Annotated in this window: 107 protein-coding genes, 2 pseudogenes and 1 riboswitch (1 of these 110 cut by a window edge); of the genes and pseudogenes, 52 read left to right on the forward strand and 57 right to left on the reverse strand. The window is 58.4% G+C overall.

All coding sequences use genetic code 11. The features are described 5' to 3' along the window. Both ACZ1HH_RS13915 and ACZ1HH_RS13920 read right to left on the reverse strand, forming a co-directional pair. Positions 1–133: the 5' end (the start) of a response regulator gene (locus ACZ1HH_RS13915; RefSeq protein ID WP_011540237.1), read on the reverse strand. The gene continues 572 nt to the left of window position 1, outside the view; only the first 133 of its 705 coding nucleotides appear in the window; it begins with the start codon at positions 131–133; its stop codon lies beyond the left edge, outside the window. Then, positions 130–642: a MarR family winged helix-turn-helix transcriptional regulator gene (locus ACZ1HH_RS13920; protein WP_011540238.1), complete on the reverse strand. Its 513-nt coding sequence runs from the start codon at positions 640–642 to the stop codon at positions 130–132. The genes ACZ1HH_RS13915 and ACZ1HH_RS13920 overlap by 4 nt, the downstream gene beginning before the upstream one ends. Before the next feature lie 160 nt (positions 643–802). Here ACZ1HH_RS13920 and ACZ1HH_RS13925 point away from each other — a divergent pair, with 160 nt between their 5' ends. Further along, positions 803–1,669: a branched-chain amino acid aminotransferase gene (locus tag ACZ1HH_RS13925; protein ID WP_011540239.1), complete on the forward strand. Its 867-nt coding sequence runs from the start codon at positions 803–805 to the stop codon at positions 1,667–1,669. A 169-nt stretch (positions 1,670–1,838) separates the two neighbouring features. On the opposite strand, the gene ACZ1HH_RS13930 is transcribed toward ACZ1HH_RS13925, so the two are convergent. Further along, the gene (locus ACZ1HH_RS13930; protein ID WP_487320314.1) at positions 1,839–2,267 is read right to left on the reverse strand and encodes an organic hydroperoxide resistance protein; all 429 of its coding nucleotides are present in this window, start codon (positions 2,265–2,267) and stop codon (positions 1,839–1,841) included. A 107-nt stretch (positions 2,268–2,374) separates the two neighbouring features. Here ACZ1HH_RS13930 and ACZ1HH_RS13935 point away from each other — a divergent pair, with 107 nt between their 5' ends. After that, positions 2,375–2,806 carry a MarR family winged helix-turn-helix transcriptional regulator gene (locus tag ACZ1HH_RS13935; RefSeq protein ID WP_472636930.1) on the forward strand — a complete coding sequence of 144 codons (432 nt, stop codon included), beginning with the start codon at positions 2,375–2,377 and terminating at the stop codon, positions 2,804–2,806. Between the two features lie 18 nt (positions 2,807–2,824). Here ACZ1HH_RS13935 and ACZ1HH_RS13940 read toward each other — a convergent pair whose 3' ends face one another. Together ACZ1HH_RS13940 and ACZ1HH_RS13945 are read right to left on the reverse strand one after the other, a co-directional pair. Further along, positions 2,825–3,766, reverse strand: a complete 942-nt coding sequence (locus ACZ1HH_RS13940; RefSeq protein WP_472636931.1) for a DMT family transporter — start codon at positions 3,764–3,766, stop codon at positions 2,825–2,827. Positions 3,767–3,850: 84 nt separating this feature from the next. Next, complete coding sequence (locus ACZ1HH_RS13945) at positions 3,851–4,501, reverse strand: cation efflux transmembrane domain-containing protein (protein WP_472636932.1); 651 nt, start codon at positions 4,499–4,501, stop codon at positions 3,851–3,853. Between the two features lie 84 nt (positions 4,502–4,585). Between ACZ1HH_RS13945 and ACZ1HH_RS13950 the strand changes: the two genes are divergently transcribed. After that, the gene (locus ACZ1HH_RS13950; protein WP_472636933.1) at positions 4,586–5,002 is read left to right on the forward strand and encodes a MerR family transcriptional regulator; all 417 of its coding nucleotides are present in this window, start codon (positions 4,586–4,588) and stop codon (positions 5,000–5,002) included. A 9-nt stretch (positions 5,003–5,011) separates the two neighbouring features. Here the strand turns inward: ACZ1HH_RS13950 and ACZ1HH_RS13955 are convergent, their stop codons facing one another. Continuing rightward, on the reverse strand, positions 5,012–5,905 hold the full coding sequence (locus tag ACZ1HH_RS13955; protein WP_472636934.1) for an SDR family oxidoreductase: 894 nt from the start codon (positions 5,903–5,905) through the stop codon (positions 5,012–5,014). A 101-nt stretch (positions 5,906–6,006) separates the two neighbouring features. Further along, positions 6,007–6,221, forward strand: a riboswitch (cobalamin riboswitch). Between the two features lie 88 nt (positions 6,222–6,309). Here ACZ1HH_RS13955 and ACZ1HH_RS13960 point away from each other — a divergent pair. From ACZ1HH_RS13960 to ACZ1HH_RS13975, 4 genes are read left to right on the forward strand one after another with little or no spacing between them, the layout of a single operon-like run. Further along, on the forward strand, positions 6,310–7,029 hold the full coding sequence (locus tag ACZ1HH_RS13960) for a (2Fe-2S) ferredoxin domain-containing protein (RefSeq protein ID WP_416367613.1): 720 nt from the start codon (positions 6,310–6,312) through the stop codon (positions 7,027–7,029). Beyond that, on the forward strand, positions 7,016–7,948 hold the full coding sequence (locus ACZ1HH_RS13965) for an ABC transporter substrate-binding protein (RefSeq protein WP_472636935.1): 933 nt from the start codon (positions 7,016–7,018) through the stop codon (positions 7,946–7,948). The genes ACZ1HH_RS13960 and ACZ1HH_RS13965 overlap by 14 nt, the downstream gene beginning before the upstream one ends. Before the next feature lie 18 nt (positions 7,949–7,966). After that, the gene (locus ACZ1HH_RS13970; RefSeq protein WP_472636936.1) at positions 7,967–8,956 is read left to right on the forward strand and encodes a FecCD family ABC transporter permease; all 990 of its coding nucleotides are present in this window, start codon (positions 7,967–7,969) and stop codon (positions 8,954–8,956) included. After that, positions 8,946–9,728, forward strand: coding sequence for an ABC transporter ATP-binding protein (locus ACZ1HH_RS13975; RefSeq protein ID WP_472636937.1), 783 nt, complete (start codon positions 8,946–8,948; stop codon positions 9,726–9,728). The genes ACZ1HH_RS13970 and ACZ1HH_RS13975 overlap by 11 nt, the downstream gene beginning before the upstream one ends. An 8-nt stretch (positions 9,729–9,736) precedes the next feature. On the opposite strand, the gene ACZ1HH_RS13980 is transcribed toward ACZ1HH_RS13975, so the two are convergent. Further along, a complete protein-coding gene (locus ACZ1HH_RS13980; protein ID WP_472636938.1) occupies positions 9,737–11,911 on the reverse strand; it encodes a methyl-accepting chemotaxis protein in 2,175 nt (724 codons plus the stop codon). Positions 11,912–12,477: 566 nt separating this feature from the next. Between ACZ1HH_RS13980 and ACZ1HH_RS13985 the strand changes: the two genes are divergently transcribed. From ACZ1HH_RS13985 to ACZ1HH_RS14005, 5 genes are all read left to right on the forward strand, one after another. Beyond that, positions 12,478–13,317 carry a flagellar motor protein MotB gene (locus ACZ1HH_RS13985; RefSeq protein WP_011540251.1) on the forward strand — a complete coding sequence of 280 codons (840 nt, stop codon included), beginning with the start codon at positions 12,478–12,480 and terminating at the stop codon, positions 13,315–13,317. 130 nt (positions 13,318–13,447) lie between these two features. Beyond that, entirely contained in the window at positions 13,448–14,716 is a 1,269-nt protein-coding gene (locus ACZ1HH_RS13990) for a flagellar hook protein FlgE (RefSeq protein ID WP_011540252.1), read from the forward strand. Positions 14,717–14,797: 81 nt separating this feature from the next. Further along, positions 14,798–16,216 (forward strand): flagellar hook-associated protein FlgK, encoded by a 1,419-nt coding sequence (gene flgK / locus ACZ1HH_RS13995; protein ID WP_487320315.1) that lies wholly within the window; start codon positions 14,798–14,800, stop codon positions 16,214–16,216. Positions 16,217–16,219: 3 nt separating this feature from the next. Continuing rightward, a complete protein-coding gene (locus tag ACZ1HH_RS14000; RefSeq protein ID WP_011540254.1) occupies positions 16,220–17,227 on the forward strand; it encodes a flagellin N-terminal helical domain-containing protein in 1,008 nt (335 codons plus the stop codon). Further along, complete coding sequence (locus ACZ1HH_RS14005; RefSeq protein ID WP_011540255.1) at positions 17,227–18,330, forward strand: flagellar basal body P-ring protein FlgI; 1,104 nt, start codon at positions 17,227–17,229, stop codon at positions 18,328–18,330. The genes ACZ1HH_RS14000 and ACZ1HH_RS14005 overlap by 1 nt, the downstream gene beginning before the upstream one ends. A 388-nt stretch (positions 18,331–18,718) precedes the next feature. On the opposite strand, the gene tnpC is transcribed toward ACZ1HH_RS14005, so the two are convergent. The 7 genes from tnpC to fliF form a co-directional block, all read right to left on the reverse strand. Then, a complete protein-coding gene (gene tnpC, locus ACZ1HH_RS14010; RefSeq protein ID WP_168610441.1) occupies positions 18,719–20,263 on the reverse strand; it encodes an IS66 family transposase in 1,545 nt (514 codons plus the stop codon). A gap of 54 nt (positions 20,264–20,317) precedes the next feature. Beyond that, positions 20,318–20,671 (reverse strand): IS66 family insertion sequence element accessory protein TnpB, encoded by a 354-nt coding sequence (gene tnpB / locus ACZ1HH_RS14015; RefSeq protein WP_168595277.1) that lies wholly within the window; start codon positions 20,669–20,671, stop codon positions 20,318–20,320. Continuing rightward, positions 20,665–21,075, reverse strand: coding sequence for an IS66-like element accessory protein TnpA (gene tnpA / locus ACZ1HH_RS14020; RefSeq protein ID WP_472635111.1), 411 nt, complete (start codon positions 21,073–21,075; stop codon positions 20,665–20,667). Before tnpA ends, tnpB begins: the two co-directional genes overlap by 7 nt. Before the next feature lie 245 nt (positions 21,076–21,320). Next, positions 21,321–22,067 carry a flagellar type III secretion system pore protein FliP gene (gene fliP / locus ACZ1HH_RS14025; RefSeq protein ID WP_011540257.1) on the reverse strand — a complete coding sequence of 249 codons (747 nt, stop codon included), beginning with the start codon at positions 22,065–22,067 and terminating at the stop codon, positions 21,321–21,323. Continuing rightward, on the reverse strand, positions 22,064–22,360 hold the full coding sequence (locus tag ACZ1HH_RS14030) for a FliM/FliN family flagellar motor switch protein (RefSeq protein ID WP_011540258.1): 297 nt from the start codon (positions 22,358–22,360) through the stop codon (positions 22,064–22,066). The genes fliP and ACZ1HH_RS14030 overlap by 4 nt, the downstream gene beginning before the upstream one ends. Continuing rightward, positions 22,353–22,949 carry an ABC transporter ATP-binding protein gene (locus ACZ1HH_RS14035; protein ID WP_011540259.1) on the reverse strand — a complete coding sequence of 199 codons (597 nt, stop codon included), beginning with the start codon at positions 22,947–22,949 and terminating at the stop codon, positions 22,353–22,355. Before ACZ1HH_RS14035 ends, ACZ1HH_RS14030 begins: the two co-directional genes overlap by 8 nt. Continuing rightward, the gene (fliF, locus tag ACZ1HH_RS14040; protein ID WP_416367619.1) at positions 22,949–24,625 is read right to left on the reverse strand and encodes a flagellar basal-body MS-ring/collar protein FliF; all 1,677 of its coding nucleotides are present in this window, start codon (positions 24,623–24,625) and stop codon (positions 22,949–22,951) included. Before fliF ends, ACZ1HH_RS14035 begins: the two co-directional genes overlap by 1 nt. Before the next feature lie 119 nt (positions 24,626–24,744). Here fliF and ACZ1HH_RS14045 point away from each other — a divergent pair, with 119 nt between their 5' ends. The 9 genes from ACZ1HH_RS14045 (at position 24,745) to ACZ1HH_RS14085 (ending at position 34,399) form a co-directional block, all read left to right on the forward strand. Continuing rightward, positions 24,745–25,269 (forward strand): flagellar basal body-associated FliL family protein, encoded by a 525-nt coding sequence (locus ACZ1HH_RS14045; protein ID WP_011540261.1) that lies wholly within the window; start codon positions 24,745–24,747, stop codon positions 25,267–25,269. A gap of 9 nt (positions 25,270–25,278) precedes the next feature. Next, on the forward strand, positions 25,279–25,737 hold the full coding sequence (locus ACZ1HH_RS14050) for a hypothetical protein (RefSeq protein WP_011540262.1): 459 nt from the start codon (positions 25,279–25,281) through the stop codon (positions 25,735–25,737). After that, a complete protein-coding gene (locus tag ACZ1HH_RS14055) occupies positions 25,737–26,354 on the forward strand; it encodes a MotE family protein (RefSeq protein WP_011540263.1) in 618 nt (205 codons plus the stop codon). Before ACZ1HH_RS14050 ends, ACZ1HH_RS14055 begins: the two co-directional genes overlap by 1 nt. 74 nt (positions 26,355–26,428) lie before the next feature. Further along, positions 26,429–27,298: a flagellar motor stator protein MotA gene (gene motA / locus ACZ1HH_RS14060; RefSeq protein ID WP_011540264.1), complete on the forward strand. Its 870-nt coding sequence runs from the start codon at positions 26,429–26,431 to the stop codon at positions 27,296–27,298. Further along, complete coding sequence (locus ACZ1HH_RS14065) at positions 27,295–29,709, forward strand: hypothetical protein (RefSeq protein ID WP_472636939.1); 2,415 nt, start codon at positions 27,295–27,297, stop codon at positions 29,707–29,709. The genes motA and ACZ1HH_RS14065 overlap by 4 nt, the downstream gene beginning before the upstream one ends. A 385-nt stretch (positions 29,710–30,094) precedes the next feature. After that, positions 30,095–32,134: a flagellar biosynthesis protein FlhA gene (gene flhA, locus ACZ1HH_RS14070; protein ID WP_371261778.1), complete on the forward strand. Its 2,040-nt coding sequence runs from the start codon at positions 30,095–30,097 to the stop codon at positions 32,132–32,134. Then, entirely contained in the window at positions 32,131–32,910 is a 780-nt protein-coding gene (locus ACZ1HH_RS14075; protein WP_011540267.1) for a flagellar biosynthetic protein FliR, read from the forward strand. Before flhA ends, ACZ1HH_RS14075 begins: the two co-directional genes overlap by 4 nt. Then, positions 32,907–33,998 carry a flagellar type III secretion system protein FlhB gene (gene flhB / locus ACZ1HH_RS14080; protein ID WP_011540268.1) on the forward strand — a complete coding sequence of 364 codons (1,092 nt, stop codon included), beginning with the start codon at positions 32,907–32,909 and terminating at the stop codon, positions 33,996–33,998. The genes ACZ1HH_RS14075 and flhB overlap by 4 nt, the downstream gene beginning before the upstream one ends. Next, entirely contained in the window at positions 33,995–34,399 is a 405-nt protein-coding gene (locus ACZ1HH_RS14085; protein WP_044026959.1) for a hypothetical protein, read from the forward strand. The genes flhB and ACZ1HH_RS14085 overlap by 4 nt, the downstream gene beginning before the upstream one ends. 276 nt (positions 34,400–34,675) lie before the next feature. Here the strand turns inward: ACZ1HH_RS14085 and ACZ1HH_RS14090 are convergent, their stop codons facing one another. The 9 genes from ACZ1HH_RS14090 to ACZ1HH_RS14130 are packed head-to-tail and all read right to left on the reverse strand — an operon-like array spanning position 34,676 to position 39,262. Then, positions 34,676–35,185, reverse strand: coding sequence for a flagellar basal body-associated protein FliL (locus tag ACZ1HH_RS14090; RefSeq protein WP_472636940.1), 510 nt, complete (start codon positions 35,183–35,185; stop codon positions 34,676–34,678). Positions 35,186–35,196: 11 nt separating this feature from the next. Continuing rightward, the gene (gene flgH, locus ACZ1HH_RS14095; protein WP_011540271.1) at positions 35,197–35,934 is read right to left on the reverse strand and encodes a flagellar basal body L-ring protein FlgH; all 738 of its coding nucleotides are present in this window, start codon (positions 35,932–35,934) and stop codon (positions 35,197–35,199) included. Further along, a complete protein-coding gene (gene flgA / locus ACZ1HH_RS14100; protein ID WP_416367622.1) occupies positions 35,934–36,350 on the reverse strand; it encodes a flagellar basal body P-ring formation chaperone FlgA in 417 nt (138 codons plus the stop codon). Before flgA ends, flgH begins: the two co-directional genes overlap by 1 nt. Continuing rightward, positions 36,351–37,136, reverse strand: a complete 786-nt coding sequence (flgG, locus tag ACZ1HH_RS14105; protein ID WP_011540273.1) for a flagellar basal-body rod protein FlgG — start codon at positions 37,134–37,136, stop codon at positions 36,351–36,353. Between the two features lie 9 nt (positions 37,137–37,145). Beyond that, the gene (locus ACZ1HH_RS14110) at positions 37,146–37,862 is read right to left on the reverse strand and encodes a flagellar hook-basal body complex protein (protein ID WP_011540274.1); all 717 of its coding nucleotides are present in this window, start codon (positions 37,860–37,862) and stop codon (positions 37,146–37,148) included. Next, positions 37,862–38,140 carry a flagellar biosynthetic protein FliQ gene (locus ACZ1HH_RS14115; protein ID WP_011540275.1) on the reverse strand — a complete coding sequence of 93 codons (279 nt, stop codon included), beginning with the start codon at positions 38,138–38,140 and terminating at the stop codon, positions 37,862–37,864. Before ACZ1HH_RS14115 ends, ACZ1HH_RS14110 begins: the two co-directional genes overlap by 1 nt. 3 nt (positions 38,141–38,143) lie before the next feature. Continuing rightward, entirely contained in the window at positions 38,144–38,440 is a 297-nt protein-coding gene (gene fliE / locus ACZ1HH_RS14120; RefSeq protein ID WP_011540276.1) for a flagellar hook-basal body complex protein FliE, read from the reverse strand. A 23-nt stretch (positions 38,441–38,463) separates the two neighbouring features. Continuing rightward, positions 38,464–38,856 carry a flagellar basal body rod protein FlgC gene (gene flgC / locus ACZ1HH_RS14125; RefSeq protein WP_011540277.1) on the reverse strand — a complete coding sequence of 131 codons (393 nt, stop codon included), beginning with the start codon at positions 38,854–38,856 and terminating at the stop codon, positions 38,464–38,466. A gap of 16 nt (positions 38,857–38,872) precedes the next feature. Then, the gene (locus tag ACZ1HH_RS14130; RefSeq protein WP_416367623.1) at positions 38,873–39,262 is read right to left on the reverse strand and encodes a FlgB family protein; all 390 of its coding nucleotides are present in this window, start codon (positions 39,260–39,262) and stop codon (positions 38,873–38,875) included. Positions 39,263–39,350: 88 nt separating this feature from the next. Here ACZ1HH_RS14130 and ACZ1HH_RS14135 point away from each other — a divergent pair, with 88 nt between their 5' ends. From ACZ1HH_RS14135 to ACZ1HH_RS14150, 4 genes and pseudogenes are all read left to right on the forward strand, one after another. Next, positions 39,351–40,679, forward strand: a complete 1,329-nt coding sequence (locus tag ACZ1HH_RS14135) for a FliI/YscN family ATPase (RefSeq protein WP_472636941.1) — start codon at positions 39,351–39,353, stop codon at positions 40,677–40,679. 162 nt (positions 40,680–40,841) lie between these two features. After that, complete coding sequence (locus ACZ1HH_RS14140; protein ID WP_487320316.1) at positions 40,842–40,970, forward strand: transposase; 129 nt, start codon at positions 40,842–40,844, stop codon at positions 40,968–40,970. Between the two features lie 20 nt (positions 40,971–40,990). Further along, positions 40,991–42,248: pseudogene (locus tag ACZ1HH_RS14145) on the forward strand (IS3 family transposase). Then, positions 42,191–43,236 (forward strand): annotated as a pseudogene (locus ACZ1HH_RS14150) (IS3 family transposase); the annotation flags it as partial. The pseudogenes ACZ1HH_RS14145 and ACZ1HH_RS14150, both read left to right, overlap by 58 nt. Before the next feature lie 188 nt (positions 43,237–43,424). On the opposite strand, the gene ACZ1HH_RS14155 reads toward ACZ1HH_RS14150, so the two are convergent. The 6 genes from ACZ1HH_RS14155 to ACZ1HH_RS14180 form a co-directional block, all read right to left on the reverse strand. Continuing rightward, the gene (locus ACZ1HH_RS14155) at positions 43,425–45,377 is read right to left on the reverse strand and encodes a DUF1217 domain-containing protein (RefSeq protein ID WP_011540282.1); all 1,953 of its coding nucleotides are present in this window, start codon (positions 45,375–45,377) and stop codon (positions 43,425–43,427) included. Next, on the reverse strand, positions 45,374–45,778 hold the full coding sequence (gene flbT / locus ACZ1HH_RS14160) for a flagellar biosynthesis repressor FlbT (RefSeq protein WP_005607958.1): 405 nt from the start codon (positions 45,776–45,778) through the stop codon (positions 45,374–45,376). Before flbT ends, ACZ1HH_RS14155 begins: the two co-directional genes overlap by 4 nt. Positions 45,779–45,780: 2 nt before the next feature. Then, a complete protein-coding gene (gene flaF / locus ACZ1HH_RS14165; RefSeq protein WP_011540283.1) occupies positions 45,781–46,152 on the reverse strand; it encodes a flagellar biosynthesis regulator FlaF in 372 nt (123 codons plus the stop codon). Positions 46,153–46,238: 86 nt separating this feature from the next. Further along, a complete protein-coding gene (locus ACZ1HH_RS14170) occupies positions 46,239–47,087 on the reverse strand; it encodes a flagellin N-terminal helical domain-containing protein (RefSeq protein WP_011540284.1) in 849 nt (282 codons plus the stop codon). A gap of 215 nt (positions 47,088–47,302) precedes the next feature. Then, positions 47,303–47,671, reverse strand: coding sequence for a flagellar protein FlgN (locus ACZ1HH_RS14175; RefSeq protein ID WP_011540285.1), 369 nt, complete (start codon positions 47,669–47,671; stop codon positions 47,303–47,305). Next, positions 47,668–47,958: a rod-binding protein gene (locus ACZ1HH_RS14180; protein WP_011540286.1), complete on the reverse strand. Its 291-nt coding sequence runs from the start codon at positions 47,956–47,958 to the stop codon at positions 47,668–47,670. Before ACZ1HH_RS14180 ends, ACZ1HH_RS14175 begins: the two co-directional genes overlap by 4 nt. Before the next feature lie 125 nt (positions 47,959–48,083). Here ACZ1HH_RS14180 and ACZ1HH_RS14185 point away from each other — a divergent pair, with 125 nt between their 5' ends. Genes ACZ1HH_RS14185 through ACZ1HH_RS14195 form a run of 3 tightly spaced genes read left to right on the forward strand, consistent with a single transcriptional unit; the run spans position 48,084 to position 51,268 of the window. After that, positions 48,084–49,670 carry a flagellar hook-length control protein FliK gene (locus tag ACZ1HH_RS14185; RefSeq protein WP_472636942.1) on the forward strand — a complete coding sequence of 529 codons (1,587 nt, stop codon included), beginning with the start codon at positions 48,084–48,086 and terminating at the stop codon, positions 49,668–49,670. Positions 49,671–49,674: 4 nt separating this feature from the next. Further along, positions 49,675–50,370, forward strand: coding sequence for a flagellar hook capping FlgD N-terminal domain-containing protein (locus ACZ1HH_RS14190; RefSeq protein WP_168610444.1), 696 nt, complete (start codon positions 49,675–49,677; stop codon positions 50,368–50,370). Positions 50,371–50,419: 49 nt separating this feature from the next. Beyond that, complete coding sequence (locus ACZ1HH_RS14195) at positions 50,420–51,268, forward strand: phosphotransferase family protein (protein WP_487320317.1); 849 nt, start codon at positions 50,420–50,422, stop codon at positions 51,266–51,268. Here the strand turns inward: ACZ1HH_RS14195 and ACZ1HH_RS14200 are convergent. The 5 genes from ACZ1HH_RS14200 to ACZ1HH_RS14220 form a co-directional block, all read right to left on the reverse strand. Continuing rightward, positions 51,265–52,572 carry an NAD(P)/FAD-dependent oxidoreductase gene (locus ACZ1HH_RS14200; protein ID WP_472636944.1) on the reverse strand — a complete coding sequence of 436 codons (1,308 nt, stop codon included), beginning with the start codon at positions 52,570–52,572 and terminating at the stop codon, positions 51,265–51,267. The genes ACZ1HH_RS14195 and ACZ1HH_RS14200 overlap by 4 nt on opposite strands. Then, a complete protein-coding gene (locus ACZ1HH_RS14205; protein ID WP_472636945.1) occupies positions 52,569–53,387 on the reverse strand; it encodes an ABC transporter permease in 819 nt (272 codons plus the stop codon). The genes ACZ1HH_RS14200 and ACZ1HH_RS14205 overlap by 4 nt, the downstream gene beginning before the upstream one ends. Further along, a complete protein-coding gene (locus ACZ1HH_RS14210) occupies positions 53,384–54,265 on the reverse strand; it encodes an ABC transporter permease subunit (RefSeq protein WP_011540292.1) in 882 nt (293 codons plus the stop codon). The genes ACZ1HH_RS14205 and ACZ1HH_RS14210 overlap by 4 nt, the downstream gene beginning before the upstream one ends. After that, positions 54,265–55,404, reverse strand: coding sequence for an ABC transporter ATP-binding protein (locus ACZ1HH_RS14215; protein WP_193339819.1), 1,140 nt, complete (start codon positions 55,402–55,404; stop codon positions 54,265–54,267). Before ACZ1HH_RS14215 ends, ACZ1HH_RS14210 begins: the two co-directional genes overlap by 1 nt. Before the next feature lie 90 nt (positions 55,405–55,494). Continuing rightward, positions 55,495–56,583 carry a polyamine ABC transporter substrate-binding protein gene (locus tag ACZ1HH_RS14220; protein WP_472636946.1) on the reverse strand — a complete coding sequence of 363 codons (1,089 nt, stop codon included), beginning with the start codon at positions 56,581–56,583 and terminating at the stop codon, positions 55,495–55,497. Between the two features lie 86 nt (positions 56,584–56,669). On the opposite strand from ACZ1HH_RS14220, the gene ACZ1HH_RS14225 reads away from it, so the two are divergent. The 6 genes from ACZ1HH_RS14225 (at position 56,670) to ACZ1HH_RS14250 (ending at position 64,411) form a co-directional block, all read left to right on the forward strand. Continuing rightward, a complete protein-coding gene (locus tag ACZ1HH_RS14225; protein WP_416369352.1) occupies positions 56,670–57,416 on the forward strand; it encodes a GntR family transcriptional regulator in 747 nt (248 codons plus the stop codon). 63 nt (positions 57,417–57,479) lie between these two features. Continuing rightward, positions 57,480–58,877 carry an aspartate aminotransferase family protein gene (locus tag ACZ1HH_RS14230; RefSeq protein WP_472636947.1) on the forward strand — a complete coding sequence of 466 codons (1,398 nt, stop codon included), beginning with the start codon at positions 57,480–57,482 and terminating at the stop codon, positions 58,875–58,877. Between the two features lie 303 nt (positions 58,878–59,180). Then, a complete protein-coding gene (locus tag ACZ1HH_RS14235; RefSeq protein WP_011540297.1) occupies positions 59,181–60,281 on the forward strand; it encodes an ABC transporter ATP-binding protein in 1,101 nt (366 codons plus the stop codon). 104 nt (positions 60,282–60,385) lie between these two features. Next, entirely contained in the window at positions 60,386–61,492 is a 1,107-nt protein-coding gene (locus tag ACZ1HH_RS14240; protein WP_011540298.1) for an extracellular solute-binding protein, read from the forward strand. 110 nt (positions 61,493–61,602) lie between these two features. Beyond that, entirely contained in the window at positions 61,603–63,228 is a 1,626-nt protein-coding gene (locus ACZ1HH_RS14245) for an ABC transporter permease (RefSeq protein WP_472636948.1), read from the forward strand. Between the two features lie 7 nt (positions 63,229–63,235). Then, entirely contained in the window at positions 63,236–64,411 is a 1,176-nt protein-coding gene (locus ACZ1HH_RS14250; protein WP_472636949.1) for an ABC transporter permease, read from the forward strand. A gap of 64 nt (positions 64,412–64,475) precedes the next feature. Here the strand turns inward: ACZ1HH_RS14250 and ACZ1HH_RS14255 are convergent, their stop codons facing one another. Continuing rightward, positions 64,476–65,843, reverse strand: coding sequence for a lytic murein transglycosylase (locus tag ACZ1HH_RS14255; protein ID WP_487320318.1), 1,368 nt, complete (start codon positions 65,841–65,843; stop codon positions 64,476–64,478). A gap of 107 nt (positions 65,844–65,950) precedes the next feature. Beyond that, complete coding sequence (locus ACZ1HH_RS14260) at positions 65,951–66,643, reverse strand: helix-turn-helix transcriptional regulator (protein ID WP_487320319.1); 693 nt, start codon at positions 66,641–66,643, stop codon at positions 65,951–65,953. A gap of 86 nt (positions 66,644–66,729) precedes the next feature. On the opposite strand from ACZ1HH_RS14260, the gene ACZ1HH_RS14265 reads away from it, so the two are divergent. Continuing rightward, positions 66,730–67,443 (forward strand): glutathione S-transferase family protein, encoded by a 714-nt coding sequence (locus ACZ1HH_RS14265; protein WP_472636950.1) that lies wholly within the window; start codon positions 66,730–66,732, stop codon positions 67,441–67,443. A 181-nt stretch (positions 67,444–67,624) separates the two neighbouring features. On the opposite strand, the gene rnr is transcribed toward ACZ1HH_RS14265, so the two are convergent. The 3 genes from rnr to dapE form a co-directional block, all read right to left on the reverse strand. Beyond that, the gene (rnr, locus tag ACZ1HH_RS14270) at positions 67,625–69,910 is read right to left on the reverse strand and encodes a ribonuclease R (protein WP_472636951.1); all 2,286 of its coding nucleotides are present in this window, start codon (positions 69,908–69,910) and stop codon (positions 67,625–67,627) included. Positions 69,911–70,025: 115 nt separating this feature from the next. Further along, positions 70,026–70,448, reverse strand: coding sequence for a GNAT family N-acetyltransferase (locus ACZ1HH_RS14275; protein ID WP_472636952.1), 423 nt, complete (start codon positions 70,446–70,448; stop codon positions 70,026–70,028). After that, positions 70,445–71,590: a succinyl-diaminopimelate desuccinylase gene (gene dapE, locus ACZ1HH_RS14280; protein WP_472636953.1), complete on the reverse strand. Its 1,146-nt coding sequence runs from the start codon at positions 71,588–71,590 to the stop codon at positions 70,445–70,447. The genes ACZ1HH_RS14275 and dapE overlap by 4 nt, the downstream gene beginning before the upstream one ends. A gap of 468 nt (positions 71,591–72,058) precedes the next feature. On the opposite strand from dapE, the gene ACZ1HH_RS14285 reads away from it, so the two are divergent. After that, positions 72,059–73,156: a Hint domain-containing protein gene (locus tag ACZ1HH_RS14285; protein ID WP_487320320.1), complete on the forward strand. Its 1,098-nt coding sequence runs from the start codon at positions 72,059–72,061 to the stop codon at positions 73,154–73,156. 70 nt (positions 73,157–73,226) lie between these two features. Continuing rightward, the gene (locus ACZ1HH_RS14290; RefSeq protein ID WP_472636956.1) at positions 73,227–74,291 is read left to right on the forward strand and encodes a transporter substrate-binding domain-containing protein; all 1,065 of its coding nucleotides are present in this window, start codon (positions 73,227–73,229) and stop codon (positions 74,289–74,291) included. A gap of 51 nt (positions 74,292–74,342) precedes the next feature. Here the strand turns inward: ACZ1HH_RS14290 and ACZ1HH_RS14295 are convergent, their stop codons facing one another. Beyond that, the gene (locus ACZ1HH_RS14295; RefSeq protein WP_011540309.1) at positions 74,343–74,708 is read right to left on the reverse strand and encodes a hypothetical protein; all 366 of its coding nucleotides are present in this window, start codon (positions 74,706–74,708) and stop codon (positions 74,343–74,345) included. A gap of 157 nt (positions 74,709–74,865) precedes the next feature. Between ACZ1HH_RS14295 and ACZ1HH_RS14300 the strand changes: the two genes are divergently transcribed. Continuing rightward, on the forward strand, positions 74,866–76,446 hold the full coding sequence (locus ACZ1HH_RS14300) for a choice-of-anchor L domain-containing protein (protein WP_472636957.1): 1,581 nt from the start codon (positions 74,866–74,868) through the stop codon (positions 76,444–76,446). Here the strand turns inward: ACZ1HH_RS14300 and hutC are convergent. Continuing rightward, complete coding sequence (gene hutC / locus ACZ1HH_RS14305) at positions 76,440–77,141, reverse strand: histidine utilization transcriptional repressor HutC (RefSeq protein ID WP_044026967.1); 702 nt, start codon at positions 77,139–77,141, stop codon at positions 76,440–76,442. The genes ACZ1HH_RS14300 and hutC overlap by 7 nt on opposite strands. Before the next feature lie 79 nt (positions 77,142–77,220). Between hutC and ACZ1HH_RS14310 the strand changes: the two genes are divergently transcribed. After that, positions 77,221–77,751 (forward strand): HutD/Ves family protein, encoded by a 531-nt coding sequence (locus ACZ1HH_RS14310; protein WP_472636958.1) that lies wholly within the window; start codon positions 77,221–77,223, stop codon positions 77,749–77,751. Here the strand turns inward: ACZ1HH_RS14310 and ACZ1HH_RS14315 are convergent. Then, entirely contained in the window at positions 77,726–79,090 is a 1,365-nt protein-coding gene (locus tag ACZ1HH_RS14315; RefSeq protein WP_487320321.1) for a formimidoylglutamate deiminase, read from the reverse strand. The genes ACZ1HH_RS14310 and ACZ1HH_RS14315 overlap by 26 nt on opposite strands. 75 nt (positions 79,091–79,165) lie before the next feature. On the opposite strand from ACZ1HH_RS14315, the gene hutI reads away from it, so the two are divergent. From hutI to hutU, 4 genes are read left to right on the forward strand one after another with little or no spacing between them, the layout of a single operon-like run. Beyond that, the gene (gene hutI / locus ACZ1HH_RS14320) at positions 79,166–80,383 is read left to right on the forward strand and encodes an imidazolonepropionase (RefSeq protein ID WP_472636959.1); all 1,218 of its coding nucleotides are present in this window, start codon (positions 79,166–79,168) and stop codon (positions 80,381–80,383) included. Further along, on the forward strand, positions 80,380–81,903 hold the full coding sequence (gene hutH / locus ACZ1HH_RS14325) for a histidine ammonia-lyase (RefSeq protein WP_011540315.1): 1,524 nt from the start codon (positions 80,380–80,382) through the stop codon (positions 81,901–81,903). The genes hutI and hutH overlap by 4 nt, the downstream gene beginning before the upstream one ends. Next, entirely contained in the window at positions 81,900–82,676 is a 777-nt protein-coding gene (gene hutG / locus ACZ1HH_RS14330; RefSeq protein ID WP_011540316.1) for an N-formylglutamate deformylase, read from the forward strand. The genes hutH and hutG overlap by 4 nt, the downstream gene beginning before the upstream one ends. After that, complete coding sequence (gene hutU, locus ACZ1HH_RS14335) at positions 82,673–84,361, forward strand: urocanate hydratase (protein ID WP_011540317.1); 1,689 nt, start codon at positions 82,673–82,675, stop codon at positions 84,359–84,361. The genes hutG and hutU overlap by 4 nt, the downstream gene beginning before the upstream one ends. Before the next feature lie 55 nt (positions 84,362–84,416). Here hutU and ACZ1HH_RS14340 read toward each other — a convergent pair whose 3' ends face one another. The 4 genes from ACZ1HH_RS14340 to ACZ1HH_RS14355 all read right to left on the reverse strand — a co-directional run bounded on the left by ACZ1HH_RS14340 (position 84,417) and on the right by ACZ1HH_RS14355 (position 87,528). Further along, positions 84,417–84,806 carry a VOC family protein gene (locus ACZ1HH_RS14340; RefSeq protein ID WP_011540318.1) on the reverse strand — a complete coding sequence of 130 codons (390 nt, stop codon included), beginning with the start codon at positions 84,804–84,806 and terminating at the stop codon, positions 84,417–84,419. Between the two features lie 172 nt (positions 84,807–84,978). Next, entirely contained in the window at positions 84,979–85,806 is an 828-nt protein-coding gene (gene dapD / locus ACZ1HH_RS14345) for a 2,3,4,5-tetrahydropyridine-2,6-dicarboxylate N-succinyltransferase (RefSeq protein WP_472636960.1), read from the reverse strand. A gap of 120 nt (positions 85,807–85,926) precedes the next feature. Beyond that, positions 85,927–86,526 carry a GntR family transcriptional regulator gene (locus tag ACZ1HH_RS14350; protein ID WP_193339800.1) on the reverse strand — a complete coding sequence of 200 codons (600 nt, stop codon included), beginning with the start codon at positions 86,524–86,526 and terminating at the stop codon, positions 85,927–85,929. 48 nt (positions 86,527–86,574) lie between these two features. Next, positions 86,575–87,528: a threonine/serine dehydratase gene (locus ACZ1HH_RS14355; protein ID WP_472636961.1), complete on the reverse strand. Its 954-nt coding sequence runs from the start codon at positions 87,526–87,528 to the stop codon at positions 86,575–86,577. A gap of 156 nt (positions 87,529–87,684) precedes the next feature. On the opposite strand from ACZ1HH_RS14355, the gene ACZ1HH_RS14360 reads away from it, so the two are divergent. Continuing rightward, positions 87,685–88,533: an LOG family protein gene (locus ACZ1HH_RS14360; protein ID WP_011540322.1), complete on the forward strand. Its 849-nt coding sequence runs from the start codon at positions 87,685–87,687 to the stop codon at positions 88,531–88,533. Between the two features lie 195 nt (positions 88,534–88,728). Here ACZ1HH_RS14360 and ACZ1HH_RS14365 read toward each other — a convergent pair whose 3' ends face one another. The 3 genes from ACZ1HH_RS14365 to ACZ1HH_RS14375 form a co-directional block, all read right to left on the reverse strand. Then, positions 88,729–88,932, reverse strand: a complete 204-nt coding sequence (locus tag ACZ1HH_RS14365) for a hypothetical protein (RefSeq protein ID WP_011540323.1) — start codon at positions 88,930–88,932, stop codon at positions 88,729–88,731. A gap of 167 nt (positions 88,933–89,099) precedes the next feature. Beyond that, positions 89,100–90,293 carry a dual-specificity RNA methyltransferase RlmN gene (rlmN, locus tag ACZ1HH_RS14370; protein ID WP_011540324.1) on the reverse strand — a complete coding sequence of 398 codons (1,194 nt, stop codon included), beginning with the start codon at positions 90,291–90,293 and terminating at the stop codon, positions 89,100–89,102. Between the two features lie 223 nt (positions 90,294–90,516). Further along, on the reverse strand, positions 90,517–91,050 hold the full coding sequence (locus ACZ1HH_RS14375) for an invasion associated locus B family protein (protein ID WP_044026969.1): 534 nt from the start codon (positions 91,048–91,050) through the stop codon (positions 90,517–90,519). Between the two features lie 229 nt (positions 91,051–91,279). Here ACZ1HH_RS14375 and ACZ1HH_RS14380 point away from each other — a divergent pair, with 229 nt between their 5' ends. Then, positions 91,280–92,287, forward strand: coding sequence for an asparaginase (locus tag ACZ1HH_RS14380; protein WP_472636962.1), 1,008 nt, complete (start codon positions 91,280–91,282; stop codon positions 92,285–92,287). Between the two features lie 13 nt (positions 92,288–92,300). Here the strand turns inward: ACZ1HH_RS14380 and ACZ1HH_RS14385 are convergent, their stop codons facing one another. The 3 genes from ACZ1HH_RS14385 to serB form a co-directional block, all read right to left on the reverse strand. Beyond that, the gene (locus ACZ1HH_RS14385) at positions 92,301–92,621 is read right to left on the reverse strand and encodes a YciI family protein (RefSeq protein ID WP_472636963.1); all 321 of its coding nucleotides are present in this window, start codon (positions 92,619–92,621) and stop codon (positions 92,301–92,303) included. Between the two features lie 86 nt (positions 92,622–92,707). Beyond that, positions 92,708–93,466 (reverse strand): TSUP family transporter, encoded by a 759-nt coding sequence (locus ACZ1HH_RS14390; protein ID WP_472636964.1) that lies wholly within the window; start codon positions 93,464–93,466, stop codon positions 92,708–92,710. A gap of 8 nt (positions 93,467–93,474) precedes the next feature. Then, positions 93,475–94,350, reverse strand: a complete 876-nt coding sequence (serB, locus tag ACZ1HH_RS14395; protein ID WP_487320322.1) for a phosphoserine phosphatase SerB — start codon at positions 94,348–94,350, stop codon at positions 93,475–93,477. 236 nt (positions 94,351–94,586) lie between these two features. On the opposite strand from serB, the gene ACZ1HH_RS14400 reads away from it, so the two are divergent. The 3 genes from ACZ1HH_RS14400 to ACZ1HH_RS14410 all read left to right on the forward strand — a co-directional run bounded on the left by ACZ1HH_RS14400 (position 94,587) and on the right by ACZ1HH_RS14410 (position 98,334). Then, positions 94,587–95,732: a phosphoserine transaminase gene (locus ACZ1HH_RS14400; RefSeq protein WP_416367650.1), complete on the forward strand. Its 1,146-nt coding sequence runs from the start codon at positions 94,587–94,589 to the stop codon at positions 95,730–95,732. A gap of 93 nt (positions 95,733–95,825) precedes the next feature. Next, a complete protein-coding gene (gene serA, locus ACZ1HH_RS14405; protein WP_472636965.1) occupies positions 95,826–97,421 on the forward strand; it encodes a phosphoglycerate dehydrogenase in 1,596 nt (531 codons plus the stop codon). Positions 97,422–97,599: 178 nt separating this feature from the next. Further along, on the forward strand, positions 97,600–98,334 hold the full coding sequence (locus ACZ1HH_RS14410; RefSeq protein WP_472636966.1) for a metallophosphoesterase family protein: 735 nt from the start codon (positions 97,600–97,602) through the stop codon (positions 98,332–98,334). Positions 98,335–98,540: 206 nt separating this feature from the next. On the opposite strand, the gene tdh is transcribed toward ACZ1HH_RS14410, so the two are convergent. The 3 genes from tdh to ACZ1HH_RS14425 all read right to left on the reverse strand — a co-directional run bounded on the left by tdh (position 98,541) and on the right by ACZ1HH_RS14425 (position 101,504). Beyond that, the gene (gene tdh, locus ACZ1HH_RS14415; RefSeq protein WP_472637332.1) at positions 98,541–99,572 is read right to left on the reverse strand and encodes an L-threonine 3-dehydrogenase; all 1,032 of its coding nucleotides are present in this window, start codon (positions 99,570–99,572) and stop codon (positions 98,541–98,543) included. 16 nt (positions 99,573–99,588) lie between these two features. Beyond that, positions 99,589–100,773 (reverse strand): glycine C-acetyltransferase, encoded by a 1,185-nt coding sequence (locus tag ACZ1HH_RS14420; RefSeq protein ID WP_472636967.1) that lies wholly within the window; start codon positions 100,771–100,773, stop codon positions 99,589–99,591. Positions 100,774–100,937: 164 nt separating this feature from the next. Then, positions 100,938–101,504 (reverse strand): helix-turn-helix domain-containing protein, encoded by a 567-nt coding sequence (locus ACZ1HH_RS14425; protein WP_472636968.1) that lies wholly within the window; start codon positions 101,502–101,504, stop codon positions 100,938–100,940. Between the two features lie 108 nt (positions 101,505–101,612). Here ACZ1HH_RS14425 and ACZ1HH_RS14430 point away from each other — a divergent pair, with 108 nt between their 5' ends. Then, positions 101,613–102,788 carry an acetyl-CoA C-acyltransferase family protein gene (locus ACZ1HH_RS14430; protein ID WP_416367654.1) on the forward strand — a complete coding sequence of 392 codons (1,176 nt, stop codon included), beginning with the start codon at positions 101,613–101,615 and terminating at the stop codon, positions 102,786–102,788. Positions 102,789–102,897: 109 nt separating this feature from the next. Here the strand turns inward: ACZ1HH_RS14430 and ubiB are convergent, their stop codons facing one another. Next, on the reverse strand, positions 102,898–104,424 hold the full coding sequence (ubiB, locus tag ACZ1HH_RS14435; RefSeq protein WP_472636969.1) for a 2-polyprenylphenol 6-hydroxylase: 1,527 nt from the start codon (positions 104,422–104,424) through the stop codon (positions 102,898–102,900). Positions 104,425–104,427: 3 nt separating this feature from the next. Then, positions 104,428–105,180, reverse strand: a complete 753-nt coding sequence (gene ubiE, locus ACZ1HH_RS14440; RefSeq protein WP_472636970.1) for a bifunctional demethylmenaquinone methyltransferase/2-methoxy-6-polyprenyl-1,4-benzoquinol methylase UbiE — start codon at positions 105,178–105,180, stop codon at positions 104,428–104,430. 86 nt (positions 105,181–105,266) lie between these two features. On the opposite strand from ubiE, the gene mutM reads away from it, so the two are divergent. From mutM to rpsT, 3 genes are all read left to right on the forward strand, one after another. Continuing rightward, positions 105,267–106,118, forward strand: coding sequence for a bifunctional DNA-formamidopyrimidine glycosylase/DNA-(apurinic or apyrimidinic site) lyase (gene mutM / locus ACZ1HH_RS14445; protein ID WP_472636971.1), 852 nt, complete (start codon positions 105,267–105,269; stop codon positions 106,116–106,118). A gap of 65 nt (positions 106,119–106,183) precedes the next feature. Then, complete coding sequence (acuK, locus tag ACZ1HH_RS14450) at positions 106,184–106,960, forward strand: acryloyl-CoA hydratase (protein WP_011540340.1); 777 nt, start codon at positions 106,184–106,186, stop codon at positions 106,958–106,960. A gap of 324 nt (positions 106,961–107,284) precedes the next feature. Further along, entirely contained in the window at positions 107,285–107,548 is a 264-nt protein-coding gene (gene rpsT / locus ACZ1HH_RS14455) for a 30S ribosomal protein S20 (RefSeq protein WP_011540341.1), read from the forward strand. Positions 107,549–108,145 lie beyond the last annotated feature (597 nt).

Consider the following 108,145-nt stretch of genomic DNA (forward strand, 5'->3'; position numbering starts at 1 on the left):
CGCGCCTTGCATGAGCTGCATCCCGGGCGGCGGTCACCAGAAATCCGGCGCGGATCAGGAACTTCTTCAGAAGGTCGCGAATGCGCTCGTCATCATCGACAATGAGCAGGTGTGGATCATTGTTGGCGCTCATTGCGATTTCTCCCGCAGTTCCGTGTAGGCTCGACGCATATCCGCATCCATCATCGCCTCAAGCACTTTTTTGAAGCCCTGCACAGCCTCAGGGCCCGCTTGTTTGTAGGCTGCACGCATCCGGACGCGCTGGGCGTCAGAGAGGCGCTGCTCCAGATCCACGCCCCGCTCCGTCAAATAGAGATTGCGTTCGCGCTTATCGAGGGTTCCGACTCGGCTATCGACCAGCCCATCCTCCACCAGCGCCCGCAAGACCCGGTTCAAAGACTGTTTTGTCACCCCGAGGATGCTCAGGAGATTGTTGACGGTGGTGCCCGGCGAACGATTGATAAAATGCAAGGCGCGGTGATGCGCTCGGCCATAGGCCAGATCCGCGAGGATGCGATCAGGATCTGCGGTAAACCCCTGATAGGCAAAGAACATTGCCTCGATCCCTTGGCGCAGCTGCTCATCGGTCAGAAACAGGAGGCTTTCACCTCCAAAACCTGTCCCGGAACGCCCGTCAGACATTGTTGCCTCTCCTATGTTTTGCCAGTCAGTTTATGTCAGCATTATTGACATTCCAAGACCCGAGATGTACCGAGTGGCGAGTTTGGCGCAATTATGTAAGCAAAAACACCGCTTGCTGCGCAATAACCGAAAATTGAACGGCGCTGAAAGGGAATGCGGAATGGCTGGATATGATGATCGCGACGGTCTGATCTGGATGGATGGCGAACTGGTGAATTGGCGCGATGCCAAGGTTCACATCCTGACTCATGCGATGCATTACGCGTCTTCCGTTTTTGAGGGCGAGCGCGCTTATAACGGCAAGATCTTTAAAAGCCGCGCCCATTCCGAACGACTGATTGCATCGGCAGAGGCACTGGATATGCCGATGCCCTACTCGGTCGATGACATCGAGCGCGCCAAAGAAGAAACCCTCAAAGCCTCCGGTCTGCAGGATGCGTATGTGCGTGCGGTGGTGTGGCGCGGCTCTGGCGAAGACATGGGGGTCGCCTCGGCGAAAAACCCTGTGAGAATGGCGGTCGCAGTATGGGGCTGGGGCGCCTATTACGGCGATGCCAAAATGCAGGGCGCGAAACTCGACATCGCAGAGTTCAAACGTCCCTCGCCGGAAACGATCCCCGTGCATGCGAAGGCGGCAGGCCTCTACATGATCTGCACCATCTCCAAGCACAAGGCCGAAGCCAAGGGCTGCTCTGATGCCTTGTTCATGGATTACCGCGGCTATGTGGCCGAAGCCACTGGCGCAAATATTTTCTTTGTAAAAGACGGCGAGGTGCACACGCCCAAACCCGATTGCTTCCTCAACGGTATTACCCGTCAAACGGTGATTCAGATGCTCAAAGACAAAGGCATCACCGTGCATGAACGTCATATCATGCCCGAGGAAATGGATGGGTTTGAGCAATGCTGGCTGACAGGCACCGCCGCCGAAGTGACCCCCGTCGGCGAGATCGGGCCTTACAAATTCGAAGTGGGCCAGCTCACACGCGAAATCGCCGAAGAATACGAGGCCCTGGTGCGCAGCTAAACCGTTGATATTCTAAAATTAAAAAAGCGCGGAGCTGAAACGCCCCGCGCTTTTTTTATTCCAACCACTGTGGGTCCAGCCTGGTGCCTTCGCCCTTTTCCAAATATCTCGGAGCACGCGGTAAAGCCTCGTAGGCACCAAGACTGTGCGCCGAAGGCGCTCTGCTGGGTTAAACGATCTCGGTGGTGACTTCGACGTTGCCACGCACGGAATTGGAGTACGGGCAGATCTTGTGCCCAGCTTCGGTCAGACGCTCGGCGGCTTCTTTCTCGACGCCGGGCAGGGTCACTTTCAAGTGCACCTTCAAGCCGAACCCGCCTGCATCGCGCGGACCGATCCCAACGGCTGTTTCTACTTCGACGCTGTCCGGAACCTTCGGCAGGCTGTCATCCTGCGTTGTCGCAAACTTCATCGCACCGATGTAGCAAGCAGAATAGCCTGCGGCGAAGAGTTGCTCTGGATTGTATCCTTTTCCGTCGCCTCCCATTTCGGTTGGGGGGGCAAGATCCAGTACCAGATCGGTTCCTTTGACTTTGGCTTGGCCGTCACGGCCTCCGGTTGCGGATCCATGGGCGGTGTAGACGGGCGATACGGACATCTGCGGCTCCTTTCATCGTGAGCGATTATATCGTGCACGATATTTATGGCGCGTGATCCAAAAGTCAATCGCTTGCGATCAGATCGCGCAAGATCTAAATCTGAGACATGGACCAGCCTTTGAAAATCGACGAACTGCTCTGCTTCTCCGTCTACTCGGTGAATCATGCGATTTCGCGCTTGTATCGTCCGCTTCTTTCGCCGCTGGGCCTCACCTATCCGCAGTATCTGGTCTTGGTTGCACTCTGGGACAAGGATCAGCGCCGGGTGGGCGATCTGGGGTCTGAACTGCAACTGGAGACAAACACGCTGACTCCGCTTCTCAAACGAATGGAGATGGCGGGCTTCTTGACACGTCAGCGCGACAGTTCGGATGAGCGCGGACTTATCGTTGCGCTGACCGACAAGGGGCGAGAGATCAAAGAACAGTCTGGTGCCCTCACCGCTTGTGTGCTGGAGGCGATGGGCGGTGACATCGGTGAACTTGCAGCATTGCGCGACCGATTGCACAGCCTGCGTAAAACGCTGGAGCAGGAATAGGCCGACGATCTGCGCGTGTTACCCGCCCTTGGGGTCAGTGAGTGGCTTTGCTTTGCCACGCTCCAACCCAAGGCGGCTTTCGCGCCAGATCACGATACCATTGGCCACGATGACCAGAGCGGCTCCAAGCAGCATTACCAGCGATGGCCACTCCGAAAACCAGACATAACCGATAATCAGCGCAAAAAGCATCGACACATAATCATATGGTGCCAACAGCGACGCCGGCGCGAAGCGATAGGAGGAGGTGATCAGGATCTGCGCAATCGCGCCGATGAATCCGGTGCTGATCATCAACAGCAAGAGGGGCATGTCGGGCTTCACCCAGCCAAACGGCAGTGTCAGCAGCGACAAAAGCGATGCGGTGACGGAAAAGTAAAACACGATCGCCGCGGTCTCTTCGCTCTGTACCATCTTTCGAATGTGGATCTGCACAAATCCACGCAGGGCGGCAGCGGCGAGGACCAGCATCGCGCCGATAAAGGCCATATCCTGAAAGGAACCAGCCCCACCGAGCCGAGGTGAGAGCATGATCAACACTCCAACAAGTCCGATGGCCACAGCGCTGATGCGGATGATGCGAATGCGCTCACCAAGCAGCAAGGCGGCCAATACCAGCGTAAATATCGGGGTGGCATAGCCCAGAGCGGTGACTTCTGGCAGTGGCAGGATCGCCAGCGCGGCAAAGTTCAACCCCATCGCTGTAGTGCCGACGACGCCTCGCCAGAAATGCAGCATCGGGCTTCGGGTGCGCAGCCCGCTGGGCAGATCTCCCCGCGCTGCGAGCCAGACCAAGATCACCGGCAACACAAAAAAGGAGCGAAAAAACACCGCCTGACCTGTGGGCACCGTCTGGGTGATTTCCTTGATGAGGCCCGACATGATCGTGAACAGCCCGATGGCGGTCACTTTCAGTGTGATTGCCAAAATCGGTCGATGCGATGTTAAGCTTTTTGCCATGCTCGGACCCTGCGCGCTTGGCCGGGGAATGGCAAGCACGCAAGGGAGGAGTGATACATTATTTGCGACCCAGCCACCCGAAAATCAGTGTGCAGGGCCGGGATCATGGGCCTCGGCGTGATTTTCCTCAATACGCCATTCGGCGAGTGCTTGGCGCAAGATCTGCACGGCAGAATTGAGGAACAATCCGGCCATGATGCCTGCCACGATCAGGTCGGGCCAACCGGTTGAGGTGCCCCAAACCCCAAGCGCGGCGATCATGACCGCAACATTGCCGACCGCGTCGTTGCGTGAACAGAGCCAGACGGATCGGACGTTGGCGTCGCCGTCTTTGTAGGCGGCCAGCAGGGCCACGGACAACAGGTTCGCAGCGAGCGCAAGAAATCCGATCACGCCCATGACCTGCGCCTCGGGCATGCCCACGACAAAGACGTTCCAAACTGTTGAACCAAAGACCCAGCCGCCCATCAGCAGAAGGCTCACGCCCTTGCCAATTGCGGCCAGCGACCGCGTACGCAGGCTGGCACCGATGACTGCCAGCGAGATCCCGTAGGTGAGCGCATCCCCGAGAAAATCAAGAGCATCGGCTTTCAGCGCCTGGCTGCCTGCGGCTTGACCAGCGGCCATTTCAACACAGAACATCGCCGCGTTGATCACGATCACAGCCCACAGGCGGCGTTTATATTCCTTTGATACTCCGTCAAAGCGGGCGGTGTGGTTGCAGCATCCTGCCATGAGTCAGGTCCTTTGCGCTTCATCTTGAATTCGATTCGAGAGGAACTTAATTGCTCTAGTGACTAGAGGTTCAAGGGGGATTTGATGCTGTCCATTGGTGCATTGTCCAAGGCCACCGGGGTCAAGGTTCCGACCATTCGCTATTACGAAGAGATCGGTTTGATCGACCATGTCAGTAGAAATGCCGGCAATCAAAGGCGCTACGATCAGGCGGGGCTGGAGCGGCTTGGCTTTATCAAACATGCCCGCGATCTCGGTTTTACATTGGAAGAAATCAGGGATTTGATGGGGCTCAACGGGCAGCTGGGCCAGGATTGCAGAGCTGCCGATCGCATCGCGCAGTCGCAGCTTGAAAAGGTGAGGGCGCGGATCGCGCGCTTACGCCGTCTCGAGGCCGAATTGGAGCGGATCACCACCCTGTGCCAAGGTGGCAATGGTGGTCAGTGCCAAGTCCTGAGCGCCTTGGGGGACCATAGCTTGTGCTTGGGCGACCATGATTGAAGGTGTTGTTTACACGCCGGGTGGATCCGCAGGCGGGACAAATTTCTCCATGTCCTCCGCTGAAAAGACCGCCTGCAATCCGCTTCGATAATCCGGGTAGCGCAATTCCACCCCGAGCTCGTCCTTGATCCGCGCGTTGCGCACACGTTTGTTTTCACCGTAAAAACTGCGCGCCATCGGGCTCATCCCGGCTTCGTCAAAGGGAACCTCGGATGGGATCGGCAGGCCCAAGAGCTCTGCAGCGTAGCCCAGAACATCCTGCGGTGGAGCGGGTTCGTCGTCGCAGACATTGTAGATCGCGCCTGGATTTGGCGCCTGGATCGATGCTTTGAGAACCTGCGCGATGTCCTCCACATGGGCGCGCGAAAACACCTGACCGGGTTTGACGATACGGCGCGCCTTGCCCGCCATCAGCTTGGCAAAGGGTCCACGACCCGGGCCATAGATCCCGGCAAGGCGAAAGATATGCAGGGGCAGTCCTGCGAGGCTGCTCCACTCCTCTTCGGCGCGGACGCGCCAGTTTCCGCGCTGGCTCGACGGGGTTGCGGGAGTCATCTCGTCAACCCAGCCGCCATCGTGATCACCATATACGGCAGTTGTCGACAGATAGCCGATCCACTCCAACGACGGCAGCGCAGCAATCTCGGCGCCAAGCGCATTCAGGACGGGATCGCCGTCTTCTGAAGGACTGATGGAGAGCAGAATATGCGTTACATCCCGAAGCGGCACATCTTGTCCGGGCCATGTCATCAATTCCACCCCACTCTCGGATTGGTCCTCGCAGCGATCCCGGGTTGTTCCGATGATGCGCCACGCGTCGCGTGGCAGGATCTTTGCCAGCGCGCGGGCCGTGTAGCCAAAGCCAAAGCAAAGCAGCGTTTTACGGGTGGTGTCTTGGGTCATATGGCAGAACATGCGGGCGGATGCGGGCAGATGCAAGCACCTGCTGCAGACGGCCAGCTGCGATCATGTGCAGCCGTCGCTTGACACAGGCGACAAGACTGCCGCATGAGAGGGGCGATGGTTCCCCGACGCCTAAGGCCGGTGGGATGAAAAGGGAATTCGGTGCGGAGGAGCCAAAGGGCGCCAAATCCGAAACTGCCCCCGCAACTGTAAGCGGCGAGCGCCCCGTCACAGACCACTGATCCTCATGGATCGGGAAGGGACGGACGCGCAATAACCCGCAAGTCAGGAGACCTGCCATCGCGACTTTTTAACCAAGCGGGCGGTGGGCCCGCGGAGGACGCGATGCCAGATGTCAAAACTCTGATGAGTCACACTTGCACGCCTCTTGGTCGGAGGTTGGGATGCACGTTTATCTCTATCTGATTTCAGCCAATTACGTCAGCACAAAGAGGTTTGCGGCGCTTTCGAGACGGCTCGAAGAGCTTGCGCCCAAACCTGCGATGGCCATTCGGCTGGAGGCAGACGGGGTCGGGCTATGGCAAGCGCTGGACACACTCAGGGCGCGTGGTGCGCGCCGAATCGACCTGCGTCCTGTGGGCCTTCCGTTTTCGCAATCCCTGGAAAACTGGCTACCGGGTGCGGCGGGGGCATGGTGCGCGCAGCAAAGTGGCGTTCCTCCCGAAGTTTTCTTCGCGAGCAGTCCCGAGCATGACGACGACGTGATCCGGGCGGTTGCCAGCGCAGAGGTCTCGTTGCAGCGGGTCGTGGATCGGCCCAGAGGCGAGATCGGCAAAGGCTGGGATCTGCCCCCATCGCATCAGCACCATCTCCTGGTCTGTACCGGTCCGCGTTGCCACCTCAAAGACGCACCGAACCTTGCGGATCATCTCAAGTCGGAAATCCGGCGCGCGGGGCTTGGGGACAGCTGTCTGGTCACCACAACGGGCTGCGTCTTTCCCTGCAATGCGGGGCCGGTGATCGTGCATTATCCGCGCGGGGATTGGTATCGGGTTGCGGATCTCTCGGAGATCCAGCGTTTTGTCAAAACCGTCCTTGTGCAGGGTGGTCGGCTTGAACATCTCATTTTCCATCAAACGGGAGTCTCCCATGAAACTGCGTAACCTTTTGCCATTGCTCGGCCTCATGGCATCTGCAGCGCATGCCGATGCCGTCACCATCCAAAGCTGCGGCGTCTCTCAAGTGTTCGATAAAACGCCGAGCCGCGCGATCACGCTCAACCAGCAGGCCACCGAAGTGATGCTGGCGCTGGGCCTGCAGGATGCGATGGTTGGAACCGCGTACATTGACGACGCGATTCCCGCGCAATGGAACGACGCCTACGAGAGCGTGCCGGTTCTGGCTGAAAAATACCCAGCCGCCGAGGTCGTCTTGGCGCAGGAACCGGACTTTTTGTTTGCCGGTTTTGGATCGGCGTTTTCCGAGGACAATCTCGGTGCCGTCGAGAAATGGCACGACCTCGGGATCAGCACCTATCTTGTGGATGCCTCCTGCAAGGACAAACACCCTCAGGACGTGCCCTTGACCGTTGCCCCGATCTTTGAAGATATTGAAAATGTTGGAAAAATATTCAACGTGGAAGACCGTGCGAACGCATTGATCGATACCCTTCAACAGCGGTTGGACTCTGTCAAAGCAGCGCCGTCCGGGGCGGGGCAGACTGCCTTCATCTATGATAGCGGGGCAGAGACGCCTTTCTCCATCGGGTGTTGTGGCGGGCCTGCGCTGCTGGCGTCGCTCACGGGGCTTCAGAGCATCAGCAGCGATGTGCCCGGCACTTGGGTCGATCTCTCTTGGGAGCATGTGGTTGCCGCAGACCCGGATGTGATCCTGTTGATCGAGGCGGATTGGTCGACCGCCGCAGAAAAACGCGCGCACATGGAAGCGGACCCAGTATTGAGCGCGTTGCGCGCGGTCAAAGAGGGGCGTTTTGTAACCGTCCCCTTCTCGGAAACGCTGTTGGGGATGCGCTTTGCCGATGGCGTGGAGACGGTGAACAATCAACTTGCAAAGCTGCCGTAAATGCGTCGCGGATCGCCCATGTTGCTGCCAGCCTCTGGTCTGGCGTTGTTGCTTGCGATGGCCGCAGGGGTGCTCTGGGGCACTGCTGACATCAGCTGGGGTGATCGGCTAGCGATCCTCATGCATGACGATGATGCACCGCGTGGGCTGTCGATGATCGTATGGCAATGGCGCATTCCACGTGTGCTGGCGGTGGGAATGATCGGCGCAGGTTTGACGCTGGCTGGTCTCTTGATGCAGACCGCGCTGCGCAACCCGATGGCTGATCCTTATCTGATGGGAGTGTCCTCAGGAGCCTCGGCGGCGGCCGTTGGGGCGATCATCTGGTTTCCGTCGCAGATGACGGAAACACTTGGTCTCCCTCTGATCGCCTTTCTTGGTGCGGCAGCTGCTTTCCTGATGACGCTCTCGCTCTCGCACCGGCGAGGGCGTGCGCTCGATCCTTTGGTGGTTATCCTCGCCGGTGTTGCGGTATCCCTTATGTTCCAGGCGCTTACGGCGTTCTTCCTCTATGTTGGTGATCCGCATGCCACCCGCAATGCGATGGGGTGGTTGATGGGAACGGCGGCGGGAACCGATTGGGAGGAGCTACCACTTCTGGGCACCATCCTCGCTTTGTCGCTGGTGTTGGCGTTGCGCGCGTCGTCCAAGCTGGATGCAACTTTGCTCGGGGATGAGCGCGCGCAATCACTGGGCGTCAATGTCGGGCGTATGCGACTGCTGGTGTTCTTTGTCACAATCGCGCTGACCGGGGTGGCCGTTTCGATCGCGGGGATCGTTGGTTTTGTGGGGCTGATCCTGCCCCATATGGCGCGCCTGTTGGTCGGCGCCCGCCACCGTGTCCTGATCCCACAGGCGGCCATCCTCGGGGCGATCACACTGATTCTTGTCGATCTGGCGTGTCGGGTCGTACTGGCGCCAGAGGAATTGCCGCTTGGCGTGTTGCTGGCGCTCCTGGCGGCGCCGCCGTTCATCTATATCCTGCGGGGGATGGCCCATGCCCGATGATCCCATTCTCGAAATCCAGGATCTCTCCGTGGCAGTTGGTGGGCTCCCCTATGTTCGCAACCTCTCGCTTTGTGTGGAGCGTGGGCGATTTCACGGTCTTCTTGGTCCAAACGGTGCTGGCAAGACGACGCTTCTTCGTGTCCTCTATCGCGCGATCGCGCCGCAATCCGGCGAGGTACGACTAAATGGGCGTCCGCAGTCCGACTTCAGCCCAGCGCAATGGGCGCGGCATGTCGGCGCTCTGGTCCAGGGTGGCGGGCTCTTGTCTGGTCTGACACCCGAAGACATCGTGGAGATCGGCCTCACCCTGCGTGAGCGCCCCAGCGCGAAACGCAAAGAGGCCGTGCAGGATGCGCTCAGTTTGGTGGGTCTGCAGGACAAGGCCCGACAAGACGCCGAGAGCCTTTCCGGGGGAGAGCTGCAGCGCTGCTACTTCGCGCAGCTTCTCGCCTGCGATCCGGAGGTCTATGTGCTCGATGAGCCGACAAATCACCTGGATCTGCACTATCAACTGCGATTGTTGGATGAGGTGCGTCGCAGGGGGCGCAGCGCGATCGTGTCATTTCACGACTTGGGAATGGCGGCGCGCTACTGCGACACGGTGCATCTGATTCAGGAGGGTCAGCTGGTCGCAGAAGGCCCCCCGCAAGCGGTGCTGACCCCTGAGGTTCTCCATCAGCACTATCGCGTAGACGGGCGGCTCGATGGCCACAGCCTCAAGCTGGAGGGGCCGGTTCTTGACGGAACCGACCCCTTGCGTGTTTTTAGATAAGAGCGAAGTCAGGCGACCTTGTGGTCGTCATCTGCGTCGTCAAAGGCCTGATCTAGGTTGGCGCTCTGAGGCGTATCGGTTGCTTCGATCTTGAAACGACTGACCGAGGCGACCAGTTTCGCGGCCTCATCTCGAAGCATCTGTGTCGAGGCGGCAGTCTCCTCGAGCATCGCTGCATTCTTCTGCGAGCTTTCATCGAGCTGCGTCACGGCGGTGTTGACCTCGGTGATACTGGTCGACTGCTCACTGTTGGCGACAGAGATCTGATCCACCATCTGAACGAGGCTCGCCACACTGTCTTTGATGGCATTGAGCTCTCCTCCGGTCCGGCTGACAAGCTCAACCCCCTGCCGCACCTCGTTGGAGCTGTTTCGGATCAGTTCATTGATTTCCTGCGTCGCCTCCGCAGAGCGCTGCGCCAAGGCGCGCACTTCCGAAGCAACAACCGCAAATCCGGCGCCGGCCTCACCGGCGCGGGCTGCTTCGACCCCGGCATTGAGCGCCAAAAGATTGGTCTGGAACGACACGCCTTCGATCAGATCGGTGATCTTGCTGATGGCTTCAGATGCTTCGCGGACCCGGTTGATCGCGGCTGTGGTTTCCTCCGCCACCGCCAGCGTTGAGGCTACGCGGTTTTGGGCGTCGCGCACATACTCATGCGCTTGGCGCGAGTTCGATGCAGTATCCTGCACGGAGTCGTTGAGGATCTGGATCGCGCCTGTGGTCTCCTCAAGCGAGGCCGCTGCCGACTCACCGCGTTTGGAGGCGTCAAGTGTCGCTGCAGCGATTTCATTTGCGGTATTGTTCAGGGTCACGCTGCTTTCTATCAGCTGGCGGATCACTTCGGTCTGAGTAAGGCTTAGCGCATCGACCGCTGCCGCGATTTCTGCAAAGACACCGCGATGCGAATCCGGCATCCGTACCGTCAGATCACCGCCAGCAAGCGCATCCACGGTGAACCGCACGTCGGCGAGGCCGCTTTCCACCACCGTCCCGATGCTGTTCACACCATGACCAAGCTGCGCAAACTCGCTCTCTTCATCGTCGATTGGGATGCGTTGCGAGAAATCGCCCTCGGCGCAAGCGCTGATGACTTTGTTGATTTCGGTCGCAAATCGCTCGCGTTCGATCTGTCCATCGCGGAAGTTCTCAATCGCAGTGCTCACGGCGCTGACTTCGTTGATGCGGGACTGCGGGATCTCGGCGTCGAATTTTCCTTCGAACATCTGCTGAAGTACGCGCTGAATTTTCAGCAGAGGCCCGGAAATCTTCTGAGCCAGCGCAAAGCCCAACGCAATGAAGGTCAAAAGCCCGATGCCAGCGAGAATCGACGAGCGGTTCATCAGTTCGCGCTGGGCGGCCTTGGCGGAGGTGACGATCATGTCCCGGCGATCCCGAATAAGGGTCCGCGTCTCATCGAGAATAGGTTCAGCAGCGGCATAGCGGTCTGACATGATCCCTGTCCGCTCTGTCAGCTTCATTGTCTCGTCTACAAAAGCGGCAAATGTCGAGCGATACGTCTCAAGAAGCGCGTCGATTTCCGCCTGTTGATCCACACTGCTGAAATAGCTGTCCGGAAAGGCGTGGAATTCTTCGATGCGCTGCTCGAGGCGGCCCAGGTATTTGGTGTTTCGACGCATGATGAAGTCCTTCTCGTGCCGGCGCATCATCAACATCTTGACCATCATTTCGGGGTAGGCGCTGTCTTTGAGGCTCTCTTCGACCGAATGCACGGCAGCGCGCAGCTTGCCCTGATGCCCTTCGGTTTCATTCAGACCCAGCGCTATAGAGCTTGAAACAACATCTTGGAAACTTGCGGCGTAACTGGCGACCGCCACTTGGAGGTCATCGAGGTTGGCGGAGACATCGGACATGCCATCTATCTCGTTCGTCTGCGCGCGGGCGGAGTCCAAAGTGGCATTGAGTTGCGTCAGAATGTCGGCGTGACGCCCTACGTATTTCTCATCACTGCGCAGCAGGAAATCCTTTTCAGCGCGGCGCGCCTGAAGAAAGGCGATTTCGAGCTGGACGATTGTCGCGTTCAGCGTTTCGACTTGCTCGATCTCCTGTTGCGACGTGTCGCGTGCAGCGTTTGTATAAAAGGACAGGCCAACGAGTGCGCACATGCCGATTGCGGCCAGACCTACAATAGAGAGAATTGCGGTTCGGATAGAATAAGTCATGGACAGAGCGCCTCGCGTAGATCGTCGTTTGCGCCCAGCTTACCGCCATAAAGTTAAGCCATAGTTCGACAGATGTACGTATGGCGTGTGGAGTCTTAACCCCACTCCCGCCATCCGGGCACAACATATCGTAGAGGGGCAGCGCGTTCAGATCGCGTGATTGTCACGATATGCGCCTCGCCACGGTTGAGTAGAGGTTCTTAACTCTATGCTGGCAATATGGCCTCGCGACAGCCGCTGACACTGTCAATGTGTTCGATTGTGTTGTCTCTCGGTGGAACCCGCAAGGTTCAGAAGAACATTCCCCGCGAATCGTAGAGTAAACTGGTGCCCTGGCCCGGGCAAAGAAGGCAGGAATTTGCCCCTCTTTGCAGGCCGCCACAATTGGGTCGCAATGCTGCCTTCGGTCCGCCTCAGGTTCTCCCCCGAAAAGCCAGGATGGCCCCAATTTTGCCTTGAAAACCATAGGTTTAGGCGTGTTACTTGGGTCAATTTTATCTGTTAAGACCTAGTTAAGAAAGCCCTCTGTATCCCGGTTTTGGGTGAACAGAAAAGGTGGTGGGAACATGACTGCACAGAGCAACCAGGCTCCGATTATTATCAAGAAGGTCAAGAAGGGTGGCGGGGACGGTCACCATGGCGGCGCATGGAAAGTCGCCTATGCCGACTTCGTGACCGCAATGATGGCTTTCTTCCTGCTGATGTGGCTTCTCAATGCGACGACTGAGAAGCAGCGCAAAGGTCTTGCAGACTACTTTTCGCCGTCGATTCCACTCAGCCGGGTCTCCGGTGGTGGCAACGGCGCGTTCCAGGGGGACACGATGTTCACCGAGGACGTGAAGCCGCAGAATGGTGTTGGCGCCACCAAAGAGAATCCGACGGATGCATCGCGTGCTCAGGGGGAAACCGGGGTTGCCGATGACCAGCAGAGCGACGCAGCCGAAGAGGCGAGCTTCCGCCAGATCGAAGAGGCGCTGATGGGCCGCGGTGGAGAGAGCATGGTGAGCATCGACATGGCCCGTCACATCGTGACCCGCGTCACCGACGAGGGTCTGATCATCGAATTGTTCGAAACCGAAGATGCAACTCTGTTTGAGGCTGACAGCGAGCGTCCGACCGTGTTGATGCGCGATCTGCTGCGCATGGTTGCCCGTGTGACCTCTGGGGTCGAGAACAACGTGGCGATCGGCGGACATGTCGCATCGACCCCGGTTGTGATTGCGAACAACCCGGTCTGGGCGCTGTCTCATGCACGCGCTGACCAAACGCGGGAACTGCTGCAAGCGGGCGGTATGTCAGCCAAGCGAATCTCTCGGGTGACGGGCTTTGCGGATCGTGACCTGGCGTCGCAGAACCCGATGTCCGAGCGGAATAACCGCATCACCATCACGCTCCTGCGGAAGTGATTGCTCCATAAAAATAAGACAAATGCGGCTAACAGATAGATTGGATTTTATCTGTTAGCCGCACGTTAAGTACAACCGCGGTAATCCTTTCAGCGAGAATAAATCAAGATGCAGCAGAAAGGCGTATCTAATGACCATTTCCTCCTCGCTGAATGCTGGAGTAGCAGGGCTCGCCGCGAATTCAACTCGTTTGGCAGCCATTTCCGATAACATCGCGAACTCCTCGACAGCCGGCTACAAGCGTGTTGTGACCTCATTTGAATCCATGGTCATTTCCCAATCCGGCGGCCGCTACGCAGCAGGTGGCGTCTCCGTCAACAACACGCGCATGATTGACGAGCGCAGCTCCCTGATCTCCACCAGCAACGCCACCGATCTCGCCGTTGCAGGCCGTGGTTTCCTCCCGGTCGCAAGCTTGGCCGAAGTGAAGGCAGGTGAAGATCCGAACATGCTTCTGACCACCTCCGGCTCCTTCCGCACCAATGACGAAGGGTATCTGACAACAAGCTCCGGTCTGGTGCTGCTGGGTTGGCCCGCGAATTCCGATGGAACACTCCCCAGCGTCGCGCGCGACACGGATGATCCGCTCGAGCCCATCAGATTTGATACTGCACAGCTGAGTGCGGCCCCGACCACTGCAGTGAGCCTGGGTGTAAACCTGCCTGCAAGCAGCGCTGTGACAGGTGCCGCTGGGGCGGCTGAAGAAAACACCATCCAGTATTTTGACAACCTCGGCGGTCAACAGGACCTGAACATCGTCTACACCCCAACTGGGGCTGCGGACAACGAGTGGACCATGACCCTCACCGATGGTGTCACAGGCACCGTGGTTGGGGACTACACGTTGACGTTTGACGACTCCGTGACGGGTAAAGGGACGCTCTCTACCGTCACGACCACAACCGGTGGCGCCTATGATCCTGCGACTGGCGCCATAATAGTCACCACGGATAGCGGTCCAATAGAGATTGAAATCGGCGTGATGACGCAGCTTGCCAGCTCTTTCTCTGCCGCGACCATCGAAAAAGATGGCTATGAAGCGGCAAGCTTTGCGGGTGTTGAAGTGGATGAGGGCGGCTATGTGCATGCGCTCTATGAAAACGGCAGCAGTCGCATCGTTTACCAGATCCCGCTTGCGGATATGCCAAATGCCAATGGGATGCGGTCTCTGGACAGCCAGACCTTCATGCCCTCCCCTGACAGTGGTGCGTACTACCTCTGGGATGCGGGCGCTGGGCCGACTGGAACAGTGGCCAGCTACCGTCAGGAGGAATCCGGCACCGATGTTGCTTCTGAATTGACCACGATGATCCAGACCCAGCGGGCCTATTCGTCGAACGCAAAGGTCATTCAGACTGTGGATGAGATGCTTCAGGAAACGACCAACATTAAGCGCTGATAAAATCAGCGCTTTCCACAGCTAGAACTTAGTCACAGAAGGTGATTTGGGATGTCTCTATCGACTGCCCTTAGTAGCGCAATGACCGGTATCACAGCCGCGAGCCGGTCGACGTCGGTGATCTCCGACAACCTCGCGAATGCCCTGAGCGAAGGGTATTATCGCCGCACCCTGGATCTCAGCTCCAACGGCGCGGCGGGCGGTGTGCGGATCGGTTCCGTACAGCGCATGATTGACCCGGCCATTCAAAAGAGCGTTCGCTCCGCAGAAGCCAACTACGCTGCCACTTCGGTGACAGCGGGGTTCTACGCACGCGTTTCTGAGCAGGTCGGCACGGTCAATGATGCCTACTCGATCGCTCAGCGCATGACCGACATGGAAACCGCCCTGATCGAGGCGACATCGCTGCCAGACTCGGATGCACGCCTCAACGATTTGTCGATGCAGGCGGGGGAATTGGCGATGTCCATTCGCGATGCTGCCGAGGGTGTGTCGAGCCTGCGCAACAAAGCAGAGGACTCAATCGCTGCGCTTGTTCAGGGGCTGGAGACCAATCTCGAGACCTTGAACGACCTCAACAGAAAGATCCTCGCGGCAGAGGTACGCGGTCAGGATCCTTCGGGTCTCGAAGATCAGCGTGACAATCTTATTGACGCGATCAACGAGGTGATCCCGGTTCAGGTGCACAAGCGCGACAACAATCAGACTGCGCTCTATACCAACTCCGGCATCAAGCTCATTGATGGTGGCTCTGTTGCGGAGTTCTCTTTTGATGAGACGCGCCTCGTGACGCCATATATGACGCTTGGAAACGGGCAGCTCTCGGGCCTTGAGATCGACGGCAAGCAGATCGATACCTCAATCAATGGCAAGATCGGCGGTGGCAGTCTTGCGGCTCAGTTCCATGTGCGCGACGTGGCCTCGGTGCAGGCCCAAGAGGATCTCGACACCATGGCCGCGGATCTGATCCAGCGGTTCCAGGACCCGGCAGTTGACCCAACGCTTGGTGCAACCGATCCGGGGATCTTTACCGATCAGGGCGCCTTCTTTGATCCGGTGAATACCTTAGGGGTGGCCAATCGGATCGAGCTGAATTCGATCATTTCCATGAGCGGCAGTGCTGAAACCTGGCGCCTGCGGGACGGTTTGAATGCGACTGCAATCGGTGAACGTGGGGATACCACTATTCTCAACAATTACGCCGAGGCGATGGAAGCCACCAATACGATCACCTCTCCGGGGCTCGGGTCTGGCGATTACAGTGCCTATGCTATTGCCGCCAATCTGATGACCAACTTTACGCAGGAAAACACCTGGGCGGAACAGGAACTGGCGTATTCGTCTGCGATCTTCAGCGACATTCAGTCGCGAGAGCTGGAGCAAGGCGTCGACACCGACTCTGAGCTGCAAACCCTTATGATGGTTGAGACAATCTATGCTGCGAACGCTCGGATGATCCAGGCGATCGACGAAATGATGCAGGAATTGATGAGGCTGTAAGCAATGCATGTACAATCTTTTGGAGACATGGCGCAATATCTCTTCCTGCGTCGCCGCTCGGTAGAGCTGAACTCGACCCTTGATACGCTCACTCAGGAAATGAGCACTGGGATCGCCTCAAACCTGCCAGAGCGGCTGGGTGGAGACCTTGGTTTTGTGGTCGACCTGGAGCGTTCCATCTCGAAGATGGACAGCTACAAGGTTGCCGCGCAAGAGGCCGGTCTTTTTGCCTCGACCGCGCAGAGCTATCTGGAGCGGATCAACGAGAGCGCCCTGAAGCTCGGCTCCGACATTCTGGCGCTTTCGAGCACATCAAATGACACGACATCTCAGGAGATGGCGGCGCAGTCTGAGAACTTCCTGACCGAGACGATCTCCAATTTGAACGGCAAGTTTTCGGGCCGAAGCCTCTTTGCGGGAACGGATACCAGCGTCACGCCGCTGGAGAGCCCAAACACGATGATGACAGCGCTGGTGGCGGAAGTTGGTGCTCTGACTGATGTCGATGACATTTTCCAGGCCGTTGAGGATTGGTTCAACGATCCAGCGGGCTTTGATGCAATCATGTACAATGGGTCCACCAGCAGCATGAGCGCCGTTCGTATCGGCGCCAATGAAGAGGTGAACTTTGCATTGCGGGCAGACGATGAGCGGCTGAAACAAGCCATGCAGAGTTTTGCGCTTGGGGCACTGGCGAGCGAGGACTATCTATCCCACCTCTCCACCGTCGAAGCGTCTGCTCTTGTGAAACGTGCCGGGACTGAGCTGATGAATGCCCAGGCAGAGCTGACAGATGTGCAGTCCGACCTCGGGTTTGTCGAGGCGCGGATCGAGGAAACGCAGGTTCGAAACACCGCTGCGCTGACCACGATGGGGACGACCCTGAACGATCTCATCCTCGCGGACCCGGCTGAGACCGCAAGCCGTGTGGAAGAAGTCCAGTTCCAGCTCGAAGCGCTCTATTCGATTACCGTGCGCTCCTCGCAACTCAATCTGTTGAACTACATGTAATGCGCAAGTTTCTTCATATCCTCATCACCTGCCTAGTGCTGCCTACGCTTGCACAGGCCAACGCAATCCGCCTCAAGGACCTTGTCGAGTTTGACGGGGTCCGGGGGAATGATCTGGTCGGTTACGGCTTGGTCGTCGGTCTTGATGGCACGGGGGACGGGCTTCGCAACTCTCCCTTTACCGAAGAAATCATGACCAACATCCTTGAGCGCCTCGGCGTGAACGTAAGTGGCGAGCAATTCCGTCCAAAGAACGTCGCGGCAGTTTTTGTGACCGCGACCCTGCCACCCTTTGCACGCGTTGGGGGCACGATTGATGCGACCGTTTCTGCAATTGGGGACTCCAGCAGCCTTCTGGGCGGGACATTGATCATGACGCCTCTCAATGCGGCGGATGGCCAAATCTATGCCGTCGCGCAGGGCACCATTCTGGCAGGCGGAGCGGTTGCCGAAGGCGATGCCGCGACCGTGACACAGGGGGTGCCGACTTCTGGTGTGATCCCATCAGGTGCTCGGGTCGAGCGTGAGATCGAGTTTGATCTCTCGTCGCTCAATTCCATGCGACTTGCGCTGCGTGAGCCCGATTTTACCACGGCCGGCCGCATCGAGCGAGCGATCAACAATGAATTTGGTCGCAATGTCGCGGTGATGCGCGATTCAGGTACTGTCGAAGTCAACATCCAACGCACCAATGCGCGCTCGACAGCGCATGCCGTGGGGCGGATGGAGAACGTGCTGGTTGAACCGCAACGAAAGGCACGTGTGGTCGTAGACCAGCGCTCCGGTACGATTGTGATGGGCAGCGATGTGCGCATCTCCAACGTGGCGGTCGCCCAAGGGAATCTGACACTGCGTGTCGAGGAAGCTCCGCTGGTCTCACAACCCAATCCGTTTGCTGATGGCGAAACCGTTGTGGTTCCGCGGACTGGAGCCGCCATCGAAGAAGAAGACGGTATCCAGCTTGCAGAGGTGCCCGAAACCACTTCGCTATCTGAGGTTGTCTCTGGTCTCAATGCGCTGGGCGTTTCACCAAGGGACATGATCGACATTCTAAAGAGTCTCAAGGCTGCAGGGGCGCTGCATGCGGAGTTCGTCGTGCGTTGACCCGCGTGACATCAGCCCCCTGACCAAACACCCCGGGAGACCCGCCCGGGGTGTTTTTTTGTTAGCCTGGATGAGCGCGCGGGGCCGAGCTGTGTACTCATCGCAAGCGACTTTCAATAGGTGCTGGCATCCGTGCGTGTTGCGAACTGACGCGGCAGACTGGGTGCCACTTTGTGTATGAGAGCCTAAGTGTTGTGCTGCTTGGGCCAAGCTATGCGGCGAGAGATGCGCACCGATTGCTGGGGAGGTCCTGATCTTGACCCAGCCGGCGTATGTCTTGGGGCTTGCCTGCGTGGTATCCGTCTGATGCCTTCGTGCGAGATTGTCCGACCTCAAAAGCCTGTTCAATAAACAGTAAGCGCTGTCGCCACCCCACGCCTGTTCAGCTTTACGGGGTGAAGTTCCAAGGTAGCAGCTCGTCGATCCTGCTGGCCGGGTGACCGGCGGCGATGGCTTCCAGGGTCGCCTTCAAATAGGCAAAGGGCGCGACGCCGTTGATCTTCGCGGTGGCTATCAGGGAGGCGATGCGGGCCCAGGTGCGGCCGCCCTCGTCGTGGCCGGCGAAGAGTGCGTTCTTTCTTGTCAGGGCGATCGGGCGGATCAGGTTTTCGACGGCGTTGGAGTCCATCTCGACGCGGCCGTCGTGGAGGAAGGTCTGCAGGCCGCCCCACTGGCGGTGGATGTAGGTCAGCTTCTCGCCGAGGCGCGACTTGGCCGAGATACGCAGACGCTGTGCCTGCAGCCAATCACCGAACTCGGCCACGAGGGGCGCGCTGCGGGCCTGACGGGCCGACAGACGTTGGCCCGGGCCCATGCCCCGGATCTCGGCCTCGATGCGGTAGAGCTCAGCGATCCGGCGCAGGCCCTCGGCGGCGATTTCCGAGCCGTCGCGGTCGAAGACCTCCTTCAGCTTGCGCCGCGCATGCGCCCAGCAGTGGGCCACCGTGATCGGCGCGCCGCCCTTGCGGGACGGGCGCGTCAGCCGGTCATAACCGGTGTAGCCGTCGAGCTGCAGGATACCGTCGAAGCCCTGAAGGATCTGTTCCGCGTGGGCGCCGGCGCGGCTGGGCTGGTAGGTGAAGACGACACCGGGCGGGTCTTCTCCGCCCCATCCGCGATCATCGCGGGCCAGGGCCCAGAGGTAGCCGGTCTTGGTTCGGCCGCGTCCGGGGTCGAGGACCGGAGCCGTGGTCTCATCCATGAACAGCTTTCCGGAGGACTTGATGTGTTCCGCCAGCCGGTCGACCACGGGGCCGAGGTGGAAGGCGGCGGTGCCTGCCCAGTCCGCCAGGGTGCTGCGGTCGACTTGGATGCCGGAGCGCGCCAGGATCTGGCCTTGGCGGTAGAACGGCAGGTGGTCCGCGAACTTCGAGACCAGCACATGAGCGATGGCGCCCTCGGTCGGCAGACCGCCCTCGATCAGCCGCGGCGCGGCGGGCGCCTGGGTGACCCCGTCCGAGCAAATGCGGCAGGCATACTTCGGCCGGATGTCGACCAGCACACGAAGCTGCGCAGGCACGATGTCCAGACGTTCGGTCCGATCCTCGCCGATCTGGTGCATGCGGCCGCAGCCGCAAGGACACTCAAGGCTCGCCGGTTCGATGACACGCTCGATGCGCGGCAGGTCCGCGGGCAGATGGCCGAGATTGCGCTGCCGTGTCGCGCGCGGGGTCTGGGTGGAGGGGGCGGCCTGCTCCCTGCGGGTCTCGACCTCGGCGACGGCGGTTTCCAGGTCTTCGAAGGCAAGCTGCCGGTCGTCATCACTCAGCTTCTCGGACCGTTTGCCATGCACGACATGGTTCAACTCGGCCACGAGATGCTCGAGCCGCCGGTTGGCTTCCTTCAGGGCGCCGTTTTCCTGCAGCACCGCCAGAACGGCGGCGCGCTGGCTCTCAGGGATCGCGGACAGGTCGATGGGCGGGGCGTCGGGCATGGCTGGATTATACCGGGCCCGGGGCGCCAATGCCCGGTTATTCAATAGGCTGAGTCACTCTGCCACAGCCGGTCGGCGCACCTCCAGAGATCGAACCCTGCGCCAGTCCAAACCGGCAAACAGGGCCTCGAACTGCGCCCGGTTCAGGGTCATTGCCCCATCGCGGATCGCGGGCCAAGTGAAGGTGTTTTCTTCCAGCCGTTTGTAGGCCATCACGAGTCCGCTGCCGTCCCAGAACAGGATCTTCAACCGGTCGGCGCGCTTCGACCGGAACACGAAGACCGTGCCCGTGAACGGATCCTCGGCAAGCGTCGACTGCACGAGCGCTGCCAGGCCGTCATGGCCTTTGCGGAAGTCCACCGGTTTTGTCGCAACCAAAATCCGGAGGCCCTGTGAGGGCATCAGCATGGCGAGGTCCCGAGCGCATGCGCGATCTCGGCGATCCGGGTCGCGGGCGTGCCGGGCGCCAGCTCGATCCTGACTTCGCCTGAGACGATCCGGATCACCTCTTTCGGTGCCGCCATGTCCGGTTCCGGCAGCACCTCCGGCACATCGCAGACTACCAGCGGGGCGAAGACCGGTTCGTCCAGCTCCGCTGCTGGCAACACCAGCTTCCCCTGCTTCGCCAACCGGCGCCAGGCCGACAGCTGGTTTGGCAAGACTCCATACCGCGCCGCCACGCCATTCACTGTCGCGCCCGGTTCGAGCGTATCCGCCACTGCCCGGGCCTTGGCTTCATCCGGCCACCGCCGGTGACCCGACGCGTAGATCTCCACGCCCAACGATTTGAGAAACGAATTTGTAGTGCACATTGCGAAACGCACTCCCCACTGTGAGATGTGCAAGATCTCGCAGTACGGGATAGGCGCTACAACGTGGGGCCGGGACAGCGCTTACAATAAACAGACAGCCTCGCCATACGTTTTGGTGTGCGATAGGGGCCCTTGCGCTCTGGTTGAGCTGTTTCGACAAGGGCAGAAAGCGGGGCGCATGGCATGAAAAAGCCCCGCGCAGCGTAGGCTGGGCGGGGCGGTGAAATCATGCTCTGAGGCTTGATCTATGAGGGGTAATAGCTCCTGACGAGGGCGCTGGCGATCAGGCTCCAACCGTCCGCGACGACAAAGAATGCCAGTTTGAAAGGCAAGGAAACCAGTGCCGGTGGAACCATCATCATCCCCATCGACATCAGGATTGCCGCAGTCACGAGATCGATGACCAAGAAGGGAAGAAAGACAAGAAACCCGATTTCGAATGCGCGTGTGATCTCGGAAAGCATAAAGCTCGGGATCAACACGGAGAGCGGCGATTCAGGTGAAGGGTCACTTCCCTCTGTGCCTGGGCGCAGATCGGCGATGGCGTAGTAGGTGTCTGGATCCAACCGGTTGGCCATGAAGACCCGGAACGGTTCGACAGCGCGTTCAAGCGCTGGCACAACTTCCAGTTCCTCGTCGATCAGTGGTGCGATTCCGGTCTCCCATGCTTCGGTAAAAACGGGTTCCATCACGAAATAGGTCAGGAACATCGCAAGGCTGATCATGAGCATGTTCGGCGGGGCTTGCTGCAACCCGATCGCCTGACGCAGGATCGACAGAACCGTGATCAGGAAGGGAAAACAGGTAAGCATGACCAGCAAGCCCGGCGCCACACTGAGAACAGTGATAAGCAGGATCAGCTGGATGGTGCGGGCCGAGATCGATTGACCATCTGCGAGATTAAGGCTCAATTCTTGCGCCAGCGCTACCTGGGGCTGTGCCAGCAGCGCAAAGACTGCCAACACGCCCAGAGCGAGAAATTTTCGTGTCATCCCAAACCGCTTTGCAGATCGGCGATTTCCGTCAGGCGCACGGCCAATTGACCGGCCTGATCGCCTTCCATTTCTTCAAGTTGTCCCCGTGCCACCAGCCGGTCGCCAACGTAGAGATCCACCGGATCCTCTACCTTCTTGTCGAGGGTGAGGATGGCGTTTTCGCCAAGGTTGACGAGATCGCGGATAAGGGGGCGTGCTTTGCCCACCGATACGATCACCTCAACCGGAACCGACACAAACGGATTGCTTGCTTCGGCCGCTTTGGGGTTCAGTTCGCCAGTCTCATCCATATTGGCTTTCCTCTTTGAATTGATAGGAGAAGGCATCGATTGAATCTCGGATCGATTCGATCAGGGCCTCGGAATTCAGTTCGCGCTCGCTTTGGCCAACGCGTAGTTGTGCTTGACCGGCAGAGAAACTCGCATCTTCGCGCACGCGGACGTTGAAGGCCGGGTTTTCACCAAGGAGCGCGCGAATCGCATTGCCTTCACCTGCGGCCGCAACAATCTCCATGGGCTCGTTGATCTGGCCTTTGGCCATTTCATTGAGGTGGTCGATCACATGGTGCCCAAAAGTGGCGGCCATCGTGTCGGGGAGGATCACGGAAGTCAGCACTTTGAACATGGGATCGAGCGATTCCATCAACTGAGACTGCGCCTCATGATACGTAAAACTCAGATCCTCCAACGAGGTTGCAAGGGTCGCGGAGACATGTGTTGCCTCTTTGTCTTTGGCCTCGACCGCATCGTCCCATCCGGCTGTGTAGCCCTTTTCAAAGGAGACGAGCTTCGCCTCCTCCACCAGTTCCTCGGAAAAGCTGCTGACGGGTTCAACCGGGGTCTTAACTCCGAAGTCCTCCAGCAAATGAGCAATTGTCATCACGCACGCTCCTCGTTGTTTTCTTCCAGCCAGCCGCGAAGAATCTGCACGGTTTCTTCTTGGCGCTCGCCGATCATGGACCGCAGACGATCCACGGGATCATCGCTCATCCCGCCGCCACCGCCGCCAAAGCCTGCCAGGCCATCGCCCATGCCGGGCAGGTCACCCAGAGGCTGGAACCCGCCGTCGCCGCCGTCGATTTCCCCATCCAGGGCAATATTTGCGCCAAGGTCGGGGTTGGTCATGAAGCCAGCGTCGCCGCCGCTCATGTCGGGAAGCTCTGGCAAACCTCCGGCGGCCACACCATCCGGAGAGGGAAGCGCCTGAACCGATGCGCCATTGCCTGCGAGAATCGGACGGACCACAAAGAGACCGAGGATCAGAGCGACGATTGCCAAGGCAGCCATCTGAATGATCGACATCACGTCAAAGTAGAGATTGTCGAAAACCGAGGATTTGACTTCTGTGCCCTGCGGCTCCACGTTGGGGAGATCCATGGACTTAAGCGTGATCACGTCACCGCGCTCTGCGTCAAAGCCGACAGCGGCGGAAATCAATTCACGCAGCGCTTCGAGCTCTTCTTCGGGGCGAGGTTCGAAAGCGGCCTCACCCTCTGCTGTCTCAGTCGTGACACCATTAATCAGCACCGCGACGGTGAGGCGCTTGATCGCACCCGGGCCGCGCACGATTTCCTTTTCTGTCTCGGAAATCTCATAGTTCACGCGTTCCCGGGTTGCATTGGTGCTGGCCTTGGAGCCTTCACCGTTGCCGGCGTCTCCATCCGGAATATTGGAGGCAACAGTGACTTCTCCGGCCTGATTTTGAGAGGAGTCGATGCGCTCTTCGACATCGGTGCTGATCGCAACACGACTTTGCGGATCGACTCGTTTTTCTCGAATGGATTCGGTGTCTGTGATCGTCTCGACACTGATTTCCACAACAGCATTGCCTTGGCCAACCCGCGCTTCGACGAGTCGCAGGACACGCTCGCGCAGGGTTTGTGATCTGTCGTCAGTGCCCGCACCCGCAGCCGCGGCGGCCTCAGGCGAGCCAATAAGCGCGCCGTTGGCGTCGATCACAGCGACGTTGTCAACCGCGAGCCCGGCAACAGCCGAGGCAACAAGGAAGCGAATCGCGTTTGCCTGCGATGGCGTGATGGGCGAACCCATCGGTGTCACAGAAACAGAAGCGGTCGGTTCAATTGTCCTTTGGAACGGGTTGCTGCCGGTGTTGGCAATATGGACCCGTGCCTGGCTTACATGAGGATTCGCAACGATTGTTCGCGCCAGTTCGCCTTCTTTGGCGCGCCAATAGGCCGCGTCAAACATTTGCGAAGTGGTTCCAAACCCACTTAGCGAATCGAGCAGCTCGTAGCCTTTGCCGCCGTTTGCAGGCAGGCCTTGGCTTGCGAGCGTCATTCGCAGCTCGTCGCGTTTGCTGGAGGGCACGTAAATCGACCCGCCACGTACTTCATAGTCGACACCACTTTGTTCCAAAGCGCTGACAACATCTCCGGCTGAGCTGCTTTCGAGCCCAGCATATAATAGTTGCATGGATGGCTTGTTCGCCACCAAGGACATGAGGAAGAAAGTAAAGATCACGGCGAGAGTCGCCCCGATCGCCATCATCCGCTTCCGCTTGTCCAAACCTGCCCAGACATTCTTGATCTGCTGCACATTAACCTCCGTCGCACCGGCGTTCTCTCCGGCCTGCAACCCTTTTCTCCGATTGGCCTTAACATTCGGTTAGTTCCTGTCGGGTTATGAACAGGGTGCACGACGTTTTAGGGATAGCCATGACAGACGCTGTAGCTGATGTAGAAACGGATCAACCGGCGAAGAAGAGCAAGATGCCCCTTATCATAGGGCTCGTACTTGGAATCGCAGGCGCAGGAGGCGGTTTTTATGCCGTCCAGTCAGGCCTTCTTCCTTTTGGTAACACACCCGCGCCCGAAATGGCGCAGGCCACCAAAGAGGCGCCAGAAGGCGTGGACAAAGGTGAGTCGGCGGAAGAGATCGCCAATCTCGCCTTTATTGAAATGGAGCCAATTGTTGTCACACTGAATAGAGCCAGTGGGGTCCAACAACTTCGGTTCCGAGCGCAACTTGAGGTCAATCAAGCCGATCAGGATGAGGTTGAAACAGTCCTCCCCCGGGTTGTCGACGTTCTGAACAGCTACCTGCGGGCGCTAGAGCTGGAGGATCTTACCGATCCGATGGCACTGCCAAAACTGCGGGCACAGATGCTACGGCGAATCAATATCGTAACCGGTCAGGGCCGCGTGCGTGATTTGCTGATCATGGATTTCGTACTCAACTAGGAGGACAGGATGGAACTTATAGCTGATATCCTGCTTGCGGCCGGAGCACTGGGTGCCGGGTTTTATTGCCTGGTGCTGTCGCGCCGACTGAAACGCTTTAACGATCTCGAAAAAGGGGTCGGAGGCGCGGTGGCGGTGCTCTCGTCGCAGGTGGACGATCTGAACAAGTCGCTGGTTGCGGCTCGAAAAATGTCTGACGGCTCTAGCCAGGCGCTGGAACAGCTGACCGGGCGCGCCGAATCTGTGGCGCACAAGCTGGAGCTGATGATGGCGTCTATGCACGACATCGCGCCTCAGCAGGACGCCAAGGCAAAACCTGCGGCCACCGAGGAAACCGATGCACTTGCAGAGGCTTACCAGGCAGAGGCTCAGGCTGAAGCTGCAGAGCAGGCCGACGCGCAGGAAGAGGCCAAACCGGCTGGCCTGATGTTTGTTCGGCATAGCCGCAGTCAGAATCGGGTGGCGTGATGGCGAAGGCGAACAAGTCTCAAAAGATGGAAAAAGCGCGGCGCGGCACTTTGATGCTGTTGGCTGTTTTCCTGATGGGCTCTGCGGTGGTGCGAATCGCACTCGAAGCGGCTCCGGCGATTGCGCGGGAGGTTGCAGATATCAAATCGGATGAAGCGCCTGTCGAAAAACCGGTGGCTGCGACGGGTCTCGCTTCGGTGCCCGATTCCGCAGAGATGCAAGCCATGCTTGCTGCGTTCCAAAAGCGCGAAGAAAAACTGGCGGCTCGTGAAGCTGAGGTGGAAGATCGGATGCGGGCCCTGGAGATCGCCGATCAAGCCATCGATAAAAAGCTGCAGGATCTTGAGGAGGCTGAGCAAAAGTTGCTGGCCACTCTGGCGCTGGCTGACGGCGCTGCCGAGCAGGACGTCACCACGCTGACAACAGTCTATGAACAGATGAAGCCTAAGGATGCTTCTGCTCTGTTTGAAGAAATGGACCCTACGTTTGCAGCCGGGTTTCTTGCACGCATGAAACCGGAAGCCGCGGCGGGTATCATGGCAGGGCTGAGCCCCGAGGCTGCATACACGATCAGTGTCGTGCTTGCGGGACGCAACGGCGAGGTGCCCAAGGAGTAACTTGGGCCCTCACTCAGTCTTTTTTAACAAGACTGCATTACTCTTGAGACAGTGACGGAATTTGGAGCTTACCTATGATCGGGATTGTAGGGATCATTGTGATCTTTGCCATGGTGTTTGGTGGTTATTTGCTTGCCGGCGGCAAGCTGGGCATCATTCTCAAGTCACTGCCATTCGAGATGATGATGATTGGCGGTGCTGCCGTTGGTGCGTTTCTCATCAGCAATGACATGGGTGGTGTGAAACACACGCTCAAGGACATGGGCAAGGTCTTCAAGGGGCCGAAATGGAAACCGGACGACTATAAGGATCTTCTGTGTTTGCTGTTTGCCCTCATCCGAATTGCGCGTGCAAACCCGGTTGAGGTGGAGCAACATATTGAAGACCCTGAAAACTCGGCTGTGTTCGGTAAGTACCCCAAGATCCTTGCGGACAAAGAAGCGATCAACCTGATCAGCGATACCATGCGCTCGGCTTCCATGAACTATGACGATCCGCACCAGGTCGAAGAGGTTCTCGAAAAACGGATTGAAGCCAACCTTCACCATGCGCTGCATTCCAGCCACGCACTGCAGACGATGGCGGATGGTTTGCCCGCGCTTGGGATTGTTGCGGCCGTTCTGGGCGTGATCAAGACGATGGCCTCGATCGATCAACCGCCAGAAGTTCTGGGCAAGATGATCGGCGGCGCTCTTGTTGGGACGTTCCTGGGTGTTTTCCTGTCCTATGGTCTGGTCGCGCCATTTGCCGGCAAGGTGAAATCCGTGGTCGAAGAAGACGCGCATTTCTATCAGCTTATCCGCGAGGTTCTTGTGGCGAACCTTCACAACCACGCCGCAGCGATTTGTATTGAGGTGGGCCGTCAGAACACGCCATCCCACATTCGGCCCGGGTTCTCCGAGCTGGAGGAAGCTTTGAACGAAGTGAAACAGGGCGCAGCATGATATCGCGAGCAATCGCATTTGCGACTGCAGTAGTGGTCGCTGGATATGCAGAAGCACAAACAATCGTAACACGCTCGGGAGAGCACGACACATTCACCCGCTTGGTGATGCGTCTACCCGACGGTGTCGAGTGGTCACTGACCCAAAATGAAAACGTCGCGACCGTCAATGTTGGGTCTCCGACAGCTGTCTTTAACACGCAATCCGTGTTCGATCTCATTCCCCGTACCCGCATTCGCTCCGTGAGTCAGGCTGCCCCCGGTCAACCGCTGCGTATTGATCTCGGGTGTGAGTGTAGCGTCGATTATTACCAGCAGTCCGATGGCTACTTGGTGATCGACGTGCGCGAGGGGCGCCCGCTGGCTCTGGCGGAACCGTCCGATCGTGCAAGCCTGCCGCTTACCTTTCCGAGCGCTCGCGCAGGGCGTGACTTCAACATCGACTCGCGTGATCTTGCCAGTGCGCGCGTTGCCATGGGCCTTGAAGATGCAGTTGAGCAGACATTCGGATCCGCGAAGCGACAACCGCTCCATACGGGTCCGGTAGAGATCCCTTTGCTTGGTGATGAAACCGTTGTTGCGCCTTCGCAAAAGGTCGAAGATGTCGCCGTGCCGGACACCAAAGATGACGATGACAAGCCTTCGCCTGAGACACTGACTGCGGATTCAAGTCTGCTCATGGATCTTGAGGAGAATCGTCGTGCGGCGTTGGTCAACGATACCGAGACACGGTTGCTACAACAAATCGGGCGTGCCAGCGATCAGGGTCTTCTCAAGCCGAATGAACAGGGCCAAGCGGCGCTTCAGCTCGACCCTTTGGGGAACGAGAATCGGCCTCTCAATCCTCTGGACAACATGTCCGTTACATCTGCAATTGATCGTGAAACAGGTCTTTTTGCAGTATCCAATGGTCGTGATGAGGCTGCATCTCATTGTATTCCAGACCTTGAAATAGCGGTTCAAAAATGGGGTAAGGAAACACCATTTGCAGAGCAGATTGGCGCCTTGAGAAACGAAATTCTCGGTGAGTTCGATCAACTCAATCGCGATGCGACCCTGAAACTCGCGAGGACATACCTCTATTTTGGCTTTGGCGCGGAGGCGGTTTCGACGCTTCACATGCTCTCCGAGAGCAATCTCAAGCCGCGCTCGCGTGAGATCATGACGACAATGGCGCAGATCCTCGATGGGGAAGAACTTCCTGTAAATACGATTTTTTCCGGCCAGCAAACCTGTAGTGGCGGCGCCGCCTTCTGGGCTGCGATGGCGGACGGCGTCGTTAAAAAGGGGGCAAACTCTGACGCAATTCAGCAGACCTTTGCACGTTTGCCCGCGCATCTGCGTGTCCAACTTGGTGCGCGCATGACCAGGCTCTTTGCTGAAGCCGGAGACCCAAGCGTTGCAAAAGCGACGTTGCGGTCTGTTGATCGCACCGGGGTCGAAGGGGTGCCGGATCGCAACCTGGCAGAGGCGGCAATTGCGGAGCTTGACGGTGACACGGATGCGGTGGCTCGCAACCTCACAGAAGAAGTTGCGGAGCAAAGCCAAAACACCCCGCTCGCGCTCATCGAACTTGTCGAATTGAGTTATGCGGAACGTCGGGCGCTTTCCCCGGATGTTCCGGATCTGACGGCCTCCTACGAGCTTGAGTACCGAGACGCCGCATTGGGTGCAGAACTGCGAAAAGCCGAAGTTATGGCGTTGGCGCTGACCGGTAGTTTTGACGCGGCATTCAAAAAGAGTGCCAAGCTTGAAGAGCGCGATGGGCTCATGGCGCGAGATTCTGTAAATACCCCGCTGATGACACTGCTTACTGAGAACGCGGATGACGTGACCTTCTTGAAGTACGCTCTGATCTTTGCTCACGAGGCAGGTGCGACGCGTGCGGGCCAGGTTGGGGACATCATTGCGCGCCGGTTGCTTGATCTGGGTTTTGCAGAGCAGGCGGAGATGATCCTGCGCAAAATGAGCCTCGAACCTCAAAATGAAGACCGCCGCATGATGAGTGCAGAGGCGCATCTGCAATTGGACCAACCCCAACGCGCCCTGGTGGAACTTATGGGGCTCGAAGGTCAGCAGGCTGATCGCATGCGCGCAGAGGCGCTTTGGCGCAACAAGGAATATGAACGCGCAAGCGAATACATGATGTCGGCGCAAGACCTGGACGGTGCCGCACGGGGGTTCTGGCTGTCCGAGGATCTGGAGGCTGTGGAGGCCATCAGTGAGGACGCAGCTCCGTTTCGGTCTGTGGCCGAGGTGACCAAGCAGATCGATTCCGCTGTGCGTGAACCCGAAGGATTGCCGCCTTTGGCCGAAGCGCGCGCGCTGGTAGAGAGCAGCGTCGGCGCAAGATCTTCGATTGAGGAGCTGTTGCGCAAAGTGGAGCGCACGCCAGATGAAGTCGAGGATTGACCTACAACGGACGTGGTTTCGCGACAGAATACGAATGGCCGCGCTCTCTGAGTTCGGCCATTTCGCTTTGCACTGATAACACTTTGTAAAGCATAGCGGCCTAGCTTGAGGACTAGGGAAGAATCCTCATCTGGAACAGGCAGAATGCCAGTGCATGACGATAGACACGCCGGGCGCAACGCGCGGAATTTGTTTGCTGTAGAACGTGGGACAGGCCATGTTGCTGCAGCTTTTGGCATTTCGGCCTCTCTAGATCAGACTTCAGCCCCCTCTCACTCCCGGTGCTTATGCACTGCCGGACCGCTTCTGATCGCTTTCACATAAGAGAAAATCCGTGCCGAATCTGTCAGTCAAAGAGCTCTTTAGTCCGACCATCCTTTTGGCGATGGCGCTGATGGCGATTATCGTGATGATGATCCTTCCGATGCCTGCTTGGGTGTTGGATGTGGGTCTTGCAACTTCGTTTGCGCTCGCCATCCTTATCTTCACCATCACCTTGTTCATTGAACGGCCACTGGATTTTTCATCCTTTCCAACGATCCTGCTTGGTTCGCTCATGCTGCGTTTGTCTCTCAACGTGTCTTCGACCAAGCTTATTATCGGGCAGGGGCACACCGGCACTGATGCGGCAGGGAACGTGATTGAGGGCTTTGCCAATTTTGTGATGGGAGGCAGTGTATTCCTCGGCCTGGTGGTCTTTGGGGTGCTGCTCATCGTGAACTTCATGGTGATCACCAAAGGTGCCGCACGGATGGCAGAGGTTGGCGCGCGTTTTGCCCTTGATGGGATGCCGGGCAAACAGCTCGCGATCGACAGCGATATGTCAGCTGGTGCGATTGATCATGCAACAGCCAAGGAACGGCGCGAAACAGAACAGCGGGAAACCACCTTCTTTGGCTCCTTGGATGGTGCCTCGAAGTTTGTGAAAGGGGATGCCATCGCGGGCCTTCTCATCACGCTTCTCAATCTGATCATGGGTCTGATCATGGGAATCTTGATCCATGGGATGCCTGTCGCCACTGCATTTGAAACCTACGCGATCCTGACGGTGGGGGATGGCCTGGTATCGCAGATCCCCTCAGTCATCATCTCCATCGCGGCCGCTCTTTTGCTCGCGCGCGGCGGGGCGTCCGGCTCGACAGACACCGCGATTTTCTCTCAGTTCTCCAAATATCCTGGGGCAATTGGGGCCGTTGCGGTCCTGATGGTGCTCTTCGCGCTGGTGCCCGGCCTCCCCTTCGTACCATTTATCGCGGGTGGAGGCGCGCTGGGCTATCTCGCGTATCGCGTCAAGACAAACAACGACGCAGCCGCCCAGGAAGAGATCGACGCCAAGGTTGAGGAAGTGCAATCGCCCGAAAAGACCAAGGCCCTGGGAGACATCCTCGACCTTGACGATCTGCATCTTGAGTTCTCTCAGGACCTTGTTTCAATGGTGCTGGATCCCGGCACCGGGCTTGATGCCCGTATCGCGAATATGCGCACCCATGTGGCGACAACCTTCGGGCTGATCCTGCCGGAGATCCGGCTCACGGATGAGGCTGAGCTCGAGAATGGCACCTATGTGGTGCGTATTCAGGGGGTCGAGCAGGCGCGTGGTACGCTTCACCCGGACATGGTGTTGGCGCTTATGCCCGACAATCACGCGGCATTGCCCTCTGGCACCGATGTGACGGAACCTGTTTACGGTGCACCAGCGCGCTGGATTGCAACCAAACATCAGGAAGATGCTGCGCTGATGGGGGCGACGGTTGTATCGCCGCCGGAAATTCTTGCGACGCACCTCCTGGAGGTCGTGAAGCAGAGCTTCCCGCGTCTGCTGACGTTGAAGGCTCTGCGGCGCCTGCTGCGTGAAATGACCGAGCTAAGTGATGAATTCCGCGCCAATGCCAACAAGAAGCTTCTGGATGAACTGATCCCAGATAAGGTGCCGATTGATACGCTCCATGCGGTTCTTCGCCTGCTCTTGGAGGAGCGAGTATCGATCCGGAACATGCCTTTGATCCTCGAGTCCATCGCCGAAGCCCGGATGCGAACAACCTCGCCTGAACTGATCACAGAACATGTTCGACAGCGCCTCGGATTCCAGCTCGTTGCAGAGATGAAGCGCGAAGACGGAACCATCCCGCTGGTTCAGCTCGCCCCGGAATGGGAAGATGCCTTTACCACCTATCAGGTGGAGACCCAATCTGGCCTCGATATCGCGCTGCCGCCTGACACCTTCAACAAGCTTGTCGATGCGATGAGCGAGAAGATCAATCAGGTCACCGAACAGGGGATTTTTGCTGCGATCGTCACCTCGACGCGTCGTCGCCGGTATTTGCGCACTATCCTGCGCTCGCGCGGTATCCAGAACCCGGTTTTGTCGTTCGAAGAGATTGGTCTGGAGGCGCGCCCTGCATTGGTGGGCATGGTCGCGGCATGAATTTCGTAGGCATAACGCCAGAGCTCATGGCCTTGTTTGGCGCGGGCTTCTGGCACGCCGCCATCGTGTTCCTGCGCATCGGGGCAATGACCTCGATCATGCTCGGGTTTGGCGAACAGCTGATCCCGACACAAATTCGCCTCGTCGCCGGATTGGTGTTCACCGCAATCGTCGCGCCGGCCCTGCCACAGATGCCGATGCCCCAAACCGTCATGCAATATGCCGGGCTCATGGCGACAGAAGTTGTCGTTGGTCTGGCTCTTGGACTTGGTTTGCGCATGTTCATGCATATGCTGCAAACGGCGGGATCGATTGCCGCGCAATGTACCTCACTGAGCCAGGTTCTCGGTGGGGCAGGTGCGGATCCGATGCCGGCTCTGGGGGCGGTGCTGTGGATTTCGGGGATTGCAGTGGCGGTGATGCTCGATTTTCACATCCATGCAGCACAATTGATGATCCGTTCCTACGACCTGTTTCCCGTTGGTATCTTTCCGAGCGCTTCTGGTCTCTCCGAGTGGGGAGTGCATCGGGTCTCGGCGACTTTTGCGCAGGCCTTTACACTGGCTGCGCCGTTCCTGATCACAGCCGTTGTGTACAACCTCACCTTGGGGGTCATCAATCGCGCAATGACGCAACTAATGGTGGTATTTGTCGGTGCTCCCGTAATCACATTTGGTGGTCTCGCGATCCTGATGATTGGTGCGCCGATGATGCTTGAGGTCTGGGGGCACGGACTTTTGATGTTCTTTGCCGATCCCGGAGTTGGGATGCCATGAGCGACGAAAACGACGATTCAGACAAGTCATTTGAGCCGACACCTGAAAAGCTTCGAAAAGCGCGACAGGAGGGGGACGTTCCCAAATCGAACGACCTTCTGCAGGCGGCGTCTTACTTGGGTCTCTTGATTGCATTTTATACTGCGGGCCGTTCGTCGATTGAACAGCTCGGCACAGTTCTGATGAGCATGATTGACCAACCTGACCGGTTGGCGCCTGTGTTTTTCGGAGATGGAATTGCAGCGCCAGTGGCTTGGGAGTTCATCTCAGACGCGCTGACGTCTGTCATCGCATGGTTCGCCGTGCCTGCCGCTCTGGTGATTTTGGCTGTATTCGCTCAAAAAGCGATGGTGTTTGCACCCAAGAGAATTCAGCCGAAACTGTCTCGCCTTTCAATCATTAAGAACGCCAAAAACAAATTTGGACGGTCCGGTTTGTTTGAATTCGCCAAGAGCTTTTTCAAGCTCTTGCTGTATTCGATCACGCTGGGCGTATACCTCTCGTGGCGCCTGCCAGAGATGATCGCCTCCGTGGGCACAAGCCCTTTTACGGTCGTGCCGTTTCTTGTGCAGCTTGCGATGGAATTCCTGATCCTGACATTGATCATCGCGCTGGCGATCGGTCTTGTGGACGCGCCATTTCAGCAGGCTGAGTTCATTCGCAAGAACATGATGTCACGCAAGGATGTCATGGATGAGATGAAAAACTCCGAGGGTGATCCTCACACGAAAGGGCAACGGAAACAAAAAGGACGCCAGATTGTCAGCAAGCAAATTGCGGCCGCGGTGCCAGAAGCTGATGTGGTTATTGTGAACCCGACCCACTATGCGGTTGCGCTGAAATGGAGCCGTGTTTCGGGGAGCGCGCCTGAATGTGTTGCAAAAGGCGTCGATGGGGTGGCGGCAATGATCCGGGAGATCGCGCAAGAAAACGGCGTGCCTCTTCACAGTGATCCACCAACGGCGCGCGCCCTATATGCCACCGTCGAGGTGGGTGAAGAAATCGCAGAAGAACACTATGCACCGGTCGCCGCAGCGATCCGTTTTGCAGAAGAAATGCGCAAAAAGGCAAAAGAGAGCATCCTATGAAGCAGGACAAAATGCTTGCCCAGATGCAAGCTGTCACCAACGCGGTCTATCTGCGCGAACATGCCAAGATTAAGCCGATTCTAGATCGTGAGGCGCAGCTTCGCGGGAATCTTGCAATGCTGAAGCAACAGGTCGAAGAATCTCGGGCGCTTGTGGAGCAAAGCCACGAGATCAAAGCGCTTGGTGTCGATTTGCACTGGCAGAAGTGGCATACAAATGCGCGCCGCGATATCAATCAGGATCTCGCGCAGGTGACGGCACAAAAGTTCCGGGCAATGGATAAGCTTCGCCAGGCTTTTGGGCGCAAGCACGCCGTAGAGACGATGGAGCAACAGTTTAAGTCGGACGCCAAGGAGCGGCGCAACAAGATGTTGTTTGATCGACTGATGGATCTCGACTGACTGCCTTTCATGCGCTGAGCGCATATTGCCACCTTGATAGGTGTTATCGGAAGCGCTGCCTGGCGTGATCAGGAATACCCTCAAAGAACAACCTCTTTGTCAGGACCAGCTTGGCCCTGCGAAAAGATCAGACTTTCCGGCATTGGGGGAGAACGCTGCAGTCTCGAACGCGTCTCTCAAGAGGCGATCTGATGTTCTTAAAGACCACACAAAGAAAGAGCCGCCTCCAATACTGGACGCGGCTCTTAAAGTTTGAGGGGCTTGCCGATCTCTGGGTCAGACGTCTTGACGGGTGATATCAAGGATCAATACGTCGACAACGTCTTTACCGAGGAAGCGGCGCGCTTCTTCTCGTAGTGAAGTGCGCAGGGGGTCGAGGATCTCCGATCGGGTGAAGGCGCCGCGGAACCCACCCATATTCGCATGGTCAAACAAAACGCGCAGGAAGACATCGCGCAGTTTGGGCTCATATGTGTGTACTTTGCCCGACAACCCAGGCTTGGTCTCAAGGCTGAGCGACAAGACCACCATCGCTGTCATCTGGTCGCGTTCGACCACTGGGATTACAAACTGGTTCTTGATCTTGATGAACTCGTTCTGCTCGGTCGGGTCCTCTTCTTCCTCCGCTTCAGAGTGATCTTCGCCAGCCTCATCAGTGGCCATATCATGCGCGTCACCCTTCGCGGCGACCTCTGTCATCTCCGGTGCGGGCGCCAGCATGATGCCAGCGCCGATGCCACCGCCGATGCCCAGGATCAGCATGAGTATGGGAAGCAATTTCGCCATTATAACCTCCTTTAGAACGGCAGAACGGCGTCTAGAACCTGCTGTCCATAGCGCGGTTGCTGCACGTCGGTGATTTGACCACGTCCGCCATAGGACACACGAGCCGAGGCAATCTTGTCATAGGTGACTTCATTTTGGCGGCTTATGTCGTCGGGGCGCACATAGCCAGACACCAGCAACTCGCGCAGTTCGAAGTTGACGCGGAGTTCTTGCGATCCGCTGATGGCCAGCACGCCATTGGGCAGCACATCCACAACTGTCGCTGCAACACGCAGTTCGAGTTTTTCACTGCGGCTGACAGAGCCGCTTCCACCCGAAGAAGACGTGCTTCCGAGGTCAACCAGGTCTGCGCTGCTTGCGCCTTCAGGCAGCCGTTCATCGAGGCGCTGAGGCAGGCCAAGGAGCTGTGGCACCTGCAGGCTTTCGGAGGAGTTCCGAGAGCGTTGTGTATCGTTGGAGATCGAGGCCTTCTCGTTGATTTCGATCACCACGGTAAGAATATCGCCCTTTTTGGTGGCTCGACGATCCCCCAGCAGCGAGCCGCGAGACCCACTCCAGAGTGAAGCGTTGTCAACCGCCCGCGGCGTCTGCGAGGATACAGGCAGGCCCTGATAGAGCATGGCCACATGTTCCTGAGTTTCGTTTGCAGGGGTGAAACTCGGGGGTTTGCCCAAGTGATCCATGCGTGCGCACCCGCCAACAAGGCTGAGGCCGAGGACTGCACATTTGACTGCGAGAAGGGGTTTCATCAATTTACCTCAATATTTCCGTCTGCCCGGATGCGGCCAGTGACCGTCGTGCGCGAGGACAGGTTCATAACGCGGATCAGCTCGCCTTCCGCGCCGCGGCCGAGGGACCGACCTTCGGTTGTGATTTCGAGCCCACCGTGGCGGAAGATCAGTTTTACCAAGTCGTTTCGATCCACGAGCGCAGGCGGTCCGATATCGCCAGCGTGGATCGGGCGGCTGGCATAAAGTGCAATGCGTGCCTCCTGCCCAATGATCTCGTTGGGGCTGCTCAACGCGCCGGGCGACTCGACGTTTTTGAACACGAGGTCGTCGGCGGTGATCACTTCCTTTGCCCGTATGGTCCGGACCGGCACGAGAATGTCGGCCAGCGCGGATTGGGCAAAGAGAATCCCGATGAGAAAAGGCAGGAGTTTCATTTAGCGCACCTGTGTGGTTGCCGACATCATCTGATCGACAGCGGAGATCACCTTGGAGTTCATCTCGTATCCGCGCTGGGCTTCGATCAGTTCGGTGATCTCGCGCACGGCATCAACCGAGCTGTCTTCCAAGTATTTCTGGCGCAGGAAACCGATCCCATCAGCACCAGGTTCGGTGGTGTTGGGCTGGCCGGAGGCCTCGGTCTGCTTGAAGAGGTTGCCCCCCATCGCCTCAAGTCCCTTGGGATTGGTGAAACCAGAGAGGGTGAACTGGCCCAGAAGCTCCGCTTCGATGGTGTCGTTGAAATATGCGTAGACCTCGCCCTCGCCGTTGATGGAGATGGATTTAGCATCCTCGGGAACGGTGATTTCCGGTGAGACCGGGTAGCCATCATTGGTAACGATCAACCCTTCGGCAGAGCGTTTGAAAGACCCGTCACGGGTGTAGGCGGTTTCGCCAGAGGGCAGCGTCACCTCGAAGTAGCCGTTTCCATCAATCGCGAGATCGAGTTCATTGCCGGTTTGCGACAGCGCACCTTGATTGAGGTAAACAGAAACCGCAGCCGGCCGGACGCCGAGGCCAACCTGAACCCCCGTGGGCAGCACCGTGCCATCGGAGGCATTTACCGTCCCGGCACGGGAGATCTGCTGATAGTGCAGGTCCGCAAATTCCGCGCGGCGCGCGTTGTAGGCGGTGGTGTTCATATTGGCCAGGTTGTTGGAGATCGTTTCAACACGCAGTTGCTGCGCGCTCATCCCCGTGGCGGCAATTTTAAGTGCACGCATGGTTATCTCCTATGATTTCATCAAGTTGTCGATGGCCGAGCGGATGCGCTTGTCTTCGTGATCGAGGAAACTCTGCCCCATCTCGTAGGCGCGCTGGACCTCGATCATCCGAGCCAGTTGGTGAATGGTGTTGACGTTGGAGCCCTCAAGAAACCCCTGAAGGACTTGCGCCCCTGCAGCTGGCAACGTCTCGCCTTCCACCCGGAACATCACACCGTCTTCGCGCAGAATCTGAGCGTCTTCATCCGGCACAAAGAGACCGATCTGACCCAGCTGCTGACCATCGGCGCTAAGGGTACCGTCGGCGCCAAATGAAATGCTTTCGGCGCCGCCCGGCACAAACATCGGTGCCTGCCCGGCGTCCAGAACCCGGTATCCGTCCGCAGTTACAAGATCGCCTTCGGCGTTCGGGGTAAAGTTCCCCGCGCGTGTCAGCCTGTTGCCAGCTGGGGTTTCCACCATGAAAAAGCCCTCACCTTCGATCGCAAGATCAAATGTGCCGTTGGTCTGGTTCATGGTGCCCTGCTCGAGCGAGGTGTTGCGAATATTCGCGCGCCCCATCGACAGGCTTTCCTGACCGGGGGCCGACTTGACGTATTCCGAGAAGATCAGCCCTTCGGAGCGATAACCTGTCGTCGCAGAGTTCGCGATGTTATTGGCCACAGCCTGCATCTCGTTCAGCAGACCTGATTGGCGCGATAAAGTCGTGTAGCCGATAGAACCCATTACAGTCCTCCAGTTCCCTGAATCAGGGGAATTACGTGACCGGTAAAGAAGGCGACGAGCGTCTGAGTCATCGTGGCCATCGTCAGCCAGAAAACGACAAGAATCCCCGCAAGCTTAGGAACAAATGTCAGCGACATTTCCTGGATGGATGTCAGCGCCTGAAACAGGCCGACCGTAAGACCGATCACCAGAGCTGCGATGAGAATGGGCAGCGACATGGTGATCGCCGCCAAAATTCCCTGGCGCAGAGTATCGTAGAAAATGCCTTCGGTTAGCATGGCTTAGACCGGCATCCGCAGGATTTCCTGATAGGCTTCAACGACCTTGTTGCGCACCGTTACCGCGGTCTCAACGGCCAGCTCGGTCTGTGCGAGCGCCTGAACAAGCTGATGCGGATCTGCGCCGCCTGTCATGGCTTGCACCGACACTTGCTCGCTGTGTGCAAGTGTATTGGTGAAATCCTGAAAGCTGGTCTTGGCCTGCTCCTGCAGGGAAGTCGGATTGTAATCCGGGTCAACTTTGGTTGCCGGACGTGCAGCGGCATAGCCGGAGGTGGCGGTAAGCGAACGAATATCCATTCTGGATCTCCAATCTGTTCAGGTTAGCGGCGTAAAAGATCCATCAGGGACGACGACATTTGTCGCGTCTGATCGAACATTTTCAGGTTGGCCTCATAGGTACGCTGCGCTTCGCGCGCGTCCGCGATTTCGATCATCAGATCGACATTCGACCCCTCGTAGTGACCGGTTTCATCGGCCAAAGGGTGGGAGGGATCGTAAACTTGCTCCAGTTCGGTGCGGTCGAGTGACACCCGACCAACTCTGACTTGGCTCACATCGGTTTCCAGATCACGCACGGACTGGAAGGACACCGTTTTACGGCGATACCCCGGAGTGTCCGCGTTGGAAATGTTCTCCGATACATGGGTAAGTCGCGCCGCCTGCGCGCGCAGGCCACTCGCTGTCACGGACAGGGATTTGGAAAAGTCGCTCATATCTCAGTCTCCTTGATTAGCTACGGCCAAGGCTGGCGCGCAGGATGTTCATGGACGAGCGGTAGATGGCCAGCGCGCGATCGTGCTGCCGCTTGGCTTCGATCCCGTTCAGGATCTGCTCTTCCAGTGAGACGGAGTTGTTGTTGGGATCTACGGACGACTCGTCGGTTGTGACGGCCCAATCAAACCCGGAACCATTGACGCCATTGATGTGCGACCCGCGTGAAGCGATCATGTCGCCCTGCGCTTCGCTCGCAGCAAAGACCTCTTTGAAAGGTTTGATATCCTTTGCGTGATACCCTGGAGTATCCGCATTTGCGATATTTTCCGATACAAGCGCCTGACGCTTGCCTGCATGGGTCGCCATGGAATAGGCGATATTAAAAACATTCAGTCTTTCGAACACCGGGGCTTCTCCCTCGATCAATTTCAATCAAGGCTTAACCCTGATTCCTTTAGAAATTGTTTTCAGAGGAATGTTGGAGAACCCGCAGATGATGAAATCGATCCAGGCGCTCAGCCAAGAACTGGCCAATACTCGCCTTGCCGCGCCCATGGGCCGGGTGACAGGGATTTCAGGTGGCGAGATCGAAGTCTCAGGTCTGGAAAGCCAGGCGCGGATCGGCGATCGGCTAACCCTGAGACGCGGTAAGAAAGACGATCTGCATGGCGAAGTGCTGGCGATTGGTTCAGACCACATTCGTATGTTGCCCGATACTGCCCCCGAGCGTGCCTCCATCGGGGATGCGGTCCTTTTGTTCCAGACGCCCGAGTTCGCCCCGGATGACAGCTGGGTTGGCCGCGTCATTGATCCCTTTGGGGAGCCTCTGGATGGCAAGCCCATGTTGCGCGGGGTCGAGAGCCGGGACCTGATGGAAAGCCCGCCCAAAGCCGCTGCGCGGCGCGGTCTTGGTAAACGGCTCTCGACGGGTCTTGCCATTCTCAACACCGTGCTTCCGATTGTAACGGGGCAGCGGATCGGTCTTTTTGCCGGGTCTGGCGTGGGTAAATCTACCCTGATGGCGCAGCTGGCGCAGAACATGGAAGCGGACGTCGTCGTGATGGCGCTGATCGGGGAACGCGGGCGCGAGGTCAATCACTTCGTGAAGGAAGTGCTGGGGCCCGAAGGTATGAAACGCGCAGTTGTTGTCGCTGCGACCTCAGACCAATCCGCGCTCGTGCGTAGACGCTGCGCATGGGCGGCGATGTCTGTTGCGGAGCACTTTCGGGATCAGGGGCTGAATGTGCTGTTCATGGCCGATTCGATCACGCGATTTGCAGAAGCGCATCGTGAAATTGCTGTCGCCTCGGGTGAAGCCCCGGCGCTTCGCGGGTTTCCGCCGTCGGTTACACCCCTGATTACGGGTCTTTGTGAACGCGCCGGACCGGGGCTTGATGGTCAGGGAGACATTACTGCTGTCTTTAGCGTTCTGGTTGCCGGCTCAGACATGGACGAACCGATTGCAGACATTCTACGCGGGGTTTTGGACGGGCATATTGTGCTCAATCGCGAAATTGCAGAACGAGGACGATTCCCGGCGATTGATGTCTCGCGATCAGTCTCGCGCAGTCTGCCTGCCGCAGCGACCAAGGAAGAAAACGAGATGATTCTGGCTGTACGGAAGTTCCTCGGTGCCTATGAACAGTCTGAGGTTATGATCCGTGCGGGTCTGTATTCTGAAGGCAATGATCTTGTACTCGACCAAGCTGTAAAAATCTGGCCAGAGCTAGATTCTTTCTTTGGTCGCAATGAGCTGGATGGAATCAAGGGCAGCTTCAATCGCTTGGCCCTGTTGCTCAGACGCGCAGGTGGCGGCCGGTAGCGGGCACCATACCCGGCTGGTCCTCACCGCTCCGCATGAGGGGACGCGCACACAAAAATGCCGCCTTCAACGGGCGGCATTTTCTTGCGAGGATTGATCTGCCTTCCGAAACTTCCCTCGCTCTGATGTAGAGTTTGCTCAACCTTTTGAAGAAGCAAACGAATGCGAAAGAGCCGTTTCACGGAAGCCAAGATCATTGGGACGATCAAAGAACAAGAAGCTGGGATGCCGACTGCGGAGGTGTGCCGCAAGCATGGCCTGAGCCAGGGCACCTTCTACAAATTGATGTGATCCCCTGAAAAGTCCGCAGTCTGAAGTTTGCCTGTTCTCCAAACGACGAGACAAACGATGAGAAAAGCCGTTTTAGCGAAGAGCAGATCATTGGCATCCTGAAGGAGCACCAATCCAGGATAGGCGCCAAGGAGCTTTGCCGGAAGCATGGCATCAGTGATGGCACGTTCTACAAATTGCGCTCAAAGTATGGCGGCATGGAAGTGTCGGAGGCCAAGCGGCTGAAGGCGCTCGAAGCCGAGAACGCGAAGCTCAAGAAGATGCTGGCGGAACATATGCTTGACGTTGGCACGCTCAAGGAGATGCAGGGAATGGAAGCAGGCGATCGCCATGCGTTCGAATGAGCCGGCGGACTCTTCTGAAGCCCGGTTCAAGGCGACGCGCTGTGGACTGGGCCATGCCAAAAAACTACAACCAGCGGCTGGCCTGTGCCTTGGCCGGGATTGATCCGCGTGTCTATAGGCGACGACCATCCAGACCGGAGGAGACAGAACTCCGAGAGAGGCTGAAGGAACTGTGCGGGGAACGTCGGCGCTTGGGCTATCGGCGGCTGCACCGCCTGCTGGGGCGAGAGGGCTGGCAGGTGAACTGGAAGAAGATAAGATTTACCGCGAAGAATGCCTGACAGCGCGTAAGCGTGGTGGTCGCAAGCGAGCGATTGGAACGCGCGCGCCCATGGCGATCCCGCAGGGGCCGAACCAACGATGGTCCTTGGACTTTGTCTCAGACAGCCTTTCAGATGGGCCCCGGTTCCGTGTCCTGTGCGTCATCGATGACTTCAGCAGGGAATGCCTGGCCTGCGTGGCCGACACCTCGCTGTCAGGGCAGCGCGTGGGACGAGAACTTGATAACACCGTCCGAACGCGTGGTTATCCCTGCATCGTGGTCAGCGACAACGGAACGGAACTGACTTCGAGCGCCATTCTGAGATGGCAGGAGGATCGAAAGGTCGAGTGGCACTACATTGCGCTTGGAAAGCCTATGCAGAACGGCTTTGTGGAAAGCTTCAACGGCCGCCTACGGGACGAGGGTCTTAACGAGCACCTGTTTGCCAACCTGCGCCATGCCAGAGGACTGATCTCGGCTTGGCACACCGACTACAATCACCACCGCCCCTACATGAGCATCGACGGGCTCACCCCGCGGGAGTATCATCAACGGTCAGTAAAGGACCAAACCCTGAACAGAGCGAACAAAAAAACGCGGACAAGACGGGGAGCACGTCAAAATTCAAGTCCAAATACGGCGGCATGGAAGTGTCTGATGTGGCTAAGCTGAAGGCGCTGGAGGATGAGAATGCCACGCTGAAGCGTCTGCTCGCGGATCAGATGCTGGACGACGTCGTGTTGAAAGGCTTTCTGGGAAAGAGCTGACGACGCCAAGCGAACGGCATAATGCAGCGCTCAGGGCGATGCGGGAACATGATATCTCGCAGCGTCGGGCGTGCAGGCTCGTTCGTGTCGACCACAAATCTGTCCGGCGCGCGTGCCCGCCGGACAATCCTGAGATACGCAAAGAGATGAAGGCCATTGCGGCCAAGCGGCGTCGGTTTGGCTACCGGCGGATCGGCGTGACGTTGGAACGTAACGGAATGATCATGAACCACAAGGAGCTGTATCGGCTCTACACTAAGGAAAAGCTTGGCGTCAGACGAAGACGGGGTCGAAAACGGGCGCGGGGATCGTGAACACCGATGCCGGAGGCTCTGAGGCCCGGCGAACGCTGGTCGCTGGACTTCCTGTCTGACATGTTCGGCGCATCCCGACAGTTCCGTATCTTGGCGATCAAGGATGATTTCTGTCGCGAGAACCTGTGTCTGATGGCTGACACCAGCATCTCGGGCGCAAGGGTGGCGCGGGAACTGGATGCGCTTGTCCGGCTCCATGGCAAGCCCGCCAGCATCGTCAGTGATAACGGAACCGAGTTCACCAGCCGGGCAATCCTGAAATGGGACAACAATAACTATGTCGACTGGCATTACATCGACCCGGGCAAGCCGCAGCAGAACGCTTTCATCTACAGCGTCAACGGCAGCCTGCGCGATGAACTCCTGAACGAGGAGATGTTCGACAGCCTGGACGATGCAAGGCGTAAGCTGGCGCTCTGGCGATACGACAACAACAATGTCAGACCGCACTCATCTCTCGGGAACCAAACGCCCGTAGAAGCGCGCCGGACGCTTGAGCAATTTTAGGGCTCCCCGCTCGGCGCGCGTGCCCAAACCGATGACCAAGAATATGAAAAAACCCGCAAACTCTCATTATAAATGAGGGAGCCTCGGGGGGCAGGTCAATTCGGTTGCCTGTTGAGCTATTTATCATCCTCATAGACCTGAGGCGCCTCATCTACTCACACTCGTTGGAGACTACCACCAATGAAGTGTGAAGTCGCGGGGGCCTGGGAAGATGCGCCAAGCGCCCAGACGGATCAGGGCGCTTGGGGAAATGATGGATGTTAGCCGCGCAGCATCATGAGGGCGGCGCTGCCGGAGCTATATCCGCTGCTGAGATTGTTCATCTGCGAGCGGGTGAGATACATGTTGACCAGCTCATCCATCTTGTCGCCAGAGATGAATTCCGAGGGTTTGTCGGTCCCCAGAACTTGTTGTGCCTTGCGCTTGTAGACCTCGACAGCCTGGTCAATATCCATTTGACCAACCTCTTTGGGCAGGCCCAACGCGACTTGCATGAAGTCGGTCATCGCCTGCTGGCCCATGATCGTGAACCACTGCGAATTGGCGCTTGGACCATTGTCTTCATCATTCATCGTGCGCAGTTCTTCGAGAGCTTCTTCAAACGCTTTTTCAGCATCGGTATCGTCGCTCTGGAACAAGGTGTTTAGTTCTCGCTCGGCGATATCGGAATAATAGGTAATGAAGAATTCGCTCTCACCCGCAGCTTCCGCGTTGGTGCGATAGGCATCGTTCACTGCGCCGATTTGATACGGGCCGGTCAGCTCTTTGAGGTCAGCGGTCCCAAACAGTTCAACCGCTTTATCTTTGTAGATTGTTAGCTGCTCGTCGATCGTCAGGTCCGAAAAGATTTCACCCGGCGCAAGCGCAGAGGACACATCAAGGGCCGTGTTCAAGAAGCGCGGGACGCCGGTTTGACCCATGACACTGTACCACCCGGCATCTATTTCCGCGGTTGCCGCGGCATCCGCATCACCACCATCGATCGCATCCCCCTGATTGTAGGAGAATTTTAGGATGGTCTCAGCCGTGCGCAGATTGGAAGAGATTTCGCTACTGGAGAGACCAGCGTTCGTGGCATTTTCCCGATAAACTTCGAGTGTTGCATCCAAGTTTGCTGCACTAGCAAAGACATTGGGGTCATCTGTGCCAAAGGCTTCAATGGCTTTTTCACGATAGATCCGCATGGCTTCGCTGGTCTCTCGTGTCGCGATATCGTCAGGCAATTCCAGAGCGGTTTTCATAAACTCCGCCAGAGGTTCCTGCCGGGAGATGAAATCCCATTCTTCATTCAGCGCGGCATCGCGAGAGATCATCTGATCCAGGATGTGTTCTGACAGTTCCGCAGTCTTTGCGGTTTCAGCTGCATCATCCCCGTTCACGGTTGCACGGGTTTTAAAGGCGGAAATGATTGTGTCTTTGTTCTCGGCCGAGAAGAAGACCGTTGGATCGTCGGTTCCAAAGATAATCTGCGCACGTTCTCGATAAAGCTGGATGCGTTCGTCGTCTTCGAGCCCAGCGGCACCTGCAGAGATTCTGAGTGTGGTATCAAAGAATTCTCGAAGCGTGTCGCGCTCGATAATATCTTCCCACTGGTCCTCGACAGAGGTCACACCAGGGACATCATCGTCTTTGCCGTTGATCTCCTTCATGGCGAGGTCAAACTCGCGAAGGGCGCGTTCTCTCACGCTCAGCTGCGATACGTCATCCTCGTCCGGCTCGCCAAAGACCTCGATCATGGCCCGTTTGGCAAAGAGCGCGGTGCGCATCGTTTCATCGACTTCTCCCACCGCTTCCTCGAAGGAGGCAGACTGGAACTTGTCGATCACCGCTTGCATTGCTTTGCTGTCGCTGGTCATCGGTGATTGACCCGGGCCGAATCCAAAGGCGTTGGAGAATTCGACGTAGCGCTCGTCATTCATTGTGTTGGCAAGCGCATCGCTGGCAGAGGTGCCTTCGTTGAGCGCGCGCTGCAGCAACGCCCGGTAGTTGATTTCCTCTTCCAGACCAAACGCCTTAACCGCCACCTGAAGCAGGCGGCGGTCATTAAGCAAGTCTTCGCTGGACGTGACTTCGCCGATATTCTCGGCGAAGTACTCACTGTCATTCTTCAATTTCCCGGACTGGACAAACGCATCGTATTGCCGGTCATAGGTCGATTGCAGAAAATTCCAGCCCGCAACCCCAGATGATGGAATAAGCGGTGTAAATGTCATTGGGCTCTCACGGCCATGAGCCGCTCCTCCCGTGGCAGCAACGCCCGCAGTGCCTTCAGGCACCGATAATGGTTGTTGCTGATCACCGCTTCGGTTGCTTCAGAGAGGGCTGCACGGCTGTCCGGATCCGTAAAGACCTGGCTCAGCTCTTCAATGCGGCGCAACATTGGCAGGCGATCTTCTTCTGGATCGACGTCCCCAGAGAGGACAAGTTGCGCTGCATAGCAGACCCGGCGCACCGGCGTATTCGCTTGTTCTGGATGAATCGCATCTCTGAGGCGCAGGATATGCGCATCAGGGGTGACGATCGACAAGCGACTGCGACGATCTCCGTTTTCGATGACGGCTCCGTTGACCAGAACACGCTCTTTGGGGGCGAGTTTAAGGACCAATCCACTCATTTTCAGGACGCTCCGCTTCTAAGGCCACGCATGATGGCCGTGTTGATTTCTACCAGCGGCTGAACTGACGCCTTACGGGCCAGTACTTTGCTGGTGTGTTCACGCGTGAAGCGGGCCAGATGAAACAGACGTTGTTTCAGCTCGGTTGGCAGCTTGTTGCCTTCCTTGGCCAAATCCGAAGTGAAGAGAGTCCAGAGTTTACGGTTATCGGAAACCGCTGCGACAAGATCCTTGAAACCATCCGAGCCCTTGCTATCCGCCACGATCATACGATGCGTGATGCGGGCTAGGATCTCATATTCGGTGTTCCGTGCTGTACGGGTGGGGGCTTTTGCCGCCGCATAGGCGCTCTTCGCCTTTAGAAGGGCATTCACGTGTTATCCTAACGTTTTATTTTCACTGATTCACAGAGAAGTAAGGCGGCCGGGGCGCCATTGAACGCCCCAGCTCAAAGGCGATGTTAGCGGAAGAGCTGCAGCAGCGTGCCCGGCGCTTCATTCGCGATCGTCAGCGATTGAACTGCAAGTTCCTGCTGCGTCTGAAGGGCCGAGAGACGTGCGGAGGCTTCTTCCATGTCGGTATCTGTCATGGTCGACACACCCATGGTCATGGAGTCCACGAGGTTGCTTACAAACTCGGACTGGTCGTCAAGGCGCGCGGAGTCAGCACCCAGAGCAGCAGCACCAGTGATCGCAACCTGAAGCAGCACTTCAATTTCACCAAGGGCTGTGGCAGCCGTTGTCGTGTCAGTGATCGAAGTCAGCGAAGCGGAGAGGTTCAGGCTGGATTCGAAGTTCACGGAGTCGACGGTGATCTCGACAGCGGTAACGGTACCGCCGGCGCCTTCACGGTCGAGAGACGCCAGAACGCCCACGCCGGTCGATCCATTGCCGTCCACATCAAATGCCAGCAGGTTCGCACCATTGAACTGCGCAGCAGAGATGATCGCAGCCACCTGATCAACCTTGGAGGAAATATCGTCCTGGATTTTGGCGTGGTCGACGTTCTCGGATTGAGCGGAAACAACCAGCTCTTTGATTTCGGTGAGCTTCTCAACGATTTGCTCGGCACCTGCAGAGGCAACCGCGACGGTTGCTTCGCCGATGGACAGGCCTTCTTCGATCGCTTCGAAGCCCGCAATGTCGGATTCCATGGTTTTGGAGATCGCCCATACGGCTGAGTTGTCTTTTGCAACTCCGATTTCCTTACCGGTGGAGATGGCTTTCTGGGTGTCGTTCAGATTGTTATTCACAGACTTCAGAGTCTGCAGAGCAACCATTGCACCATTGTTCGTCAGAATGCTGGACATAGCATGAGTTCCTTTGATTTGGAGCGCTTTAGCCCCTGATTTGGTAATCCCAGCTCCGATACCGGAGCTCTCTCTGTCGTCATTCTGACCGTGCTTCACCTTGCGGTATCCGCGCCACCTCGCTCGAGATGCAAGGTGACATTGCCGTATTAGATGCTAAGAGAGTGCTAATGGTGCAATTTGCATTTTTAAAATTGTCCCGACCTCCAAAACCGTTAGGCGCGCTTCTCTAGTTTGAGGCTGCCCGTGGTGGCAAAGCTGGTCCGCTGACCCGAACGATTGTAGACATCCAGACCCTTTCGAACCTTGCGGAGCTCAGCCATACGGTTTGCCACGGCTTTAATGCCCTGCATGGCGCTCCCCAAGAGGGCCTGGTTGCGCGACACCTTCGATTGCACCGAGTCCAGCGCCCCATGGTCGATATCGGTCATGCTGTTGAGCTGGTCGAAGAGGTCTTCTTTTCTCGCCAGAATACCTTCAAGTTTATCGAGTTCCCCATTCGTCAATGCACCGCGTTCCTCTTCGAGGAGTACGTCAAGAGCATCGATAATGGCTTGCGGGGTCTGATCAGTAAGTGCGCTCATTCTTGAGAGTCCTTCAGTGAGTTGTAGATTGATTCTGCGAGTCCGATGCCGCCGGCCTCTGCCATGGCGCGGGCTTGCTCATTGACCAATAGACCTGCGAACTGGTCTTCGCCGGATCCACCGCCAAAGGCTTCGGGCGCTTTGCCAAGCCCGGCCGCTTTGAGCATTTCGGAGAGAAAGGAGGCTTCGAGGTCGATCGCAGCCTGTCGCAAGGCCTGATCCTTGGGGTTGGAGGCCTGCGCAATGGGGGCCGCCGCAGAGGGCGTCGAAACATGTGTTACGGGCATTTTGCCTCAGTCCTGATAGTGTGTCGAATTCTTCGATATTTTTCACTTTGACGAAAACCGGTTAAAAATGCCGTAACCGATTTCATTTATTCAGGGTTCACACGAGATAGAACATCCGGTGGATCATGATTGATAAAATCCTTACGACACAGTCTGTTGGCAGTACGTCAACTGAGTCGTCCAAGCGAACGGAGCCCGCGCGCCAAGGCGGTGATTCATTCGAGTCCGTTCTTGCCCGCGAGGCAAAAACAAAAGACAAAACCAAGACCTCTCCGGATGTCGAGACTCCTTCTGGCGCAGAGCATGACGACAAGGCTTCTGACGCTGAGAATAACGCGAAGGCCACCGCAGCTGACCAGCATGCGAAGGGTGAGGAATCGCATCCAGAGCAGGACGCGGGTGAAACGTCCCTGGTTGCTCCGGACGAAAATCCTGAGAGCGAATGGGCAAGTGTCATCGACACCGCAACACAGTCCGACGTCGAGGAAGCCCTGGACGAGGCGCTCCCCGAGTTTGATACATCCGCAGAGGATTATGCGCAGGCGGATGTGGCAGAGGGTCAGGCAGTTGCTGCTGCAAGCGCCACTCAGGTGTCATCTGATCAATCTGCAAAGGGCTCCGGCGATCAGGTGATGCGCGCGGGCGCCCCTGTGACGCATGGCTCTGCCACTGACAAAGCGGTGGAGGTGGCCATAAAAGGTGCTGCCTCGGCTGAGGCTGATGCCGAAATGAATTCAATGGAGGCGGCGCGTACGGGGCTCTTGTCAGATAAAGACGAACGTCTCGGCACATCAGTTCTCTTGGAAACACATCGAGATGGGCGACGCCAACAGCTTGTGCCCGGAACAGTCGGCGCGATTGCTGCCGAAAAAGGTGCGCAGCCGCCTGCGCAGGCACAGGCTCAGACCGCTCTGGAGGCGCTGAAAACAGCGGCGCCCACATCTCCTCCGGGACAGGAGAAAGCCGCTGAAGCGCGCATCCGTGATATACCATTGACCGCAGCTCAGGCACAGGCCGCGGCTTCCACAGCGACTGCGCGCGCGCCAATGAACAGTGGTGATACCCGCCTTTTGCACCCTGCGGCCTCGGGGAGTGCGCAGGCCTTGGCCTCCGCGCGCTTCCAGATGAGTGATACGGTCCTCAAGTCAAGCTCCGCCGTGGTGACCAGCCTGATGGGAGCAAATGATGCAGGACGCGTAGGAGAGGACGTTCTGACGCAACGCGGTGCGGAGAGCTTTGCGTTGCCACAACTTTTGGCGGAGGCCTCCGTCAGATCTGGAGCATCCAGCTTTCGCGCCGAAACGCCCCGGCATGTTGCGCAACAACTGGCAGAGGCCGTAGCGACGGGCGGCAAACGCAATGTGGATGTCACACTGAACCCGCGTGAGCTGGGCCATGTGAACATGCGGGTGATGACAACAGAAATGGGCGTCATGATCACCATCAACGCCGAACGTCCTGAGACCGAGGACCTGATGCGTCGTCACATCCAGGATCTTGCCCGCGAATTCAAGGAAATGGGCTTCACCGATATCTCTTTCCAATTTGGCTCTGACACCGACGCCGGTCAGTCAGGGGAGGGAGAGAGCAGTCTTGGGGGCAACGGATCCGAGCAGCAAGGCGAGGGCGATGCCCTTGAAGCCGCTCAGTCCGGTCTTCCGATATCACAACACTTGAACATCTCGGCCGATGGCCTGGACATGAGGATTTAAGAGCATGACCACAGCAGTAACGGGTGTTGGCACCCAGCAAACAACGACAGCTGGTGGGACGGCTGGGACGCAGTCGGCGACAAGCGCGCTCACCTCGGATTTTGAAACTTTCCTGAGGCTGATGACCACGCAGGCAAAATACCAGGACCCGCTCGAGCCGATGGATTCGTCGGATTATACCGCGCAGCTAGCGCAGTTCTCCTCTGTCGAGCAGCAGGTTCTGACCAATGAAACCCTGACAAGCATGCTCACCGCGCTTTCTCTTTCCAACATGTCTCAGCTGACCGGCTGGGTTGGAAAAGAGGTGCGGGCGCAAGCAGCCGGCTATTTTGATGGTAGCTCTTCGGTTTCGATTGCACCGAATCCTGCTGCTGTCGCGGATAAGGTCGAGATGATCATCTATGACGACCAGGAAGCAGAAGTCGGCCGCGTGGATCTGCCGGTCTCTGCCGAGCCTTATCAGTGGAATGGCGAAGACGGTGATGGCAACACCTTGCCTGAGGGCTCCTACAGCTTTGTGATCGAAAGCTCCTCCAATGGTGAGGTGATCCTTTCCGAATTGGCCGAGGTGTACGGACGCGTGGAAGAGACCCAGAATGTCGACGGTGAAGTGGCCTTGATCCTTGAGAGCGGAAGCGCCATCCTCGCGACCTCGGTGACGGCGCTGCGTGATCCAACCAGTTCGTCTGGCAATTCCTGATTTGCGACGGTAACCGGGCCTTCTAATCGCCAAGGAGGCGGGGGATCCGGTGAGCGGAGCTATTTTGTCAGGACCTGAGCCAAAACCAGATCAGGATGATATTGAAACAGCCCTATTTCGCCATCTGGCGCAGCAGGGCTGGTGTTTGTCTGCCCCCACGCCACTGGCGGGGGGGCGTAGCAATCACGTTTGGCGCGCGGGGGACAAGGTCGTAAAGCTCTATCGCAGCGATGCACATAACCCGCTTTTCGCAAATGACCCCGATCGGGAACGAGCGATGTTGCGGGCGCTGAGCGGCACGGGCATGGCGCCGCGTTATGTGGCGCATGGTCTGTGGCAAGGTCAGGCGTGGCTGATGTACACACATGTCTGTGGTGCGCGTTGGGAGAGCGATCCCAGCCATGTTGCGCGGATCTTGAGCATTGTACACGATCAGGCCAAACCCCGAGGGTTGCCATTTGGATGCAACGGGTCTGAGGCGCTTGCGCAGCAGACCCGACAGATTGTGGCGGCTGCATCGCAGGGCACGACGCTTTTGGACCGGGCGCCCCAAGGCGTCGTGCCGCCAACCTCGCAGCTTTGTCTCATTCATGGCGACCCGGTGCCGGGGAATATCGTGGCGCACAATGGGACTCTGGCGTTGATTGACTGGCAATGCCCCCAACTGGGAGATCCGGCAGAGGATCTGGCCTTGTTTTTGTCGCCTGCAATGCAGCTCACGTATCGCGGGCGAGTCCTCTCTCGGCAAGAGGAGGCGGAATTCGTCACGGCTTATCCGCATCCGCGGGTTGTCGCGCGGTATTACGCGCTAAAGCCATGGTTCCATTGGCGGATGGCAGCCTACTGCGCGTGGCGTGGTGAGACGGACGCGCGGGATCTGGAGCTTGCGGAGATCTAGTCCAAAAGACTCAACAGCCCGTAGGCCGGTGGCATCAGCAAGCGTCTCGCGCGCCCCAATGGAAAGCGTGGCATGCGCTGCATCACCTTTGAATAGGGCATCTCGGGTGTTCGACCTTCTACAAGTTGCGCCAACAAAGCGCCCGAATAGCTGCCCATGGCAACGCCATTGCCATGATAGCAAAGCCCGGCAAATAGGCCTTTGTGTTCTGGGACAGGGCCGACAAAAGGTACAAGATTTCTGGAAAGGCACACCATGCCGGACCAGCTATGAGTCGTCTCGATATGTGACCAGGCAGGAAACAGCCGTTCGAAATGGCGACGCAGCAGTGATCGGATTTCGGCCTCGGACCGCGGAGAGGACATCAACCCACCGCGCATTCCAAAGAGAAAGCGTCCGTCAGGCATCAGCCTGAAATAATGGAGCATATGGCGCGTATCATATGCCATCTGCGCTGTGTTCCAGCCCTGAGTAGCCTGCTCTTCTGCCGTAATGGGGCGGGTCACCATGACAGTGGATTGCGTAGGCATGTAGCGGCCCGCCAGCCATTCGGGCAGATTCTCACTTGAATAGCCATTTGTGGCGATGATCATCTGCGGGGCGCTCAGACGGCCACCGGGGCATACGGCATGCCAATGCGAGCCGTGTTGTGTCACCTCGAGCGCAGGGCTGTTTTGAAAAAGTAGGGCCCCAGCGGCCTGCGCGGCCCGCGCCAGACCAAAGAGATACTTGCGAGGATTGAGAGCAAAGCCGACCGGCGTGGTCAAAGCGCCATGGAAATTTCCACCAAACCCTCGCTCTGCCAAGTCCGGGGCATCTATGAAGGTCGCCCCTGACGTCTTGGCCTCCATCATCAGCGTTTTGCGCGCTTTGGCGGAATGCGCCATCACGGTTTCGCCTTCGGAGTGGGTGTCGGCACTGATCCCATGGCGGGCGATCAACTGTTCAACCAAGTGGACCGCGGCTTCTTCGCTCGCCTGATAGAGCTGCGTTTCCCGGCTGCCGTGCAGGCGTGCCATCGCGCGCGGCCCGAGTTTCGCACCACCGAGACAGCAGAAGCCGCCATTGCGCCCGGAGGCTCCCCAGCCGGGTGTCTCGGCTTCGAGTACGGCAACACTCAGCCCCGCCTCGGCGAGATGCAGTGCAGCCGAAAGCCCGGTGAAGCCGCCGCCAATGATCGCCACATCGACGCTCTGTGCGCCTTGAAGTTCTGGCCAGATGGGGGTGGGGCAGGTCTCATCCCACCAGCAGTTTCTGCGAGGACCTGCCCCATAGGCGTAGTCGCCGAAGATACGACGCATCATGTCGTGCGCACGGCTTCTTGTTCTTCGCGACGCTGTTTGACCAGTGCGCGTTTGCTGACAAGGGACGCGCTGATCACACCAACCGTCACAATCGCAATCATGATCGTAGAGAGCGCGTTGATCTCCGGGCTGACACCAAGGCGCACAGCCGAGAAAATCTTGATCGGCAGGGTCGTGGCTGCAGGGCCCGTGGTGAAGGATGCAATCACCAGATCATCGAGCGACAGCGTGAAGGCAAGGAGCCAGCCCGAGACCACCGCCGGCGCGATGATCGGCAGCGTGACAAGCCGGAAGGCCTGTGCCTGCGAGCAGCCCAGATCTAGCGCCGCCTCCTCGAGCGAACGGTCAAATGTTGCGAGGCGTGAAGACACGACGACAGACACGTAGCACATCGAGAAGGTGGTATGTGCCAGTACAATGGTGAGCACCCCGCGATCGAGCCCGATGCCGATGAACAACAACAGGAGCGACAGGCCGGTGATGACTTCGGGCATTACCAAGGGCGCATAGATCATGCCCGAGAACAGGGTCCGCCCCATGAAGCGCCCGCCGCGGATCATGACATAGGCCGCCATGGTCCCCAGAACGGTTGCGATCGTGGAGGAGAAAACCGCAACCTTGACGGTCACCCATGCTGCTTGAAGCATAGCCTCGTTTTGCATCAGTTCGCCGTACCACTTGATCGAGAACCCCGCCCAGACGGTGACCAGCTTGCTTTCGTTGAAGGAAAACAGAATCAGGATCAGCATCGGGATATAGAGAAAGGCGAATCCCAGCGTCAGCGAGACCACATTGAAGGCGCTTAGGCGTTTCATGTGTCACCCTCCTGCTCTTTTTGCTGGTTGCGCTGGAACAGCACGATCGGCACCACGAGAATCAGCAACAAGATAACCGCCACTGCGCTCGCCACCGGCCAATCCCGGTTGGAGAAGAACTCCTCCCAGAGCACTTTACCGATCATAAGCGTGTCAGATCCGCCCAGCAGGGACGGGATCACGAATTCGCCCATCGCCGGGATAAAGACGAGGAAGCAGCCTGCGATGATACCGCCTTTGGATAGGGGAATCGTCACGAGCCAAAAGGCCGAGAGGCGCGAACAACCCAGATCTTCTGCAGCTTCGATTAGGCTGTCGTCCATTCTCTCGAGCGCGGCGTAAATCGGGAGAATCATGAATGGCAGGTAGGTGTAGACAATGCCGATGTAGACGGCGGTTGTGGTATTCAGGATCTGGAGTGGCTCTGACACAAGTCCGGTCCACATCAGGAACTGGTTGAGAAATCCCTCGTTCGACAGAATGCCCTTCCAGGCGTAGACGCGGATTAGGAAAGAGGTCCAGAACGGCAAGATGACCAGCATCATCAACGTCGGGCGCCATTCCTCGGGCGCGCGGGCCATGCCATAGGCAATTGGGTAGCCGACGATCAGGGTCAAGAGCGTTGAGGTGAGTGCAATCTGAAGGCTGCTCAGGTAGGCTTTCCAGTAGAGATCGTCTTCGAGAAGCCAGGTGAAATTCTCAAAATCGAGCTCAGCAAGGAATGCGCGGATACCCTCTGCCCAGTCAAACTGCGGAAAATAGGGCGGGCGAGCGATGGCTGCATCCGACAGCGAGATTTTGAGGACGATCAGGAACGGCACCAAAAACAGGGCCAAAAGCCATGCATAGGGGACGGCGATCAGGAAAAAACGGCGCATTATTCCCCCAACAAGACACCGCCGGTGGCTGTCCAGGACAGCCAGACGGTGTCTTCCCATGTGTAGGCGCGACGGGAAATCCGGCGCGTATTGGCCGTTTGAGCCTTGATGACATCCCCGGTGGGTAGCTCGACGTGATATGTCGAAAGGTTACCGAGATATGCAATGTCGAGGACCTTGCCCTGAACAACATTGTCGGCGGCTTCAGGCTTTTCTGAACTGATGGTCACTTTCTCGGGGCGGATGGCCAGATGTGCTTTCTGGCCGTCAGAGATCTTGTTGGGCGATTTTACAGTGAGCGGGGCTGCGCCCTCACGCCAATGCAGAGCGTAGCTATCTTCGCCCGTGGCAGTTGCCTTGCCCTCGATAAGGTTCACGTCGCCAATGAAATCAGCAACATAGACTGAATTCGGGGCCTCGTAGATGTCGGCGGGGGTTGCGACCTGCATCACCTTGCCATTGTCCATCACGGCCACACGGCTTGCGACGGTCATCGCTTCTTCCTGGTCGTGGGTCACGATGACAAATGTGGTGCCGGTTTTTTCCTGAATGTCCATCAACTCGAACTGCGTTTCTTCGCGCAGTTTCTTGTCGAGCGCCCCGAGAGGCTCATCCAGAAGCAGCAGTTTTGGTGCCTTTGCCAGACTGCGGGCCAGGGCAACCCGCTGCCGCTGACCTCCCGAGATCTGATGAGGTTTGCGACGTGCAAATTTTTCGAGTCGCGTCAGGCGCAGCATCTCGTCGACGCGTGCGTTGATCTCATTGCGGGGCAGGCCTTCGCGCTTGAGTCCAAAGGCGATATTCTCCCAAACGCTGAGATGCGGAAACAGCGCGTAGGACTGGAACATCATGTTGACCGCGCGCTGGTTTGGGGGGACGGGGGCGATATCCTGCCCGGCCAGAAAGATCTTTCCCTCTGTCGGTGTTTCAAACCCGGCCAACATTCGCATCATCGTGGTCTTGCCACAGCCAGACGGCCCCAGAAGCGCAAAGAACTCACGCTCGTAGATGTCGATTGTCAGGTCGTCGATTGCGGTGAAATCGCCAAAGCGTTTGGTGACATTCTGGAACTGAATCAGTGGCTTAGCCTGTGGGTCGGTCCAGGGTTCGAATACCGGTATTGCCAAGTTTTCCCCCATGCGGGCGGTTGGTACCGGCCCGTCATCTTGTGTAGGTGAGGTGGGCGGGGCGTGCATTCACGCCCCGCCTGTTTTAACTGCGGGATCGACTCAGGTGCCGGATTTCACGCGGGTCCACAGACGGGTGACAACGCGCTGGGCCTTCTGAGAATAAGGCGCTTTGATGTAGGTGTTTTCCATGGCTTCCGGCGTGGGGTAGATCGCTGGATCATTGATCACATCGTCTTCGAGGAACTCCTGAGACGCCTTGTTGCCGTTAGCGTAGTACACGTAGTTCGACGCGGTCGCCATGTTCTGCGCATCCAGCATGAAGTCGAGGAACTTATGTGCGGCCTCCGGGTTTGGCGCATCAACCGGGATCGCCATCTGGTCAAACCACATCAGCGCCCCTTCGGACGGAGCGTTATATGCAATTTCGACACCGTTATCGGCTTCGGCTGCACGGTCACGCGCCTGAAGGATGTCACCAGACCAGCCAAAGGCGACGCAGATGTCACCATTTGCCAAGGCGTTGATGTATTCTGACGAGTGGAACTTCTGCACGTAGGGGCGAACCGCTTCCAGTACGTCTGCCGCCTGCTCCAGTTCCGCTTTGTCTTCGGTGTTGGGATCAAGGCCCAGATACGTGAGGGCTGCGGGCACCATCTCTGTGGGCGCATCTAGGAAATGCACACCACATTCGGAGAGCTTTTCCATGTTGGCCGGGTCAAAAACCAGCGACAGGCTGTCGATCGGGGCATCGTCGCCCAGTGCTTCGGCAACCTTGCCAAGGTTGGTCCCGAGGCCAGTGGTGCCCCACATGTAGTTGATGGAGTAGGCGTTGTCGGGGTCAAAGCGCGCGTTGCGCTCTTGGATCACATCCCAGACGTTGCCGTAGTTGGTAAGTTTCTCGCGGTCGATCTTCTGGAACACACCTGCCTGGATCTGACGCTGCAGGAAGGAACCGGTGGGAACCACGACGTCATAGCCCGAGCCGCCAGCGAGCATTTTTGTCTCGAGCAGTTCGTTGGAGTCAAAGACGTCATAGATCAGTTCGATGCCGGTTTCTTCTTCGAACTTCGCCAGCAGCGATTCGTCGATGTAGTCGGACCAGTTGTAAACGCGGACTTCGTCGGCTGATGCGGCTGCAGCAGCGCTGAGTGCGATGGCGGACACGATGGTGGCCGTTTTGGTTTTCATGAGAATCTCCCCTGTGCATGCCGGAGTCTTCCTGTCCGGCTATGGGCTATTTTGATCAAGTTTTGCCTCATCCGGCAAGACACTTTATGTTTTCATCTGCATTCTGTTGGTGCAAGCTGCCCAAAAATGAGAAGGATCCAAGCCCGGTGAATGTGCCAAATACGCCATCTGTTACCCCCGCGGAGGGGGGGCAAAAACTACCTGCTCACGAGCTGGTCTATCAACGTCTTCGGGCGCAGATTTTGTTTGGTGAGCTGGCGCCGGGCCAGGCGGTTACCATACAGGGTCTGGTCGAGGCATTGGACAGTGGCATGACGCCAGTGCGCGAAGCGATCCGCAGGCTGATCTCGGACGGGGCGCTGGTGTTCCAAGGGAACCGTCGTGTTTCTGTCCCCGAGCTTCGTGCCGAGGATGTTGATGAGTTAATTTACGCAAGGAAAACAATGGAGTGTGAGCTTGCCCGTCGCGCAGCCACACGGATTCCCTCCGCCAGTGTCGATGCGCTTGAGGCGCTTGATCTGCGCTTGGATACGGCCATCGCAAATGGCGATGTCGCAGGGTACCTGGGTCTCAATTACGAATTCCACAGCACGCTGAACGAATACGCTGATGCCCCCATCCTCGCGGATCTGGCTGATCGTCTTTGGCTGCGCTTTGGTCCGTCCCTGCGCGTGGTCTGCGGGCGCTTCGGAACCCAGAGCTTTCCTGACCGCCACAAAGACATCCTTGAAGGGCTGCGTAAAAAAGATGCAGATCTTGTCTCTTTGGCGATGGAGCGGGACGTGTTGCAGGGCATGGAGCAGGTTCGGGCGGGGCTCACCCCGATCAACTGATTCGATTGACAGGCGATTTTTTGATCATATTCTGAGCGAAAGATTTCCGTTCAGGAGTGACTCATGACGACGATTACCAACCATCTGCCAACCGCAGAACTGCAGGCGCTGGATGCGGCGCATCATATGCATCCTTTCACCGCTAATGGCGGATTGGCGCAGAAAGGTGCGCGTATCATCACGCGTGCCAAAGGCGTCACACTGACCGACAGCGAAGGTCATGAGATCCTCGACGCGATGGCGGGGCTTTGGTGTGTCAACATCGGCTATGGTCGCGATGAACTGGCAGAGGTCGCGGCGCGCCAAATGCGCGAGCTGCCCTACTACAATACGTTTTTCCAAACGACCCATGTACCGGTCATTGCGCTTGCGGCGAAGATTGCCGAATTGGCGCCCGACAACCTGAACAATGTGTTCTTTGCAGGCTCGGGCTCTGAGGCCAACGACACCAACATCCGGATGGTGCGCCATTACTGGGCGATGAAGGGTAAACCGACCAAATCCGTGATCATCTCGCGCAAGAACGCATATCACGGCTCTTCTGTCGGGTCCGGTTCACTGGGTGGTATGTCTGCAATGCATGCACAGGGTGGTTTGCCGATTCCGGATATTCACCACATCAACCAGCCGAACTGGTGGGCAGAGGGCGGCAACACCGATCCCGAAGACTTCGGGCTTCAGCGCGCTCAGGAACTGGAAAAGGCGATTCTCGAACTCGGCGAAGATCGCGTCGCCGCCTTTATTGCCGAACCGGTTCAAGGTGCCGGTGGCGTCATCGTTCCGCCTGCGAGCTATTGGCCGGAGATTCAGCGTATCTGCGACAAGTACGAGATCCTGCTGATCGCGGATGAAGTGATCTGCGGGTTTGGGCGCACGGGCAACTGGTTCGGGTCTGAAACCATGGGCATTCGTCCCGACATCATGACCATCGCCAAGGGGCTGTCCTCGGGCTATGCGCCGATTGGTGGCTCGATTGTCTCGGATGAAGTCGCCGCAGTGATCGCGCAGGATGAATTCAACCATGGCTACACCTACTCCGGGCACCCGGTTGCTGCCGCGGTGGCGCTGGAGAACCTGCGCATTCTCGAAGAGGAAAACGTGCTCGATCATGTCCGCAACGTGGCCGCACCCTATCTCAAAGAGAAGTGGGAAGCCCTGACTGCGCACCCTCTGGTGGGGGAAGCGAAGATTGTCGGAATGATGGGGTCGATCGCTCTGACGCCTAACAAGGCGACTCGCGCAGCCTTTGAGGCTGAGGCGGGAACCGTTGGTTTCATCTGCCGCGAGCGTTGCTTTGCCAACAATCTGGTGATGCGTCACGTCGGCGACCGTATGATCATCTCTCCGCCACTGGTGATCACCCCGGAGGAGATCGACACGCTGATCGCGCGTGCGACCAAATCCTTGGACGAATGCTACGCCGAATTGCAGGCACAAGGGCTGTTGAAATCGGCGGCTTAAGGGCTCTGGCGGTGATTCGAATTGATCAAAAGGGGCCGGAAACGGCCCTTTTTTTAAGCATTTCCCAAAAAAATCCCAGAAGAGCGGTTGTGCTCACCGGTAAAATTATCCCAATATGACGCAAATGAGCAAGTTTGGGTCGCAAAACAACCGGGTGATTTCGTTGATCGTCCCGGAGTGTTGAATAACCCGAAGCCGGGATGAATTGAGCCGGTTGCACAGTGGTTCGGCACTGTGCTTACACTAGGACACCAAGAGCGGAACAAATCCGCCGCAAAAAAGAACAGAAACGGGGAGCCTGATTTGGCCGATGCGTCGAACACTGACGCGTTCGTGGAATTCGAACGCGTGCAAAAGAGCTACGACGGTGAGACTCTCGTCGTCAAAGATCTGAACCTCACCATGCCCAAGGGCGAATTCCTGACCATGCTTGGGCCGTCCGGGTCTGGCAAGACGACATGCCTGATGATGCTGGCGGGTTTTGAAACTGCCACGCACGGCGACATTCGTCTGGGCGGGGTATCGATCAACAACATCCCACCGCACAAGCGCGGGATCGGCATGGTCTTCCAGAACTATGCATTGTTTCCGCACATGACGATTGCCGAGAACCTCAGCTTTCCGCTTGAGGTGCGCAACATGGGCAAGTCCGAGCGTGAGGCAAAGGTGAAGCGCGCGCTCGATATGGTCGAGATGGGCGACTTTGGCGGCCGCCGTCCGGCGCAGCTGTCCGGTGGTCAGCAACAGCGCGTGGCACTTGCCCGCGCACTGGTGTTCGAACCGGAGCTCGTTCTGATGGACGAACCACTCGGGGCGCTCGACAAGCAGCTGCGTGAGAAGATGCAGTTCGAGATTACCCATCTGGCGCACCAGCTGGGGATCACGACCGTTTACGTGACCCACGACCAGACCGAAGCCCTGACGATGTCGGATCGGGTTGCGGTGTTCAACGATGGTCGCATTCAGCAGCTTGCGCCACCGGATCAGCTTTATGAAGAGCCTGCAAACAGCTTCGTTGCGCAGTTCATCGGCGAGAACAACACGCTCGAAGGCGTGATCAAGGAAATCCGTGATGGCAGCGCCCTGGTGCAGCTGGATGGCGGTGAACTTATCGACGCCATGCCGATCAACGTCTCTGAAGTGGGTCAGCGCACGCGCGTCTCGATCCGCCCCGAGCGCGTTGAATACAACAAAGAACGCCTGCAGGAAGGCGCACATACACTCAAGGCAGAGGTGCTGGAGTTCATCTATATGGGTGACATCTTCCGTACACGCCTGCGTGTCGCCGGGAATGACGAATTCGTCATCAAGACCCGGAACGCCCCTGACCAGGTTCGTCTTCAGCCCGGCCAGCAGATCGAAATCGGTTGGCTGCCCGAAGACTGCCGCGCGCTGGACGCGTAACCGCGTACCACTGCGCCTTGGAACCCCCGGCATCGAAACGGATCGGGGGCCTACACCTGAAACTCAAACAACAAGATTCAGTGTCTCAACAAGGAGAATACACAATGAAATTGCGTACACTGTCGGCTCTGGCCGCCACGACCGCACTTTGCGCGCCGATGGCAATGGCTACCGAGATGGCCAACGAAATGACCCTGGTGTCCTGGGGTGGTGCCTATCAAGAAAGCCAGCTGAAGGCCTATGTCGAGCCCTATCTGGAAATGAACCCCGACGTGACCGTGGTTTGGGATGAAAGCTCTGCCGAAGCGACCGCAAAAATGCGCGCAATGGCCGAAGCAGGTAACATCACCTGGGACCTGGTCGACGTTGTGGCATCCGACGCGATGCGTCTGTGCGACGAAGGTCTGGCGCTTGAGCTCGACCACGACGAAGTTCTCGCGGCTGCGCCCGATGGCACCTCCGCGTCCGACGACTTTGGCGACCTGCTGGTCTCCGACTGCTTCGTGCCGCAGATCGTTTACTCCACCACCTTTGGCTACCGCACCGACTTGGTCGGCGACACGCCGCCGTCCTCTGTCTGTGACGTGTTCGACCTCGAAGCCTATCCGGGCAAGCGCGCGCTGCAGAAGCGTCCGATCGACAACATGGAGTGGGCTCTTTACTGCGATGGCGTCGCCAAAGACGAGATCTATGACACCCTCAGCACCGACGAAGGTGTGGCGCAGGCTCTGGCCAAGCTCGACACCATCAAGGACAGCGTCGTGTGGTGGACTGCTGGCGCGGAAACCCCGCAGCTGCTCGCCGATGGCGAAGTCGTGATGGGTTCGACCTACAACGGTCGTCTGTTCTCTGCGATCGCAGAGCAGGATCAGCCGATCGGCATGCTCTGGGACATGCAGTCCTTTGACCTCGACGGTTGGGTTGTTCCGGCCGACTTGCCTGCAGATCGCGAAGCCCGTGTTCTGGACTTCCTGAAGTTCGCAACCGACACGCAGCGTCTGGCCGACCAAGCGAAGTACATCTCCTACGGTCCGGCCCGTGCGTCTTCCGCACCGCTGGTGGGCAAGCACGAAGAGCTGGGCATCGACATGGCGCCGCACATGCCGACTGACCCGAACAACGCGACCAACGTGCACATCTATGACTACGAGTGGTGGGCGGACAACCGTGACGATCTGGACGCAAAATTCCAGGCGTGGTTGGCGCAATAATCTCTCGCATCTGATGTGAGCACTATCCGAGAGGGGGCCGAGCCGATTGGCCCTCTCTCCACCAAAGATAATAATAATACCCGCACCAACACCCCGGGGGGCTCCTTTACATGAGCGATACAACCGATACCGGACCGGTCCTTGCTGCAGATGGCACGCCGCTAAAGCGCAGCCTCGCACGGGCACTCCGGATGCAGAAGATGCGCGCGCTGGCATTGATCGCCCCGCTTCTGCTCTTCGTTCTACTGACATTCATCCTGCCGATCGGCGACATGTTGTTTCGATCGGTCGAGAACAGCATCGTTTCGGAGACGTTGCCGCGAACGACCGCAGCGGCGCAGTCTTATGATGCCGACAGCGGAGAAGCGCCGCCTGAATATGCATTTGACGCGCTGGCCTATGATCTGGTTGTTGCTGCCGAGAAGAAGATCCACACACGCGTGGGCTCGCGCCTGAACTACGAGAACGCTGGTATTTCTTCGCTGTTCCGCAAGGCTGGGCGCCGAGTCGATGACATTGGCGAGGTCTATCTCGATCAGTTTGTCGACCTTGACCCCGCTTGGGAAGACCCTCAGGTACTGGTCGCGCTTTTTGCCGACCCCAGCTGGGCGGCCTCTGCCGGTGGTGAAAACGAAGCGCGGTTTGAGTATTCTTCTGTGGCCGGCGAGGCGCTGCCGGGAGCGACGGATGCCTATGCTGCATGGGCGCGTACGATCCAAGAAGAAGATCAGGACAGCCCCACCGAAGAAGAGCCATGGGCCCCGGTCTATATGGCGCTCTACAAGGATCTCGCGAAGAATCCGGATGCGGCATCTGCATTTGAGGGTGAAACTGCCGCGCGGCTTGCAGCGGCAGCAGCAGCCATCCAGTCCCCGGACTGGGAGACCACGTCCACGCGTGATGCCTTCATCAAGATCGATGATGACTGGGCCGATCCCGAAGTTTGGCGCACGATCAAGACCTACTCCAGTAAATACACCAATGGGTACTTCTTGAACGCGGCCGACTTCCAGAAAGGTGAGGATGGCCCTGAGCTGCGCCCGGAACTTGAGCGCATCTATGGCACACTCTTTCTGCGCACCATGATCATGTCGCTGGCCATCACCGTAAGCTGTATCGTGCTTGGCTACCCGGTGGCATGGATTCTGGCGAACCTGCCGTCGCGCACCGCCAACGTCTTGATGATTCTCGTCCTGCTGCCGTTCTGGACCTCTCTGCTGGTGCGGACCTCTGCATGGAAAGTCATGCTGCAGCAGCAGGGCGTCATCAATGATGTTCTGGTCTGGCTTGGACTGGTCGCTGACGACGCGCGTCTTGTGATGATCAACAACCAGTTTGGTACCATCGTGGCGATGACGCACATCCTTCTGCCGTTCATGATCCTGCCGATGTATTCGGTGATGCAGACGATCAATCCGTCCTACCTGCGTGCGGCCAAGTCCCTTGGCGCGACCAACTGGACGGCCTTCTGGCGGGTGTATTTCCCACAGTCGGTGCCGGGTATCGGCGCGGGTTCGATTCTCGTCTTCATCCTGGCCATTGGCTACTACATCACGCCGGAACTCGTCGGCGGTACCAAGGGCGTGTTCATCTCGAACCGGATCGCCTTCCACATTTCGCAATCCCTCAACTGGGGTCTTGCGGCGGCACTGGGGACAATCCTGCTGGTGGTGGTTCTGGTGCTCTACTGGGCCTACGACAAGATCGTCGGCATCGACAACGTGAAGCTGGGATAAGAAAAACATGGCACTTACACCTGTTCAAAACCAAACCCCCGCTTTCACCGCCGCAGTGTCGGCCGGCGCAGGGGCCTTCTTTGGCCTCTTCGTGGGTACAGCTCAGGGATCGGGCCTGCTTGGCCTGGTCATCGGAGCGGTCCTTCTAGGCGCACTCGGATTTGTGTTCGCATCTATGACAGCGCAGGAAAAACCGATCCGCTGGGCCGTTCTGGTCGCTTTTGCGATTGCTGGCTTTGTGCTCGGCGGCCTGCCTGCGTTGGTGATCGGCGCGCTCTTTGGCTGGTTCGCTGGCTGGTTCATCTTCTGGCTTGCCACATCGCGCTATCGCGCACCCCTCGTTCCGTATCTGACACCGGGGCAAGTGCTTTGGCACTATACGTTCCGGGTCATCTGTGGTGCGATCTTTGTGTTCCTGATCACGCCGATCCTTGTTGTGATGCCGCTGTCGTTCAACGCGGAAGACTTCTTTACCTTCACGCCGGAAATGCTGCGGTTTGATCCCGAAGGCTACTCACTCAAGCACTATCGCGACTTCTTCACGAATGCGGACTGGCAGCAGGCGCTGTGGAATTCGCTTTCGATTGCTCCGATGGCGACGCTCCTGTCCGTGGGTTTTGGAACGCTGGCCGCAATCGGTCTCAGCCAGCCTCATGTGCCTTTCCGTCGCGCGATCATGGCGATCCTGATTTCGCCGATGATTGTGCCGCTGATCATTTCGGCTGCGGGCATGTACTTTTTCTACAGCCGGATCGGCCTGCAGGGCACCTACTTTGGCGTGGTTCTGGCGCATGCGGCACTGGGCATTCCCTTTGTGATCATCACCGTGACCGCGACGCTTGTGGGATTTGACCGTTCCTTGACCCGCGCTGCGGCGAACATGGGCGCTGGTCCTGTGACCACGTTCTTCCGGGTGCAGATGCCGCTCATTTTGCCTGGCGTGATCTCGGGTGGCCTTTTTGCATTCATCACGTCGTTTGACGAAGTGGTCGTGGTGCTCTTTGTCGGCTCGGCTGGTCAGAAAACGCTTCCGTGGCAGATGTTTACTGGCCTACGTGAGCAGATCTCGCCCACTATCCTTGCAGTCGCAACAATCCTGGTGGTGATCTCGATCTGTCTGCTGACCACCGTGGAGATGCTGCGCCGGCGGAGCGAACGGCTTCGAGGCATGAGCCCGAGCTAACCTGCAAGAACAACAAAGCCCCGCTCTTCAGCGGGGCTTTTTCGTTATGTTCGGTGAGCGAGATTTAGCGGAGCTTTTCCAAAAGAGACAGCGATGCATACCCATCGGGCATGAGGCCCTTGGCGCTTTGATAGGCGCGCACGGCAGCGATGGTCTTGGGACCAATTCGACCATCTATCCCTTCGGTGCTGAACCCGGCGCGGGTCAGACGTTCTTGCAGCTCCTTGCGTTCCGTGAAGGTCAGCGCTCGATCACCGCGCGGCCAACTCCCTTTGATCTTGTCGCCTCCCTTCAGCCGATCGCTGAGATGACCCACCCCGATGACATAGGCATCCGCAGTGTTGTACCGTTCAAGCACCGAGAAGTTCTTGAAAATCATGAAGGCAGCGCCATTGCCTCCGGCGGGCAAGAGGATCGACGCGACGCCATGATCCTTAATCGGGCGGCCGTCAGTCGCGCGCACGCCAAGGTCTGCCCATTCCCGAGGGCTCTTTTGGATCTTGCGGTTGGCCAGTGTGAAATCAAAGCCACGCGGCAAAACAACTTCGATGCCCCAGGGCTGGCCAGTGACCCATCCGAATGCTTTGAGATAGGCTGCGGTAGAGGCCAGCGCGTCCGTGGGCGTGTCCGACCAAATGTCGCGTTTTCCATCACCGGTAAAGTCCACCGCGTAATCCAGATAACTGGTGGGGATGAATTGTGTGTGCCCCATCGCGCCTGCCCAACTGCCGGTCATCGTGCGGGGATCCACATCGCCTGCCTCGATGATCTTGAGTGCGGCGATTAGCTGTTCCTCGAAAAAGGCGCCGCGCCTGCCGTCATAGGCAAGCGTCGCCAGCGAGCGAATGATATCCATATCGCCTCGAAAGCTGCCGTAGCTGCTCTCGAGCCCCCAGACAGCAACCACGATTTCCTTGTCGACACCAAAATGTTTTTCGATGCGTTCCAATGTGTTGCGATGCGCATCCAAAGCCTTGGTTCCGTTCCGAACACGGCTCTCCGATGCTGCACTGTCGAGGTAGTCCCAAATCGTTTTGGTGAATTCGGATTGATTGCGATCGCGTTTGATGACGGAGGCATCATATATGACGCCGTTGAACGCCGCGCGAAGCGTTGCCGCTCCGATTCCCTGGGTTTGGGCGCGGATCTTGAATGCCGTGATCCAGCGTTGAAACCCGGCATTGGCATCGGCGTCTGCTTCGCGTGCAGGGGCCAGTGCGTCTTGCGCGGCTGGCGCTATTCTTTTGCGAGCCATGGGCCGGATTGTGGTAAGGGACGCCAGCGCGAGCGATCCGGCAGTGTCGTGTGCCTGCTGCGGGCGCTCTTCTGGGCGCAGCCGGTCCTCTGCAGCCTCTGTGTCACTCGCTGCGAGCGCTGTACCTGCGGGCAAGACCGCCCCAAGCCACAGCGCGGTCTTTATCCAACTGCGCATTTCGAACCTCAACGCCTGCTTCTTGTCTTTACCAAACTCTAGCGCGAGAATTGGTGGTACAAAAGCGGGCTGAGCAATAGGTGCGACCGTCAGCGCAGGCTTGCCGGTCAACCGAGGGACTGATTGCGCAGATGATCAAGTGCCTCACGGTACAGCCGAACACGATGGGGACGAAAAGAGATCTGCGTGACCTTGAGTGACGTCATCCGATCAAGTCTGAAGACCCTGAAGTCTTGTCTGAGTCGGCACCAGGCCACCAGCACTGAGGACTTGTCGAAATAGACCAGCCCCAGCGGTTTGACATGCCGTTGTGTGACTGCACCTTTGACGTCCACATAGTCAAAACCCACTTCCCGCTCGTCCCAGGTGGCTTGCCGCAGCTCAGCTGCATCGACAGTTGGAGTGAGCGGGGGGGCAAAACTATGGGCAGACAATACTGCGTGCTGCAGCCGTTTTGCCTGGCTTTGCGGCAGGCGGGCGCGCAGCTTGCGAAGGGCGGTGCGGGCTGCCTCGGCAAGATCAGGGTCGCCCTTTTGTTGGACCTCGCAAAGGCCCAGCACCAGCGCTTCGAGTTCGGTTGCCCCAAAGCCCAGTGGGGGTAGCGTCGCATCCTCGATCAAGGTGAAGCCAAATCCGGCCGCGCCATCAATTACAGCCCCAAGAGCCCGAAGCGCATCGATGTCTCGGTGAATGGTTCTGGCTGAGACACCGAGGTCCTGAGCAAGCTGCTCTGCTGTCACGGGGGGTGGCAGCTGGCGCAGGGTTTGCATCAATCGAAAGAGCCGTTCGGTTTTTGTCATCTGTCTAGTGTGGAGTTTGCTGATGACAAAAAATGTCAATAGCGCCTTGTAGCACGGTCTCATCATATTCCAAACGGAGAGAGACGATGTTGACCCTTTTGACCCATGGCGGCGGTGACGGATTTTATAGCTACAGCATGTTTTGCACCAAGGCGGCCCTGTTGCTTCAGATGTCAGGTGTGACCTGGCAACGGCAGGATGTTTATGATCCGGCGGAGCTCGACACGATGCCCCATCAAAAGCTTCCCGTGGTGCGGGACGAGACTGGCGCCTTGATCCCCGACAGCGAAGGCATCCGCCGTTTGCTTGAGGCCAAAGGCGCGAACTTCGACCAAGGTCTCAGCGCCGCTCAAAAGGGCCAGTCCCGCGCGCTCATCCGCATGATTGACGAATCGCTCTGGACACAGTTGATGTGCGCGCGCTGGCTCGAAGACGAAGGCTGGGCCGGGATGCTGCAGTCAGTGTTTGCAGGGGTGCCCGAAGAGCCGCTGAACCTCTTTCGCGAGAAGGTGGTTGAAGGGCTTCATTTCACTGGGCATTCGCGTTTTGCTCGTGCGGAACGCCTGCAGCGTCTGGAGCAGGATCTTCGTGCGCTCGAAGATTTTCTTGGCGATCAGCACTTCTTGTTCGGTGATCATATGACGGCAGTGGATTGTTCTGCGGCACCGATGCTCGAGGCGCTGTCCCGCGCTCCGGCCGCGCCGCAAGTGGTTGAGGTCACGCGACGCCACGGAAAGCTCCTGGCCTATGTCACACGCGTGCTGGATCGTGGCGCGCTCGAATTGCCCCAAGCCGCATAAAGTGTTGGGAATGCGACGCGACTATTGATCCCATGGGCGGGGCTCTCCCGCCCGTGGCTTCTGCACTCTGGATGCAAGGGCCTCGATTTGGCTGGGCAGGCCGCGCCGCAGGCGCGGCCTGCCCCCGGGCGATCCGCAAAGCGGAGCGCAAAACCCTCTAAGCTCTGCACGTGTGGCGAAGTTACTTCCGCTTGCGCGTTACTTTTCGTTTGATCTTGTCTGCTTTGGTCTTTGATTTTGCGGCCTTGCTCCGGGTCATGGTGCGTCCCGCCGGGCTGCGGCGGCGGCCGCCTTTGCGGCTTCCACCACGGCCTTTTGGCAGGTCTGCGCCTTCAAGCGCCAGTAGTTCCAATTCGAGCCCGCCGGTGACTGGCGCGGCCTCTGTGAGGCGCACGGTCACGCGTTGGCCAATGGTGATCAACAGACCGGTATCCGATCCCATCAAGGTGCCGGCCTGTGCATCAAAATGGAAATACTCCTGCCCGATCGAGCGAACGGGCACCAACCCATCGGCGCCGGTTTCATCCAGTTTCACAAAAGCCCCGAAACGGGCGATCCCAGAGATCCGGCCGGAGAACTCATTGCCCACACGCTCTGCGAGGTAGGAGGCCAGATAGCGGTCCGTGGTGTCGCGCTCGGCCAGCATGGAGCGCCGCTCTGTCGCCGAGATATGCGTTGCTGTATCCTCCAGTCTCTCGATCTCGTCCGCCGAGAGACCGTCCTTGCCCCAGCCATGAGCCGTAATCAGGGCGCGGTGTACGATCAGGTCCGCATAGCGCCGGATGGGCGAGGTGAAATGCGCGTAGTTGCGCAGTGCCAGACCAAAGTGCCCAAAGTTCTCTGGATAGTAATAGGCCTGCTGCATGGAGCGCAGCGTGGAGATATTGATGAGCTCCGCATCATCCGTGCCTGCCGCCGCATTCAGCAAGGCGTTCAGGTGTCGGGTCTGCAGCACTTGCCCTTTTGCAAGGTTGAGACCAGCGGCCTGCGCAGTGTCACGCAAAGCATCAAGCTTGTCCTGGCTGGGTTCCTCATGGACCCGGAACAAAAGCGGCTGGCGCTTCTTAATCAGTGTTTCAGCGGCTGCGACATTTGCAAGCACCATGAACTCTTCGATCAGGCGATGAGCATCCAAGCGATCGCGGAAATTGACGGAGGCGACCTTGCCCTTGTCATCGAGGACGATTTTGCGTTCGGGAAGGTCGAGATCAAGCGGCTGACGCGCGGCGCGGGCGGCCTTGAGGGCTTCATAGGCTGCATAGAGCGGTTTGATCACGTCTTCGAGAAACGGTTCCGTGCGCTCAGTGATCTTACCATCCATGGCCTCCTGCACTTCGCCATAGTGTAGTGAAGCCTGCGATTTCATCAGACCGCGTACAAAACGGTGGCCTATCTTGTGTCCCTCTGCGTCGATCTGCAGGCGAACGGCCAGACAGGGGCGGGGCACACCTTCGTGCAACGAGCACAGATCCCCCGAAAGACGATCCGGGAGCATAGGCACCACCCGGTCCGGGAAATAGCTGGAGTTGCCCCGTTTTCGCGCCTCGCGATCCAATGCTGAGCCGGGTGTCACATAGGCGGCAACATCGGCGATTGCGACCCAGATGACATGGCCTCCGGGGTTCTTGGGATCCTCATCGGCATGGGCAAAGCACGCATCATCATGATCGCGGGCATCGGCTGGGTCGATGGTAATGAGCGGCAGATCCCGCAGGTCTTCACGTCCCTTGAGCCCCATAGGTTTGGCGCTGTCGGCTTCTGCGATCACCGCATCTGGAAAGTGATCTGGTATGCCGTGCTGATGGATTGCGATCAGCGATACTGCCTTGGGTGCCGAGGGGTCGCCCAGACGTTCAACGATCCGGGCTTTGGGCAGGCCCATTCTCGCCTTTGGACCCGCAAGCTCGGCTTCGACCAACTCGCCATCTTTAGCGCCGTGTACATTGGCCTCGGGCACCTGCCATTCGTTCGAGCTGGCCTTGTCGATGGGCACAATCCGCCCACCTTCCGAGCCTTGACGAAAGATCCCGAGAATGCGTTTGGGATTGGTCCCGATGCGCCGGATCAGCCGGGCCTCGTAATTGTGGTCTTCTTCCTGCACCACCGTGAGGCGCGCCAGGATCCGGTCGCCTTCTCCAAGCGCCGGGTCCGAGGCACGCGGGATCACCATTACGATTGGTTCAATCCCTTCGCCATGCCATTCAAGTGGCTGCGCAAAGAGATCGCCATTTTCATCGGGCGCTTTGACCAGCAAGACTGAGACCGGCGGCAAACGGTCCGGATCGGTGTAGCTGCGTTTGCGCTTTTCGAGATGCCCTTCTGCCTCCAGCTCCTTCAAGACGCGCTTGAGATCGATCCGCTCTGCGCCCTTGATGCCAAAGGCTTTGGCAATGTCACGTTTAGAAGTCTGAGTCGGGTGGGCGGAGATCCATTCCAGAATCTCGGCCTTTGTGGGTATACGCGCCATAGATCTGCCGTAGCATGGCGCGCAGGCAACGTCATGCTGAAAAGAGTCGCCCAGCACAGGTCAAAGCGGAGCACCGCGCCCGAGGGCCGCAGAGCTTCCCTGAGGTTGGCGCGCCTCAGAGCGGTTTCATCATGTCACGGTGATCGATCCCTGCATCCAGATACACAGGACCGAAGGCCTCAAAACCGAGCTTTTCATAAAAGCCGATGGCATGCGTCTGCGCGCCGAGCTTGGCTTTTGTGATCCCTTCCCGTTCCTGTGCAGCCGCGACGCAGGCTTCGATCAGTTTGGCGCCAAGTCCTGTTCCTCGCGCAGACTTCACAACGCAGACGCGCCCGATCTTGGCGATATCGTCCTGAAACACCACGCGTGCGGTTCCCACCGGCGCACCGTCTTGCAGGGCCAAGAGATGCGTGGCGGTGTCGTCCAGCGCGTCGCGCTCTTCTTCGACAGGGACACCCTGTTCATCGACAAAGACCTCAAATCTGAGCTGCAGGCAGGTGTCGAGGTCTCGGGTCACATCAATCGAGAGGCTCATGAAAAATAGTCCTTCAGGATGCGGGAGTAGATGGATTTCAGTTGGTGGATATGGGCCACATCCACGTTCTCATCCACCTGGTGCATGGTCTTGCCGACGAGTCCAAATTCCACAACCGGACAATGGGACTTCACAAATCGCGCGTCTGAGGTGCCCCCGGTGGTGGAAAGTTCCGGTACTTGGTTGGTTTCGGTCTGCACGGCCCGAGAGACCAGATCCGACAGATCGCCCGGCGGGGTGATGAAACTTTCACCCGAGATCTGAACCTTCATATCGACCTTAAGACCAAACTCTTCGGCCACTTTGTCCGCTTCGCCTTGTAGCCAATCTGTAAGCGACGCCCCCGAGTGCAGATCATTGAAGCGGATGTTCACCGCGGCACGGCCCTGCGCCGGGATCACATTGGTTGCCGGGTTGCCGGTGTCGATGGTGACAATTGCCAATGTGGAGGCGTCGAAGTGCTCTGAGCCCTCATCCAGTTGATGGCTGCCGAGTCGGTCCATCAGGCGCGCGAGCCCGTTCATCGGGTTGTTCGCACGGTGCGGATAGGCCGAATGTCCCTGCACGCCGGTCACAGTGAACCACGCGGTCATCGAGCCGCGACGACCGATCTTGATCATCTCACCCATATGATTGGGGCACGTGGGCTCTCCCACGAGGCAAACGGACATCTTCTCGCCCGCTGCGTCCATGTAGTCCAGCAATGCCGTGGTTCCATCCACAGCGTCGCCTTCCTCATCACCTGTGATGGTCAGCACCACTGCGCCATCGGGTGGTGTGTCCTGAACAAAGTCTATGGCTGCCGCCGCAAAGGCAGCAACACCGGACTTCATGTCGGTTGTCCCACGGCCATACATGACGCCTTCGACAATCTCGGCGCCAAAGGGATCGTGAGTCCAGGCCGCTTCGTCCCCGATGGGCACCACATCAGTGTGGCCATTGAACCCAAAGGTACGCGCATGCGCCTTGTCGCCCCAGCGGGCAAAGAGATTGCAGACCTCACCCCGGTCAACCCGGGTGCAGCTAAAACCCGCGTCCGTCAGAAGGCGCTCCAAAAGGACCAGCGCACCACCTTCGGTTGGCGTGACCGAAGGACAACGCACAAGATCTGCGGTGAGCTGAACGGGGTCTGTTGTGGTCATGGGGCGTCCTCCAGAAATCATCGCTGATGACCTAGCGCGAATTGGCGCAGAGGTGCAATTGCGATCACTTGGTTGCAGACGCTGTGGCCGAAATGCGTAGGCTTTTGACCGGCGTCAATCGCGCTCCTGACAGGGGCATGTGGACGTGCTATGAAGAAAGCAATAGCAGACCGAGGCATGGTAACGGGACGGCGACAAGATCGTCCGGACGTGCGACGAGCAGAACGATCACATCAATCAGGATGAGGCTGTTGGACCATGAGTTCACCGGCCAGCTCCTTCGCATGTATTCGGCATCTGCGCCGCGCGACGTCCCGCACCGGGAACATCGGGACTGAGACTGAGGGACGCCCCGGGCACCAAAAGGCCGATGAACGCGCCGCCCGGGGCAAAACACTTACGGGCGGTGGAGTACGACATGGCAGGCAACACAGGGCTCCGGACGGTTGCGACCGGGCAGGCGCGCAGATGAGCTGGCTCGGTCTATGGCATAAAGAGGCGCAGTATTTCGACGCCGCTGGACTCACCCCGTCGGTAGAACGCAGCTGTCTCTTGTTGCGCGAAGCCGATGCACTGTTGCCGCGGGGCGCGCTGGTTCTGGAGGTGAGCCTGCCGGAATTGCGCAAACCCGAACCCCTGGTGCTGTTTGAGCGTGGAGGCGACTGGCCTTTGCGATTTCAGCTCTCGGCGGTGCCGGGGGGCGGTATCAATCTGGTGCTGGAGCAGTATGGCGCGGTGTTTCACCAAACGCTGAACCCGACCAAGCGGGGGCGTGCGGATCAGGTGCGGCTGACCTACAACTGGGACGCTCCGGCGTTTGAAGGCCAGCTTGCGCTCGAATGGCTTGATGGAGATCGGGCCGAAATCGCGGATATTCATGCCCCACGCCCCTGGCGGCTTGCGGATCTTGAGGCTTTGATTGATGAAGGGCCGCACTGCTTTATCGCCTCCGGCGTCGAATACATTGCACTTTCTGATCAGCCGGAGCCGGTGGGGCCGATGCCCGGCCTCTCGCCGTTTACACCGGTGGAAACGGAAACGGGGGCGCGACCGATCAAGGACCTGCGTCGAGGTGACTTGCTGCGCTGCGCAAGTGGTGATTTGGTCCCCGTCTTGCATAAAATCGAACGTGAAGTGCCAGCCGTGGGCAGCTTTTGTCCCGTGCAGCTTCGGGCGCCATATTTCGGCCTGGCACAGGATATTACCGTCGCGCCTTTCCAACGCATGGTGCTCACCGGGTCTGAGGTTGAATATCTCTTTGGATGTGAGGCTGTGCTTGCGCCGGCAGAAATGCTTGCGGCCACGCGCACCGCCCGTCGGGTCTTGCTCGCGGGGCCGATCACGACCTATGCGCAGGTGATCCTGCCCGGCCATGAGGTGCCAGTTGTGGCGGGGCTCGGGGTCGAGAGCCTTTTTCTGGGGCGCATTCGGCGCGACCGTTCCGCACTTGGGGCCAGCCTCTTTGCAGGGCTAGATCGCAACTCTCTGCCAGAACACGCACAGCCGCGCTACCCCGTGGTGCGCGCGTTTGATGCCGCAATCCTTGCAGAACATCGCACCGCCTGAGCACTGAGGACTTGAAAAAATCCCCGTAGCCCTTCTAAGCAGTCTCACCGTTTCTAGTGAGAACCGCTCCATGACCCTGCGCTCTATTTGGTTTTGTCTTGTCACAGTGTTGATGACGCTTCCAGCCTTGCCGCTGCGCGCGCAGGAACTGGTGGTCAACACGGTTACCCGTCCGCCGTTTTCAATGCCGGTCGGAGAGCATGAGACGGGTTTTACCATGGATTTGATCCGCGAGGTCTCGCAACGCCTCGATTGGGACATCCAGATCAATCGGGTCGATAACTTTGCGCAGATGCTCGAAGAGGTCGAACGCGGCGAGGCCGATATGGCGGCGGCAAACATCTCCATCACGGCCGGGCGCGAAGCGGTAATGGATTTCAGTCAGCCCATCTTTGAAAGCGGCCTCCAGATCATGCTGCATCAGGACGATGTGTCAGAGCCAAGCCTGATTTCGGCGCTGATGTCGTGGGATCTCTTCGCGGCCATCGCAATCGCATTTGTGCTCTTGCTGGTGGGCGGCATGCTTATGTGGGTGTTTGAGCGCCGAGCGCAGCCCTATTTTGATCGCCCGTTGAAAGATGCGTGGTTCCCATCTTTCTGGTGGGCGCTCAATCTGGTGGTGAACGGTGGTTTTGAAGAGCGGGTGCCGCGCAGCGCGCTTGGGCGGGTTTTTGGTGTTCTGCTGGTTCTCTCATCATTGTTCGTGGTGTCGGTCTTTGTCGCCAAAATCACCGCCGCCATGACCGTCGAGGCGATAAACGGGTCGGTGAATTCGGTGAACGACCTCTACGGCAAGCGCGTCGGCACGATCCAGGGCTCGACCGCGGCAGGATTTCTGGATCGTCGTGAAATCGACTATGTGGCGTTTCCGGGGCTCGATAAGATGCTCGAGGACTTTGAAGACGGCGATACGCGCATAGTCGTGTTTGATGCGCCGGTGCTCAACCACTACGTCAAAACCGACGGTGCGGGGATCGGGCATGTGATGGGGCGGAAGTTCCTGACGGAATACTACGGGATTATCTTCCCGCAGGGGTCCGAGATGGTGGAGCCGTTCAATCGTGCCTTGCTGAAGATGCAGGAAGACGGCGCCTACGAGACGCTCTATCGAAAGTGGTTTGGTCAGAGTTTCTAGACCCTGATTGGATCTTTTGACCCACGCCAGCGATTTCTGAGCAAGCGCGGATTAATGCGGAGCGCTGTTTTCGTCCACCGCGCTCAATTCATCACCAAAGAATGGGGTCATCTGCGCCACGATGACCGCGTTTTCGTCGAGGGCTCGCTGCATCAGATCGCGCTCCTCTTGCGGAATCTCATGGCCTTCGGCCTCTCGCTCGGCGATCGTGCCATAGCCGGTGACATCCAGCGGCGCGGTGTCGGCCTGTTTCAGAATAGCAACCGTCTCACGCACGGCCTCTGCCTCATCCACGCCGGACGCGTAAACCATCAGGGCGGCGCCGGTGGCGTCTTTGGGCAGGCCATCCCCCTCTTTGCGACCGATTTGAACGATCAGGGTATAGACCTGTTGGCGGGAGGGCTTCTTCTGTGTCATGCGACTGAAGTAGACGGGAGGGCCGGGGAAGGTCAAACCAATTTGTTTACAATGCGTCGAGTAATTTGCCACAATTTGACCAACATTGAGGGGCAAATCTGCCTCACGCAGAATTTGCGCGTGGGGTTTGATTTTCTAATTTACGGGTGGGAGCGTTATGCCGACGGCTCAGGAACTACCGATTGATACAACCGCCTCTGCCGAGGACATGGCGGAAGCCATTTTTGGCAATGGCATCGAGATTCAATCCGCGACCTATACCGGCGCTAACGGTGCGTCCGGCATCTACAGCGGCGGTGATTCAATCGCGCCGGGTGTGACCCCATCGGACACTGGCGTTATCCTGTCCACTGGCAACGCAACGGATTTCACCAACAGCTCGGGCAGCACGGATACCAATACCTCTGCCGGGACATCCACCAATCACGGAACCGCGGGCGATACGGATCTGGATGCGATCGCAGGTGGAACGACCTATGATGCCGCCGTCTTTGAGGCCGAATTTGTGCCCGAAGGCTCCACGCTGACGATGCAGTTCGTCTTTTCCTCCGAAGAGTATCTCGAATACGTCAATTCAGGCTTCAACGATGCGGTATCGGTCTGGGTCAATGGTGTTGAGGCGGAACTTGTTGTGGGCGATGGCAATATCGCCATCGACAACATCAACGATACGTCCAATTCGGATCTCTACGTCGACAACCCCGCGGACAGTGATCTCTACAACACTGAAATGGACGGGTTTACCGTCACGTTGAAGCTGACAGCGCCGGTCAACCCAGGCGAAACCAACCACATCAAGATTGCCATCGCCGATACAGGAGATGCAGCTTACGATTCCAACCTGCTGATTGCCGGGGACTCGGTGCAGACGGCGTTGGTTGCGGAAAACGATCAGGTGCTGGTCTGGGAGGGCTCATCCACGACCGTTGACGTGCTTGCGAATGATGCGCAAGGGTCAGGCGCTCAGCTCACGATCACACATATCAACAACCAGCCTGTCACGGCTGGCAGTTCGGTGACGTTGGCAAATGGCGAAATCATCACCCTCAACGAAGACGGCACCCTCGAGATCACAGGCCAGCCCGACGTGGATACGAATGAGACGTCCGTATTCACCTACACGGTGGCCGATGATGAGGGAAATACCGACGTTGCTTTTGTCGATCTGACCACCACGCCCTGCTTTGTCGAAGGCACCTTGATTGATACAACCGAAGGTCCGTGCCCGGTCGAGGCGTTAGAAATTGGTATGACTGTCGTGACCCGTGACCACGGTGCTCAGCCACTGCGCTGGATTGGGCGCAGCATTCGTACGGCGTCGGGCAATGATGCGCCCGTTCGGATTGCCGCAAACACTCTGGGTCAGCACCAGGAGATCGAACTCTCGCCGAGCCATCGAGTGCTATTGTGCTCTGCCGCCGCCGAGATGCTCTTTGGTCAAGAAGAAGTTTTGATCCCGGCGCATCATCTGGTGAATGACAGCACCATCCGGCGTCGCAGTGACGGGCGGCGCGTTACCTATTTCCACCTGCTGTTCGACCAGCACGAAATCATTCGTGGCAATGGGCTTGAGAGTGAGAGCTATCATCCGGGCGCCGCGAGCCTCGGTGGACTGGATGCAGAGACACGGGCGGAGTTCTTCGATCTGATGGGCGACAGCTGGCAGAGCTATCAGAATATGAAACGCCCGACGCTCAAATCATATGAGACCCGCGCGTTGCTGGGGGCTGTTCAGTAACGGCTCCGCATCCGGTAGCCCGGCTGAAAGCTCATCCGGGCAAATGTCACGGGTTGATCCTGAAACCAGGTGGAACGCTCCATCTGGAACAGGGCTGTACCCGGTGGGCAGGCCATATAATCCGCAATCTTGGCATCCGCAGCGCTGGCAAAGAAGCTGACCTCCGCATTGGAAAACGGGACCGCCGCCAGCAACCATTCTCCCGGAGGGGTTTCAGAGAAATCAGCAGTTTCGCTTGCAGGCACTGCCGCGATGTTGATCCAGCGATCTTCAAAATGAAAGGGCTGGCCATCCGCATAATGCATCACTTCCATGTGGAGAACCTGCGCATTGATGGCCAAGCCCATCTGGGAACTGAGCCAGCCCGGAGCGGGTTGCAGGCTGCGTGAAACAAGCGCATAGCGGTAGGTGGCGTTGCGCTCTTCGACGAGGCGCCGCGTGGTGGCGATCTCGAGCTTGGCCTGCTTGACAGGCAGCGTGGCGACGCGGGTGCCACTCTTGCGCTTGCGGTCGATGATACCGCGATCTGCAAGTTCACGCAGCGCACGGTTGACAGTCGCACGGGCGCAGCCAAATTCCTCGGCGAGATCTGCCTCTGTTGGCAAGAGCGCCCCCTGGTCCCAGACGCGCGCTTCGATCCGGCGCATGACTTCGTCCCGTACGTCCTGAAAGCTGGTTTTCTTCTGTTGTTGCACTTCAGGGCTCCGGGCTGAATAATAACTCTGGCTAAATCATATTATGTCTGCATTAAAATGCAGTTGTAAAGGAGAGCGCATGCGCTTTGACGCTGCTGAGATCAGACCCGTGCCATGGAAAAACGGCGGAGGAACGACCCACGAGCTTGCAGTAGGTCAGGATGTGGGCGGACAGATCTGGCGTTTGAGCCTCGCAGAGATTGCGCGCGAGGGCCCGTTTTCTTCCTTTGCGGGCCAATGGCGCATTCACACCATCATATCGGGACAGGGGCTGCGGCTGATGGGCACTGAGGAAACGCTGGAGGCCCTGCCGCTTGCGCCCTTGGAGTTTGACGGTGGAATCGCGTTTGATGCGCAATTTATTGAGGGGCCATGTCGCGCGGTCAATCTAATCTATGATCCTCGGCACCTCGCTGCGACAGCAGAGGTGCGCAGTGGGCCCTTCCGGGCGCAGTGCGGCGATCTGGTCTTTGTGATCAACGGCGCGCTGGCCCTCGGCGGAAAAAATTTTGTCGCCGGGCAGGGGGCCGCGGTAGAAGCACCAGCCCACGCGGAGGCCGAGGGCACGGTGCTTCATTTCGAGATTAGAGTTCCGCCAAAAGAGACGTGATCGCCTTGCGATAGCTGGCAAGAATGCTGTCTCGCGCGATGTGACGACCAGTTTGTACCATATGACGCCCTGCGGCCCAGACGTCGGTGACGCTGTGATCATCCGCTGCAAAACACAGCCCATCCAGGATTTGATGCTCTGGAAGCCCAAAAAGAGCAGGATGTGCGCGATCAATCGCCACCAGATCAGCAAGGGCGCCAATCTCGAGCCGACCGGCATCGCGGCCCAAAGCCTGCGCACCCCCTCTTGCCGCGCCAAGGTAGAGGGTTTCACCGACAGATCCCTCTGCCGGGACCAGAACGTTGCGGGCGAGATCCCGAAGGCGTTGGGAGTATTCCAGCGTGCGCAGCTCTTCAACGAGGGAGATCCGTACATTTGAGTCCGATCCCACACCAAAGCGTCCTCCCTCGCGCAGATAGTGCGCGCCGTTAAACGGGCCATCTCCGAGGTTTGCCTCGGTGATGGGGCAAAGCCCTGCAACCGCGCCGGAATGGGCCATGTGCCGGGTTTCGGTCTCGGTCATGTGGGTGGCGTGGATCAGGCACCATTGATTGTCTACGGGGGCGTTCCCAAGCAGCCACTCTACGGGGCGCGCGCCCAGCCAAACCTTGATCTCGGCCACTTCGCGGGGCTGTTCGGCGATATGGATGTGGATGGGGTTATCCGCGGCGAGCGGCCATACGGCGGCGAGGTCCTCCGGGCTGGTGGCGCGCAAGGAATGCGGCGCGATACCGACACGCGTGTCGCCCCCAAGCTCTTGCGCCGCATCGCGGGCTTCGGTGACAAGACGCGAGAAGCGCTCTACATCATTTCCAAAGCGCATCTGGCCTCCGGCAAGGGGTTGCTGTTGTGCGCCTCCGTAGGTGTAGAGCACCGGCAGATGGGTGAGGCCGATGCCGGTTTGCTGGGCGCCGGCCATCACGCGTTGACTGAGTTCGCTGAGGCTCTGGTAGGCGGTACCGCCCGGCTGATGGTGAACATAGTGGAACTCACCCACAGAGGCATACCCGGCCTCCATCATTTCCATGAATGTAAGTGCCGCAATGGCCTCGTATTGATCGGGGGTGAGATGGTCGAGAAAGCGATACATCAGCTCTCGCCAGGTCCAAAAACTGTCTTGACCGGCCCCCCGAAATTCGGTGCGGCCCGCCATCGCGCGCTGGAACGAATGTGAATGCAGGTTGGCAAGCGCTGGCAAGAGCACATCGACGCGCGTGTCGCCGGGCACGGGCGCTGAGCCGGTCTCGATCCGAGAGATTTGGCCGTCCTTGATGGTGAGGCGGACATCCTTCGCCCAGCCCTCAGGCAAACACGCGGTGGCGGCAAAAATTGTCTGCATCTGGCCCTCTTATGTATAGACATAACAACAATAAGCGCATACCGTTAATGGGGCAAGAGGATTCTGGGGGACGAAATGCGCGATACATACGTGTTGAGCGGTGCTCGGTTGGCGACCATGGAGGCCGAGGGGTCTTATGGGCTTGTGGAAGACGGGGCGATCGCCATTCAGGGGGATGAAATTCTCTGGTGCGGCGCGCGGGGCGCGCTACCGGACACCTACGCAGCTTGCCCCAGCACCGACCTCAATGGACGTCTGGTCACGCCGGCCTTCATTGATTGTCACACGCACATCGTTTTTGGCGGAGACCGTGCGGGCGAGTTCGAGATGCGCCTCGAGGGGGCAACCTATGAAGAGGTGGCCAAGGCTGGCGGCGGGATTGTGTCGACCGTCACGGCCACGCGTGCCGCAAGCCTGGATGCGCTTGTGACCGGGGCCTTGCCGCGGCTGGATGCACTGATTGCGGAAGGGGTGAGCACGGTAGAAGTCAAATCCGGCTACGGGCTCGACCGCGAGACCGAGCTCAATATGCTGCGCGCGGCGCGTCGTCTGGCTGAGCACAGAGATGTTACGGTCAAAACCACCTTTCTGGGCGCGCATGCAGTCCCTGCAGAGTATGCGGGTCGGGCAGATGCCTATCTTGATGAGGTCTGCCTGCCGACGCTGCGCGCAGCGCATGCCGAGGGGTTGGTCGATGCGGTAGATGGCTTTTGTGAAGGGATCGCTTTTTCGGCGGCGCAGATCGCAAAGGTTTTTGACGTGGCAGCAGAGTTGGGTTTGCCGGTGAAGCTCCATGCCGAACAGCTGTCGCATCAGGGCGGCACCAAATTGGCGGCAGAGCGCGGCGCACTGTCTGTGGATCATGTGGAATACGCCACAGAAGCGGACGCACGGGCAATGGCGGCTTCGGGGTCCGTTGCGGTCCTGTTGCCCGGCGCGTTCTACACAATCCGCGAAACGCAAGTCCCGCCCGTGGCAGAGTTTCGCATGCATGGCGTGCCGATGGCACTGGCGACAGACTGCAACCCCGGATCATCGCCGCTCACGTCGCTTCTGCTGACGCTCAATATGGGCTGCACATTGTTTCGCCTGACCCCGGAAGAGGCGCTTGCGGGTGTGACCCGTACTGCCGCCCGCGCGCTGGGCATGCAGGATCGTGGGCGCATCGCCCCCGGGCTTCGTGCGGATCTGGCGGTCTGGGATGTCTCTCGCCCGGCAGAGCTGGCTTATCGCATTGGTTTCAACCCGCTCTACGCGCGTGTCATGGGCGGCAAAATGGAGGTTCGTACATGATCGAGATGATCCCGGGCGCCGTGACGCTCGACACTTTGGAACGGATCTGGCGTCACGGCACGCCTGCACGTCTGGCCGATAGCGCGCGTGCAGGTGTCGAGGCCGCTGCCGCGATGGTGGCAGAGGCCGCAGCGGGTGAAGTGCCCGTTTATGGCATCAACACTGGTTTTGGCAAACTTGCGTCGACCAAGATCGCGCCGGAGGATACTGCGACCCTGCAGCGCAACCTGATCCTGAGCCATTCTTGCGGTGTGGGCGAGCCGCTGGCCGAAGACAAAACCCGGTTGATGATGGTGCTGAAGCTGTTGTCGCTGGGTCGGGGCGCCTCCGGGGTGCGCTGGGCTGTCATTGAGCAGATCCAAGAGATGCTGGCACGCGGGGTGACACCTGTTGTGCCGTCGCAAGGGTCCGTTGGCGCCTCTGGTGATCTTGCCCCGCTTGCCCACATGACTGCGGCCATGATCGGCGAAGGCGAGGCAACAATCGACGGCGTGCGCCTGCCTGGTGCCGAAGCCTTGAGGCGTGCCGGGTTGGAGCCGATTGTGCTGGGCCCGAAAGAAGGGCTTGGCCTGATAAATGGCACGCAGTTTTCCACCGCCTGCGCGCTTACCGGGTTGTTCGAAGCCCTGGAGATGGCGCGGGCCTCCATGGCGATCGCGTCTTTGACAACCGACGCTATCATGGGCTCTACCGCGCCTTTGGTGGCGGATATTCACAGCTTGCGCGGCCATGCTGGGCAGATGGAGGTCGCGGCAACGATGCGCGACATCATGGCGGGCTCGGAAATTCGCGAGAGCCACCGTGAGGGCGACACCCGCGTGCAGGATCCCTATTGCATCCGCTGCCAGCCTCAGGTGGTGGGCGCCGCGCTTGATGTGCTGCGCATGGCGGCGCGCACGCTTGAAATCGAGGCGAATGCGGTCACCGACAATCCGCTGGTGCTGGTGGAGGCGGGGCAGATCGTCTCCGGGGGCAACTTCCATGCCGAATATGTGGGCTTTGCGGCAGATCAGATCGCGCTTGCCGTGGCTGAGATCGGCGCGATTGCGCAGCGCCGCGTTGCGCTGATGGTGGATCCTACCCTGAGCCATGATCTGCCGCCGTTCCTGACGCCGAACCCCGGCCTCAACTCGGGATTCATGATTGCCGAAGTCACGACTGCGGCGCTCATGAGCGAAAATAAACATCTGGCCAACCCCTGCGTTACGGATTCCACACCGACCTCCGCCAACCAAGAGGACCACGTCTCTATGGCGGCGCACGGTGCGTTGCGGCTGGCGAAAATGAACGCAAACCTGTCGGTGATCCTTGGGGTCGAGATGCTTTGCGCGGCGCAGGGGGTCGAGGCGCGCGCGCCGCTCAAGACCTCTAGCCGTTTGCAAAACCTGCTCGACATGCTGCGCGGCGAGATCCCGAGCCTTGGCGAGGACCGCTATCTTGCGCCGGAAATCGAAACCGCCAGCGCGATGGTGCGGGCAGGCCGCGTGGCGCAGGCCGCAGGCGTGGAGGTCAGCACATGATCGAAGTCACGCAGGGGTCTTCTCCGCTGGTTCTGGGGCTGCCCCATACGGGCACCGATGTTCCGGCCGAGGTGGCACAACATTTGAATGACCGCGGCCAAGCGCTCGCGGATACGGATTGGCATATTCACGACCTCTACGCCGGACTGGTGGAGGGCGTGACAACCGTACGCACGCCGATCCATCGATATGTGATCGATGTGAACCGCGATCCCGAGGGCGTGAGCCTTTATCCCGGACAAAACACCACGACGCTGGTGCCGCTCACCGATTTTGATGGTCATCCAATCTGGCAGCAAGAGCCCGATGCGGCCGAAACGGCCCACCGTCTTGAGACCTATCACGTGCCTTATCACGCGGCACTCGAGGCGGAGATGAAGCGCGTGGCCGGACTCCACGGGTTTGCCATTCTCTATGATTGTCACTCGATCCGTGGCGATATTCCCTTCTTGTTTGAGGGTCGCCTGCCGGATTTTAACGTCGGTACCAATCTCGGCGCGACCTGCGCGCCAAGCATCGAGGATATGGTGTTCCAGCGTTGTCAGCGCGCGGAAGGCTACACATCAGTCTTGAATGGCCGTTTCAAGGGGGGCTGGACCACGCGACATTACGGTCGCCCCGACCAGGGTTGGCATGCCATCCAGATGGAGCTCGCGCAGGCCACCTATTGCGACGAGCAGCCGCCCTGGCGGTATGACCCCGTCCGCGCCGACCGGTTGCGCGGACATCTCACCCAAATCCTCACCGATCTGACCGAATGGAGGCCCGCATGAGCGATCCCCGCAAGAATACCCGTGACATTTTCCCTGCCACTGGCACCGAGATCACTGCGAAGTCCTGGTTGACGGAGGCTCCGATGCGGATGCTGATGAACAACCTGCACCCCGATGTGGCTGAAAACCCGCATGAGCTCGTGGTTTATGGCGGGATTGGCCGGGCGGCACGCACGTGGCAGGATTTCGACCTCATCGTCGAGACCCTCAAGACTCTTGAAGAAGATCAGACCCTGATGGTGCAGTCCGGCAAACCCGTCGGCGTCTTTCAGACCCACAAGGACGCGCCGCGCGTGTTGATCGCCAACTCCAACCTCGTGCCGCATTGGGCCAATTGGGATCACTTCAACGAGCTCGATAAGAAGGGTCTGATGATGTACGGCCAGATGACCGCTGGTTCGTGGATCTACATCGGCACCCAGGGCATCGTGCAGGGCACCTATGAGACCTTTGCCGAGGCGGGCCGCCAGCACTATGGCGGGGACCTGACCGGAAAATGGATCCTCACCGGCGGTCTTGGGGGGATGGGGGGGGCGCAGCCTTTGGCTGCGGTTTTTGCTGGTGCTTGCTGCCTTGCGGTGGAGTGCAATCCCGACTCGATCGATTTCCGCCTGCGCACCAAATACCTTGATGAGAAGGCTGAAACGCTGGACGAAGCGCTGGAGATGATTGAGCGTTGGACCAAGGCGGGCGAGGCCAAATCCGTTGGCCTTTTGGGCAATGCGGCGGATGTGTTTGCAGAGCTTGTGGAGCGTGCGAAGGCGGGTGGCATGCGCCCCGACATCGTGACGGATCAGACCTCAGCGCATGACCCGGTCAACGGTTATCTGCCGCAAGGCTGGACGATGGCCGAATGGAGAGAGAAGCGCGAAACGGACAAAAAGGCGGTTGAGAAAGCCTCTCGGGCGTCGATGAAGGCTCATGTGAAGGCCATGGTAGATTTCCACGAGATGGGGATTCCCACCGTCGATTATGGCAACAACATCCGTCAAGTCGCGCTGGAAGAGGGGCTGGAGACGGCGTTCTCATTCCCCGGATTTGTGCCAGCCTACATTCGCCCGCTGTTCTGCAAGGGGATCGGTCCCTTCCGTTGGTGTGCGCTCTCGGGGGATCCCGAGGATATCCGCAAGACCGATGCCAAGATGAAAGAGCTATTCCCGGAGAACGAGAGCCTGCACCGCTGGCTCGACATGGCGCAGGACCGCATCGCCTTTCAGGGGCTACCGGCGCGGATCTGCTGGATCGGCCTTGGAGATCGCCACAAGGCGGGGCTTGCCTTCAACGAAATGGTGCGCAACGGCGAATTGTCGGCGCCGGTCGTGATTGGCCGAGATCATCTTGACTCGGGTTCCGTGGCATCGCCCAACCGTGAAACCGAAGCGATGATGGATGGATCGGATGCGGTCTCTGACTGGCCATTGCTCAATGCGCTTTTGAACACGGCCTCGGGCGCGACATGGGTTTCGCTGCATCATGGCGGCGGTGTTGGCATGGGGTTTTCGCAGCACTCTGGCGTGGTGATCTGCTGTGACGGCACAGAGGATGCGGATCGCCGGATCGGGCGCGTTCTGTGGAACGACCCGGCGACCGGCGTAATGCGTCACGCAGATGCAGGCTATGAGATCGCGAAGGACTGCGCCAAAGAGCACGGATTGAACCTGCCAGGTATCCTGCGCTCGGAATGACCGGATGGGCGGGGCGAATGTCCCGCCTCCCTTGGGGGACCCAAGGCTTCTGCGGTTACAGATCTGTCTGAGTGGCCAACCACCAGGTTGTGCCGCTCGGTCCCTTTACGCCGCCAAAAACACCATCGCCGTTCCGCTTGCGCAGCGGTTCCTGCACGATCTTTCCACCTGCCGCAATGGCGCGATCAAAAGCCTCCTGCACATCGGGAACATACAGATGCACGTGCGCGTCATTGTCGTCCGCGCCAGGAAGACCGCCGATCATGACGATGCTGTCGTCAATCCGTACTTCGGCATGCATCAAGCTCCCATCCTCCTGATCAAGGCGTTGCAATAAATTCGCCTCAAATACCGTTTGCAGGAATGAGATCGTACCTTCCGGATCATGGCAGATGAGATAAGGGCATAGCGAGGGGTAGTCTGTGGGTTTCCAAGACTCTCTCATGAACTGTCCTCCTTCAGCCTATTTCAGCCGGGCGGTTATTGACGCTCCACTCAATAATCTACCGTAACTTTAAGAATATTCCACAGGAACAATAATTTGAGAAATAAAAAAACAGGCAGCCGAAGCCGCCTGTTGTCACATTTATGTGTGCAGCCTCTGCTGAGGCCTAGGATCAATCGCGCAGAAGCTCGTTGATGCCTGTCTTGGAACGGGTTTTCTCGTCCACGCGTTTCACGATGACCGCGCAGTAGAGGTTGATGCCGTTTTTCGAAGGCATGGAGCCTGCAACAACAACGGAATAGGGCGGCACTTCGCCATACATGACTTCACCGGTTTCGCGGTCGACGATCTTGGTGGACTGGCCAATGAACACGCCCATGCCAAGCACAGAACCTTCGCGCACGATCACGCCTTCGACCACCTCGGAACGCGCACCGATAAAGCAATTGTCCTCGATGATGGTCGGGCCGGCCTGCATCGGCTCCAGAACGCCGCCGATCCCGACGCCACCCGAGAGGTGAACGCCTTTGCCGATCTGTGCGCAGGACCCAACCGTGGCCCAAGTGTCGACCATAGTGCCTTCGTCAACATAGGCGCCGAGGTTTACAAAAGAGGGCATCAGGACCACGCCCGGTGCGATGTAGGCAGATTTGCGGACAACGCAGTTCGGCACCGCGCGGAAACCTGCGGTTTTCCAGTCAGAGGCTCCCCAGCCTTTGAACTTGCTGTCGACCTTGTCCCACCAGCCGGAGCCCTGCGGGCCACCGGATTGCTCTTCCATGTCCTTCAGGCGGAAACCAAGCAGAACGGCCTTTTTGGCCCATTGATTGACGTGCCAGTCTCCGCTGTCCTGCTTTTCTGCGACGCGCAGTTTTCCGCTATCGAGCGCGGCGAGGGTTGCCTCGATGGCGTCGCGGGTTTCACCTTTGGTGGCAGGTGTGATGGTGTCACGGGCCTCCCAGGCGGCCTCAATTGCGGTTTCCAGCTGCGCGTTGGACATATGTTCCGGCTCCGGTTTGTGTTGGATTCGAGCGCTTATAGCCGCAAATGCCCCAAGCGTCATGCCCCGAACGCGCCCCTCGGCACATGCGAAGCGGCATCGGGTGCACCACGGGCTGGCTCAGCTCACCCGGCGCAGGTGTCGCCGCAGAATGTCACAGGCGCGCGGCAGATCCTGTGCGGTGACGGCTTCCAGCAGCGCGTCGTGGTCGCTGTCGATGCGCGACGTCCAGCGGTCGCGCCAATGCACGAAAAGGTGCCTGGCAGCGGTGATGTGAAGATCTTCAATTGCCGATAGCAGGCGTGGCATCTCGCAGGGCTGCAGCAGGGCGGTGTGAAACTGCCTGTTGCAGCGGTCCCAAAGCACCATATCCTGCGCGGCGTCACAGGCCTGTCGCGCGGCCTCTACCTGAGCCAATGTGTCGGCGTCGTGTCGGGGTAGCGCGTGGGTGAGCGCTAGAACTTCCAGCGCCACACGCATCTCGATCACTTCCCGGATTTCCGTTGGCTCCAGAGCGGTAACGCGCATGCCTTTGTGTGGTATGGATTTGGCCAGTCCCTTGGCTTCCAACCGCAAAAAGGCCTCGCGCACGGGAACGTGGCTGACGTCGTAGTCGCGCGCAATGTGGTCTTGCCGCAGTTTCTCTCCTGCGGGCAGATCGCCGGTCACGATCCGCTCCATCAGCGCGCGAAAAATCTTGTCAACTGCGGTTTCGCTCATAAACGTTCGATAGGGGGCAAAGCCGCCCATCGCAAGGATTTCCGACGCTTAGGTGAACGAGACATCAAGTTGTGTGGCGGGATCTGTCAGCGGTTCCGGGTCAATGTTGCCCCCACACAAGAGCACGGCAACCTTTTCATCACGCGCCGGCAGATAGGCCCCGCACATCAAAGCCGCAAGCGCAGTTGCCCCTGCAGGCTCCACCAGGAGACGATGATCGCGCCAGAGCGCGTGTTGTGCGGCCTCGATGGCAGCATCTGGGACAATCACGCTTGGCGTGCGCGCGTTATGCGCAAGGTCAAAACAGATGTCCCCAATGCGGCGCGCCCCCAAGGCATTGGCAGCGATGCCGCCAACGTCAACATTGGTGGGTTTGCCATTCATCAGTGCGGTTTTCAGCGCGCAAGAGGTTGCAGGTTCTACTGCGACCACCTTGCGCCGGCCCTCAAACCAGCCGAGCGCTCCTCCGATGAGACCACCGCCGCCCACTGCGATCAAAATGGTGTCAGCCTCGAGCCCCTGTTCCTCCCATTCAGCAAACAAAGTGCCCTGTCCAGCGACCGTTGCGGGCGCGTCATAGGCATGGATCTGCATGGCTCCCGTTTGTAGCTCCCAATCCTGTGCTGCTTCGAGTGCATTGGCATAGGCGCCGGGCACGACCTCAAGCTCCGCTCCGGTTGAGCGGATCAGGTCAATCTTGGTCTGGCCTGCAATCTCGGGGACATAGATCTTGGCGTCGTGACCCAAAGCACGAGCGGCAAAGGCCACCGCCGCGCCATGATTGCCACCGGAGGCCGCCACCAGACCTGCCTCGGGGACAGGGGTCGACAGGAGCGTGTTAAACGCACCGCGCGCCTTAAAGCTGCCTGCATGCTGGAGATGCTCGAGCTTCAATTCGACCGGAAATGCGAGGCCAAAGCTCTGAACCGAGACGGTTGGCGTTTTCACCACATGCTGGGCAATTCTCCCGCGCGCGCCGGAAATTTGGGATGTCCAATCCATTGTGGTACCTCGTCACTGTGTCTTTTGCGCGAACCCTAGGGAATTGCACGCGGGAGGCAAGGGGATTGATGGTGCGATTTGAGCACTGGCCGCAAAGGGGTGCGCAGGCTATGACAGGGTCTAACCTTCTGCACTGAAGAATAGGCAAGATTTGATATGAGTGACGACCGTAAGAGCCGCTTTCCCGATGCCCGCGCTGATCGATACCGCGCCGAACATGTTCCCGTGACGCCACAAACGCAGTCGCCTGTCTACCAGCTTGCTTTTGCCGATGAAGGGTTTCTGTGCCGAGAAGAACTGCGTCCGGTGCGCTTGCAGCTGGAGCTTCTGAAGCCGCAGCTGATGCTGGACGAAAAAGGCGTCGAGAGCACGGTCGTGATGTTTGGCGGGGCGCGCATCCCCGCCCCGCGTGACAAGGACAAGGCGCGGACACAGACCCTGGCCGACCTTAGTCATTTCTACGACGAAGCGCGTACGTTCGCGCAGAAGATGACCGAAAAATCCAAGGCAAGTGGCGGTCGGCGTCATGTCGTCGTGACCGGTGGCGGTCCCGGTGTCATGGAAGCTGGAAACCGGGGCGCCGTGGATGCGGGCGGCGAGTCGATTGGCCTCAATATCGTGTTGCCGCACGAACAGGCGCCCAACGAATACGTCACGCCGGAGCTCTGTTTCAATTTCCACTATTTTGCGATCCGCAAGATGCATTTCCTGATGCGTGCTGAGGCGATTTGCGTTTTCCCTGGTGGCTTTGGCACCCTTGATGAGCTGTTTGAGGCCCTGACGCTGATCCAGACCGGGCGCATGGAACCTGTCCCATTCTTGCTGTTTGGCCGCAGTTTCTGGGAGAAGATCATCAATTGGGAGGCCCTGGCCGACGCGGGAACAATTTCAGACCAGGACCTTGATCTGTTCAAGTTCGTGGAAAGCGCGGATGAGGCAATCGCAGCGATCGAGGCGTGGAACCCTGTACCTGCGCGTCAAAACCTGCCCGGTCGTGATCGTTAGGACCCGCGCAGAGATCGTTTTCTTACCTCGGCATGCTTTAAACGGTAGCGCGTCGGGCCCCTTGGGCCCGGCGCGCGGGTCCGCCCGACAGGACGGAGGTCCATGGTCAAATGTCGTTTTCCCTTGTGGGTGGGGTGGAAACGTTTGTGGGAACGTCGGGACCGCGCATGACCAAAAGACCCGAATTTAGGAGGATTAACTCATGTCAGCGGGCAACACTCCGACGGCCTCACCACGCGGCAGACGTGTCAGCACCTGTGTGTCTCCCTCGTTTCGGATCGCATAGCCATAGCCACGCAGGCGAAACTGCCATTCCCGAGGGCTAAGCGCCTTGCGCCGTTCTTCTCGCACCAGAGAGAGAATACCATCATCCATCTTGCCGACTTGCTGTCCAATCATCTTTCTGCCCTCAACCTTTGTTTGCTGCCCGGAGATTGTTTCCGTGTACTGTTTCTGATTCCGAGATTGTCGGCCCCAGATGGCGCAAATTTTACTAAAATAGGGAAAGAATAAGGCGCCACGATTTCTCGCAGCGCCCTTAGATCGGTTCTGTTGTCGGTTCAGCGTCAGCTGTTGTTCACTCCGGCCTCGGCTTCGATTTGCTTGCGGCTCTTGCGGGCCCGCTCCGTGGCAGACTTGAGCTGACCGCAGGCGGCCATGATATCATCGCCGCGGGTCTTGCGGATCGGCGAGGCATAGCCAGCCTGATAGATGATATTTGCAAACGCCCGGATGCGGTTGTTGGACGACCGTTTATAGGGCGCCCCCGGCCACTCATTAAAGGGAATGAGGTTGATCTTGGCCGGAATGTTGTGGCGCTTGATATGATCCAGAAGACGATGTGCGTCCTCATCAGAGTCGTTCACCCCATCAAGCATCACATATTCGAAGGTGATCCGCTCAGAGTTCGAGACCTTCGGGTAATCTGCAAGCGCCTGCAGCAATTCATCGATGTTCCAGCGACGGTTGATCGGAACCAGCACATCGCGCACCTCATTGGTGGTCGCATGAAAGGATATCGCAAGGAGACAGCCGATTTCCTCAGCCGTCCGCGCAATCTCGGGCACCACGCCAGAGGTCGAGAGCGTGATACGACGCCGCGAGAGGGAAATCCCCTCCGGGTCCATCGCAATCTTCATCGCATCGCGCACATTGTCGAAATTATAAAGCGGCTCCCCCATGCCCATCAGAACGATGTTGGACAGTAGGCGGGTTTCATCCTTTGGCGCGCCGGGGGTGGGCCATTCTTCCAGGTCATCCCGCGCCATCATCACCTGTCCGATGATTTCGGCCGGGGTCAGGTTGCGCACCAGCTTTTGCGTGCCGGTGTGGCAAAACGAACAGGTGAGCGTACAGCCGACCTGAGAGGAAATGCATAAGGTGCCCCGGTCGTCCTCGGGGATATAGACCACCTCAACCTCATGGCCGCCATTTATCCGCACCAGATATTTGCGCGTGCCATCGGTCGACACTTGTTTTGAGACCACCTCGGGGATGCGGATCTCGAATGTTTCCTCCAGCTGAGCGCGGTAGGCCTTGGCTAGATTTGTCATCTCCGCAAAGTCTCGTACCCCCCATTGGTAGATCCACTGCCAGATCTGCCCGACGCGCATCTTGGCCTGTTTCTCCGGGGTGCCGTTTTCGATCAATACCGCGCGCATGCGGTCACGGGTCAGACCAACAAGGTTGATCTTGCCGCCTTCCGGCTCTTTGCGGGGGAGGGTCAAAACATCTTGGGTGATCGGCGCTGAGGCTGTCATGAGACGGGTCTCGCTGGCTGGTGTCAAAACGGGGCGGGATGCGGCTCTATATAGGAGATCGGACCAAGATCAAAAGGATTCTCGCTCAACCCCGCTATGCAAGCCCCGCACGCCGCCGCTTTCTTCTAACGAAAAATATCCCGGAGCGCGAGGCAGAGCCTCGCAAAAGAAAACGGCGAAGCCGGTACTTCGCCGCATCATTCAAAATCGTCTCGCTTGCGGATCAACCGGCGCAGCGTTTCTCGGCGTCTTCGATCGCGGCCGTAAAGCCCAGCAGGGAAAACGTGTCCTTGGTCTGCGTTCCGCGCGAGGATCGAGCAGTCAGCACCGCGTCCGCACCGCGCTTCATGGCGGTGATGATCTTGGTGTCATCGGTTGGCGTGGCAGGCCAGGCCCATTCGCCTTCGGTAAAGAGTTCGAACTCCGAGTCACCGATTTTCATGTTCACGGTCGAGCCGGGCGCAAAGGGATATCCCCCTGTGAATGTAACCTGACCTTTGTTTCCGCTGTCCGGGCGGTAGAACACAAACAGGCGAATTTCACTGCGGCGAACGGCGACCACGCGACCGTCCCGGGTGTTCACGGTTTCCTTGGGCGCCGAGACGCCAATGCACTCTCGCGGCGAGGTCTCCTCAAAGACGCTCCAATCCACATGCGCACCTACGCGGTTATCTGTCGTTGCCTGCTGCGCGCTTGCTGAGGTCGCCATACCGGCCAGCAATAGCGCGCCTGCCAAACGACGGAGTTTCAATGCCATATGTCCCGCCTCCAAGACTGTCTTGTCCTCAAATGTATTCGGGCCTCGTGTGCGGTGTTTTGCACACCGTCTATACCCGCACCTCATGATGCTTGACACAAGCATATTCACGGAACAAGGGCCATGCGCAATTGCCAAGTTTGGCAGGTTTTTGCCGTCTTTTCCTTGAAAAGCCGGGGTTTTGTATGTCTGTTGACACGAAAATCCCTCAAGTTGATGAGCCAAGCCCATGACAACCCCTATTGCCGCCGCGCCCTTTACCGAACTCTGGCGGGGTGATCTCCTCGAGAGCCAACACCACGGGCATGCCGTGATCTGCAATGGCAAAGGCGAGGTGATCCGGTCCTGGGGCAACCCTGAGCAAATCATTTACCCACGCAGTTCCTGCAAGATGATTCAGGCGCTACCGCTACTGACTTCGGGCGCGGCGGCGCGCTATGGGCTGAGCACAGAGCAGCTTGCGCTAGCCTGTGCATCGCACAATGGGGCACACATCCACATTGATCGGGTTGGCCACTGGCTCGACCAGCTCAACCTTGGTGAGGGCGATCTGCGCTGTGGTGCGCAGAAACCAAAAGACAAAGACGTGCTGTATGATCTGATCAAGCGCGATGACAGCCCCTGCCAGATCCACAACAATTGTTCGGGCAAACATGCGGGCTTCCTTACGCTCTCGCAGCATCTGGGCGCAGGACCCGAGTATGTCGAGATCGACCATCCCGTGCAGCAAGCCTGCCGGGAGGCTTTTGAGGAAACCACGAAGGAAAGCAGCCCGACTTATGGTATCGACGGCTGCTCCGCTCCGAATTTTGCCTGCTCCATCACCGGCCTGGCGCGTGCGATGGGGTGGTTCGCCTCGGCTCATACCCGCTCTGGCCGGGCAGATGATGCCGCAGAACAGCTGCGCGATGCCATGGCCCGCCATCCTGAACTGGTGGCGGGCGAAGGACGGGCCTGCACCGCCTTGATGCGCGACATGGGCGGCAAGGTCTCGGTGAAGACCGGTGCGGAGGGAGTCTTTGTCGCGATCCTGCCAGAGCAGCAACTTGGCATCGCATTGAAGATCGTGGACGGCACCACCCGCGCGGCAGAAAATGCCATCACGACGCTATTGGTGAGCCTCGGGGCCTTGGATCGCAACAGCCCCTCGGCAAAGGCGTATATGACCGCGCCGATCACAAACTGGAACGGTATTCACTGTGGCGAAATGCGGCCCGCGTCAGGGCTGGTCTTCTAGGGCAGGGGCCGCGCTACATCACCATTTCGATGATTTCGGCCACTTCGATCGTGCCGGTGCCATCAGTCACGCTGGGGCACGCTTTGGCCATCTCGCAAGCCTCTTCGATGGTGTCCGCAGTGACCACTGTATAGCCCGAGATGGGGTTTGAGCCGCCATCATCTGTGATGGCAGCGGCGCTGACCGTTTTCGACTTTCCAACCGGGTTTCCGGGGATGGCGACGGCGTCTCCCATCTCCTGAAACCAGGCCATCCAGGCGGCCATTTCTTTTTCTTCTTCTTCCGGGGTCTCGGCGGCTTTGCCACCGTGATATGCAAAAATGAACTGAGGCATCCGTCTATCCTTTGCTGAAAATACAGAACGAAGGCTAAGCCTGTCGGACCGGAATCAGCAAGGTACGGTTTCCCGCACGCAGGTTCTCAGAGCATATCCCAGATCAGCTTCATCGCGAGGCTCACGGTGGTCAACACCAACAGAGGTTTGATGACTTTGGCCCCTTGCTTTTGCGCAAGGCCGGCACCGACCCGTGCTCCTGCAATTTGTGCAAACCCCATGGCAAGACCGGTCAACCACCAAGGCGTTGCAACAACCGCAAAGGCTGCAAGGGCTCCGGCGTTTGAGGCAAAATTCAAGAGCTTCGTGTGCGCAGTCGCCTTCAACACGCCGTAACCGGCGAGCCCAACGAAGGCGAGCATGTAGAAACTGCCTGCACCGGGACCCAAAAGCCCGTCATAGGCCGCGCAGAGTGGCACCATGGTGGCGGCGAAGACTGCGGGCGTCAGACGCTCGGCGCGGTCTTCGTCATTGAGACCTTTCTTGGTGGCAAAGAAAACCGCGATCCCGATCAACAGAACCGGCAGCGCATAACGGATCAGCTCGACGGGTAGGACCGACACCAGCAGAGCGCCTGCAATGGAGGCAAAGAATGCTATCACCGCCGATTTCCACTGAGTGCGAAGATTGACATGGCCGCCGCGTGCATAGGTGATTGCCGCCGTTGCCGCGCCAAACAGGCCTTGGATCTTGTTGGTGGCAAGCGCTGTCACCGGGTTGGCGCCTGCAATTAACAGCACGGGAACCGTAATTAGCCCGCCGCCACCGGCAACCGCGTCGATAAATCCCGCAGCAAAGCCTGCTGCCATCAACAGCAGCAGAACCTCGAAGGTTACCTCGAACATATGTGAAATTATCCTTTGAAGTCGTCCAGGCTGTAGCCCTGTACGTACAAGAGTGCCGAGAGGTCGCCGTGATTGATGCGGATGTCACACTCTGCGGCAACAGAGGGTTTGGCATGAAGCGCCACACCGGCACCGGCGCGGGTCAGCATGCCAAGGTCATTGGCCCCGTCGCCGACTGCGATGACCTCTGCTTCGGAGATGCCAAGGCGGACGGTGATCTCTTCAAGTGCCTCGACTTTGGCCTCGCGACCGAGAATGGGACGCGTGACGTCACCGGTCAGTTTGCCGTCCTCGACGATCAGCGTATTGGCGCGGTTCTCGTCAAACCCGAGCTCACCAGCAACACGGGCGGTGAAGGCGGTGAAGCCGCCCGAAACCAACGCCGCGTAGGCGCCATGTGCCTTCATGGTTGCCAAGAGCGCAGCACCCCCCGGCATCAAGGTGATGCGCGTATCAAGAACTTGGGCAATGACCTCCTCGGGCAGTCCTTTCAAAAGCCCGACCCGCTCGGTCAGGGCGCCCTCAAAATCCAGTTCGCCATTCATGGCACGGGCCGTGATGTCCTTGACGCGGGCGCCAACGCCGGCCTCATCTGCCAGTTCGTCAATGCATTCCTGCTGGATCATGGTTGAATCCATATCTGCCAAGAGCATCTTTTTGCGCCGCCCTTCTGCGGGCTGAAGCACCAGATCGACCCCCATGCCTTGCAGATCACTCCAGACGTCCCACTGGTTGTCGGGCAGGGCGTCGAGCGTGAACTCTGCCGCGATGCCGGGGTTCAGCCAATTGGCTTCTCCGCCGCCCCACGCGTTCCTCAGCGATTCGACCAGCGTGGGTTGCAGCGTCGGGGTGGCAGGGTTCACGAGCAGGGTTGCGACATACATATGTGTTCTCCGGTCAAGGCGGGCTGCCTTCTCTTAACGAGCGCTTACCTCGGGCACCAGTCCGGAGGGGCTGGGGGGCGCAAAGTTTCCGATTGGCGTCATATGGGGTCGCAAAAATTTCCAAAAGCGGCGCAAATGGTCGATTTCCCCGGTTGCGCGGAATCACCCCCCCGCATATCGCTGTCGGTGGGACACCCCTCCCCAACGAGGGGCGCTTATCTGGAAGGGTAGCATTTATGGCTATTGCACAACCGGCATCGCGGCCGGCCAATCCGCGTTTTTCTTCTGGCCCCTGCGCCAAACCCCCCACCTACGATCTGTCCAAACTCGCTGGCGCGCCTCTGGGTCGCAGCCACCGCGCTGCCGTCGGCAAGGAAAAGCTCCTCGCCGCCATTGAAGGCACCCGCGAGGTTCTGGGCATCCCCGCAGACTACAAGATCGGCATCGTGCCTGCGTCCGACACCGGCGCTGTCGAGATGGCGATGTGGAACCTTCTCGGTGCGCGCAAGGTCGAGATGCTCGCCTGGGAAAGCTTTGGCGCAGGCTGGGTCACCGATGTGGTGAAGCAGCTGAAAATCGATGCCGAGGTCAAGACCGCCGAGTATGGCGACATCGTTGATCTTCAGACGGTGGACACCAACAACGACGTGGTCTTCACATGGAACGGCACAACCTCCGGCGTTCGGGTTCCCAATGGGGACTGGATCAAAGACGACCGCGAAGGTCTGACCATTTGCGATGCGACCTCTGCGGCCTTTGCGCAGGAACTGCCCTGGCAGAAACTCGATGTGACGACGTTCTCCTGGCAGAAGGTGCTGGGTGGCGAGGCCGCGCATGGCGTAATCGTTCTTAGCCCCCGCGCGGTTGAACGCCTCGAGAGCTACACCCCTGCATGGCCTTTGCCGAAGATCTTCCGCCTGACCAAGGGCGGCAAACTGATCGACGGGATCTTTACCGGGGCAACGATCAATACGCCGTCGATGCTTGCGGTAGAAGACTACCTTTTGGGGCTGGATTGGGCGCGGTCTGTTGGTGGTCTGGAAGGACTGATTGGCCGTGCCAACGCCAATGCGGATGCGATCCACGCCTTTGCCTATGCAAATGACTGGATCGAGAACCTCGCCAATGATCCGGCAACGCGTTCCAATACCTCTGTCTGTCTGAAGTTCACGGACAAGCGGATCAAGGATGGTGCGAGCTTTGCCAAGTCTGTGGCCAAGCGGCTTGAGGCAGAGGGCATTGCCTATGACATCGGCGCCTATCGAGATGCGCCTGCTGGTCTTCGGATCTGGTGTGGTGGCACGGTCGAGACGGGCGACATCGAAGCCATGCTGCCGTGGCTCGCCTGGGCCTTTGAGGCCGAGATCGCCGCACAATCCTAAGCGTCAGCGCCCGGGCATTTGTCCGGGCTGCCCCAAACTCCTCTCCTCATTTCAGGCCGCATTGCGGCCCCCGCAGACAAAGGACCAACACAAATGGCCCCCAAAGTACTGATTTCCGACAAACTCTCGGACGCTGCCGTTCAGATCTTTCGTGACCGCGGCATCGACGTGGATTTCCTGCCCGACGTGGGCAAGGACAAGGAAAAGCTGGCTGAAATTATCGGCCAATATGATGGCCTCGCGATCCGTTCCGCCACCAAGGTGACACCGACGATTTTGGAAAACGCCACCAACCTCAAGGTGATTGGCCGCGCCGGGATCGGCACCGACAACATCGACAAGGAAGCCGCGTCGAAAAAGGGTGTGATCGTGATGAACACCCCCTTCGGCAATATGATCACCACCGCAGAACATGCGATTGCGATGATGTTCGCTGTGGCGCGTCAGGTCCCCGAGGCTTCGGCGTCGACCCATGCGGGCAAGTGGGAAAAGTCCAAGTTCATGGGCGTTGAGCTGACCGGGAAAACCCTCGGTGTGATCGGCGCTGGCAACATTGGCGGGATCGTCTGCGACCGTGCCCGTGGCCTGAAGATGAAGGTTGTGGCCTATGATCCTTTCCTGTCGGAGGAGAAGGCCAAGAAGATGCAGGTCGAAAAGGTCGAACTCGACGAGCTGCTGGCACGCGCGGATTTCATCACGCTTCATGTTCCGCTGACCGAGCAGACCAAGAATATCCTGAGCCGCGAAAACATCTCCAAGACCAAGAAAGGCGTGCGCATCATCAACTGTGCCCGTGGCGGTCTGGTGGATGAAGAAGCCCTGGCCGAAGCCCTGACCTCCGGCCATGTGGCTGGCGCGGCATTTGATGTATTCTCTGTGGAGCCTGCGAAGGAAAACCCGCTCTTCAACCTGCCCAACGTGGTCTGCACCCCGCACCTCGGCGCAGCGACGACCGAGGCGCAGGAAAACGTGGCGCTGCAAGTCGCAGATCAGATGGCGAACTACCTCTTGACCGGTGCCGTTGAAAACGCGCTCAACATGCCATCGGTGACGGCCGAGGAAGCCAAGATCATGGGACCGTGGATCAAACTGGCCGATCATCTCGGGGCCTTTGCGGGTCAGATGACCGACGAGCCGATTACTGCGATCAATGTGCTCTACGATGGTGTGGCAGCGGATATGAATCTCGACGCGCTGAACTGCTCGGTGGTTGCAGGCATCATGAAAAAGGTGAACCCGGATGTGAACATGGTCTCGGCACCCGTTGTGGCCAAAGAACGCGGCATCCAGATCTCTACCACCAATCAGGACAAGTCCGGCTCTTTTGATGGCTATATCAAGGTGACTGTCGTCACGGCAAAACGCGAGCGCTCTGTCGCGGGCACCGTCTTCTCGGATGGCAAACCGCGCTTCATCCAGATCAAGGGCATCAATATCGATGCCGAAGTGGGCGCGCATATGCTCTACACCACCAACCAGGACGTGCCGGGTATCATCGGCACCTTGGGTCAGACTTTGGGCGATATGGACGTCAACATCGCGAACTTTACGCTTGGCCGAAATGAGGTCGGCGGCGAAGCGATCGCGCTCCTTTATGTGGATGCGGAGGTCCCCGAAGACGCGCGTGCCAAGCTGGCAGAGACCGGTTACTTCACCCAGATCAAGCCGCTGGCCTTTGACGTCGCCTGAGTATTGGGCGCAGTTTGAAAACACGGCGGGCTCATCATTGGATGGGCCCGTTTTTGTTCCAACTCCCTGTTTTTTCTTGCCTCACGAGGCAGGCACGCCATTGTGCGATCAGCTGCGCGCACCATTATTTGTAACGAGCCCGCGCGCCCTGACCGAAGATAAATGAAAGACGCTTCTTATGACCAAGCCCATCTACGCTATTGGTGACATCCACGGACAAACCGAACAACTGGAGCGCGCTCTCGAACTGATCGAACGTGATGGCGGGGCAGAGGCCGAGATCGTCTTTGTAGGCGACTATGTGGATCGTGGTCCTGACAGCCGTGGCGTGATCGACCGCCTCATGCAAGGGCAGGCCGATGGGCGCAACTGGACGTGCCTAAAGGGCAACCATGACCGTATGTTTTCTTGGTTTCTGGAAGAATTCCCAAGAGAAGATCCGCATCTCCCCGTGGCGCTTTACTACTTGCAGGAGCGTATCGGGGGCGCTGAAACACTGGCGTCCTACGGCATCAGCTGCGCGCCAGAGGATCGCACGTCCGTTGTGCATGAAGCGGCACGGGCAGCCGTGCCGCAACAGCATCTGAGCTGGGTCGACTCGCTGCCGCTGTTCCACCAAACGGGCGCGCAGTTTTTTGTCCACGCCGGCATTCGCCCCGGTGTTCCCCTGATGGATCAGGCTGAACAGGACATGCTCTGGATTCGCCAAGGTTTCCTGGAGCATACCGAGGCACATCCACACCTGATCGTCCACGGCCACACGGCTGAAAAGCACCCGGTCCATTATGGCAATCGTGTCGATATTGATTGTGGAGCGGGCTATGGGCGCACGCTGGTGCCTGTGGTGTTCGAAGGAGATCGCGCATGGTGCCTGACGTCCGGGGGCCGACAGCATCTTGCGCCGGGCTCGTAATCGAGGAAGGCCGACAGTTTTGCGGGAAATTTGTTATTCAGGCGCTCGCAAGGGTTGTATAACGGACTTCATGGCTAACGCTCTGCGGTTTTGCATACCCCTGCAAAACAGGATCTCTTGAGGTCCGTTGCGTTTTGTTATGCTTCACGTTGTCCTTACTGCGGCAGGCGCCCTCGCAAAGGGTCGCCTGCCTCTTTTCAAGGTGCTCAGCCTCCAGTCCAGTCGAGTACAACCTTGCCGCTTTGTCCTGATTTCATGGCGGCAAAGCCTTGTTCAAACTCATCGACCGCAAACCGGTGGGTGATCACCCCGCTTACATCCAGGCCGTTTTGCAGCATCGCGATCATCTTGTACCAGGTCTCGAACATCTCCCGTCCATAGACGCCTTTGATGGTGATGGCCTTGAAGACGATCCGAGACCAGTCGACGGGGGATTTGCCAGGGGGAATACCAAGAAGCGCAATCTTGCCGCCCATCACCAGCGCTTCGACCATCTGGTCCAGCGCCTGTTGATTGCCGGACATTTCGAGGCCGACATCAAACCCTTCCCTGAGGCCAAGTTCATGCATCACATCGTTGAGATCCTCGACGGCGACGTTGACCGTACGCACGCGTGTGACCTCATTGGCGAGCGCCAGGCGATCCGCGTTTACATCGGTGATCACCACATGGCGCGCGCCCGCATGCCGTGCCACGGCGGCCGCCATGATCCCGATCGGACCGGCTCCCGTTATCAGCACATCCTCACCGAGGAGATCAAAGCTCAAGGCGGTGTGGACCGCGTTGCCGAGTGGGTCGAGGATGGCGCCGATCTCATCCGGAATGTCATCGGGCAGCGGCACCACGTTAAAAGCGGGCAGGCGCAGGTATTGCGCAAAGGCCCCTTGCTCGTTGACTCCAATCCCGCGCGTTCCCGGATCAAGGTGAAACTTGCCTGACCGCGATTGACGGCTTTCTGTACCAATCAGATGCCCTTCGCCCGAGCACCGCTGCCCAACCGAGAGACCGGTCACATTGCGCCCCAGCTCAACGATCTCGCCTGCAAACTCATGACCCGTGATCATCGGAACCGGCACCGTGTGCGCAGCCCAATCATCCCAGTTCCAGATGTGAATATCTGTACCGCAGATGCCGGTCTTGTTGATCTTGATCAGGACCTCATCCGGGCCGATTTCGGGCACTGGGGCCTGGACCATCCAAAGCCCCTCTTGGGGTTTGGATTTCTCTAGGGCTTTCATTGTATTGGGCCGCATGTCAGATCACTCCACAGGCCTTGCCCGCACGCTCAAACGCGTTCAGGGCTCGGGTCAACTCGTCTTGGGTCAGGGCGGCGTTCATCTGGGTGCGGATGCGGGCTTGTCCTTTTGGCACCACGGGAAAGAAAAACCCGGAGACATAGACGCCCTCTTCAAACAGTTTATTGGCCATTGCCTGAGCCAGTTTGGCATCGCCCAGCATCACCGGGATGATCGGGTGCTCTCCGGGTAGCAGGTCAAAACCCAGACGGGTTAGCCCTTCGCGCCAGATCGTGGCGTTTTCAAACAGTTGTCGGCGCAGGCTCTCGCCTTCCTCGACCAGGCGGATCGCCTCCAGCCCGGCAGCCACCACCGCGGGCGGTAGGGAGTTTGAGAACAAATAGGGGCGCGCCCGTTGGCGCAGCAGATCGATCACGGGCTTCGGACCGGCGATGTAGCCTCCAATCGCACCGCCCAGCGCCTTGCCCAGCGTGCCGGTCAGGATATCGACGTCCACGCCGAAGTGATCCGGCGTACCTGCACCTTTTGGCCCCATGAAGCCGGTTGCATGACAGTCGTCCACCATCACCACCGCGTCATACCGATCGGCAATCTCCCGGATCGCAGGCAGGTTGGCGAGGTAGCCATCCATGGAGAAAACCCCATCAGTTGCGATCATGATGTGGCGCACGCCCTTGGCACGCGCGTCCTTCAACTTCGCCTCGAGATCCTCCATGTCATTATTGGCATAGCGATAGCGCTGTGCCTTGCAAAGACGGATGCCGTCGATGATCGAGGCGTGGTTCAGGCTGTCGGAAATGATCGCATCTTCAGGGCCGAGCAACGGCTCGAACAACCCGCCATTGGCGTCAAAACAGGCTGCAAAGAGGATCGAATCGTCCTTGCCGAGAAAATTTGCTATCTTCTGCTCCAGCGTTCGATGCAGATCCTGTGTCCCGCAGATGAAGCGCACAGAGGCCATACCATAACCTTTTTCGTCCATCACGGATTTTGCGGCGGCGATCAGATCGGGATGGTCGGCCAGCCCAAGATAGTTATTGGCACAAAGATTGATAACCTCGCGGTCCCCAACCCGGATCTCGCCGCCCTGAGGCGAGGTGATCATTCGCTCGCGCTTGTAGAGACCATCGGCTTCGATCTGCGTCAGGGTTTCGCTGATGTGGCTGAGAAAAGCATTGGACATAAGCACGACTCCGGTTGTTTCCCGAAGTCTGTCATAGTGGACATGCATCCGTAAAGGTGGAATTTCGGTTTTACGGAAAAAAATCCGTGATTGCGGATTTGCCTTCTTCTAACCGGAAATATCCCGGGGTGAATTGGCCGGATGGCCAAGAGGGGCAGCGCCCCTCAGCCGTTCTTTACGATCAGAAAGACGCGCGCAGCCCCGTCAGGTGCCGCGATGGCATGTGCCACGTCCGCTGCATATCGGGCTGTGTCGCCTGGTTCGAGCCGATCCTCGGCGGTTCCAGAGGTCAAAACCACGCGGCCTTCCAGGACGGTCAGTTGTTCGCGAGTGCCGGGCGCATGCGGCTGACTGTTCAGCGCGCCGCCGGAAGCAAAGCTGATGTCATAGACCTCATGACCTCCCACATCCTCAGGCGGAGAGAGGATGGCGATCGTGCAATGGGCGGCTTTGCTGTCGATCACTGGCACATCGCGCGCGCGCAGCACGTCGATCCGATCTGCGGCTTCTCCGGCCTCGAGGAGACCTGCGAAATCCACCTGGAGGGCACGAGTGAGGTTCCAGAGCGTTGCGATAGTTGGTGAACTTTCGCCACGTTCAATTTGGCTCACCATCGAGCGGCTGACCCCCGAGAGGTTTGCCACGGCTTCAAGGCTCAAGCCCTGCGCCCGTCGTGCCTCTTTAAGGCGTGCTGGCAGGAGGGTCAGGATATCGTCTGTTGTGTCCGTCATGGCGGAAGTAGTGGCGCGACCTTCCAAGCCTGTCAATGACGGGACGTTCTGCGCGACAGGTTCATGCTGCAGGTGCATACTGTCGCGAACGGACACGAGGAGTGAGAGATGACAGATATTGTGATTCTGGATGGCGCCCGCACTGCGATCGGAACCTTTGGTGGCGCGCTGGCCCAGACGGCGCCGATAGATCTTGGAGCGACGGTCGCCAAAGCTGCGATGGAGCGGTCTGGTGTCGATCCTGCTCAGATCGGCACTGTTGTCTATGGTCATGTGATCAACACCGAACCACGTGATATGTATCTGTCGCGGGTGGCAGCGATGCAGGCGGGAATTCCAGAAAGCACGCCTGCGATGAATGTGAACCGCCTCTGCGGGTCCGGCGCGCAAGCCATCGTATCAGGAATCCAAGCCTTGATGCTGGGAGATGCTGAATACGCTCTGACCGGCGGAGCAGAAAGCATGTCGCGCAGTCCATTCATCACACCTTCGACCCGCTGGGGGCAAAAGATGGGTGACGTGAAATCGCTCGACATGATGCTGGGCGCTCTGAATTGCCCGTTTGGGACTGGCCACATGGGAGTGACGGCAGAGAATGTCGCAGATGAGCATGAGATCACGCGCGCTCAGATGGATGAGTTCGCGCTGGATAGCCAGACCCGGGCCGCTGCCGCCATCGAGGCCGGCTACTTCCAAAGCCAGATCGTGCCGGTTGATGTCAAGGTGAAGCGGGACATGGTTCCGTTCGAAGTCGATGAGCATCCAAAGGGCACATCGATGGAGGCGCTCTCCGGGCTGCGTCCGGTGTTCAAGAAGGATGGGCGTGTGACGGCTGGCAATGCGTCGGGAATCAACGATGGCGCGGCGGCATTGGTGCTCGCCACAGCCGAGGCGGCTGAGAAATCCGGTCTGAAACCCAAGGCTCGTATCCTCGGATATGCCCATGCAGGTGTTCGCCCGGAGGTCATGGGCGTAGGTCCGATTCCGGCTGTAGAGCAGCTTCTGAAGCGGATTGATATGACTGTTGGTGACTTTGACCTCATTGAATCCAACGAGGCCTTTGCGGCGCAGGCTCTGGCCGTCAACAAGGCACTTGGGTTGGACAGTGCCAAGGTAAATCCGAATGGCGGCGCAATTGCCCTGGGCCATCCGGTCGGCGCAACCGGCGCCATCATCACTGTCAAAGCGCTCTATGAGCTGGAGCGCACTGGCGGGCGCCGCGCGATCATCACCATGTGTATCGGGGGCGGGCAGGGGATCGCCCTCGCGATCGAACGGATCTGACCCGAAGGTTCGAGCGAACGTGGAGGGGCTTTGCCCCTTTGCGCGTCCGCGCATTCACCCCAAGATATTTTCAGTTAGAAGAAGGTACAGACCCGTTCTGTGCCTTCTTCTATGTCAGGTGGGTAAAAAGGAGAGTCGCCAGAATCCCGAGGGCGGCACCTGCCGAAGCGGCGCGCTTCCACGGCCGCCGTTTGTTTTGGGGCTCCGGCTCTTGCGCTTGTGCGATCAAGGCTCGTTCGACAAGAGTAGGCAAGCGCGGGCCAAATCTGGCAAGAACCCGGGCGGTCTTGCCCAGATCAGCAGCGATTGCGCGCGGGCCGATGGAGGCTTTGATGTAGTCTTCGACTACGGGTTTTGCGACATCCCAGATATTGATCCGCGGGTCCAGCGAGCGGGCGACGCCCTCCACCACCACCATGGTGCGCTGCAAAAGGATCAACTCGGTGCGGGTTTCCATTCCAAAACGCTCTGTGACCTCAAAAAGGTAGTTCAGCAATCTACCCATGGAGATATGGGTGGCATCCATCCCGAAGATCGGTTCGCCCACGGCGCGCAGAGCGCGTGCGAATTCGTCAACGTCTTGGCTCGCGGGGACATAGCCCGCCTCGAAATGCACCTCGGCAACGCGCTTGTAGTCGCGCTTGATGAAACCATAGAGGATCTCTGCATAGACCCGACGGGTGTAGAGGTCGATATGCCCCATAATGCCGAAGTCATAGGCGATGATATCGCCATTGGCGGCGACCTTCATATTGCCCTGATGCATATCCGCGTGGAAGTAGCCATCGCGCAGAGCATGGTTCAGGAATAGGGACAAAACCCTCTCGCCCAGGGCGCGGCGATCATGGCCAGCACTGTCGAGTGCATCATTGTCCCCTATCGGGAGCCCGTCGGCCCAGCCCAGCGTCATGACGCGACGCGCGGAGTAATCCCACAGGACGGGCGGCAGCTGAAATCCTGCATCCTCAGCGGTGTTGTCTGCAAATTCCGACGCAGCCGCGCTCTCGAGACGCAGGTCCAGTTCGCCACGCACCACGCCATCAAAATGGGTGATCACATCCATGGGGCGCAGACGTTTTGCACCGGGGGCAAAGAGTTCCGCGATCCGGGCTGCAAAATAAAAGGCGTCGACATCCTTGTGAAAGGCGCGCTCGATGCCGGGGCGCAGGACTTTGACCGCGACATCTTGGCCTGTTTCTTTCAGACGTGCCCGGTGAACCTGTGCAATCGAAGCGGCGGCGATGGGTTCCGAGAACTCCGAAAAGATCTCGTCAACCGGGCGACCGAGTTCCTTGGCCACTTCGGCCATTGCGACTTCGCGCGGGAAGGGCGGGAGCTTGTCCTGCAAGACACGCAGCTGTCGCGCCATATCGTCCCCGACCACATCCGGGCGGGTTGAGAGAACCTGGCCAAATTTGATGTAAGCCGGTCCAAGCGCCGTGATGGCGCGCGTCGCCGGCGGCATCTCCGGGTCGCCTTTGTAGCCCAGCCACTGAAACGGCCAGCCAAGTGTATAGGCTACCATGCGCAACGGGGCGGGTGCATCAAAGGCGTCGAGCACCACATTCATGGCACCGGTGCGCACCAAGGTGGCTCCCGTTCGGATCAGGCGAATGATGTTGTGAGGTCCGCGCATCGATCAGATCTTCCAGCCTGAATGCAGGGCGGCGATGCCCATCGACAGATTGCGATATTTGGCATTCTCGAACCCGGCACTCTTTACCATCCCGAGGAAGGTTTCCTGGTCTGGGAAGTTGCGGATCGATTCAACCAGATATTGATAGCTGTCATAATCGCCTGCAATCATCTGCCCCATGCGGGGGATCACATTGAAACTATAGAGATCGTAAAGTTTTTGCAGTCCGTCATTGGGAAGCTGGCTGAACTCCAGCACCATAAGGCGACCGCCTGGCTTCAAGACGCGGTACGCTTCGTTCAGCGCTTCCTGGGGGCGGGTCACATTTCGAATACCAAAAGAAATTGTGTAAACATCAAAGGTGTTGTCTTTGAACGGCAGCGCCATTGCATCGCCCGTCACCCAATCCAGGCACTCGGCCATCTGCTCTGCTTCGGCACGTTTGCGCCCTTCCTCGAGCATCGGAGTGGTGAGATCGAGCACCGTCGAATGGCCATGGCCTGCGCGTTTCAGGAACCGAAAGGAGATGTCACCAGTACCACCTGCAACATCGAGAAGGCGCTGACCGGGGCGCGGGGCGAGCCAGTCCATCATCGCATCTTTCCAGATCCGGTGGATGCCGACGCTCATAACATCGTTCATGATGTCGTATTTCGAGGCAACGGAGTTGAAGACCCCCTGCACGCGGCCTGCCTTTTCGTGCTCTGGCACGGTTTCAAAGCCGAAATGGGTGGTGCTGTCAGATTTCTCGGTCATTGGCCTTGTCGTCCTCGCAGTTTCGCCCTTGTTATAGAGCGCTCACGGGGCGGCACAATGCGCCCTTCTGTCAGGGGAGTCCTCTAATGCCTGAATTGCCCGAGGTCGAGACGGTGATGCGCGGTCTGCAGCCTTCCATGGAGGGTGTCGTCATTGCGCGCGCAGATGTGAATCGGCCAGATCTGCGTTGGCCCTTTCCCGACCGCATGGCAGAGCGACTGTCTGGGCGGCGGGTGCTCTCGATGCGGCGGCGGTCAAAATACATCCTTGCCGATCTCGACAGCGGCGAGACGCTTTTGGTTCATCTTGGCATGTCCGGGCGGATGACAGTGTCGGGCGACCCGCTGGGGCAGTTTGTGCATTCACATCCGCAGCTTGAGAAACATGATCATGTGGTCTTTCACATGGACAATGGCGCACGCGTCACGTTCAACGATCCACGCAGGTTTGGCGCGATGGATCTTCTGGAGACGGCCAAGGCCGACAGTCATAAGTTGCTGGCAGTTCTGGGCCCGGAGCCTTTGGGGAACGATTTTCATGAAAGTCACCTTGTTTCTGCATTCAAAGGGCGCAGGACGCCGGTGAAATCTGCGCTGCTCGATCAGGGAATCATTGCGGGCCTGGGCAATATCTACGTCTGCGAAGCGCTTTTCAGGGCCGGCATTTCGCCACGTCGCGAAGCTGGAAAAATCAGCACATCGCGCGTCACATCGCTGGTTCCGATCATCCGTCAAGTGTTGCAGGATGCGATCGCCGCGGGCGGGTCCTCACTCAAGGATTTCCGCCAAGCTAATGGAGAACTTGGATATTTTCAGCATACCTTTGATGTCTACGGGCGCGAAGGAGAACCCTGTCGACGCGCCGGTTGCACCGGAACGGTCACTCGAATCACTCAATCCGGCCGGTCGTCGTTCTACTGTGGCAAGTGCCAAAGATAACTTGAAAGCGAGGGCTGCCGTGATAAGGACTCAGGCTCAGGAGAAACAACCGAAAGCGAATTGTCATGGCCTATGAGACGATCAACGTCGATACTCAGGACCACGTCTGCCTCATCAAGCTGAACCGGCCTGAAGCGTTGAACGCGCTCAATTCCGTCCTATTGGGCGAGTTGTGTGCCGCTTTGGAAGAAGCGGACGCCAGCGACAAAGTGCGCTGCATCGTGCTGACCGGATCGGAAAAGGCATTTGCAGCGGGCGCCGACATCAAGGAGATGTCGGAGATGAGCTATGTGGATGTGTTCACATCCAACCTCTTTGCGGACGCCAATGACCGGATCGCTGCCATCCGCAAACCGATCATCGCTGCGGTGTCTGGCTATGCGCTGGGCGGCGGATGCGAAGTGGCCATGATGTGTGATTTCATCATCGCGGCTGAGACAGCGAAATTTGGCCAGCCCGAGATCAATCTGGGTGTCATTGCCGGTATGGGCGGCACGCAACGCCTCACCCGTTTTGTGGGCAAGTCGAAGTCGATGGACATGAATCTGACCGGCCGCTTCATGACTGCCGATGAGGCAGAGCGGGCAGGTCTGGTGTCGCGCGTGGTTCCGGCCAAAAAGCTGATCGAAGAGGCGATGGCAGCAGCCTCTAAGATCGCCGAGAAATCAGTTCTGACCTCGATTGCGGCCAAGGAGGCCGTCAATCGCGCGTATGAATTGCCGCTTAGCGAAGGCATGCTCTTTGAGCGGCGGGTCTTCCATTCCATGTTTGCGACGGAAGACCAAAAGGAAGGTATGGCAGCGTTTCTAGAAAAACGCGAAGCCCAGTTCCGAGACAAGTAACCAGATTTAGCGAGGGGCGGCGGAATTTTGTCTCTCGCACATAGATAGTTCTACTCCGGCGATCCTGCCAATAATAACAGTGCCTTACAGTCTTTCAGAAAACGGACCTTCGGGTCCGTTTTTCATGTTTGGAAGGCGCGTTTCGGCAGGGGCACCTCTGCGCGAAAGGAGAACTTGCGCTTTTCTGGCGAATCCAGTAGGTACCGTCGTCATACATGCGCGTGCAGCCCGCTCAGGCTAGAATCACGACCGGTGATCTGATCCGGGTTCGGCTGGCATTCGCCATATCTGTAAAATACGAACTCGAAAATAAGGCACCATACCATGGCAAACTCTCCTCAGGCTAAGAAGCGCGCACGTCAGAACGAAAAGCGCTTTGCCATCAACAAAGCTCGTCGTTCGCGCATCCGCACTTTCCTGCGTAAAGTTGAAGAAGCCATCGCATCCGGTGACAAAGAAGCAGCGACCGCAGCTCTGCGTGCCGCACAGCCTGAACTGATGCGCGGTGTGACCCGCGGCGTTTACCACAAAAACACCGCTTCCCGCAAAATTTCGCGCCTGGCCGCACGCGTAAAAGCACTCGGCTAACGCTTCTATTGCGCTCCATGTGCAATGATTCCGATTTCCCGCCACAGGTCGGCGAGGTCGAAGATTTGAACACCCAAAAGCACCGCCAAGCGCGGTGCTTTTTTGTTTTAGGGATTCCCGTCACTTCCGGCGAGTCGCGGGGATTCTTTGTCATGGGAGTCCGAGTCAACATCATAGTTTCGTTGCCGCTCCATGCCTGAAATTGCTACCTATGTTTCAGCGATTCATTCGCTGGGGGGACAGGCTGCTCACGACGACTCTAACGGGCATTAGGGTTGTTATTCTCCGTGTGTTGCGCTCTGCGCGCATCACCCGATTGATGTTGTCAAAGCGCTACGCGCTTTGAACACGGCGTCAGGCAACTGTCTCTTTCAGTGAATTAAGGGCGAGCGTTTTTCGTCGCGGGTGGTTTGTGTTTTTCCGCGCATGTCACAACGTTGTTTTCGAGTTTCGAAACACGTGGAGATCAGTCTGCATGCAGCCTGGTAACGCTCTTTTTGTGCCCAATTGCACCGGGATGTTCTGAGCAGAACAGCCCGACTGGGACGAAACGACAGGCCGTGAAACGGCCACAACACAGGATGCGTGAGGCGCAGC

This window comes from Epibacterium sp. HA2-3 (assembly GCF_055693725.2).

What these genes read in the sequence shown, in the direction of transcription:
- ACZ1HH_RS13920 (WP_011540238.1), bottom strand. Translation starts at nt 642, where the DNA reads ATGTCTGACGGGCGTTCCGGGACAGGTTTTGGAGGTGAAAGCCTCCTG.
- ACZ1HH_RS13925 (WP_011540239.1), top strand. Translation starts at nt 803, where the DNA reads ATGGCTGGATATGATGATCGCGACGGTCTGATCTGGATGGATGGCGAA.
- ACZ1HH_RS13930 (WP_487320314.1), bottom strand. Translation starts at nt 2,267, where the DNA reads ATGTCCGTATCGCCCGTCTACACCGCCCATGGATCCGCAACCGGAGGC.
- ACZ1HH_RS13935 (WP_472636930.1), top strand. Translation starts at nt 2,375, where the DNA reads ATGGACCAGCCTTTGAAAATCGACGAACTGCTCTGCTTCTCCGTCTAC.
- ACZ1HH_RS13940 (WP_472636931.1), bottom strand. Translation starts at nt 3,766, where the DNA reads ATGGCAAAAAGCTTAACATCGCATCGACCGATTTTGGCAATCACACTG.
- ACZ1HH_RS13945 (WP_472636932.1), bottom strand. Translation starts at nt 4,501, where the DNA reads ATGGCAGGATGCTGCAACCACACCGCCCGCTTTGACGGAGTATCAAAG.
- ACZ1HH_RS13950 (WP_472636933.1), top strand. Translation starts at nt 4,586, where the DNA reads ATGCTGTCCATTGGTGCATTGTCCAAGGCCACCGGGGTCAAGGTTCCG.
- ACZ1HH_RS13955 (WP_472636934.1), bottom strand. Translation starts at nt 5,905, where the DNA reads ATGACCCAAGACACCACCCGTAAAACGCTGCTTTGCTTTGGCTTTGGC.
- ACZ1HH_RS13960 (WP_416367613.1), top strand. Translation starts at nt 6,310, where the DNA reads ATGCACGTTTATCTCTATCTGATTTCAGCCAATTACGTCAGCACAAAG.
- ACZ1HH_RS13965 (WP_472636935.1), top strand. Translation starts at nt 7,016, where the DNA reads ATGAAACTGCGTAACCTTTTGCCATTGCTCGGCCTCATGGCATCTGCA.
- ACZ1HH_RS13970 (WP_472636936.1), top strand. Translation starts at nt 7,967, where the DNA reads ATGTTGCTGCCAGCCTCTGGTCTGGCGTTGTTGCTTGCGATGGCCGCA.
- ACZ1HH_RS13975 (WP_472636937.1), top strand. Translation starts at nt 8,946, where the DNA reads ATGCCCGATGATCCCATTCTCGAAATCCAGGATCTCTCCGTGGCAGTT.
- ACZ1HH_RS13980 (WP_472636938.1), bottom strand. Translation starts at nt 11,911, where the DNA reads ATGACTTATTCTATCCGAACCGCAATTCTCTCTATTGTAGGTCTGGCC.
- ACZ1HH_RS13985 (WP_011540251.1), top strand. Translation starts at nt 12,478, where the DNA reads ATGACTGCACAGAGCAACCAGGCTCCGATTATTATCAAGAAGGTCAAG.
- ACZ1HH_RS13990 (WP_011540252.1), top strand. Translation starts at nt 13,448, where the DNA reads ATGACCATTTCCTCCTCGCTGAATGCTGGAGTAGCAGGGCTCGCCGCG.
- flgK (WP_487320315.1), top strand. Translation starts at nt 14,798, where the DNA reads ATGACCGGTATCACAGCCGCGAGCCGGTCGACGTCGGTGATCTCCGAC.
- ACZ1HH_RS14000 (WP_011540254.1), top strand. Translation starts at nt 16,220, where the DNA reads ATGCATGTACAATCTTTTGGAGACATGGCGCAATATCTCTTCCTGCGT.
- ACZ1HH_RS14005 (WP_011540255.1), top strand. Translation starts at nt 17,227, where the DNA reads ATGCGCAAGTTTCTTCATATCCTCATCACCTGCCTAGTGCTGCCTACG.
- tnpC (WP_168610441.1), bottom strand. Translation starts at nt 20,263, where the DNA reads ATGCCCGACGCCCCGCCCATCGACCTGTCCGCGATCCCTGAGAGCCAG.
- tnpB (WP_168595277.1), bottom strand. Translation starts at nt 20,671, where the DNA reads ATGCTGATGCCCTCACAGGGCCTCCGGATTTTGGTTGCGACAAAACCG.
- tnpA (WP_472635111.1), bottom strand. Translation starts at nt 21,075, where the DNA reads ATGTGCACTACAAATTCGTTTCTCAAATCGTTGGGCGTGGAGATCTAC.
- fliP (WP_011540257.1), bottom strand. Translation starts at nt 22,067, where the DNA reads ATGACACGAAAATTTCTCGCTCTGGGCGTGTTGGCAGTCTTTGCGCTG.
- ACZ1HH_RS14030 (WP_011540258.1), bottom strand. Translation starts at nt 22,360, where the DNA reads ATGGATGAGACTGGCGAACTGAACCCCAAAGCGGCCGAAGCAAGCAAT.
- ACZ1HH_RS14035 (WP_011540259.1), bottom strand. Translation starts at nt 22,949, where the DNA reads ATGACAATTGCTCATTTGCTGGAGGACTTCGGAGTTAAGACCCCGGTT.
- ACZ1HH_RS14045 (WP_011540261.1), top strand. Translation starts at nt 24,745, where the DNA reads ATGACAGACGCTGTAGCTGATGTAGAAACGGATCAACCGGCGAAGAAG.
- ACZ1HH_RS14050 (WP_011540262.1), top strand. Translation starts at nt 25,279, where the DNA reads ATGGAACTTATAGCTGATATCCTGCTTGCGGCCGGAGCACTGGGTGCC.
- ACZ1HH_RS14055 (WP_011540263.1), top strand. Translation starts at nt 25,737, where the DNA reads ATGGCGAAGGCGAACAAGTCTCAAAAGATGGAAAAAGCGCGGCGCGGC.
- motA (WP_011540264.1), top strand. Translation starts at nt 26,429, where the DNA reads ATGATCGGGATTGTAGGGATCATTGTGATCTTTGCCATGGTGTTTGGT.
- ACZ1HH_RS14065 (WP_472636939.1), top strand. Translation starts at nt 27,295, where the DNA reads ATGATATCGCGAGCAATCGCATTTGCGACTGCAGTAGTGGTCGCTGGA.
- flhA (WP_371261778.1), top strand. Translation starts at nt 30,095, where the DNA reads ATGGCGCTGATGGCGATTATCGTGATGATGATCCTTCCGATGCCTGCT.
- ACZ1HH_RS14075 (WP_011540267.1), top strand. Translation starts at nt 32,131, where the DNA reads ATGAATTTCGTAGGCATAACGCCAGAGCTCATGGCCTTGTTTGGCGCG.
- flhB (WP_011540268.1), top strand. Translation starts at nt 32,907, where the DNA reads ATGAGCGACGAAAACGACGATTCAGACAAGTCATTTGAGCCGACACCT.
- ACZ1HH_RS14085 (WP_044026959.1), top strand. Translation starts at nt 33,995, where the DNA reads ATGAAGCAGGACAAAATGCTTGCCCAGATGCAAGCTGTCACCAACGCG.
- ACZ1HH_RS14090 (WP_472636940.1), bottom strand. Translation starts at nt 35,185, where the DNA reads ATGGCGAAATTGCTTCCCATACTCATGCTGATCCTGGGCATCGGCGGT.
- flgH (WP_011540271.1), bottom strand. Translation starts at nt 35,934, where the DNA reads ATGAAACCCCTTCTCGCAGTCAAATGTGCAGTCCTCGGCCTCAGCCTT.
- flgA (WP_416367622.1), bottom strand. Translation starts at nt 36,350, where the DNA reads ATGAAACTCCTGCCTTTTCTCATCGGGATTCTCTTTGCCCAATCCGCG.
- flgG (WP_011540273.1), bottom strand. Translation starts at nt 37,136, where the DNA reads ATGCGTGCACTTAAAATTGCCGCCACGGGGATGAGCGCGCAGCAACTG.
- ACZ1HH_RS14110 (WP_011540274.1), bottom strand. Translation starts at nt 37,862, where the DNA reads ATGGGTTCTATCGGCTACACGACTTTATCGCGCCAATCAGGTCTGCTG.
- ACZ1HH_RS14115 (WP_011540275.1), bottom strand. Translation starts at nt 38,140, where the DNA reads ATGCTAACCGAAGGCATTTTCTACGATACTCTGCGCCAGGGAATTTTG.
- fliE (WP_011540276.1), bottom strand. Translation starts at nt 38,440, where the DNA reads ATGGATATTCGTTCGCTTACCGCCACCTCCGGCTATGCCGCTGCACGT.
- flgC (WP_011540277.1), bottom strand. Translation starts at nt 38,856, where the DNA reads ATGAGCGACTTTTCCAAATCCCTGTCCGTGACAGCGAGTGGCCTGCGC.
- ACZ1HH_RS14135 (WP_472636941.1), top strand. Translation starts at nt 39,351, where the DNA reads ATGATGAAATCGATCCAGGCGCTCAGCCAAGAACTGGCCAATACTCGC.
- ACZ1HH_RS14140 (WP_487320316.1), top strand. Translation starts at nt 40,842, where the DNA reads ATGCGAAAGAGCCGTTTCACGGAAGCCAAGATCATTGGGACGATCAAA.
- ACZ1HH_RS14155 (WP_011540282.1), bottom strand. Translation starts at nt 45,377, where the DNA reads ATGACATTTACACCGCTTATTCCATCATCTGGGGTTGCGGGCTGGAAT.
- flbT (WP_005607958.1), bottom strand. Translation starts at nt 45,778, where the DNA reads ATGAGTGGATTGGTCCTTAAACTCGCCCCCAAAGAGCGTGTTCTGGTC.
- ACZ1HH_RS14170 (WP_011540284.1), bottom strand. Translation starts at nt 47,087, where the DNA reads ATGTCCAGCATTCTGACGAACAATGGTGCAATGGTTGCTCTGCAGACT.
- ACZ1HH_RS14175 (WP_011540285.1), bottom strand. Translation starts at nt 47,671, where the DNA reads ATGAGCGCACTTACTGATCAGACCCCGCAAGCCATTATCGATGCTCTT.
- ACZ1HH_RS14180 (WP_011540286.1), bottom strand. Translation starts at nt 47,958, where the DNA reads ATGCCCGTAACACATGTTTCGACGCCCTCTGCGGCGGCCCCCATTGCG.
- ACZ1HH_RS14185 (WP_472636942.1), top strand. Translation starts at nt 48,084, where the DNA reads ATGATTGATAAAATCCTTACGACACAGTCTGTTGGCAGTACGTCAACT.
- ACZ1HH_RS14190 (WP_168610444.1), top strand. Translation starts at nt 49,675, where the DNA reads ATGACCACAGCAGTAACGGGTGTTGGCACCCAGCAAACAACGACAGCT.
- ACZ1HH_RS14200 (WP_472636944.1), bottom strand. Translation starts at nt 52,572, where the DNA reads ATGATGCGTCGTATCTTCGGCGACTACGCCTATGGGGCAGGTCCTCGC.
- ACZ1HH_RS14205 (WP_472636945.1), bottom strand. Translation starts at nt 53,387, where the DNA reads ATGAAACGCCTAAGCGCCTTCAATGTGGTCTCGCTGACGCTGGGATTC.
- ACZ1HH_RS14210 (WP_011540292.1), bottom strand. Translation starts at nt 54,265, where the DNA reads ATGCGCCGTTTTTTCCTGATCGCCGTCCCCTATGCATGGCTTTTGGCC.
- ACZ1HH_RS14215 (WP_193339819.1), bottom strand. Translation starts at nt 55,404, where the DNA reads ATGGGGGAAAACTTGGCAATACCGGTATTCGAACCCTGGACCGACCCA.
- ACZ1HH_RS14220 (WP_472636946.1), bottom strand. Translation starts at nt 56,583, where the DNA reads ATGAAAACCAAAACGGCCACCATCGTGTCCGCCATCGCACTCAGCGCT.
- ACZ1HH_RS14225 (WP_416369352.1), top strand. Translation starts at nt 56,670, where the DNA reads ATGTTTTCATCTGCATTCTGTTGGTGCAAGCTGCCCAAAAATGAGAAG.
- ACZ1HH_RS14230 (WP_472636947.1), top strand. Translation starts at nt 57,480, where the DNA reads ATGACGACGATTACCAACCATCTGCCAACCGCAGAACTGCAGGCGCTG.
- ACZ1HH_RS14240 (WP_011540298.1), top strand. Translation starts at nt 60,386, where the DNA reads ATGAAATTGCGTACACTGTCGGCTCTGGCCGCCACGACCGCACTTTGC.
- ACZ1HH_RS14245 (WP_472636948.1), top strand. Translation starts at nt 61,603, where the DNA reads ATGAGCGATACAACCGATACCGGACCGGTCCTTGCTGCAGATGGCACG.
- ACZ1HH_RS14250 (WP_472636949.1), top strand. Translation starts at nt 63,236, where the DNA reads ATGGCACTTACACCTGTTCAAAACCAAACCCCCGCTTTCACCGCCGCA.
- ACZ1HH_RS14255 (WP_487320318.1), bottom strand. Translation starts at nt 65,843, where the DNA reads ATGCGCAGTTGGATAAAGACCGCGCTGTGGCTTGGGGCGGTCTTGCCC.
- ACZ1HH_RS14260 (WP_487320319.1), bottom strand. Translation starts at nt 66,643, where the DNA reads ATGACAAAAACCGAACGGCTCTTTCGATTGATGCAAACCCTGCGCCAG.
- ACZ1HH_RS14265 (WP_472636950.1), top strand. Translation starts at nt 66,730, where the DNA reads ATGTTGACCCTTTTGACCCATGGCGGCGGTGACGGATTTTATAGCTAC.
- rnr (WP_472636951.1), bottom strand. Translation starts at nt 69,910, where the DNA reads ATGGCGCGTATACCCACAAAGGCCGAGATTCTGGAATGGATCTCCGCC.
- ACZ1HH_RS14275 (WP_472636952.1), bottom strand. Translation starts at nt 70,448, where the DNA reads ATGAGCCTCTCGATTGATGTGACCCGAGACCTCGACACCTGCCTGCAG.
- dapE (WP_472636953.1), bottom strand. Translation starts at nt 71,590, where the DNA reads ATGACCACAACAGACCCCGTTCAGCTCACCGCAGATCTTGTGCGTTGT.
- ACZ1HH_RS14285 (WP_487320320.1), top strand. Translation starts at nt 72,059, where the DNA reads ATGAGCTGGCTCGGTCTATGGCATAAAGAGGCGCAGTATTTCGACGCC.
- ACZ1HH_RS14290 (WP_472636956.1), top strand. Translation starts at nt 73,227, where the DNA reads ATGACCCTGCGCTCTATTTGGTTTTGTCTTGTCACAGTGTTGATGACG.
- ACZ1HH_RS14295 (WP_011540309.1), bottom strand. Translation starts at nt 74,708, where the DNA reads ATGACACAGAAGAAGCCCTCCCGCCAACAGGTCTATACCCTGATCGTT.
- ACZ1HH_RS14300 (WP_472636957.1), top strand. Translation starts at nt 74,866, where the DNA reads ATGCCGACGGCTCAGGAACTACCGATTGATACAACCGCCTCTGCCGAG.
- ACZ1HH_RS14310 (WP_472636958.1), top strand. Translation starts at nt 77,221, where the DNA reads ATGCGCTTTGACGCTGCTGAGATCAGACCCGTGCCATGGAAAAACGGC.
- ACZ1HH_RS14315 (WP_487320321.1), bottom strand. Translation starts at nt 79,090, where the DNA reads ATGCAGACAATTTTTGCCGCCACCGCGTGTTTGCCTGAGGGCTGGGCG.
- hutI (WP_472636959.1), top strand. Translation starts at nt 79,166, where the DNA reads ATGCGCGATACATACGTGTTGAGCGGTGCTCGGTTGGCGACCATGGAG.
- hutH (WP_011540315.1), top strand. Translation starts at nt 80,380, where the DNA reads ATGATCGAGATGATCCCGGGCGCCGTGACGCTCGACACTTTGGAACGG.
- hutG (WP_011540316.1), top strand. Translation starts at nt 81,900, where the DNA reads ATGATCGAAGTCACGCAGGGGTCTTCTCCGCTGGTTCTGGGGCTGCCC.
- hutU (WP_011540317.1), top strand. Translation starts at nt 82,673, where the DNA reads ATGAGCGATCCCCGCAAGAATACCCGTGACATTTTCCCTGCCACTGGC.
- ACZ1HH_RS14340 (WP_011540318.1), bottom strand. Translation starts at nt 84,806, where the DNA reads ATGAGAGAGTCTTGGAAACCCACAGACTACCCCTCGCTATGCCCTTAT.
- dapD (WP_472636960.1), bottom strand. Translation starts at nt 85,806, where the DNA reads ATGTCCAACGCGCAGCTGGAAACCGCAATTGAGGCCGCCTGGGAGGCC.
- ACZ1HH_RS14350 (WP_193339800.1), bottom strand. Translation starts at nt 86,526, where the DNA reads ATGAGCGAAACCGCAGTTGACAAGATTTTTCGCGCGCTGATGGAGCGG.
- ACZ1HH_RS14355 (WP_472636961.1), bottom strand. Translation starts at nt 87,528, where the DNA reads ATGGATTGGACATCCCAAATTTCCGGCGCGCGCGGGAGAATTGCCCAG.
- ACZ1HH_RS14360 (WP_011540322.1), top strand. Translation starts at nt 87,685, where the DNA reads ATGAGTGACGACCGTAAGAGCCGCTTTCCCGATGCCCGCGCTGATCGA.
- ACZ1HH_RS14365 (WP_011540323.1), bottom strand. Translation starts at nt 88,932, where the DNA reads ATGATTGGACAGCAAGTCGGCAAGATGGATGATGGTATTCTCTCTCTG.
- rlmN (WP_011540324.1), bottom strand. Translation starts at nt 90,293, where the DNA reads ATGACAGCCTCAGCGCCGATCACCCAAGATGTTTTGACCCTCCCCCGC.
- ACZ1HH_RS14375 (WP_044026969.1), bottom strand. Translation starts at nt 91,050, where the DNA reads ATGGCATTGAAACTCCGTCGTTTGGCAGGCGCGCTATTGCTGGCCGGT.
- ACZ1HH_RS14380 (WP_472636962.1), top strand. Translation starts at nt 91,280, where the DNA reads ATGACAACCCCTATTGCCGCCGCGCCCTTTACCGAACTCTGGCGGGGT.
- ACZ1HH_RS14385 (WP_472636963.1), bottom strand. Translation starts at nt 92,621, where the DNA reads ATGCCTCAGTTCATTTTTGCATATCACGGTGGCAAAGCCGCCGAGACC.
- ACZ1HH_RS14390 (WP_472636964.1), bottom strand. Translation starts at nt 93,466, where the DNA reads ATGTTCGAGGTAACCTTCGAGGTTCTGCTGCTGTTGATGGCAGCAGGC.
- serB (WP_487320322.1), bottom strand. Translation starts at nt 94,350, where the DNA reads ATGTATGTCGCAACCCTGCTCGTGAACCCTGCCACCCCGACGCTGCAA.
- ACZ1HH_RS14400 (WP_416367650.1), top strand. Translation starts at nt 94,587, where the DNA reads ATGGCTATTGCACAACCGGCATCGCGGCCGGCCAATCCGCGTTTTTCT.
- serA (WP_472636965.1), top strand. Translation starts at nt 95,826, where the DNA reads ATGGCCCCCAAAGTACTGATTTCCGACAAACTCTCGGACGCTGCCGTT.
- ACZ1HH_RS14410 (WP_472636966.1), top strand. Translation starts at nt 97,600, where the DNA reads ATGACCAAGCCCATCTACGCTATTGGTGACATCCACGGACAAACCGAA.
- tdh (WP_472637332.1), bottom strand. Translation starts at nt 99,572, where the DNA reads ATGAAAGCCCTAGAGAAATCCAAACCCCAAGAGGGGCTTTGGATGGTC.
- ACZ1HH_RS14420 (WP_472636967.1), bottom strand. Translation starts at nt 100,773, where the DNA reads ATGTCCAATGCTTTTCTCAGCCACATCAGCGAAACCCTGACGCAGATC.
- ACZ1HH_RS14425 (WP_472636968.1), bottom strand. Translation starts at nt 101,504, where the DNA reads ATGACGGACACAACAGACGATATCCTGACCCTCCTGCCAGCACGCCTT.
- ACZ1HH_RS14430 (WP_416367654.1), top strand. Translation starts at nt 101,613, where the DNA reads ATGACAGATATTGTGATTCTGGATGGCGCCCGCACTGCGATCGGAACC.
- ubiB (WP_472636969.1), bottom strand. Translation starts at nt 104,424, where the DNA reads ATGCGCGGACCTCACAACATCATTCGCCTGATCCGAACGGGAGCCACC.
- ubiE (WP_472636970.1), bottom strand. Translation starts at nt 105,180, where the DNA reads ATGACCGAGAAATCTGACAGCACCACCCATTTCGGCTTTGAAACCGTG.
- mutM (WP_472636971.1), top strand. Translation starts at nt 105,267, where the DNA reads ATGCCTGAATTGCCCGAGGTCGAGACGGTGATGCGCGGTCTGCAGCCT.
- acuK (WP_011540340.1), top strand. Translation starts at nt 106,184, where the DNA reads ATGGCCTATGAGACGATCAACGTCGATACTCAGGACCACGTCTGCCTC.
- rpsT (WP_011540341.1), top strand. Translation starts at nt 107,285, where the DNA reads ATGGCAAACTCTCCTCAGGCTAAGAAGCGCGCACGTCAGAACGAAAAG.